General features: G+C 35.1%; 114 protein-coding genes, 1 tRNA gene and 4 pseudogenes (1 of these 119 only partly in view). 65 read left to right on the plus strand and 54 right to left on the minus strand.

What is annotated here, in order from left to right; translation table 11 throughout:
- The 6 genes from ACNQGH_RS11380 to ACNQGH_RS11405 form a co-directional block, all read left to right on the plus strand.
- Positions 1-607, plus strand: the 3' portion of a protein-coding gene (locus ACNQGH_RS11380) for a coiled-coil domain-containing protein (RefSeq protein WP_417956130.1). 527 nt of this gene lie to the left of the window's left edge; 607 of the gene's 1,134 nt are visible here — the last part of the coding sequence; the start codon falls outside the window, past its left edge; it ends in the stop codon at positions 605-607.
- A 429-nt stretch (positions 608-1,036) separates the two neighbouring features.
- Positions 1,037-2,728: an Ig-like domain-containing protein gene (locus ACNQGH_RS11385; protein ID WP_417956131.1), complete on the plus strand. Its 1,692-nt coding sequence runs from the start codon at positions 1,037-1,039 to the stop codon at positions 2,726-2,728.
- A 4-nt stretch (positions 2,729-2,732) separates the two neighbouring features.
- Positions 2,733-4,766, plus strand: coding sequence for an OmpA family protein (locus ACNQGH_RS11390; protein WP_417956132.1), 2,034 nt, complete (start codon positions 2,733-2,735; stop codon positions 4,764-4,766).
- A gap of 243 nt (positions 4,767-5,009) precedes the next feature.
- Positions 5,010-5,489 (plus strand): nuclear transport factor 2 family protein, encoded by a 480-nt coding sequence (locus ACNQGH_RS11395; RefSeq protein ID WP_417956133.1) that lies wholly within the window; start codon positions 5,010-5,012, stop codon positions 5,487-5,489.
- Positions 5,479-5,925 carry a DUF1572 family protein gene (locus ACNQGH_RS11400; protein WP_417956134.1) on the plus strand — a complete coding sequence of 149 codons (447 nt, stop codon included), beginning with the start codon at positions 5,479-5,481 and terminating at the stop codon, positions 5,923-5,925. The genes ACNQGH_RS11395 and ACNQGH_RS11400 overlap by 11 nt, the downstream gene beginning before the upstream one ends.
- 122 nt (positions 5,926-6,047) lie before the next feature.
- Positions 6,048-7,130: an AI-2E family transporter gene (locus ACNQGH_RS11405; protein WP_417956135.1), complete on the plus strand. Its 1,083-nt coding sequence runs from the start codon at positions 6,048-6,050 to the stop codon at positions 7,128-7,130.
- Between the two features lie 6 nt (positions 7,131-7,136).
- Here the strand turns inward: ACNQGH_RS11405 and ACNQGH_RS11410 are convergent, their stop codons facing one another.
- The 7 genes from ACNQGH_RS11410 to ACNQGH_RS11440 all read right to left on the minus strand — a co-directional run bounded on the left by ACNQGH_RS11410 (position 7,137) and on the right by ACNQGH_RS11440 (position 14,382).
- Complete coding sequence (locus ACNQGH_RS11410) at positions 7,137-8,183, minus strand: o-succinylbenzoate synthase (RefSeq protein WP_417956136.1); 1,047 nt, start codon at positions 8,181-8,183, stop codon at positions 7,137-7,139.
- Positions 8,184-8,359: 176 nt separating this feature from the next.
- A complete protein-coding gene (locus ACNQGH_RS11415) occupies positions 8,360-9,568 on the minus strand; it encodes a tetratricopeptide repeat protein (RefSeq protein WP_417956137.1) in 1,209 nt (402 codons plus the stop codon).
- Positions 9,569-9,711: 143 nt separating this feature from the next.
- Entirely contained in the window at positions 9,712-10,389 is a 678-nt protein-coding gene (locus ACNQGH_RS11420) for a metal-dependent hydrolase (protein WP_417956138.1), read from the minus strand.
- Between the two features lie 34 nt (positions 10,390-10,423).
- A complete protein-coding gene (gene menA / locus ACNQGH_RS11425; RefSeq protein ID WP_417956139.1) occupies positions 10,424-11,374 on the minus strand; it encodes a 1,4-dihydroxy-2-naphthoate octaprenyltransferase in 951 nt (316 codons plus the stop codon).
- A gap of 62 nt (positions 11,375-11,436) precedes the next feature.
- A complete protein-coding gene (locus ACNQGH_RS11430) occupies positions 11,437-12,951 on the minus strand; it encodes a PH domain-containing protein (RefSeq protein ID WP_417956140.1) in 1,515 nt (504 codons plus the stop codon).
- Complete coding sequence (locus tag ACNQGH_RS11435) at positions 12,951-13,466, minus strand: PH domain-containing protein (protein ID WP_417956141.1); 516 nt, start codon at positions 13,464-13,466, stop codon at positions 12,951-12,953. The genes ACNQGH_RS11430 and ACNQGH_RS11435 overlap by 1 nt, the downstream gene beginning before the upstream one ends.
- A gap of 85 nt (positions 13,467-13,551) precedes the next feature.
- Positions 13,552-14,382: a 1,4-dihydroxy-2-naphthoyl-CoA synthase gene (locus ACNQGH_RS11440; protein WP_417956142.1), complete on the minus strand. Its 831-nt coding sequence runs from the start codon at positions 14,380-14,382 to the stop codon at positions 13,552-13,554.
- A gap of 248 nt (positions 14,383-14,630) precedes the next feature.
- On the opposite strand from ACNQGH_RS11440, the gene ACNQGH_RS11445 reads away from it, so the two are divergent.
- Positions 14,631-14,756, plus strand: coding sequence for a hypothetical protein (locus ACNQGH_RS11445; protein WP_417956143.1), 126 nt, complete (start codon positions 14,631-14,633; stop codon positions 14,754-14,756).
- Positions 14,757-15,109: 353 nt separating this feature from the next.
- Here ACNQGH_RS11445 and ACNQGH_RS11450 read toward each other — a convergent pair whose 3' ends face one another.
- The 3 genes from ACNQGH_RS11450 to menD form a co-directional block, all read right to left on the minus strand.
- Positions 15,110-15,964, minus strand: a complete 855-nt coding sequence (locus ACNQGH_RS11450; protein WP_417956144.1) for a CvfB family protein — start codon at positions 15,962-15,964, stop codon at positions 15,110-15,112.
- A 381-nt stretch (positions 15,965-16,345) separates the two neighbouring features.
- Positions 16,346-16,687, minus strand: a complete 342-nt coding sequence (locus ACNQGH_RS11455; protein ID WP_417956145.1) for a DUF2853 family protein — start codon at positions 16,685-16,687, stop codon at positions 16,346-16,348.
- Between the two features lie 87 nt (positions 16,688-16,774).
- Positions 16,775-18,436, minus strand: coding sequence for a 2-succinyl-5-enolpyruvyl-6-hydroxy-3-cyclohexene-1-carboxylic-acid synthase (gene menD, locus ACNQGH_RS11460; RefSeq protein ID WP_417956146.1), 1,662 nt, complete (start codon positions 18,434-18,436; stop codon positions 16,775-16,777).
- Positions 18,437-18,529: 93 nt separating this feature from the next.
- Between menD and ACNQGH_RS11465 the strand changes: the two genes are divergently transcribed.
- Together ACNQGH_RS11465 and ACNQGH_RS11470 are read left to right on the plus strand one after the other, a co-directional pair.
- Positions 18,530-19,027, plus strand: a complete 498-nt coding sequence (locus ACNQGH_RS11465; RefSeq protein WP_417956147.1) for a GNAT family N-acetyltransferase — start codon at positions 18,530-18,532, stop codon at positions 19,025-19,027.
- Positions 19,028-19,116: 89 nt separating this feature from the next.
- Entirely contained in the window at positions 19,117-20,067 is a 951-nt protein-coding gene (locus ACNQGH_RS11470) for a tRNA dihydrouridine synthase (RefSeq protein ID WP_417956148.1), read from the plus strand.
- Positions 20,068-20,143: 76 nt separating this feature from the next.
- On the opposite strand, the gene ACNQGH_RS11475 is transcribed toward ACNQGH_RS11470, so the two are convergent.
- The 5 genes from ACNQGH_RS11475 to ACNQGH_RS11495 form a co-directional block, all read right to left on the minus strand.
- Positions 20,144-20,731, minus strand: coding sequence for a glutathione peroxidase (locus ACNQGH_RS11475; protein WP_417956149.1), 588 nt, complete (start codon positions 20,729-20,731; stop codon positions 20,144-20,146).
- A 229-nt stretch (positions 20,732-20,960) separates the two neighbouring features.
- A complete protein-coding gene (locus ACNQGH_RS11480; protein WP_417956150.1) occupies positions 20,961-23,174 on the minus strand; it encodes a TonB-dependent receptor in 2,214 nt (737 codons plus the stop codon).
- A 9-nt stretch (positions 23,175-23,183) separates the two neighbouring features.
- Positions 23,184-24,479: a tetratricopeptide repeat protein gene (locus ACNQGH_RS11485; protein WP_417956151.1), complete on the minus strand. Its 1,296-nt coding sequence runs from the start codon at positions 24,477-24,479 to the stop codon at positions 23,184-23,186.
- Positions 24,480-24,613: 134 nt separating this feature from the next.
- Complete coding sequence (locus ACNQGH_RS11490; RefSeq protein WP_417956152.1) at positions 24,614-25,216, minus strand: DUF4331 family protein; 603 nt, start codon at positions 25,214-25,216, stop codon at positions 24,614-24,616.
- Positions 25,217-25,241: 25 nt separating this feature from the next.
- Positions 25,242-25,892 (minus strand): DUF4331 family protein, encoded by a 651-nt coding sequence (locus ACNQGH_RS11495; protein ID WP_417956153.1) that lies wholly within the window; start codon positions 25,890-25,892, stop codon positions 25,242-25,244.
- Between the two features lie 241 nt (positions 25,893-26,133).
- On the opposite strand from ACNQGH_RS11495, the gene ACNQGH_RS11500 reads away from it, so the two are divergent.
- Together ACNQGH_RS11500 and ACNQGH_RS11505 are read left to right on the plus strand one after the other, a co-directional pair.
- The gene (locus ACNQGH_RS11500; protein WP_417956154.1) at positions 26,134-26,664 is read left to right on the plus strand and encodes an RNA polymerase sigma factor; all 531 of its coding nucleotides are present in this window, start codon (positions 26,134-26,136) and stop codon (positions 26,662-26,664) included.
- Positions 26,664-27,449, plus strand: a complete 786-nt coding sequence (locus tag ACNQGH_RS11505) for an anti-sigma factor (RefSeq protein ID WP_417956155.1) — start codon at positions 26,664-26,666, stop codon at positions 27,447-27,449. Before ACNQGH_RS11500 ends, ACNQGH_RS11505 begins: the two co-directional genes overlap by 1 nt.
- Positions 27,450-27,566: 117 nt before the next feature.
- On the opposite strand, the gene ACNQGH_RS11510 is transcribed toward ACNQGH_RS11505, so the two are convergent.
- Positions 27,567-28,541: a hypothetical protein gene (locus ACNQGH_RS11510; protein ID WP_417956156.1), complete on the minus strand. Its 975-nt coding sequence runs from the start codon at positions 28,539-28,541 to the stop codon at positions 27,567-27,569.
- A 205-nt stretch (positions 28,542-28,746) separates the two neighbouring features.
- Positions 28,747-31,890 carry a cytochrome c biogenesis protein CcsA gene (locus tag ACNQGH_RS11515; RefSeq protein ID WP_417956157.1) on the minus strand — a complete coding sequence of 1,048 codons (3,144 nt, stop codon included), beginning with the start codon at positions 31,888-31,890 and terminating at the stop codon, positions 28,747-28,749.
- A 199-nt stretch (positions 31,891-32,089) separates the two neighbouring features.
- On the opposite strand from ACNQGH_RS11515, the gene ACNQGH_RS11520 reads away from it, so the two are divergent.
- The 13 genes from ACNQGH_RS11520 (at position 32,090) to ACNQGH_RS11580 (ending at position 45,706) form a co-directional block, all read left to right on the plus strand.
- A complete protein-coding gene (locus ACNQGH_RS11520; RefSeq protein ID WP_417956158.1) occupies positions 32,090-32,863 on the plus strand; it encodes a Rossmann-like and DUF2520 domain-containing protein in 774 nt (257 codons plus the stop codon).
- Positions 32,847-33,374 (plus strand): KdsC family phosphatase, encoded by a 528-nt coding sequence (locus ACNQGH_RS11525; protein ID WP_291247944.1) that lies wholly within the window; start codon positions 32,847-32,849, stop codon positions 33,372-33,374. Before ACNQGH_RS11520 ends, ACNQGH_RS11525 begins: the two co-directional genes overlap by 17 nt.
- A 43-nt stretch (positions 33,375-33,417) precedes the next feature.
- Positions 33,418-34,341, plus strand: coding sequence for a geranylgeranylglycerol-phosphate geranylgeranyltransferase (locus tag ACNQGH_RS11530; RefSeq protein ID WP_417956159.1), 924 nt, complete (start codon positions 33,418-33,420; stop codon positions 34,339-34,341).
- Positions 34,334-34,918 (plus strand): Maf-like protein, encoded by a 585-nt coding sequence (locus tag ACNQGH_RS11535; protein WP_417956160.1) that lies wholly within the window; start codon positions 34,334-34,336, stop codon positions 34,916-34,918. Before ACNQGH_RS11530 ends, ACNQGH_RS11535 begins: the two co-directional genes overlap by 8 nt.
- 12 nt (positions 34,919-34,930) lie before the next feature.
- Entirely contained in the window at positions 34,931-35,461 is a 531-nt protein-coding gene (locus ACNQGH_RS11540) for a mechanosensitive ion channel domain-containing protein (RefSeq protein WP_417956161.1), read from the plus strand.
- Between the two features lie 158 nt (positions 35,462-35,619).
- Positions 35,620-36,819: an AI-2E family transporter gene (locus tag ACNQGH_RS11545; RefSeq protein WP_417956162.1), complete on the plus strand. Its 1,200-nt coding sequence runs from the start codon at positions 35,620-35,622 to the stop codon at positions 36,817-36,819.
- A gap of 194 nt (positions 36,820-37,013) precedes the next feature.
- A complete protein-coding gene (locus tag ACNQGH_RS11550; RefSeq protein WP_417956163.1) occupies positions 37,014-38,684 on the plus strand; it encodes a hypothetical protein in 1,671 nt (556 codons plus the stop codon).
- Positions 38,685-38,844: 160 nt separating this feature from the next.
- Positions 38,845-39,162, plus strand: a complete 318-nt coding sequence (locus ACNQGH_RS11555) for a hypothetical protein (RefSeq protein ID WP_417956164.1) — start codon at positions 38,845-38,847, stop codon at positions 39,160-39,162.
- A gap of 168 nt (positions 39,163-39,330) precedes the next feature.
- Positions 39,331-39,861, plus strand: coding sequence for a hypothetical protein (locus ACNQGH_RS11560; protein WP_417956165.1), 531 nt, complete (start codon positions 39,331-39,333; stop codon positions 39,859-39,861).
- 409 nt (positions 39,862-40,270) lie between these two features.
- Positions 40,271-40,423, plus strand: a complete 153-nt coding sequence (locus tag ACNQGH_RS11565; RefSeq protein ID WP_417956166.1) for a hypothetical protein — start codon at positions 40,271-40,273, stop codon at positions 40,421-40,423.
- A 180-nt stretch (positions 40,424-40,603) separates the two neighbouring features.
- A complete protein-coding gene (locus ACNQGH_RS11570) occupies positions 40,604-41,164 on the plus strand; it encodes a hypothetical protein (protein WP_417956167.1) in 561 nt (186 codons plus the stop codon).
- 160 nt (positions 41,165-41,324) lie between these two features.
- The gene (locus ACNQGH_RS11575; protein WP_417956168.1) at positions 41,325-43,856 is read left to right on the plus strand and encodes a PIG-L family deacetylase; all 2,532 of its coding nucleotides are present in this window, start codon (positions 41,325-41,327) and stop codon (positions 43,854-43,856) included.
- A 122-nt stretch (positions 43,857-43,978) separates the two neighbouring features.
- Positions 43,979-45,706 (plus strand): sodium:solute symporter family protein, encoded by a 1,728-nt coding sequence (locus ACNQGH_RS11580; RefSeq protein ID WP_417956169.1) that lies wholly within the window; start codon positions 43,979-43,981, stop codon positions 45,704-45,706.
- A gap of 66 nt (positions 45,707-45,772) precedes the next feature.
- Here ACNQGH_RS11580 and ACNQGH_RS11585 read toward each other — a convergent pair whose 3' ends face one another.
- The 5 genes from ACNQGH_RS11585 to ACNQGH_RS11605 form a co-directional block, all read right to left on the minus strand.
- Positions 45,773-46,618, minus strand: coding sequence for a DUF2911 domain-containing protein (locus ACNQGH_RS11585; protein ID WP_417956170.1), 846 nt, complete (start codon positions 46,616-46,618; stop codon positions 45,773-45,775).
- Positions 46,619-46,668: 50 nt separating this feature from the next.
- Complete coding sequence (locus ACNQGH_RS11590; protein ID WP_417956171.1) at positions 46,669-47,343, minus strand: HAD family hydrolase; 675 nt, start codon at positions 47,341-47,343, stop codon at positions 46,669-46,671.
- A gap of 50 nt (positions 47,344-47,393) precedes the next feature.
- Positions 47,394-48,110, minus strand: coding sequence for a tRNA threonylcarbamoyladenosine dehydratase (locus ACNQGH_RS11595; protein ID WP_417956172.1), 717 nt, complete (start codon positions 48,108-48,110; stop codon positions 47,394-47,396).
- 97 nt (positions 48,111-48,207) lie between these two features.
- Entirely contained in the window at positions 48,208-48,870 is a 663-nt protein-coding gene (locus tag ACNQGH_RS11600) for a TatD family hydrolase (RefSeq protein ID WP_417956173.1), read from the minus strand.
- Positions 48,870-49,472, minus strand: a complete 603-nt coding sequence (locus ACNQGH_RS11605; RefSeq protein WP_417956174.1) for a DUF1684 domain-containing protein — start codon at positions 49,470-49,472, stop codon at positions 48,870-48,872. The genes ACNQGH_RS11600 and ACNQGH_RS11605 overlap by 1 nt, the downstream gene beginning before the upstream one ends.
- A 96-nt stretch (positions 49,473-49,568) precedes the next feature.
- Here ACNQGH_RS11605 and ACNQGH_RS11610 point away from each other — a divergent pair, with 96 nt between their 5' ends.
- From ACNQGH_RS11610 to ACNQGH_RS11625, 4 genes are all read left to right on the plus strand, one after another.
- Positions 49,569-50,783: an MDR family MFS transporter gene (locus tag ACNQGH_RS11610; RefSeq protein WP_417956175.1), complete on the plus strand. Its 1,215-nt coding sequence runs from the start codon at positions 49,569-49,571 to the stop codon at positions 50,781-50,783.
- Positions 50,784-51,053: 270 nt separating this feature from the next.
- Positions 51,054-51,422, plus strand: coding sequence for a BlaI/MecI/CopY family transcriptional regulator (locus ACNQGH_RS11615; RefSeq protein WP_417956176.1), 369 nt, complete (start codon positions 51,054-51,056; stop codon positions 51,420-51,422).
- A 64-nt stretch (positions 51,423-51,486) separates the two neighbouring features.
- Complete coding sequence (locus ACNQGH_RS11620) at positions 51,487-53,196, plus strand: M56 family metallopeptidase (RefSeq protein WP_417956177.1); 1,710 nt, start codon at positions 51,487-51,489, stop codon at positions 53,194-53,196.
- Positions 53,197-53,277: 81 nt separating this feature from the next.
- Positions 53,278-53,418, plus strand: coding sequence for an SsrA-binding protein (locus ACNQGH_RS11625; protein ID WP_417956178.1), 141 nt, complete (start codon positions 53,278-53,280; stop codon positions 53,416-53,418).
- On the opposite strand, the gene ACNQGH_RS11630 is transcribed toward ACNQGH_RS11625, so the two are convergent.
- Positions 53,415-53,927 (minus strand): adenine phosphoribosyltransferase, encoded by a 513-nt coding sequence (locus ACNQGH_RS11630; protein WP_417956179.1) that lies wholly within the window; start codon positions 53,925-53,927, stop codon positions 53,415-53,417. The two genes, ACNQGH_RS11625 and ACNQGH_RS11630, sit on opposite strands and share 4 nt — an antisense overlap.
- Positions 53,928-53,997: 70 nt before the next feature.
- Here ACNQGH_RS11630 and ACNQGH_RS11635 point away from each other — a divergent pair.
- A tRNA-Arg gene (locus ACNQGH_RS11635) sits at positions 53,998-54,071 on the plus strand.
- 344 nt (positions 54,072-54,415) lie between these two features.
- On the opposite strand, the gene ACNQGH_RS11640 is transcribed toward ACNQGH_RS11635, so the two are convergent.
- The gene (locus ACNQGH_RS11640) at positions 54,416-54,559 is read right to left on the minus strand and encodes a hypothetical protein (RefSeq protein ID WP_417956180.1); all 144 of its coding nucleotides are present in this window, start codon (positions 54,557-54,559) and stop codon (positions 54,416-54,418) included.
- Positions 54,560-54,684: 125 nt separating this feature from the next.
- On the opposite strand from ACNQGH_RS11640, the gene ACNQGH_RS11645 reads away from it, so the two are divergent.
- Positions 54,685-55,827: a cysteine desulfurase family protein gene (locus ACNQGH_RS11645; RefSeq protein WP_417956181.1), complete on the plus strand. Its 1,143-nt coding sequence runs from the start codon at positions 54,685-54,687 to the stop codon at positions 55,825-55,827.
- A gap of 243 nt (positions 55,828-56,070) precedes the next feature.
- On the opposite strand, the gene ACNQGH_RS11650 is transcribed toward ACNQGH_RS11645, so the two are convergent.
- The 5 genes from ACNQGH_RS11650 to ACNQGH_RS11670 all read right to left on the minus strand — a co-directional run bounded on the left by ACNQGH_RS11650 (position 56,071) and on the right by ACNQGH_RS11670 (position 61,329).
- The gene (locus ACNQGH_RS11650; RefSeq protein WP_417956182.1) at positions 56,071-56,670 is read right to left on the minus strand and encodes a nucleotidyltransferase family protein; all 600 of its coding nucleotides are present in this window, start codon (positions 56,668-56,670) and stop codon (positions 56,071-56,073) included.
- 100 nt (positions 56,671-56,770) lie between these two features.
- Complete coding sequence (locus tag ACNQGH_RS11655) at positions 56,771-57,892, minus strand: XdhC family protein (protein ID WP_417956183.1); 1,122 nt, start codon at positions 57,890-57,892, stop codon at positions 56,771-56,773.
- A gap of 61 nt (positions 57,893-57,953) precedes the next feature.
- Positions 57,954-60,116, minus strand: a complete 2,163-nt coding sequence (locus ACNQGH_RS11660) for a xanthine dehydrogenase family protein molybdopterin-binding subunit (RefSeq protein WP_417956184.1) — start codon at positions 60,114-60,116, stop codon at positions 57,954-57,956.
- 33 nt (positions 60,117-60,149) lie between these two features.
- Positions 60,150-60,590 (minus strand): c-type cytochrome, encoded by a 441-nt coding sequence (locus ACNQGH_RS11665; protein WP_417956185.1) that lies wholly within the window; start codon positions 60,588-60,590, stop codon positions 60,150-60,152.
- Between the two features lie 265 nt (positions 60,591-60,855).
- Positions 60,856-61,329: a (2Fe-2S)-binding protein gene (locus tag ACNQGH_RS11670; RefSeq protein WP_416849983.1), complete on the minus strand. Its 474-nt coding sequence runs from the start codon at positions 61,327-61,329 to the stop codon at positions 60,856-60,858.
- A gap of 142 nt (positions 61,330-61,471) precedes the next feature.
- On the opposite strand from ACNQGH_RS11670, the gene ACNQGH_RS11675 reads away from it, so the two are divergent.
- Positions 61,472-61,687 (plus strand): winged helix-turn-helix transcriptional regulator, encoded by a 216-nt coding sequence (locus tag ACNQGH_RS11675; protein ID WP_417956186.1) that lies wholly within the window; start codon positions 61,472-61,474, stop codon positions 61,685-61,687.
- 134 nt (positions 61,688-61,821) lie between these two features.
- Here ACNQGH_RS11675 and ACNQGH_RS11680 read toward each other — a convergent pair whose 3' ends face one another.
- The 6 genes and pseudogenes from ACNQGH_RS11680 to ACNQGH_RS11705 form a co-directional block, all read right to left on the minus strand.
- Entirely contained in the window at positions 61,822-62,301 is a 480-nt protein-coding gene (locus ACNQGH_RS11680; protein ID WP_417956187.1) for a cyclophilin-like fold protein, read from the minus strand.
- 162 nt (positions 62,302-62,463) lie between these two features.
- Entirely contained in the window at positions 62,464-62,874 is a 411-nt protein-coding gene (locus tag ACNQGH_RS11685; RefSeq protein WP_417956188.1) for a (R)-mandelonitrile lyase, read from the minus strand.
- A gap of 89 nt (positions 62,875-62,963) precedes the next feature.
- Complete coding sequence (locus ACNQGH_RS11690; protein WP_417956189.1) at positions 62,964-64,040, minus strand: alpha/beta hydrolase; 1,077 nt, start codon at positions 64,038-64,040, stop codon at positions 62,964-62,966.
- Positions 64,041-64,071: 31 nt separating this feature from the next.
- A complete protein-coding gene (locus ACNQGH_RS11695; RefSeq protein ID WP_417956190.1) occupies positions 64,072-64,647 on the minus strand; it encodes a sugar O-acetyltransferase in 576 nt (191 codons plus the stop codon).
- An 84-nt stretch (positions 64,648-64,731) separates the two neighbouring features.
- Positions 64,732-65,607 (minus strand): helix-turn-helix domain-containing protein, encoded by an 876-nt coding sequence (locus tag ACNQGH_RS11700; protein WP_417956191.1) that lies wholly within the window; start codon positions 65,605-65,607, stop codon positions 64,732-64,734.
- A 479-nt stretch (positions 65,608-66,086) separates the two neighbouring features.
- Positions 66,087-66,266: pseudogene (locus tag ACNQGH_RS11705) on the minus strand (rod shape-determining protein); the annotation flags it as partial.
- Positions 66,267-66,672: 406 nt separating this feature from the next.
- On the opposite strand from ACNQGH_RS11705, the gene flxA reads away from it, so the two are divergent.
- From flxA to flxY, 24 genes and pseudogenes are all read left to right on the plus strand, one after another.
- Positions 66,673-68,193, plus strand: coding sequence for a flexirubin biosynthesis tyrosine ammonia-lyase FlxA (gene flxA / locus ACNQGH_RS11710; protein ID WP_417956192.1), 1,521 nt, complete (start codon positions 66,673-66,675; stop codon positions 68,191-68,193).
- Between the two features lie 33 nt (positions 68,194-68,226).
- On the plus strand, positions 68,227-68,382 hold the full coding sequence (locus tag ACNQGH_RS11715) for a hypothetical protein (protein ID WP_417956193.1): 156 nt from the start codon (positions 68,227-68,229) through the stop codon (positions 68,380-68,382).
- 505 nt (positions 68,383-68,887) lie between these two features.
- The gene (gene flxB / locus ACNQGH_RS11720; RefSeq protein WP_417956194.1) at positions 68,888-69,619 is read left to right on the plus strand and encodes a flexirubin biosynthesis SDR family reductase FlxB; all 732 of its coding nucleotides are present in this window, start codon (positions 68,888-68,890) and stop codon (positions 69,617-69,619) included.
- 18 nt (positions 69,620-69,637) lie between these two features.
- Positions 69,638-70,228, plus strand: a pseudogene (locus tag ACNQGH_RS11725) (beta-ketoacyl synthase N-terminal-like domain-containing protein); the annotation flags it as partial.
- Positions 70,155-70,370 (plus strand): hypothetical protein, encoded by a 216-nt coding sequence (locus ACNQGH_RS11730; protein WP_417956244.1) that lies wholly within the window; start codon positions 70,155-70,157, stop codon positions 70,368-70,370. The pseudogene ACNQGH_RS11725 and the gene ACNQGH_RS11730, both read left to right, overlap by 74 nt.
- A 503-nt stretch (positions 70,371-70,873) precedes the next feature.
- Entirely contained in the window at positions 70,874-71,782 is a 909-nt protein-coding gene (locus ACNQGH_RS11735; protein ID WP_417956195.1) for a dialkylrecorsinol condensing enzyme DarA, read from the plus strand.
- A gap of 12 nt (positions 71,783-71,794) precedes the next feature.
- Positions 71,795-72,928, plus strand: a complete 1,134-nt coding sequence (gene darB, locus ACNQGH_RS11740) for a dialkylresorcinol biosynthesis protein DarB (protein ID WP_417956196.1) — start codon at positions 71,795-71,797, stop codon at positions 72,926-72,928.
- Positions 72,929-72,933: 5 nt separating this feature from the next.
- Positions 72,934-73,368, plus strand: coding sequence for a hotdog family protein (locus tag ACNQGH_RS11745; RefSeq protein WP_470303886.1), 435 nt, complete (start codon positions 72,934-72,936; stop codon positions 73,366-73,368).
- Positions 73,369-73,376: 8 nt separating this feature from the next.
- Positions 73,377-73,838, plus strand: coding sequence for a hotdog family protein (locus ACNQGH_RS11750; RefSeq protein WP_417956198.1), 462 nt, complete (start codon positions 73,377-73,379; stop codon positions 73,836-73,838).
- A gap of 4 nt (positions 73,839-73,842) precedes the next feature.
- Entirely contained in the window at positions 73,843-74,247 is a 405-nt protein-coding gene (gene DarG, locus ACNQGH_RS11755; RefSeq protein WP_417956199.1) for a flexirubin biosynthesis protein DarG, read from the plus strand.
- Positions 74,247-75,245, plus strand: a complete 999-nt coding sequence (darH, locus tag ACNQGH_RS11760) for a BtrH-related acyltransferase DarH (RefSeq protein ID WP_417956200.1) — start codon at positions 74,247-74,249, stop codon at positions 75,243-75,245. The genes DarG and darH overlap by 1 nt, the downstream gene beginning before the upstream one ends.
- A gap of 64 nt (positions 75,246-75,309) precedes the next feature.
- Positions 75,310-76,008, plus strand: coding sequence for an ABC transporter ATP-binding protein (locus ACNQGH_RS11765; protein WP_417956240.1), 699 nt, complete (start codon positions 75,310-75,312; stop codon positions 76,006-76,008).
- Positions 75,998-77,281 carry an ABC transporter permease gene (locus ACNQGH_RS11770; protein WP_417956201.1) on the plus strand — a complete coding sequence of 428 codons (1,284 nt, stop codon included), beginning with the start codon at positions 75,998-76,000 and terminating at the stop codon, positions 77,279-77,281. The genes ACNQGH_RS11765 and ACNQGH_RS11770 overlap by 11 nt, the downstream gene beginning before the upstream one ends.
- The gene (locus ACNQGH_RS11775) at positions 77,256-77,714 is read left to right on the plus strand and encodes an acyl-CoA thioesterase (RefSeq protein ID WP_417956202.1); all 459 of its coding nucleotides are present in this window, start codon (positions 77,256-77,258) and stop codon (positions 77,712-77,714) included. The genes ACNQGH_RS11770 and ACNQGH_RS11775 overlap by 26 nt, the downstream gene beginning before the upstream one ends.
- Positions 77,707-78,840 (plus strand): beta-ketoacyl-[acyl-carrier-protein] synthase family protein, encoded by a 1,134-nt coding sequence (locus ACNQGH_RS11780; protein ID WP_417956241.1) that lies wholly within the window; start codon positions 77,707-77,709, stop codon positions 78,838-78,840. Before ACNQGH_RS11775 ends, ACNQGH_RS11780 begins: the two co-directional genes overlap by 8 nt.
- Entirely contained in the window at positions 78,840-79,457 is a 618-nt protein-coding gene (locus tag ACNQGH_RS11785) for a 3-oxoacyl-ACP synthase (protein ID WP_417956203.1), read from the plus strand. The genes ACNQGH_RS11780 and ACNQGH_RS11785 overlap by 1 nt, the downstream gene beginning before the upstream one ends.
- Before the next feature lie 3 nt (positions 79,458-79,460).
- Positions 79,461-79,718 (plus strand): phosphopantetheine-binding protein, encoded by a 258-nt coding sequence (locus tag ACNQGH_RS11790; protein ID WP_417956204.1) that lies wholly within the window; start codon positions 79,461-79,463, stop codon positions 79,716-79,718.
- A 56-nt stretch (positions 79,719-79,774) separates the two neighbouring features.
- Positions 79,775-80,977, plus strand: a complete 1,203-nt coding sequence (locus ACNQGH_RS11795; RefSeq protein ID WP_417956205.1) for a beta-ketoacyl-[acyl-carrier-protein] synthase family protein — start codon at positions 79,775-79,777, stop codon at positions 80,975-80,977.
- Positions 80,974-82,065 carry a beta-ketoacyl synthase N-terminal-like domain-containing protein gene (locus ACNQGH_RS11800; RefSeq protein WP_417956206.1) on the plus strand — a complete coding sequence of 364 codons (1,092 nt, stop codon included), beginning with the start codon at positions 80,974-80,976 and terminating at the stop codon, positions 82,063-82,065. Before ACNQGH_RS11795 ends, ACNQGH_RS11800 begins: the two co-directional genes overlap by 4 nt.
- Before the next feature lie 200 nt (positions 82,066-82,265).
- Positions 82,266-82,439 (plus strand): hypothetical protein, encoded by a 174-nt coding sequence (locus ACNQGH_RS11805; protein ID WP_417956207.1) that lies wholly within the window; start codon positions 82,266-82,268, stop codon positions 82,437-82,439.
- A 6-nt stretch (positions 82,440-82,445) separates the two neighbouring features.
- Positions 82,446-82,817, plus strand: a complete 372-nt coding sequence (locus tag ACNQGH_RS11810) for an ApeI family dehydratase (protein ID WP_417956208.1) — start codon at positions 82,446-82,448, stop codon at positions 82,815-82,817.
- A gap of 33 nt (positions 82,818-82,850) precedes the next feature.
- Positions 82,851-83,336 (plus strand): hypothetical protein, encoded by a 486-nt coding sequence (locus tag ACNQGH_RS11815; protein WP_417956209.1) that lies wholly within the window; start codon positions 82,851-82,853, stop codon positions 83,334-83,336.
- Between the two features lie 48 nt (positions 83,337-83,384).
- Positions 83,385-84,302 (plus strand): MMPL family transporter, encoded by a 918-nt coding sequence (locus ACNQGH_RS11820; RefSeq protein WP_417956210.1) that lies wholly within the window; start codon positions 83,385-83,387, stop codon positions 84,300-84,302.
- A gap of 22 nt (positions 84,303-84,324) precedes the next feature.
- Positions 84,325-85,623, plus strand: coding sequence for a flexirubin biosynthesis putative acyl-CoA ligase FlxY (gene flxY, locus ACNQGH_RS11825; RefSeq protein WP_417956211.1), 1,299 nt, complete (start codon positions 84,325-84,327; stop codon positions 85,621-85,623).
- A 553-nt stretch (positions 85,624-86,176) separates the two neighbouring features.
- On the opposite strand, the gene ACNQGH_RS11830 is transcribed toward flxY, so the two are convergent.
- The 3 genes and pseudogenes from ACNQGH_RS11830 to ACNQGH_RS11840 all read right to left on the minus strand — a co-directional run.
- Positions 86,177-86,617: a carboxymuconolactone decarboxylase family protein gene (locus ACNQGH_RS11830; protein ID WP_417956212.1), complete on the minus strand. Its 441-nt coding sequence runs from the start codon at positions 86,615-86,617 to the stop codon at positions 86,177-86,179.
- 66 nt (positions 86,618-86,683) lie between these two features.
- Positions 86,684-87,259, minus strand: coding sequence for a Crp/Fnr family transcriptional regulator (locus ACNQGH_RS11835; protein ID WP_417956213.1), 576 nt, complete (start codon positions 87,257-87,259; stop codon positions 86,684-86,686).
- Between the two features lie 467 nt (positions 87,260-87,726).
- A pseudogene (locus ACNQGH_RS11840) lies at positions 87,727-88,110 on the minus strand (transposase); the annotation flags it as partial.
- A gap of 352 nt (positions 88,111-88,462) precedes the next feature.
- Here ACNQGH_RS11840 and ACNQGH_RS11845 point away from each other — a divergent pair.
- Positions 88,463-88,561: an IS3 family transposase gene (locus tag ACNQGH_RS11845; protein WP_417956243.1), complete on the plus strand. Its 99-nt coding sequence runs from the start codon at positions 88,463-88,465 to the stop codon at positions 88,559-88,561.
- 81 nt (positions 88,562-88,642) lie between these two features.
- On the opposite strand, the gene ACNQGH_RS11850 is transcribed toward ACNQGH_RS11845, so the two are convergent.
- A complete protein-coding gene (locus ACNQGH_RS11850) occupies positions 88,643-89,671 on the minus strand; it encodes a rod shape-determining protein (RefSeq protein WP_417956214.1) in 1,029 nt (342 codons plus the stop codon).
- A 323-nt stretch (positions 89,672-89,994) separates the two neighbouring features.
- On the opposite strand from ACNQGH_RS11850, the gene ACNQGH_RS11855 reads away from it, so the two are divergent.
- The 3 genes from ACNQGH_RS11855 (at position 89,995) to ACNQGH_RS11865 (ending at position 93,244) form a co-directional block, all read left to right on the plus strand.
- Positions 89,995-90,732: a hypothetical protein gene (locus tag ACNQGH_RS11855; RefSeq protein WP_417956215.1), complete on the plus strand. Its 738-nt coding sequence runs from the start codon at positions 89,995-89,997 to the stop codon at positions 90,730-90,732.
- A gap of 438 nt (positions 90,733-91,170) precedes the next feature.
- Positions 91,171-92,712 (plus strand): hypothetical protein, encoded by a 1,542-nt coding sequence (locus ACNQGH_RS11860; RefSeq protein WP_417956216.1) that lies wholly within the window; start codon positions 91,171-91,173, stop codon positions 92,710-92,712.
- A 223-nt stretch (positions 92,713-92,935) separates the two neighbouring features.
- On the plus strand, positions 92,936-93,244 hold the full coding sequence (locus ACNQGH_RS11865) for a hypothetical protein (protein ID WP_417956217.1): 309 nt from the start codon (positions 92,936-92,938) through the stop codon (positions 93,242-93,244).
- On the opposite strand, the gene ACNQGH_RS11870 is transcribed toward ACNQGH_RS11865, so the two are convergent.
- The 9 genes and pseudogenes from ACNQGH_RS11870 to fucP form a co-directional block, all read right to left on the minus strand.
- The gene (locus ACNQGH_RS11870) at positions 93,239-94,018 is read right to left on the minus strand and encodes an SDR family oxidoreductase (protein ID WP_417956218.1); all 780 of its coding nucleotides are present in this window, start codon (positions 94,016-94,018) and stop codon (positions 93,239-93,241) included. The two genes, ACNQGH_RS11865 and ACNQGH_RS11870, sit on opposite strands and share 6 nt — an antisense overlap.
- A gap of 277 nt (positions 94,019-94,295) precedes the next feature.
- Entirely contained in the window at positions 94,296-94,634 is a 339-nt protein-coding gene (locus ACNQGH_RS11875) for an L-rhamnose mutarotase (protein WP_417956219.1), read from the minus strand.
- A 2-nt stretch (positions 94,635-94,636) separates the two neighbouring features.
- The gene (locus tag ACNQGH_RS11880) at positions 94,637-95,491 is read right to left on the minus strand and encodes a fumarylacetoacetate hydrolase family protein (RefSeq protein WP_417956220.1); all 855 of its coding nucleotides are present in this window, start codon (positions 95,489-95,491) and stop codon (positions 94,637-94,639) included.
- Positions 95,492-95,496: 5 nt separating this feature from the next.
- The gene (locus ACNQGH_RS11885; RefSeq protein ID WP_417956221.1) at positions 95,497-96,834 is read right to left on the minus strand and encodes an alpha-L-fucosidase; all 1,338 of its coding nucleotides are present in this window, start codon (positions 96,832-96,834) and stop codon (positions 95,497-95,499) included.
- 5 nt (positions 96,835-96,839) lie between these two features.
- A complete protein-coding gene (locus ACNQGH_RS11890; RefSeq protein WP_417956222.1) occupies positions 96,840-98,345 on the minus strand; it encodes an alpha-L-fucosidase in 1,506 nt (501 codons plus the stop codon).
- 35 nt (positions 98,346-98,380) lie between these two features.
- Positions 98,381-98,467: pseudogene (locus ACNQGH_RS11895) on the minus strand (LUD domain-containing protein); the annotation flags it as partial.
- 186 nt (positions 98,468-98,653) lie between these two features.
- Positions 98,654-99,418, minus strand: a complete 765-nt coding sequence (locus ACNQGH_RS11900; protein WP_417956223.1) for an SDR family NAD(P)-dependent oxidoreductase — start codon at positions 99,416-99,418, stop codon at positions 98,654-98,656.
- Positions 99,419-99,515: 97 nt separating this feature from the next.
- Positions 99,516-101,171, minus strand: a complete 1,656-nt coding sequence (locus ACNQGH_RS11905; protein WP_417956224.1) for a UxaA family hydrolase — start codon at positions 101,169-101,171, stop codon at positions 99,516-99,518.
- A 17-nt stretch (positions 101,172-101,188) separates the two neighbouring features.
- Positions 101,189-102,478, minus strand: coding sequence for an L-fucose:H+ symporter permease (fucP, locus tag ACNQGH_RS11910; RefSeq protein WP_417956225.1), 1,290 nt, complete (start codon positions 102,476-102,478; stop codon positions 101,189-101,191).
- Between the two features lie 112 nt (positions 102,479-102,590).
- Here fucP and ACNQGH_RS11915 point away from each other — a divergent pair, with 112 nt between their 5' ends.
- Positions 102,591-103,457: an AraC family transcriptional regulator gene (locus ACNQGH_RS11915; RefSeq protein WP_417956226.1), complete on the plus strand. Its 867-nt coding sequence runs from the start codon at positions 102,591-102,593 to the stop codon at positions 103,455-103,457.
- A 312-nt stretch (positions 103,458-103,769) separates the two neighbouring features.
- Here ACNQGH_RS11915 and ACNQGH_RS11920 read toward each other — a convergent pair whose 3' ends face one another.
- The 3 genes from ACNQGH_RS11920 to ACNQGH_RS11930 are packed head-to-tail and all read right to left on the minus strand — an operon-like array spanning position 103,770 to position 105,313.
- Positions 103,770-104,000, minus strand: coding sequence for a DUF6896 domain-containing protein (locus ACNQGH_RS11920; RefSeq protein WP_417956227.1), 231 nt, complete (start codon positions 103,998-104,000; stop codon positions 103,770-103,772).
- A gap of 54 nt (positions 104,001-104,054) precedes the next feature.
- Positions 104,055-104,435, minus strand: a complete 381-nt coding sequence (locus ACNQGH_RS11925) for a hypothetical protein (RefSeq protein ID WP_417956228.1) — start codon at positions 104,433-104,435, stop codon at positions 104,055-104,057.
- A gap of 35 nt (positions 104,436-104,470) precedes the next feature.
- A complete protein-coding gene (locus tag ACNQGH_RS11930) occupies positions 104,471-105,313 on the minus strand; it encodes a CPBP family glutamic-type intramembrane protease (protein WP_417956229.1) in 843 nt (280 codons plus the stop codon).
- Between the two features lie 625 nt (positions 105,314-105,938).
- Between ACNQGH_RS11930 and ACNQGH_RS11935 the strand changes: the two genes are divergently transcribed.
- From ACNQGH_RS11935 to ACNQGH_RS11945, 3 genes are all read left to right on the plus strand, one after another.
- On the plus strand, positions 105,939-106,112 hold the full coding sequence (locus tag ACNQGH_RS11935; RefSeq protein WP_417956230.1) for a hypothetical protein: 174 nt from the start codon (positions 105,939-105,941) through the stop codon (positions 106,110-106,112).
- A gap of 88 nt (positions 106,113-106,200) precedes the next feature.
- The gene (locus tag ACNQGH_RS11940; protein ID WP_417956231.1) at positions 106,201-108,345 is read left to right on the plus strand and encodes a TonB-dependent receptor; all 2,145 of its coding nucleotides are present in this window, start codon (positions 106,201-106,203) and stop codon (positions 108,343-108,345) included.
- Between the two features lie 79 nt (positions 108,346-108,424).
- Positions 108,425-110,020: a PepSY domain-containing protein gene (locus tag ACNQGH_RS11945; protein WP_417956232.1), complete on the plus strand. Its 1,596-nt coding sequence runs from the start codon at positions 108,425-108,427 to the stop codon at positions 110,018-110,020.
- A 105-nt stretch (positions 110,021-110,125) separates the two neighbouring features.
- Here the strand turns inward: ACNQGH_RS11945 and ACNQGH_RS11950 are convergent, their stop codons facing one another.
- From ACNQGH_RS11950 to ACNQGH_RS11960, 3 genes are read right to left on the minus strand one after another with little or no spacing between them, the layout of a single operon-like run.
- Entirely contained in the window at positions 110,126-111,349 is a 1,224-nt protein-coding gene (locus tag ACNQGH_RS11950; RefSeq protein WP_417956233.1) for a hypothetical protein, read from the minus strand.
- Positions 111,346-111,786 (minus strand): QcrA and Rieske domain-containing protein, encoded by a 441-nt coding sequence (locus tag ACNQGH_RS11955; RefSeq protein ID WP_417956234.1) that lies wholly within the window; start codon positions 111,784-111,786, stop codon positions 111,346-111,348. The genes ACNQGH_RS11950 and ACNQGH_RS11955 overlap by 4 nt, the downstream gene beginning before the upstream one ends.
- 1 nt (position 111,787) lies before the next feature.
- Positions 111,788-112,984, minus strand: a complete 1,197-nt coding sequence (locus ACNQGH_RS11960; protein ID WP_417956235.1) for a di-heme oxidoredictase family protein — start codon at positions 112,982-112,984, stop codon at positions 111,788-111,790.
- A gap of 108 nt (positions 112,985-113,092) precedes the next feature.
- Between ACNQGH_RS11960 and ACNQGH_RS11965 the strand changes: the two genes are divergently transcribed.
- Positions 113,093-113,419: a DUF6660 family protein gene (locus ACNQGH_RS11965; protein WP_417956236.1), complete on the plus strand. Its 327-nt coding sequence runs from the start codon at positions 113,093-113,095 to the stop codon at positions 113,417-113,419.
- Positions 113,420-113,515: 96 nt separating this feature from the next.
- On the plus strand, positions 113,516-114,343 hold the full coding sequence (locus ACNQGH_RS11970) for an efflux RND transporter permease subunit (protein ID WP_417956237.1): 828 nt from the start codon (positions 113,516-113,518) through the stop codon (positions 114,341-114,343).
- Positions 114,344-114,440 lie beyond the last annotated feature (97 nt).

Genomic DNA, 114,440 nt, shown 5'->3' on the forward strand with positions numbered 1-114,440 from the left:
TGAATTAATTATAGCGAACAAGGAACTTGCCTTTCAGAATAAAGAGAAAGAACAACGGGCTGCAGAATTAATTATTGCCAATACTGAACTTGCTTTTCAAAATGATGAAAAAGAAAAAAGAGCATTGGAACTAACTATTGCAAATCGAGAACTTGCTTTTCAAAATCTGGAGAAAGAAGAACGTGCTAAAGAACTAGATTTAGCAAGCAAAAAACTTGCTTTAAAAAACGAAGAGAAAAGAATCCAGACAGCGGAACTAAATATTGCCAATAGAGAACTCGCTTTTCAAAATCAAGAAAAAGAAAAACAGGCTGCAGCGTTAATAATAGCTAACTTAGAACTTAAAAAAGCGGAAGAATACCAAAAAGAATATATAAAAGGTTTGGAGCAAATGATGTTTATTACCTCTCACAAAGTGAGACAGCCTGTAGCCAATATTTTAGGTCTGTCTTATTTACTTGATCAGACAACCAATTCACCTGATGAACATATCCAATTCTTAAATCACATAAAGCAATCTGCTTTGATGCTCGATTCTTTTACAAAAGAATTAACGCAATTTATTTTCAATTTGGAACAAAAAGGGAAAAATAAAAAATATGCGTAACTATGACCATTCTTCGTGCACTAGCTCTTTTAATAATACTATAAAAATCGAGAATTAATTAGCTCGCTTTTTTTTTGCCCTAATCACAAAAAATGGTTTCCACATTTAAGATTTACATTTTAGTTTCTTAGATTCATTTTGAATCATATCCTTTAAATTTATCGTTTTCTTCAAAGGCATTTCTGCCGAAATTCATCTCTTATGTCTTTTTTAGAGATTTTCTGCCTTTTTCAGAAACTAAATTAAGTACTATAACATTCTGTTAACATCTCTAAAACCATAAGTTATTGATTATCAAAAATATGATAAAACAATTAACATTTTAAATAAGTGAATCTTACAACTTCAATATTTAATTGTGTAACAATTCCAGCTGATAACTAAGCAACCTTTGTGTTATAAAATACTTAATCCCCTAAATTCAATAAAATGAAAACTAAAAATTTACTATTAACCTTTGCAATACTGATTATTGCATTAATTTCCAGTTGTGCAGAAGACGATTTTGCGGCAGTCGATGGTGTATGCCCGACTGTAGTGTCGACAAGTCCCGATAATGGTGCGATCAACGTTCCTTTGGACAAAACTATTACGGTAATCTTCAACGAGGAGATGAACGCATCAACTTTTGACACATCCTCTTTTACTTTACAGGGGTCTGCTTTAGTGGCGGGAACCGTTTCATTTAGCGGGACGACTGCTTTATTCGTACCAACAAATCCTCTCGCACCAAATACTACTTATACCGGAAGAATTAAAACAGCGGTTAAGGATATCATGGGTAATGCTCTACAAGCTGATTATGTTTGGACATTTAGTACTGGTTCGACAGTAACGCCTATGGTGATTTCAACAGATCCTGCAAACAATGCTACAAATGTATTTCTTAACAAAATAGTTTCTGCAGATTTTAATATGATAATGAATCAGGCAACTATTAACACAACGACTTTTACATTAAAACAAGGAGCTACATCAGTTGCAGGATCAGTTGCATATATTGGAACGACAGCCTATTTTACTCCAAGTGCACCTTTAACAGCTAATACCATTTACACAGGTACTATTACAATCGGAGCTAAAAATCTTCAAGGAACAACAATAGCTAATAACTATACATGGACATTTACTACTGGATCTGTTACGGCTCCTATTGTAACTGCCACTGACCCTGTTAATAATGCCGGAGGAGTTGCGCTTAATCAAAACATTACAGCGACTTTTAGTATGCCTATGGATCCTTTGACAATCAGCACTACGACATTTACTTTAAAAAATGGAGCAACAATGATTACCGGAACTGTTTCTTACCTAGGCACAACAGCCACATTTAATCCAAATAGTGATCTATCACCTGGAACTACCTATACTGCTACAATTACAACAGGTGCTAAAAATGTAGCTGGTGTTGCTTTGGCAAACGACTATGTTTGGAACTTTAGTACTAATGTGGCCGTAGTTGGAAATACCGTAAATCTTGGTTCAGCTGAAAGATTTGGAATTTTATCAGGAGTCGGAGTAAGTAACAATGCTGGTTTTAGTATAATTAATAATATGGATGTTGGTATCAGCCCAGGGGTTCGTTCTTCAATTACAGGATTTCCTCCTGCAATTATAGTGAATGGTGCCATTTATGCTTCTGACGACATTGCTCCCCCAGGAGTGCCTGCCATGCTAACGCAAGCTAAACTGGACCTTACCAATGCCTATCTTTTTGCAGAGGGAGCTTCCTATAGCGCACCAATAACGGTGTCAGGTGATCAGGGTGGAAAAACACTTGTTGCCGGTATTTATAAATCAACATCTACTCTTTTAGTACAAAATGGAGATTTGACTCTTAGCGGTAGCGCAACAGACGTTTGGATTTTTCAAATAGCATCTGCTTTTACTACTGTAGGCGGAGCTGGTGGAAATATAAAACTTACTGGAGGAGCCCTTGCTAAAAACGTATTTTGGCAAACCGGAAGTTCTGCAACTATTGGAGATTATACTTCATTTGTAGGTAACATATTGGCCTTACAATCCATAACAATGGGATCACATTCAACTGCCCAGGGCAGAATGCTTGCCAGAAATGGAGCTGTAGTACTGACACACACTAACATAATCACTAAGCCGTAAAAAAATGAAAACTAAAACTAATTTAAAAATAGGATCATGCTTAGCATGGTCCTCTAATAATCTGACTATTAAAAGTATTGCAATAATTGCCTTGGGATGGTTAAGTATTCAAGCTCCCATTCAGGCACAGCAAACAATAGAAGTTAAATACACAAAACCTTCCTGGTACTTTGGTGTTGCAGGTGGTGCCAATTTCAATTTTTATCGTGGCTCAACTCATCAATTAAATGCTGGTTTTACCCCTCCGGCTACCTTTCATGATGGAGATGGTGTTGGACTTTTTATTGCACCGCTTTTAGAATACCGTCCTGCTGATTCCAGATGGGGTGTTATGCTTCAGGCTGGATACGATAATCGCAAAGGTTCTTTTGACCAGGTAGTTACTCCATGTGACTGCCCGGCAGATTTAGCGACGAACGTTAGTTACATCACCGTGGAACCAAGCTTGCGTTTTGCTCCTTTCAAATCTAATTTTTATCTTTATGGTGGGCCACGTTTGGCTTTCAACATGGATAAGTCATTTACCTATCAATTAGGTATCAATCCGGCCTATCCGGATCAGGCGCCAAGTCCTGCAGTAACGGGTGATTTAAGTGATATCAAAAAAACTATTTTTTCAATGCAAATTGGAGCTGGATATGATATTCCGCTTTCTGCAGATAGCAACAAGACACAATTTGTATTATCTCCTTTTGTTGCTTTCCAGCCTTATTTTGGTCAAAATCCACGTTCAACAGAGACATGGAATATAACTACCCTTAGAGCTGGTATTGCACTTAAAATGGGACAAGGACGTAACATTCAGGAATCTACCGACATTTTAGCTGATCGTGAAGTTCAGTTTTCAGTAAACTCTCCTAGTAATGTTCCTGGAGAAAGAAGAATTACTGAAATATTTCCACTTAGAAACTATGTATTTTTCAATGCTGGATCAACTGAAATCCCAAATCGCTATATTTTATTAACGAAAGATCAGGTAAAAGACTTCAAAGAAGATCAATTGGAAGTATTTGCTCCAAAAAACTTATCAGATCGTTCAAAAAGACAAATGATTGTTTATTATAATGTTTTAAACATCCTTGGAGATCGTATGCAAAAGAATCCTTCAGCAACTATTACTTTGGTGGGGTCATCAGAGAAAGGTCCTGAAGATGGTCTTGCAATGGCTGAATCAATCAAAACCTATTTGGTAAATGTATTTGCAATAAACCCTTCCAGAATTACCACTAAAGGTCAAAACAAACCAAATATCCCATCGGAACAACCTGGCGGGACATTAGAATTGGAATTGTTACGTGAGGGAGATCAGAGAGTTTCTATAGAAAGTACTTCTCCAGATTTATTGATGGAATTTCAAAGTGGTCCTGATGCGCAATTGAGACCCGTGCGAATTGTTCCACTACAGGAAGCGCCAGCTGAAAGTTATGTTACCTTCAGCAATAAAGGAGCTACTGAAGCTTTATCTACATGGTCATTACAAATAGCTGATGAACAAGGAAAAGTACAGTCTTTTGGACCTTATACACAAGAAGAAATAAGCATACCTGGAAAATCAATTTTAGGCAGCCGTTCAGAAGGTGATTACAAAGTAAAAATGATTGGTCAAACTAAAAGTGGTAAAATTGTAGAGAAGGAAACTCCTGTACATATGGTACTTTGGACTCCTGCAAAAACGGAAGAAGGTATGAGATACAGCATTATTTATGAATTTAATAAATCTAAAGCGATCGCTATCTATGAAAAATACCTCACCGAAGTAGTAACACCAAAAATTCCTGTTGGAGCGACAGTTATTATTCATGGTCATACTGATATTATTGGTGAAGAAGTTCACAATCAAGATCTGTCTCTTGCCCGTGCAAACGATGTGAAAAGCATTCTTGAAAGTGGGTTGTCTAAAACAGGTAGAAACGACGTGAAATTTGAAGTACTTGGTTATGGTGAGGATGAAAACAAATCTCCTTTTGAAAACAAAACTCCAGAAGAACGTTTTTACAATCGTACCGTAGTAATTGATATTATTCCTGCTATAAAATAAGTAAAACAACTAAGAATACATTTTTTATAAATTACAAAAGAGGATAGAACTTAAAAGTCTATCCTCTTTTTTTGTTTAAATCTAAAATCCATAAATCCGTGTAAACCGATGAATTTCAATAGACAAACGTTTTTAGTTTTTCAAAATAAGGAATTATTGCATTTATTTTTTTTTCATATTACCATTTAAAAACCTCAATTTTAACAAAAAAAATATTATTTTTACTATTCACTTGCTGTAAATATGACCCCCAACGAGAAAACCCTAATCAAGTTCTACACTGCTTTTAATAATGCTGATGCTGCAACGATGTCTCAGTGCTATGATTCAAAAATACAGTTTCGCGATCCTGTCTTCGGTCTATTGAAAGAAAAGGATGTTGGTCAAATGTGGAAAATGTTGATTGAAAAAGGCAAAGGAAATACAAAAATTGAATTCTCAGCTGTAAAAGCAGATGAATATATTGGTTCCGCCAGATGGATTGCCACCTATAATTTTAGCAAAACTAACAGAAAAGTGGTAAATGAAATTCAGGCGCAATTTCAGTTTAAAGATGGTTTAATTATCAAGCATACAGATGATTTTGATATTTGGAAATGGTCCAAACAGGCATTTGGAATTAAAGGATGTTTATTGGGATGGACGGGTTATTTCCAAAATAAAATACACCAGCAAGCGTTGTTGTCATTGAAAAAATATAAAGAAAATAAACATGCTAATTGAAACTTTAAAATCGCTATTCAACAGAGATTTAAATCGGCTTAAAGCAGAAATAGAGCTATACCAAAATGAAAGTCAAATTTGGCACATTGAAAAAGGAATAGCTAATTCAGCCGGCAATCTTTGCCTGCATTTGGTAGGGAACCTCAATACCTATATTGGAGCCGAATTTGGAAAAACAGGCTACATCAGAAACAGACCACTAGAATTTTCACAAAAAGACATTCCGAGAGCAGCACTAATAAACAAAATCGAGGCAACTATTGTGGTCGTTAACAATGCGCTAACCAACTTATCGGAAGAAGAATTACAAATGGAATTTCCAATTTTAGTCTTTGACACCAAGACTTCAATTGAGTTTATGCTGATTCATCTGACGACTCACCTAGCCTATCATTTAGGGCAAATCAATTACCACAGGCGCTTATTGGACGCTTAAAATTAGAATAACAAGCAATTTTTACGCATACTATTCGTTTTTAATTACTGCATAATCACAACTACTATTTAGAATAAAAAGCTAAAGAAGGACAAGAAATAACTGTTATAATACAAATTTGTATGATACCATCTTCTAAAAGACCCGTCCCATTTCAATCCGACAGAAAATATTCTGTTTTAGAAATTCTTCAATTTATAGTATTGTCCTGTTTGATTCTCTATTTTGGTAAAACGCTTTTTATTCCGTTGAGCTTTTCATTACTCATCAGTTTTATTATGTATCCCATTTGTAAATGGCTGGAAACAAAAGCAATTAATAAAGGCGTTGCCATTCTTATTTGCATTCTAGGGGTGACACTTCTGGTGGGATCCGTAATTTATTTATTGTTTGCACAGTTCTCAGAATTCCTGCAGGAATGGCAATCATTACGGACAAAACTTACGGACACTATGAATCAATTGAGTATTTTTCTTTTTGAAAGATTTGATATTAGTATTGAAAAACAATCCGAATTCGTCAAAAACACGCTCGATAATTCCGGTTCAGAAGCTTTTTCCCTGCTGCGAAATACCGCATATTCCGTATCAGAGTCTCTATTTTACCTGTTAATGATTCCCGTTTTTTCTGCACTTATACTGTATCGCCGTCAAATGTTATCGAATGCACTGTATGAACTTTTTCCTCCAAAGAAAAAAAATACCATTCATGAAATCCTCTTAGAAACTATTCATGCGTACTATAACTTTATAAAAGGCATGTTGATGGTCTATCTTATTGTGGGAATTTTAAACAGTGTCGGACTATTAATTATTGGAGTGCCGCATCCTTTTCTCTTTGGTTTTATAGCCTCAATCCTGACCTTCATTCCTTATGTAGGCATAATGATATCATCGCTGTTACCAATTGCCGTTTCCTGGATAACCTATAATTCAATTTGGTATCCATTAGGAGTCATCTTAGTCTTTTCTTTCGTTCAGGTGCTTGAAGCGTACATTATATTCCCTTTTGCTGTTGGTAGCCGTCTGAAAATAAACACACTTGTTATCATAATTATGGTAATTGTGGGAGGCATTTTATGGGGTGCTGCAGGAATGATCGTATTCATTCCGTTCATCAGTATCATAAAACTGATTGCGGACCGTACGCCAAGCTTAAAGTCGTTGTCCGTTTTACTGGGAGATGGCGAAAAAAATAAAACTTGAAATAACCTACTGCAAAAGCTCAAAATCAAACTTCCAGCCCATCTCTTTTTTATACCACAATTGTCCTTTTGAAACTTCCAGCGGACAATCAAAATTATTGGTAAAGAGCGCTCCGGTTCCTAATCCCTGCGGCATCAAATTGTGTTGCAAAAAGGTCCATTGCGCAATGGCATTCAGCCCAATATTACTTTCCAAAGCCGAGGTAATCCACCAGCCAATTTTATACTTTTCAGCCAAAGATATCCATTCTTGTGTCCCTCGAAAACCACCGATAAAACTAGGCTTCAAAATGATATATTGAGGCTTGATTTCCTGCAACAACCGCTCTTTTTCTGCCGCTGTAAACACACCAATCAGCTCTTCATCCAAAGCAATGGGAAAAGGTGTGATTTTACAGAGTTCTGCCATACTGTCAGTATGATTTTTACGTATCGGTTGTTCAATACTATGTAACTTAAATTCAGATAGTTGCATCAATTTATCTAAAGCTGAATCTTCATCGAAAGCGCCATTTGCATCGACGCGAATTTCAACTTGCTCGGGAGTGAAATGTTGCCGAATAAACCGCAATAACCGCAGTTCTTTATCGAAATCAATCGCTCCTATTTTGAGTTTAATGCATCGAAAACCAGCTGCTAATTTTTCCTCTATCTGCTGCTTCATAAACGACTCCTCACCCATCCAAACCAAACCATTTATTAAGATGGATTGCACACCGTTTGTAAAGTCCGAAGGAAAGAGCAAAAAAGGAGTTTCACTCCCTAAAGACCGGAATGCCATTTCCATTCCAAATTGCACTGAAGGAAACTCCAGTAACGCTTCCCAAAGCTGGTCTTTTCCCAAGTGAATATTAGCGCAGGTCCACTGCAATTTTTCTTCGTAATCAGCCCGGTCATCAATACTCAGCCCACGAAGAATTCCGCATTCCCCTATTCCTTTTTTACCGTCTTTTTCCAAGACGATATACCAGGTTTCTTTTTCGGTCATAACACCACGGGAAGTTCCTGATGGACGTTTGAAATTGAGAATGTGTTTATGGTAAGTTGCTTTCAAAGAAAATAGTTAATAGTAAATAAAATAATTAATGGTAAAACGCCGCAACTTCATTTGAATCCTGATTTAATCCATTTCAAATAAGAAGTTCCGAAAATCCAAAAAAGACACAAAATAAAAAAACAGAGACGCTGATTACTGTTCAAAAAACATAATTTCAATAGTTAAACATCCCCCTATTTCACCATCAACTTCAAAACTCTTTCAAAATCATCATTTTGAATCCCCATTTTTTTGAAAGTTTCAAAATCCTGTTTTACTTTTTCAGTCCAGCTCAAACTATCCGTTACGTTTTGGGACTGATATTTTTTGTAAATAGCTTTTGCAGAGGAATAGTTATTATTTAATAAGAAAGCGTGCGCCAAATTCAATTTTATCAACAATTCCGAATCATCAAGTTGCTCTCCTTCTTTTAGGAATTTTATTGCCTTCCCATATTGTTTGGTCAAAACATAAATGTTCCCAATGGCATTATAATCCAAAGCCGTCGCCTTGTTATTATTAATTACCACATTCAATTTAGCGATTGCAGCTCCATAAAGCCCCTGTTTCACTAAATCCGACGCTTGCTTACGCAAACCATTATAAACTGCACCAGAAGCGCCTGTTTCGTTAAAACAACTATTGCCAAAGTCTTTAAAAGCCTTAGAACGCTCTATCGCTAATAATTTTTGAAATTCCCTGAATTTATATTTAGATTGGATTTTATCCAGGATACAGACACAAAAATCATCCGAATTAGCCATTTTCTGAGCCATATTCGATGTTTTGCACTGATCAATGATTTGCTTTCTATTTTCAAGAGTCCAACCCCGACTGAGCGTATTATCTACCCATGGAACCACTTCAAGAATGACTTTTTGATTCATAATCCAGTTTTTACTTTCAAAACCAAACCATAAATTCCCTGAATTGGATTTCATACAAGCCGACTTCTCAGTGGAAAGTCGTTTGGCATCTTTACTTACCGGAGTATCCTGAACCAAACAGGCGTCATCAGTTTTTGCGTTTTCTTTATATTTTGTGGCGAGGTCGGCGCTGGAAAAAACTGCGTACTTACATTTATCATCTCCAGAGATTTTAGACAAAATAAAAACCGCTCCTGCAGAACCCTGACTAATTCCAGTCGGGTCGGGAATTGCTTTTAAAACAGAAACCAAACTGTTTGCCATTTGCTGATTTTTATCCAAAAGCGTTATTCTATAAACAACTTCAGTTGTTCCTTCAGGGAAATCCTGGGTTTTTATCACAATCCTGTCTCTCGCCGAGACCGTCATTTCTTCTGTTGTAGCGCGGGTTTTATCCCAATACCCGTCTTTTTGAGAAAAACCAGATTGGAATGAAATAATTGAGATTGCCAGTAAAGCTATTTTTTGAATATTCATTTCTTGATTAACGTTTTTTTGCCAGGATTACTTCATCTTTCTTTCTGTTTCCACCTAAGTTTACGGAACTTCGTTCGCAATTAAAATCCTTTTATCATTATTTTATCAGATGATCGTACTTTGAATTATCTTCAAATAAAAAATTACAACTCGAGGGAACTTCCTATTTCCAGCAACATTAAATCTTTTCCTTTATTGAAAAATTTACGAATGGCGTCTTCATGATCAATTTCGATATAACCAAAAGTGTCGTAATGATATCCTAGAATTTTATCGCAATCCAAGAAATCAGAAGCAACAATAGCATCTTCAATATCCATGGTAAAATTATCGCCGATAGGAAGAATCGCCAAGTCAAGTTTGGTACGCACAGGAATGAGTTTCATATCCATAGTAAGTGCAGTATCCCCAGCGATATATACGTTTTTATGCTCGCCTTCGATAACAAATCCGCCCGGATTTCCTCCATAACTGCCGTCAGGAAAAGAACTGGAATGAACAGCATTTACATATTTTAATTTTCCAAAGTCAAAATCCCAGCTACCACCGTGATTCATGGGATGCACCTGAAAACCTTTTGCACCATAATGACCTGCAATCTCAGCATTAGAAACGATGACCGCATTGGTTCTTTTAGCGATTGTCTCAACATCTAAAATATGATCACCGTGCGCATGTGTCAACAAAATATAATCCGCTTTCAAAGTATCAATCTCAATATACGCTGCTTTTGGATTAGCAGAAATATAAGGATCTACAATTATGTGCCTGCCTCCAACTTCGACCCCTAAGGATGCGTGACCGTAAAATGTTATTTTCATTTGAATTAAATTTAAAAATAGACTAATTGTAAGTTTAATAATTATTCACGATCAAATCCGAAAAGAAGAAAATCATGCACAATGCCAGCAACACAGAAAGTGCAAAAGTACTTAGCGCTAATTTTTTTAATTCCGGATCTAACTCCTTAGGACTGTGATTTTTATAAACAGTAATTAAATGTTTAGTTAAAGGGATATACGCAAGTAAAAACAAGTATTGATCAAAGTGAAAATGGTTTATAATTGCAAAAACCAACACCAAAATCATCGCTGAAACAATTAGAAAATAATGGTATATTTTAGCTTTGGCTCCGCCAATTTTTACGACAATAGTGTTTTTATTTGATTTTCTATCCGATGCTTCGTCCCGCATATTATTCAGATTTAAAACTCCGACACTCAATAATCCAATAGCAGTTGCAGGTAAAAACAATTCAAAATCCAGTTGTTTTGAATACAAAAAATTCACTCCCAATGTACTTACTAAACCAAAAAAAACAAATACAAATAAATCACCGTAACCACGATAGCCATAAGCCGTATTTCCTACTGTGTAGCGAATTGCAGACACAATAGACAGAATACCCAAAACCAGATAGAATAAGGAATACCATAAATTTGTATCCGCAAATGCATAATAAATTAACAGCATCGCCGAAAGCAACGTCAATGCCGAGGTGATTATAATGGCCAGCTTCATAGCTTCGGGCGTAATAACGCCGCTTTGTATGGCGCGTTTTGGACCTACCCTGTCCTCGTTATCAGTTCCTTTCATCCCATCGCCATAATCATTAGCAAAATTAGAAAGTATCTGCAATCCAAGTGTTGTCAGTATAGCAAAGCCAAAGAGCCTCCAGTTAAAAACTTCTGTTGGGGTTAATATGGCCTCCGTGGGGTGTGCCAAAGCATACATGCTTCCAACAATTATTCCTGATACTGATAATGGTAATGTTCGTAAACGAGCGGCTTCAATCCAGTGTTTCATTTTTTTTATTTTTTTTATTTAAAATCTAAAGAGTAAGATTAAAACAATTTTACTCTTTTTAACTACATCCAATTACTATCGGAAGTTTCTATTTCGTACAACCAAAGATTGACGTATTGTTTAATTTTTACATAATCTCCTAACTGAAAAGTGATATTTCCTCCAGCAGTATGCAACGTTATGGAACCTATATTTAGGTTTTTGTGCCAAAAAAGTTGCGATGTTGTAATGGCTTGAATTTTACTTGGCTCTATAATTTCATTACTAATATCCCATGCTCCACTTTGCTTAATAACAAAATGATCATTGATAAAAAGACGGCTATTTCTATATTTAAAAAACTGAATGACTCCAACAAATACAACATAAAAAGCAGCCAGGATATCTAAAGTAGGAAATTGTAAAACCACAGCATCCCGCAAAAAATAAAACACAAACAAAGGTAAACCAATTGTGAGAAATATAGAAAATCCAAGAGTACGGAAATTAGGCTTTAACACCGCTCCTTTTTCGGGAATTATATTAAACAACAATTTTAAAATTTCATTGTGCTCGAATTCATTACAACCAGGTATTTCTATAACACTCTTGCGCTCTTGCCTTTCTCCACTGGTCGCCTGCTTGATTTTCATTTCAAGTATATTCATTTTCTTCTGAAAATAATTACTGGAAACAGCCACAATTTGAACTTTTTCTGGTTTGATAATCGTACTTTTTGTATTTAACAGCCCAAAGGAGAGCAGCAACGAACCGATTTGTTTTGTGATTCTAAAATCAAAATACTTAAAAACCATTCGTATTACATTCATTGCCAGAATAACAAGGAACAGCATGAGAACAGCAATTGGAATGACTTCCGTCATCACATTCGTCTTGAAATAAGAATCAATTTTAGACTCATCAATGCTAGATTCTCCAAAAATACGTTTGATATTATCATAAAGCGTAAAAAAGAAAGCCAATAGAATAAAAAAACTCTTTACATAATTAGTTGAAATCCCCACTTTTAACAAGCTTAAAAAACTTATTTTTATAAACGGAAATCCTTCTTTACCAATAGTATTGCCTTGTATTTCAGCATGAATTTCATCTGAAACCACTATTGTTTTATTCGTTTCATTTTCTAACAAATGCGCTTTCAACTCTAAAGCTAAATCATGCGAAATAGCTTTGATTGCCACTTCAGTTTTAGTAGCTCCAGCGGTATCCACATCTAATGCATGTACTCCGATAATTTTCTGAACAAAGGACTGCCTGATCGTTACCTGCTGAATTTTATTAAGCTGAATCGTTGTTTTTGTTTTATTTAAAACACCTTCCGTAATAACAAACTCCTGATTTTCTTTATCCAGAAAGAACGTAAAATTCAAATATTTTAGATAAGCGATAATTCCAAAAATCAGAAAAACACTCAATACCCCTACAATCAAATACAAAGGATTTAGCTCTTTAAATTTAAAAAACCAAACGACCAGTATGGGCCAAAGTGCTTTACCAAAATGACGAACGGTATCAAAAAAAAGTACCAAAACACCAACGACAGATTGTCTTTGCGGTTGACTAAAATCGACCCGCATTACAGTTGTTTCTGTATTTTACCCATCAGGAGTTGTTTGATATTTTCTGCTTGTTCTTTCTCAATTCCTGGGATTTCTATATCACTGGAACTGCCTCCGGCGGTGAAAATTTCAATTTTAGCCAATCCAAAGTAACGTGAAACTATCCCTTCATGTAATGCCACATGTTGTATTCTATTATAAGGAATTACAATAGTATTCGTTGCTATTATTCCATATCTAAAAAGCACATCATGCTCTCTGAAAGCAAATCCTTTTTTCTTGAAACTTACGCGTGAAAAGAAAATAAAAATCAGGATAAAGAATGCAAAAGCACTACTGATTTCTAATTGATACCCCGCCAATTCATCCATCTTCAACAGCGCAAATCCCAAAGCGATTGTCATCAGCAAAAACAGGACAACCAAATTAATCAAAATCACTTTCCAGTAGGATTTTTTCAAACTTAAAAAGGGCACTTCCTCAAATTTAGGAAGCTTTGTAACATCTATAGTTTCGTTGCTGAAATTTTCCATGTAGACTGTTTATTTTTTTAAGAAACTAAGACAATTCTTTTGATATGATTCTTTTGAGAATAAAAACGGAACACTAATTATAGATTTATGGCAACCATTTTTTTTCGAAATTGGGCTTTCTTTTCTCCAAGAACGCATTTCTGCCTTCCTTAGCTTCTTCGGTCATATAAGCAAGGCGTGTCGCTTCACCAGCAAAAACCTGCTGTCCTACCATTCCATCGTCCGTAAGATTCATTGCGAATTTTAGCATTTTAATAGCCATTGGTGATTTGCCTAATATTTCTTGCGCCCATTCATAAGCAGTCTCTTCCAGTTCAGCATGCGGAATCACTGCATTAACCATTCCCATATCCATAGCATCCTGAGCGGAATAATTGCGTCCGAGGAAGAAAATTTCACGGGCTTTTTTCTGCCCTACCATTTTCGCCAAATACGCAGAACCATACCCCCCATCAAAACTCGTTACATCAGCATCAGTTTGTTTGAAAATCGCGTGTTCTTTACTCGCTAAAGTCAAATCGCACACTACATGCAAACTGTGTCCGCCGCCCACCGCCCAACCTGGAACTACAGCGATGACAACTTTAGGCATAAATCGAATTAAACGTTGTACTTCCAGTATATTCAACCGATGTTGTCCATCTTCCCCCACATAGCCCTGATGACCACGTGCATTTTGATCGCCACCGCTACAAAAAGAATACACTCCATCTTTAGACGAAGGTCCTTCTGCAGAAAGCAAAACGACACCTATAGAGGTATCTTCCTGGGCATCGTAAAATGCATTGTACAGTTCAGAAGTCGTTTTTGGTCGGAAAGCATTACGCACATCCGGTCTGTTGAAAGCTATTCTGGCAACGCCATTACATTTCTTATAGGTTATATCCTCGTATTCTTTGACAGTGATCCAATCCATTACAATTGATTTAAATTATTTCAGTGTAAAATTAAATCATTTTTTACATTTTATCTATTCTATTTTAGAGAAGCTTATGGTAATCTTTCTCTGATTAAACAATCGAAAATGTTAAAAAAATAAAAAAAAACAAAATATTAACAGTTGCTAAAAAAAATAATCCTTAATTTTAAATATTGCTAATCAGCAAAATATAATTTGATTAGTTTGATTACTTCACTGATTTATTAACCTAAAAAATGTTTTTTTTGAATACAATTAAAAATTTTGTCGCTCCTTTTTCGACGGTAATAAATTACAATACTATTTCTGACACCACGATAAATGAGTTAATGAGAAGGCCATTTGCCCCAATAGTAAAAAATAAAGAGTAACACCTACGGTTTATAATAAAGATTCGCATTCCCACTCAATAAATAAGTTGAGTCTAACAATACAGTTATTTCAGGAAGATAATCTTTCAATATATATACAAAACCAATGGCTTTAATGTGAAATTAATTCTTAGCTAATAAGCAAGTGTTTGGACATTTAAAGACAAACCATTTGAAAAAGTAATTTGCACTTGAATCAATATTTTAAAGTAGTATTAAGGATGCTATTAATTATAAAAGTGAATAAATATACTTTTAAGAATGAATTAGATTTATTTTTGTTTTGAATTTCAAGAGTCCAAAACAAAATAAAAAGAGAAAGACTAATCGTAACGGTTAGTCTTTCTTTTTTTTTATTCCTTAACCAGATAAATTCCGTCTTCCTTGATTTCTATTAATTTTTCCCTGTACAAAGCACCAATAGCTTTTTTGAAGGTTTTTTTGCTCATTTTCAAAACCGTTTTAATGTCTTCCGGATGTGAATTGTCCGTTAAACGCAAGAAACCTCTACTGGCTCTTAACTCATCCAGAATTTTCTCGGCATTGGGTTCTATACTTTGATACCCCTGTATTTGCAGTGAAACATCAATTTTATTATCAGGTCTGATGTTTTTAATATAACCTCGCATACGGTCTCCTGTACGAATCGCGTCATCATATACTTCATCCTTATACAACAAGCCTTTGTGCTTTTCGTTGATGATAACATTAATTCCTATTTCAGTAATATGAGAAACAATCAAATCTACTTCCTCCCCTTTCTCAACGGTAAGTTCTTCATTTTTAAGAAATTGATTAGTCTTACTTGAAGCAACCAAACGATTGGTTTTTTCATCCATATAAAGATAAACCAAATAACGTTTTCCTTTTTCCATCGGACGTGCCTGCTCTTTGAACGGAACCAAAATATCTTTTTCCATTCCCCAATCCATAAAAGCACCAATCTGATTGGTATAATTCACACGCAAAAGTGCAAATTCATTCAGTAGAATATAAGGTTCTAATGTAGTGGCAACGGGTCTTTCTTCGTGATCTAAATACACAAAAACAATCAGCTCCTCACCTATTTCAAATTCGTTTGGAACGTACTTGTTAGGCAAAAGAATATCATGTATTCCTTCCGGATCTTTTTCTGGATTCCCCAGAAACAAACCCACTTTGGTATCGCGCAAAATGGTAAGTGTATTGTATTTTCCTATTTCAATCATTTTCTTTCAATTTCTAAAGTGCAAAGGTACGAAGTTTGAAAATAGTAAATTAGGAAACATTTGACAAATAAACAAAGTCCAAATTCCCCTAATTTGTGGCGCTTTCAAAGTCTCTGACTGCGGCAAGAAAAATCCTTACATTTGATAGTAGAACTTAATTACGCATTATGTTTCGATAAAATCAGGATAAAAACATTGAGGTATTTTCATAAATGGTGATGAAATAGAAAAAATATTCCAAAAAACTGCGTTAATCGATTTGTCTGAATTTGAACTAAAGGAAGTAAAAAAATCTTTCGTCTGCAAAATTTAAGCAATCATTAAAAAAAAAAATCATAAAAAAAGCGCCAACAAAGACGCTTTTCATTTTTATATCGATTATTAATTATAAATACTCTCTTTCTTAAAGTGAACAGCCAATAAATAGTAGACCACGACCCGGTATTTATTTTTATTGGAACGACCGTATTTTTCCATTACAGCATCAATTCCCGCATCCAGATTAGCTCCATCAGCAAGTCCTAATTTCTTAATTAAAAAATTGTTTTTCACTGTGTCCAGTTCAGATTGCTGGGTTCCGGCAACTGTCGCCGAATCTGCATTATAAATTGACGGACCGCAACCAACTGTTACTTTTGTCAACAAATCCATATCAGGATTAACACCACATTTGTCTTTCAAATCGGCTGCATACTTTACAATTAACTCGTCTCTTGCACTCATAAATAAAAGTTTAATATTTGATTGTTATTTTTTAACTCTCTCAAATTTAAACATTTATTTATGCATTTTAACGAATCAATAAAATAATTAGACTAATTCTTTAAAATACTGCAACAAAATTCTGTCGTTATCTACTGTTGGTGTGAAAATTTCCAGAATACCTGGCTTTTCGCCTTGAGCATAAAAAGCGTTCAAACTGTTTTCTAAACTCGTTTCATCAGTGGCAACACTGTATTCAAAACCATACATTTTAGCCAAATGTTCTGCAGTAAGAGCATGTGATGTTTCAAAGAAAGTATTAAAAACAGGAGTTTCCTCATGTCCCGGCAAAATTCTAAATATCCCGCCACCACCGTTATTAATCAAAATTATTTTAAAATTTTTCGGAATGTAACTATTCCACAAGGCATTACTGTCATACAAAAATCCAATATCGCCAGTTATGAAGACCGTCTGCTTTTTATTGGCTACAGCCGCACCAATAGCGGTGGATGTGCTTCCGTCGATTCCGCTGGTACCCCGATTGCAATACACTTCAATCGAAGAATCAATCGCTATCAATTGTGCATAACGAATCGCCGAACTGTTGCTGATTTGTAATTGACTGTTTTTTGGTAAACTTTGAATTACTTTTTCAAAAACTTTAAAATCTGAAAATTGAATTTTTTCCAAATACATTTCATGTTTTTGCCTTCTCAAAAGTTTCACCGCTTCCAGCTTCTCAAAATAATCGCTTTTCACCCCTTCCGTTAAAGGTAAAAAAGCTTCGAAAAACGTATTTGGATTAATTTCAAAATGTTTAGCCAATGCATTGAAAGTATCATACGCCCTTAGAGTGTCAATATGCCAATGGTGTTTTGGCTTGTATTTTCTCAAAAAAGCCTTGATTCGTTTAGACACTATCATTCCTCCAAAAGTCACCAAAATTTCCGGACAAAAATCCTCAAAATCTTCATGGGTAAAAGGGGTAATAATGGTGTCAATATTGTTTATAAATGAAGGATGCTGCAAATTAGACGTAGTTTCTGTTAGAACGACAACCGATTCATCTTCAGCCAATGCAGCGATTGCTTTTTCACTAATTAAATTGGGTTCGTTGACGCCAACTAAAATCATTTTCTTAGTCGAATTGTTCCAAATGGCAGCAAACTCAGAGATATTCCCTACGGTCTCCAATGCTTTTAAATTTGCAAAATTATTCACCATGACATCCACCGACAGCTCTGAAACGGTTTCATATAAAGGCTCTTCAAATGGCGCATTGATATGAACAGGTCCTTTTTTATGCAAGGCAAAATCGATCGCTTCATTTATTTTGAAATCATTTGCTTTTGAAACAACTTCGTTTAAATTGGCATTGTATAAAGAATGGTTTAAAAACACGTTTTCCTGCCGGATGGTCTGTCCGTCACCAATATCAATTTTGCTTTGTGGTCTATCCGCAGATAGTACTATTAAAGGAATCTGACTGTAAAATGCTTCCGCAAAAGCAGGATAATAATTCAGCAATGCAGAACCCGATGTACAAACCAAAGCTACTGGCTGTTTAGTTTGCTGTGCAATTCCAAGTGCAAAAAAAGCTGCAACACGCTCGTCAGCGATACTGTAACATTGAAAGGCCGGATTACTCACAAAACCAATCGTTAATGGTGCATTTCGTGAACCTGGGGAAATTATTATGGTGGTGATTCCTTTGGCCAAACAAATCTGAATAATGCTTTGCGCTAAAGGTATTTTGGGGTAAATCATTTTTTTCGTTTCAAAGGGGCAAAGATACAAAGTTGCAAAGGTTTTTCTCTAATCTTAAATAGTTTTCTTAAATTTGATGGAAAATACCTTTTCATGGAAATCAAGATAAGACCTGCTGTTTTTGCTGATATTGATACAATATTAGAAATCGTTAATCACGAAATACTGCACAGTACTTCTAATTATGATTATGAGCCACATGATTTTGAAACCCAAAAAGTATGGTTTGAAGACAAACTGAAAAAAAATTTGCCTGTAATTGTGGCTGAATTTGAAAATGGAGCAATTGGATTCGCCAGCTATGGCCCTTTTAGGCAAAAAATTGGCTATCAATTCACAGTAGAACATTCCGTATATGTAGCCCAGGAATTTATAGGAAAAGGTGTTGGAAAACTACTTTTGGGTGAACTCATCCGGTTGGCAAAAGAGCAAGGATATCATGTTATGATCGGTGCTGTTGATGCTGATAATTCAGGAAGCATCGCTTTTCATGAAAAATTTGGTTTCAAAGTAGTGGGCACTATTCGTGAAGTAGGCTACAAATTTGATCATTGGCTCGATTTGGTTTTTATGCAATTGATTCTAAAATAAATAAGTTGTTTCATGATGCAAAAAACATAATTGCTCCAAGAAAACGCTAACTGTGTAAAGAATGGTATATTTGCACAACTAAAAATTTCATGAATTACACCTTACTCTCATCACCCTTACAAGGATTTACCGACTTTCGTTTTAGAAATGCTTTAAACAAATATTTTGGAGGGATTGATACCTATTATTCCCCTTATATTCGTTTAAACGGAAAGCTTGTCATTAAACCTTCTTATGAAAGAGACCTACTACCTGAAAATAATGTTGGTTTAGAGGTAATTCCACAAGTCATAACGAACGATGCAGAGGAGTTTTTATTTGTAGCTAAATACGTTAAAGAACTCGGTTATAAAGAATTAAACTGGAATTTAGGATGTCCCTATCCCATGGTCACCAAATCCGGTATGGGCTCTGGTCTGATCAGCAACCCCGACAAAATCAATAACATCCTTCACAGGGCACATGCTGAATCTGACATTATCGTGTCTATGAAAATGCGGTTGGGTTATGAAAATAGCGAAGAAATCCTACAGGTTTTGCCAATCTTAGACACTTATCCTATTAAGAATATCGCCATACATGCGCGTATTGGGAAACAACTTTATAAAGGTGGCGTCCATTTAGATGCGTTTCAACAATGCATCGACAACACCATCCACAAACTGTATTACAATGGTGACATCACTTCAGTGGCTAAATTTCATGAAATGCAAGAACGTTTTCCCACCATAGACCACTGGATGATTGGCAGAGGATTAATTTCCGATCCATTTTTACCAGGTATGATAAAGAACAATACCTCAGAATACCCTGCAAACAAAATGGAATTATTCAGTGCATTTCACGATACCTTATATGGGATATATAGTGAGTCTTTGTCCGGATCAACACATATTCTGTTGAAGATGTACCATTTATGGGAATACTTTTCCGCTACGTTTTCAAATCCTCACAAAGTATTAAAACAAATAAAAAAAGCACAGAGTATTAGAAATTACGAAGCAGCAGTTGCAGCAATTTTTAAGAATGAAAAAATTTAATTTACGACTGTTTCCTGAACAAAAAAAAAGCGACTTTCAGTTTCCCGAAAATCGCTTTTTTTTATTCTTTTTTTACTTATGATTTAATCCAATCCACTACTGAAGGATCTGTAGGCAATGTTTTTGGTGAAATGACTTTTTCAAGTTCTCCTTTTTCATTAATCAGGTATTTTTGAAAATTCCATTCCACTTGAGAATCCTGCAATCCATTTTTAGATTTTTGAGTTAAAAACTGATACACTGCGCACATGTCGTCCCCTTTTACAGAAACCTTGTCCATCATAGGAAATGTCACACCATAATTCAATTGGCAAAAAGTGGCGATTTCTTCATTAGTCCCAGGCTCTTGCGAAGCAAAATTATTTGCCGGAAAACCTACTATCACAAATCCTTCTTCTTTATATTGTTTATATATCGCTTCAAGGTCTTTGTATTGGGGAGTCAATCCACATTTTGAAGCCGTATTTACAATCATGATTTTTTTACCTTTCAGCGAAGCAAAATCAAAAATCTTTCCTGACAAATCCTCTACTTTAAATTGATAAATAGTTTCATTAGCCATAACAGCGTTGCTTTTATTTAATTTTGTTTTATTCGTTTGTGCCTGATTCTGACAACTAAAAAGAAACATGATAGAACATGTTAAGAACAACAGATTTTTCATAGGTAGCTAATTTATGTTTTACTTGAATATGGAATTCGCATACCAATATCGGTATTTTCACCGTATTTTCGTTATGCTCGTTTCCTAATTATATTTTTTATAAAATTAAAACAATTAATTGTTGCTTAAACATTTATTTTGGTTAAACAGAAGTTAAAAACAGAGAAGCCTGATATCCCAAAGAACACCCGGCTTCCAAACAAGTAAACAACAAAACTTAAATACTATATTAAAAGGTATACGTCATTTTTCCTTTGATAAAAAAAGGCGTTCCTGGTGTAAAATGAATTTCTTCCACACTAGTTGGTTCATTTTTTAATCTTGATTCAGTGGCAAATTGAGTTTCATTCCATTCTGTATTAAATAAATTCTCCACCGCTACACCAAAATTGATGTTTTGGTATTGATAATTAATATTAAAATCCGAAACAAAGTATCCTTTGGCAGCAATCGAATTATCCTCGTTTGCAGGACGACTTTTTAAATAACGGTAACGAATACCACCTGAAAAACCATTTAATTTTTGAAAGCTTAAACCTCCGGTAGAAGTAAAATCCGGCGCTAAAGGAATATAATCTTGTCCTTTTTGTTCCCCAATACTTCGGGCATAGGTATAATTAGCATCAGCATCAAAATACAACCAATCAGTGAGTTGATAACGCAATCCTAAATCAAATCCCATGCGTTTTGATTTTCCGCTTGGCTCAATAATTCCCGCATCTCCTACATAAACAAACTCTTGTTCCAAGTACAAATACCACACCGCAGAATTAATAATTAACCTTGAAAATGGTTTCCAAATCGTCCCAACATCAGTTCCTATTGCGGTCGGTAAAATTTGTTTCCCACTATTTTGAACCACAACTCGAGTATCATTGGAATGAAATCCTATTCCCGATTTTATGAAAAATTGCAAATTGTTATTTTGCGAATAGATAAAATTTAATTTTGGCGAAATTTTGAACTTGCTTTCCGTCTGTGTTTTGTAATCCGCAGTTAATTTATCCTGGTAATTGAATTTGAAATAATCCAATCGAACCGCAGGATTAATCATCAATTTGCCAAAACTGAATTCCGAATTCAAATAGGAGAATAAATTGGACTCATCAATATCCCCTAATTTAATTTGCTTCAAAGTAGTACTTCTGTTTAAAGTATGTGAGAGTTCGGTATCCTTTGTTGCATCTGCACGAAAACCTATTCCATACTGCAGCAATACATTTGTATCACTAAACTTCGTTTTCTTATTCAATTCCGCATTCATGCCGTAAATACTTCTGTTTTCTTTCTGTCTAATTTGATCGCCATTGATAGAGTCTTCCAGAAAAAAAGTAAAGTTCGAATACAATTCAAAATCATATTTTGAATAAAAAGCATTCGCTTTTACAAATGTATTTTCATCAATTGGTTTGCTCAGGGAACCATTTATATTCGTTCTTGATGTATTTCCCCCTTCTGTATCATCAACGGAGCCAAACCTCGAAATGTTTCCGTTATCAACCAATCGCTGTGGTATTTGACCAGAAGCATCCCATTTACTGGTAAAGCGAGAGGCTGAAACGGAAAATTTACTGTTGTCCTCTAAAATAGCTGAATATTTCCCCAGCAAATTGATTCGATTAAAATTTTGAGGAGAATCAAAGGGTCCGTCAGTCAGAATATATTCGGTAGCTATATAAGCACTTTGTTTTTTTTTATTTCCTAAAAGATTAAATAACCCGATAGTTCTTATTGTATTGAACTGCCCTACTTCGAGTCCGATGCTGCTTTTCTCTAATTTGTCTTTAGTTTGGAAAGCAACGTATCCTGCCGTACCAAAATCCCCTTTGCTGGCATAATACGTTCCTTTTCCAAAATCTATTTTTTCCACCGTTTCCGGAATCACAAAATGCAAATCAGCATAACCCTGACCGTGCGCATGAGACACCATATTTACTGGCATTCCATCTACTGCAATAGCGATATCAGTCCCATGATCAATATCAAAACCTCTCAAAAACAGTTGCTCTGCTTTGCCTCCGCCAGCATGTTGACCAATAAACAGTCCGGGTACTTTTCGTAAAATTTCCTGAGAAGAATTCACGGGAGTCGTTTGTAAATCAATTTTCGAAATCACATTCATCGCCGAAAGTTTCGGTTGAATAACAATCTCATTCAATCTGAAAATATCATCTTCTAAAGTAATTTTCATTTCAGAACCAGCAACTGTGTAATTTATTTTTTTAAACCCCAAAGCATTTACTTTCAAGACATTTCCTGCAACTGTTTTATCAATACTAAACATTCCGAATTCGTTGGTATGTGCATGGCTTTCAGAAATTATATTATTGATGGATGCATTTTCTAACGGATTCCCATTGCTATCCACTACTATTCCTTTTTGAATCTGAGCATAAGTAGTCCAACCCAAAAGAATTATCAGGATTATAAAAAAATTCTTCATTAGGTTATTTTATAATTGATTTACCTTTTTTTCCAAATTAGGTCCTAATTCATACAAACTGGAAAGCAATTCTTCTTTAATAGGTTTTGTTTTTTCAGCTAAATTATTGTATTTGTAAATCATTGCAAGGTGGTATTGTACTTTAGGTTCAAATGATTTTCCAACGACATGATTTTTAGCCACTTCCAATGCTTTTTTATTTTCACCCAAATTCAAATAGGACCATGCCAATAAATCGTAGGAATCAGGAGTTGGTCTGTGATCAATTTCTATTTTTGCTATTTCCACCGCCTTAGAAGCAGTTTGTTTGTCATCAGCGTAAATTAAAGCGTTGTATTTGTTATACATTGCGCCATAATTATTTTTTTGCAACATGGAGAAATAGGCCTTTCTATTACTTATTTCTTCTTTTTTATTTCCTTCGAATTGGGCTATTTGAGATTTCAATAAATAAAAATCGGGCGTGTTATGTGTCACTTCAATAGCCTCAACAATTCTTTTTGCTTCCGTTGTATTTCGTTCGTGAGAAAACACGATCCAGGCAATTCCTTTTAATGCATAAGAATAATTCGGATCAATTGCCAGTGTTTTCAAATAGCTTTCGTACGATTCCTCGATTCTTCCGGCATGGCCATAAAAATCCCCTAAATTAGAATACGACCAGATTTTAAGCACTTTATTATCTTCTTTCTCCGCTATATCTAGGGCTTTTTCCATAAAAGTTATGGCTGTTTTCAAGTCGCCTTTGTGATCATTCCATTTTGCCAAACGAATCAGGTAATCATAATCTTTCAGATCTCGCATGGCATTCAAATTTCTTACAGCTTCAGGAAAATTTCCTAATTCCATTTGAACATCAAATAGTAATTTTTGTGTTTCTTTCAAACCTTCTCCTATCGAAAAAGCTTTGCTGGCTAACACTAACGCTTCTTTAAAACGGTGTTGCGCAATATAATTTCTTGCCAAAGATCGAATCGTAGAAACCTTTGAGTAATTATAAGCTTCGTTCGATTTTGTTAATAGTTCTTCTGTTTTATATAGGTTTTTAATGTCGCCGGTATATTCAAAAAGAGTAGCATAATTGGACGCTATCATACTTAAATAACTAATTTGATTAGGAGCAGCATCAAATTTTTTTTGCCAAAAATCAATTTCGTTAGTAGCAAAAGTCAATGATTTATTCCCTTTTACGTTCAGATACTTATTGTAATCGGAAGTATTGGTAATCTGACTTGGTTTTTTCTCGCAACTAAAAAGAGATAGGATTGTAAAAACCAATAATGGAATTATTTTTAAAGTTTTCATAATCTGTTTTGTTTGTTTGTTTGTTTGTTTGTTTGTTTGTTTGTTTGTTTGTTTGTTTGTTTGTTTGTTTGTTTTGAAAAGAAAAAAAACAGAGTTGAAACTAAATATATCGAACTCTGTTTTTTTATAAAATATTACCAGGCCGTTGCCAAATAAGGGAAGGAAACTCCAAATGACTTATCATTTGCATCCACATGATCAGAAGTTAGTCCTGCGTTTGAAGTGCCCATGGGTCCTCCAAAAATCAATAACAATTCCACATCAATAACATCATCCGCCAAAGCTCTACCAGTTAGAACATTTGTTCCATCAAAAAATGTTGTTTTTTTAGTCTTATCAACATTTAATACATCCGTAGCTAAAAGACCTGTAAATTGAGGTGCGGTTTGTCCTAAAGCATTTACAGTGTAACCTGAATTTAAAGCCAATAATCTGGATTGAAAAATAGATTGGTATTTAGCGCCCATCATTGATGGTATAGCAGCATTGAATTCATCTTTTGGTGCTCCCGCTGCAATAAATACAGTGTTTATTGCTGGTCTGGCCATTTGATCCTGCTGAACAAAAGTTCCTGTAAAATCAATACTCGCTACAGGATCTCCATCCGAATCATTATTGTCACAATTTACTGAAACAGCTGCACAAGCTAGTGCAACGGCTATTATTTTGAATTTATTAGTTGTACCCATGATTTTTATATTTAGTTTTCTTTGGAATTCGTGAATCTTCGATTTCATGTCCTTATGTTTTAAATAAAATTAGTTATTGTTTTTTCTTAGTTTCAGCCCAAACGTTTAATGTACTAGAAGTACCTAACATTGCTTTTGGAACTTCAACTACCAATGAAAGTACGTTTGTTCCTGCAAAAGTGTCTGTCCCTGGATTTTTGAATCCAGAAGCAGTGCCGCCAAGGATCGCCTTGAATTGACCTAAGTCAAAAAAGAAAGGATCATCTCTCGGTCCTGCGAAAAATTTCATTCCATTTTTCTCCGCAATTAATGGTGTAGCACCATATTTAGAAATGGTTACACTTCCTGAAGCTGCAGCCATTTTAATGGTGCTTGAAGTTCCTGTAGCACTAGGAGCATAAGGACCAAAGAAATACATTTTGTCATCTCTTTTGATGGCTTGAATAACTAAATCTTCAACATTGTCTCCCGTGTTATCAATGTTGATTTCAATCATAACATTTTCATTAAATGTTGCCGCGGCTGTCGCATTAGGACTTAATAATCCTTGAGTGTTTACTGCAAATGCAAGATTGTTTGTGTCTTGTCCCTGAAAAGTGTACACATCAGTAATATCTGCTGCATTACCGGTTACCGCTGGAGCATCAACGTGATCAGCAGCTACTAAAATTAAGCCCGAAACCGCTACCAGCGATAGACCTAATATCATTTTTGTTTTTTTCATTTTGTTATAATTTAAAAGGTTATACAAGCATTTACGGGATTGTATTCGCTTTGGTTTTAAAAATCATAAAAAAAATAAAAAATAAATCAATTTATTTATTAATCACCTAATTATCAATATTTTAAATACTTAAATAAAATATAATTATTTTTAAAATAAATTTATTTTAAAGCCGTATTTCATAATATATGTCAATTGTGAATAAGAATGTATAAGTTTGTAATAGCAAAATAAAAAGTATATGACCCAAGACGAATTATTAGTGTTAATTTATAAGAAAGATGAAAAGGCATTTACACATCTCTATGATATGTATTCTAAAAGCTTATTTGCAGTAATCAATGTTCTTGTAAAAAATAGAGAAGAAGCAGAAGATGTGCTTCAGGATGTATTTGTCAAAATCTGGAAAAATATCGATACGTACCATGAAAGCAAAGGGCGTTTCTATACTTGGATTCTAAATATTGCTAGAAATACATCTATCGATAAACTAAGGTCTAAAAATTTTAATAACAGTCAAAAAAACCTTTCTTCAGATAATTTCGTACATCTATTTGACGACAGTAACAAACTGGTCAATAAAATTGATAGCATTGGGATTCAGGACTTCGTAAAAAAACTAAAACCCAAATGTATTCAAATAATAGATTTACTGTTTTTTAAAGGGTACACCCAACAGGAAGCTTCGGAGGAATTAGAAATTCCTTTAGGAACCGTTAAAACGCACAATCGAAACTGTATTAATGATTTAAGAAATTATTTGAAGGTATAATGGAAGCAAAAGAATATATAGAATCAGGTATTTTAGAACTCTACGTTTATGGTTTACTCAGCGAAACCGAAAATGAGGAAGTAAACGCCATGGCAAAAAATAATCCAGAAATAAACGACGAAATTATTGCGATAGAGAAGGCAATTGTGGCTTTATCTTCCAGCTTTTCACCGTTTCATTCTGTGGCGAATTATGAAAAAATCAAGTCCAAACTAGAACTCAAACAGGCTAAAGTAATCGAATTGGAACCAACAAGAAATTGGTCGCAATATATTGGTTGGGCAGCAGCAATCCTATTGTTGGTAGGCATTGGTTACCAATACAATCAAATGGATCAAACCAATACTCAGGTGGTAAATGCCAAAGTGGAGAAAGCAAAAATGGAAAAGGATTTGGATGCTTTACAATTAAAAAACAAAGCTAGCGAGACCAGTCTAGCTGTGGTAAGAGATGCAAACAATACCGTGGTACCACTAGGTGGACAAACTGTTGCTCCACAATCTTACGCAAAAGTATATTGGAATAAAGAAACCAAAGTGGTTTACGTAGATGCCGCAGGATTACCGGAACCTCCTAAAGGAATGGTATATCAGGTTTGGGCCTTAAAATTGAATCCGTTGACTCCTACAAGTATTGGATTATTAGACAATTTCAAGGGTAATGATCAAAAAATGTTTGCTGTTGATAATGCAACTGATGCGGAAGCTTTTGGGATAACCTTAGAGCCTAAAGGCGGAAGTTTAACGCCTACAATGGAACAATTGTATACGTTAGGAAAAGTGTAAATAGCATTTCTCTCTAATCCTAACAAAAAAGGTTCAACAGCGATGTTGAACCTTTTTGATTTATCCTAAAATAATAATTTTATTGCTTTTTTACCTTCATAAAGATCAATCATTCTATTAATTTGGTGGTCTCATAACCCTCCAATATGTTCCATCAAAAACAAGAGAAACTCCTTGGTTACTTCCCAATGGCATATCAGATGAACATTTAATTTTTTGAGTTCCGCCCGCATTATCATTTTGAAAAACTACCCCGGTACAGCAACTTATTGCATCATTATTTGCATTTATAATTTGGATCACCTGACCTGTAACTCCTCCTGATAATCCTGCTACATTTTCCCAATTAGCGTTAGGAACTATAAATAAGATTCCAATCCCAGAAACATCATAATTGTTTACAGAAATTGAAGATTGTGTTGCTGTATTTAAAATAAATCTTCCAAACGAGCCGTTAATACCACTTACAGTCCCAGACGATGTAACATTACCGGTAGTAGTTATTGAAGTACCGGTTAATCCCCCTGTTAATGTACCTCCTGCCAGTGGCAAATATGTTGATGATGCAGTTGCACTTGTTAGGTAAGTATTGGCATCTACACTACCATCTCCTTTTAAAAATTGAGAAGATGTACCGCCAGATTTAATGTACGAAGCAGCTGTAATTGCAGCACTAGTATTTACCGAAGTCACACTTCCGTTACCCAACTGTATTTTATTACTTGCAGTAACTATAGCGCCATTACCTATTGCTGTTGCATTGGTTAAGGCAGAACTTGAAACGTCTGCATTGTAACCAACTGCAGTATTATTACTTCCTGTGGTATTTGACCCCATAGCTCCAAATCCAACGGCAATGTTAAAATTACCTTGGCTGTTGTTGTATAAAGACTCTGCCCCTAGCGCCGTATTTTTATTTCCGGTGTCATTACCTTGCATAGCTTCTTGTCCATAAGCGGCATTTTGATAACCGGTACTATTACTTATCATGGTAAGATGACCAAACGCAGCATTGTGATGACCAGTTGAATTGGATTCTAATGTTTCTAACCCAACAGCAGTATTACTTGATCCGCTAACATTACCCAACATAGATTGTCTTCCAATAGAAATATTTTGATTCCCGGTTGAATTACTGGTTAAGGCCTGATAACCTACGGCTATATTATCATGCCCTTTAAAGAGGTTTCAGGTGTTTCTCCATTAGAATATTGCAAAATGCTAAAAATGGAGTTTGATGAATAAAAAAAAGGTTCAAACATATTGTTGAACCTTTTTCATATTAATAATGAGACTATTATTTTTTATAATACTTTCTGTATTTTGGATAAGAAATAGCTCCAAATAAAGCTATTGTCCCCAATGAATACCAAATCCAGCTTAATGATTTCGCTTCACCACTTGCATAGGAGTGCAATCCCACCAAGTGGAAATTAACTCCGTAATAGGTAAACAGAATCGATACGAAAGCAAAGATACTCATCAGGTTAAAAACCCACTTTCCTCGCAAAGACGGAACAAATCGGGCGTGAATCACAAAGGCATAAACCATAATACTGATTAAAGCCCAGGTTTCTTTTGGATCCCAACCCCAGTAACGTCCCCAACTTTCATTGGCCCACTGTCCGCCCAGGAAGTTCCCGATGGTAAGCATGATTAAACCAATGGTCAATGCCATTTCGTTGATATAGGTAATTTCCTGAATATTCAAATCCATCTTGGCTTTGTTTTTTTCATTAGTAAACAAAATCAACAATAAAGAAACAGCTCCTAATATCATTCCTAATGCAAATGGCCCGTAGCTCGCAACGATTACTGCTACGTGAATCATTAGCCAATACGAATTAAGAACGGGTTGTAAATTGGCTATTTCCGGATCAATCCAATTCATAAAAGCCGCAAACAAAATCATAGAAGTTACAAATGCCGAAGCTGCAACGGTAAGTTTTGATTTTTTGTCAAAAGCCAAACCAAAGAACATCGTTGCCCAAGCCACATAAATTATCGATTCGTAAGCATTACTCCAGGGTGCGTGACCTGAAATGAACCAACGGGCAATTAATCCAAGGGTGTGCAATCCAAATAATATTCCAATGATTACGTGAAAGGAATTAATCACAATACGCAATATCTTTTTCTCGAGAATAATGTTAAGTATGGTAAACACAAGCATCAAACAGCCAATTGTAAAATAAGCCATGAAAAGATTTTTGAAAATATCGGATTTGTTATATACTATTTCCAATGATATTTTGTCTTCGCTTGGCCTTACTTTAGCTCCAAATTTTTTCTGAAAACCATTTATACTTTCTAATAATTCGTTCGCTGTTTTATAATTTTTAGTCTCAGCCGCATTAGTCAAAGTCCCAAAATATAAGGGCAATACACTTTTAGTATACGTGGCATCCATTCCTTTCATTCCTGATTCATTCAGTTCTAAATAAGAAATCCATTTGTTGTTCGCATCGTTCGGAATAGGGAAAATCTTTAAAATCCTTCCACTCAAAGCCGATTCCATTAAGTTTACTTTTTTATCGGTTTCGATAAAATCTTTTTCGAATTGATTCGGATTAGCGGTTTTAAAAGCATCATCAAGATAGGGTGATAATTTGTAATTTCCCTTTTCATCAAAAAAGGCTATAAAAGGAGCATATTTTGCTTCCTTATCAATTCCTATAATCTTACGAATACTATCATTTCCAGCTTTAATATAGATAATGGGAACCTCAATCCAAACTTTGGCATATTGTGTCATAGACAGCAATACCTGATCCGAATTCATACCTTTATAGGTTTCCATATGACTTACCTTTCGAAGCAATTCAGATGAAAAAGTATTCACCGGTTTCATTCTTCCTCCCCCGTCCTGGATAATTAGCCTTCCAAATTTAGCCGCATGTTCTTCCGGAACTTTGTATTTATTCAATAAGGAATCTATCTGTTTTTCACTTGGTAACTGATGTTGATGATTCTCATGACCCTGAGCAAAACCATTAAAACTGAACATCAGTACCAAAATCGTAATTAAGCTGGCTTTCTTAGTTTTCACCACTTCCAGTTTTCTTTTCAAGTCAGCAAAACGGGAATATTTGGTAAACATGATCGACATCATTGCAAAAAACAACATAAAATAACCGCCATAGGTTATGCAGGTCCCCCAGAAATCATGGTTTACTGATAAAACAGTCCCTTTTTCGTCCGGATCAAATGAAGATTGAAAAAAGCGAAACTGTTTGTAATCTAAAACATGATTCATATAAATTCGGGCATCAAATGAGTTTGTGGAATCCTGAACCGTAACTTTACTTTCAAACGAAGAATAACTTTTTTCCGTTCCGGGATATTTTTGGGCAATAAATTTATTCAGTTTTATCTTGAATGGCAATACATACGCTTTACTTCCGTAGAAAAAAGTATAATCAATATTCCCTATTTTAACCGTTTTTGATTCTCCAACTTTACCCTTGGAACCCACAATGGTTACTTCTTTCTCTTTTCCGTCGGCACGCACAGTTAAAACCAAGGCATCTTCGTGATTCTTGGCCTTGAAATCATTTTTAGATTCATAATCGATCACTCCTTTTACGGCTGGATCCGGGAATACGAATCGCATTTCACCAATCGTATATAAAGAGCGCATCATCAAAGGCTGTGCACTTCCCTTAGTTACTTTTCCTTGTAATTTATCAGCCATACGCATAAAATTACCTTCAAATGGTGTTTGAATGGTGCTGCTGTCACCGGTAATAGTGATATTTATCGCTCCCTCAGTATATTTATTCAATGAAAATAAAACATTGTGAATATTTTGAACTTCGCCTTCTTTTAGCAGGTGTTCGTGACGTCCGCCATCTCCCGCTTCTACTATTTTAAAATATAAGGAACCTTTAGGATCCGGTTTTATGTATTCCTTAGCCCCCATGATGAAGTTTTTGTATTTTACTTCAAAATTAGTATTGGCGAATTTATCTGAAATGGTGAAATTATTATTGGTAACCGGCGAAAGCAACAGTGGTTTTTCAAACACCCTGCGTTTCATTTCCCCCTTGTAATCCCCATCTACAAAAACAGTAAGAAAGGTTTTATCTGAAAAAACCTGATTTTCCGCTGCCCCTTCACGAATAGGCATCACTCCTTCATAACTGATATAGCGTGTTACGAAAGCTCCCAAGAGAATAAAAATGAAAGCCAAATGAAGCAACAAAGTGGCCCATTTTTCTTTTTTTAACAATTGGTATCTTTTAATATTCCCAATGAAATTAATCATAAAAAACACCATTATGGCTTCAAACCACCAAGCATTATAAACCAAAATTTTAGCGGTATCAGTGTTGTATTTGCTTTCGATAAAAGTTCCGGTACCCATTGCGATTGCAAATGTTAAGAAAAGCATAGCCATTAATCGTGTAGAAAACAAAATAGAGAATATTTTTTTAATCATTTGTAAGGGATTGCGTTTAATAAAAGTGCGACAAAAGTACTTAAAAATCTTGACTTCTATATTCGTATAATTGTTAATTTAATCCAAAATTAAGTCTTCCTCTTTTCTGATAAAAAAGCATATTTCAAAGCTAATTCCGGTTTATTAGCCATTCAAAAATTGAATAAAACCCTTAATATTTTTTTGCTAATTTTGCCAAATGATTAAAGTAATTATTATTGGCTCTGGAAATGTTGCGCAACATTTGATTGCGGCATTTCAGGATTCCCAAAATTTGGGATCAGAAATCGAATTGATTCAGGTTTTTTCAAGGCAAACTGCTAGCGTATCGCATCTATTGGATTTTAATAAAATCACTGATGATTGGGATGCTTTAGCGGAAGCTGATTTATATATTATTGCCGTTTCGGATGATGCGATTGCCGATGCTTCTTCACAACTCCCGTTCAAAAATCGTTTAGTGGTTCATACTTCCGGCAGTGTTTCCTTAAATGCTTTGGATGCCAATAACCGAAAAGGAGTTTTTTATCCGTTGCAAACATTTACTAAAGACAAAGCCGTTGATTTTAAAACCATTCCAATTTGTTTGGAAAGTGAAAATGCAACAGATTTCCAATTACTGGACAAAGTGGCAAAAGCGATTTCTGAAAAAGTTTTTGCCATCAATTCCGAACAAAGAAAAGCGCTGCATATTGCAGCGGTTTTTGTCAATAATTTTGTGAATCATTTGTACCAGATCGGAAATGAAATTTGTCAGGAACATCAGGTCCCTTTCGAAATTCTAAAACCTCTGATTGCAGAAACTGCCCAGAAAATAACCGTGCTTTCACCACAAGAAGCACAAACTGGTCCGGCAAAACGCAATGACACAGCTACAATTGAAGCGCATGAAGCCTTTTTATCCAATGAAAATTACCTGACTATTTATAAAACACTAACACAATCTATACAGCATAATGGCAAAAAGTTATAAAGAAATAATGAACGACATCACTACTTTTATTTTTGATGTTGATGGCGTACTTACCGATAGCTCCGTTTTTGTAACCAATGAAGGAGAAATTCTGCGAACAATGAATATTCGTGATGGTTATGCGATGAAAGCTGCTGTAGAAAGCGGGTATAATGTTTGCATTATTTCTGGAGGAAGCAATGAAGGCGTTCGCGTAAGACTTAGAAATCTGGGAATAACGGATATTCATTTAGGGACTCCAAACAAAGTGGAAACATTTGATGAATATACCGATGTTTACCAAATAAATCCGGAACATGTTTTGTATATGGGAGATGACATTCCCGATTATCATGTGATGAAATTAGTGGGATTACCAGCCTGTCCACAAGATGCAAGCCCGGAAATCAAGGCAATTTCCAGGTATATTTCACATAAAAATGGTGGAAAAGGTGCTGCTCGTGATGTAATTGAGCAAGTCATGAAAGCACAAGGAAAATGGATGGCACATTTTGATGGGAAACACGATTAGTTGCTGTTTTTAAAGGTTGAATTATAAATTTTAAATGATATAAATGTTTCCATTTCTAAAACTCATCCGATATCAAAATTTACTGATGCTTGCCTTGATGCAACTCGTTTTCAGATATGGCTTTTTCAAATTTCAAAATATACTGCTGGCCTTAGCAGACTGGCAATATTTATTATTAGTCTTATCCACCGTTTTACTTGCAGCGGGCGGTTATGTAATAAATAATATATTTGATCAAAATACGGATAACGACAACAAACCGAAGGACGTAATCGTAGGCAAAGTAATTTCTGAAGCAAAGGCTTACAATATATACGTTGCACTTAATTGCATTGGCGTTGGTATTGGTTTTTATTTGTCGAATGTTATACAGAAACCTGGCTTCGCCTCTATTTTTATTTTGATAGCCGCCACACTTTATCTTTATGCTACAAGCTTAAAACAAATGGTGCTTGTTGGGAATGTAATTGTGGCTTTATTACTTTCTTTCAGCGTTGTCATCATAGGGATTTTTGACTTATATCCTGCCACCTATGAAGGAAATCAGACGCAAATGGCTGTTATTTTTTCCATTCTTTTAGATTATGCGGTTTTTGCTTTCTTTGTTAATTTCATTAGGGAAATCGTAAAAGATTTAGAGGATGTAAATGGCGACTACAATCATGGAATAAATACGTTACCGGTAGCCATAGGCGTTAACAGAACTACAAAAATAGTTTTTGCATTAAGTTTTATCCCTTTAGTGGCAATCCTTTTTTATACCTATAATTATTTGTTTCTTTTGACGTACACAACCGCTTATTTATTGACTTTTGTAACGGGACCATTGCTCTATTTTACGATAAAAATTTGGAATGCAAAAACAAGAAACGATTTTCACAAATTGAGTTTACTCCTTAAATGGATTCTTCTTTTCGGGATTATCTCCATAGCCGTTATCACTATAAATATGAAATATAATGCTTAGAAATAAATTAAAAAAATACAAGCTGATTCTGGCTTCGGGGTCTCCAAGACGCCAACAATTTTTCAAAGATTTAGATTTGGATTTCGAAATCAGGTTAAAAGAAATTGAAGAAATATATCCTCCGGAATTAAAAGCAGCAGCAATCACTGATTATTTGGCTGAACTGAAAGCCAACGCTTTTGAAGGCGAATTGCAACCCAATGATATCCTGATAACAAGTGATACGATCGTTTGGCATAATGACAAGGCTTTAGGCAAACCAAAAGATCAGCAAGATGCTTTTGACATCCTGAAATCATTATCGAATACTACCCATGATGTAATTACGTCGGTTTGCTTTAAAACCACTTTAGCAACAACTGTGCTCAATGAACTGACCAAAGTTACTTTCAATGAATTAAGCGATGAAGCCATTTTATACTATCTTGAAAATTACAAGCCTTATGACAAAGCGGGCGCTTATGGAATTCAGGAATGGATTGGTTTTATAGGTGTTGCAAAAATTGAAGGGTCTTATGCAAATGTTATGGGGATGCCAACTGATAAAGTTTATGAATATTTGAGTAAATTAGCGTAATAAATTATGGATATGACTTTATTTCAACACTACACAAGAGAACTAATTGCAACTGGAATTTTAATTCTTTTGTATATCTTATTGCGCATTATCACTTCAAAACTGGTACGACGTTATGCAAAATCAAGTCGCACTATTGAACATCGAACGAATTTAGTCATCAAATACATCCATTTATTTATTAATATTCTGGCAGTAACTGCTTTAATAATAATTTGGGGCGTTCAGACCAAAGATATTTTTATTGGACTTACCTCCATTACAACTGTCGTTGGTGTCGCTATGTTTGCCCAATGGTCTATTTTGAGTAACATCACCTCCGGTATCATTTTGTTCTTTTCTTTCCCGTTTAAAATTGGCGATGTAATAAAAATTCATGACAAAGATTTTCCTATTGAAGCCGAAATCGAAGATATCGGTGCTTTTCATGTGTACTTAAAAACCCATGATGGAGAAATGGTGGTCTTCCCTAATAATTTACTTTTGCAAAAAGGAATTTCAATTATGAAAAACCATTTTGATGACAAAGAATTCGTAGATTAATTTTATTTTAAAGGCCGGCTCTATTTTTATAAGTGGAAATTATATAACTCTTTTTTAAAAATATATAACGGATTCGATTTATTATTCTATCATATTTGCTTGTTAAATTTTAAATTTCCATACTTAAATTTTAATAGACCATTAATACAACGAAAAATATGAATGATACTATAAAACTTCCATTTTACGCAAAACTTGCGCTGATTTTATTGAGCCTGATCAGTTTTGGCTATATTTTTTATATTGGTCAGGAGATTTTAATTCCAATTCTGCTGTCTTTTATATTTGCTATATTATTAAGGCCAATTGCTCATTTCATAAGACACAAACTGCGTTTTCCACATGTCATTGCAGTGATGATAACGGTTTTGCTGTTTATTTTACTCTTTATTGGCCTTTTTGCATTTCTATCCATTCAGGTTAGTGAAATGGCTAATGATTTTAATAAAATCGAGCGAAACATTTCCATTCATATTCATAACATTCAGCAATATATCCGGGAACATTTCAATATAAGTTCAAGAGAGCAAAAAGAATACCTTGACACTGCCACGGAAGATTCTATGGAAAAAGGAAAAGAATTGCTGGGTACAACCCTAGCTTCCTTTACAGATACACTCTTAAACATTATTTTAATTCCTATTTATACTTTTTTGATCCTCTTGTACAGAACCCATTTTATGTTGTTCTTTTCCAAATTGATAAAAAAAGAGTACCATCCTAAATTACAGGATATTCTTTCCCAAATAAAAGTAGCTGTAAAAAGTTATATTGTTGGTCTGATTATAGAAATGGTTCTGGTTTCCGTATTAACAACAATTGGATTCATGATTATAGGCGTTAAGTATGCTGTTTTGTTGGGAATTGTTACCGGAATTCTAAATCTGATCCCCTATGTTGGAATATTGTTTGCAGGCGGCTTGAGTATTGTAGCATCACTTACGGGCACGCCCGACTTATCGATAATTATCGGCGTCATCGTAGTGAACGTAATTGTGCAATTAATTGACAATAATATTTTAGTCCCGTTAGTTGTAAGTTCAAAAGTGCAAATAAATGCCTTTGTTTCTATTGTTGGCATTATCATAGGCGGAGCAATTTGTGGAATTTCCGGAATGTTTTTAGCCATTCCGATAATAGCAATTCTGAAAGTAATTTTTGACAGAATAGAACAGCTGGAACCTTGGGGCTATTTAATGGGTGATGATTTACCAAAAACATATACGTGGCGTAATATAAAATTACCCCTTTTTGATTCAGAAACATCAGCAAAAAAAATCATAATCAAAACGGATATTACTGTTCCTATGTTTACAGAAACCACCACGGAAAATGATATAAACCGCACCGAAAATTAATTGGTTGAAATTTCAAAACCTATTTTTAAAGTTAATTTTTTAAAATGTTTCAAAAACAAAAACTGATTTTAATTTTCTTATTCTTTTGTTGCTGTCAGGTTTCTTTTTCACAGGTAGATAAACCAAAAAAGGATTCTTCTCAAGTATATAAGGATATCCAGACCTATTCCAAAAAAAGGAAATTCACTAAGTTAATGCATAAGTTAATTTTCAGACCCGTTAATTTAAAAGTTAAAAAGGAAAAAGTGGTTCGAAAAAAATACCTCGCTTTTGAAGGTAGAACGATCCGAAACATCACTATTGTTACGCTCGATCCATTTGGATTTTCAGAAATTGATTCAACCAGAAAACCTAAGAACTGGGCCGAAAGAAGCGGAAACAGAATACACATTAAAACCAATCGGCTGGCAATCCAAAATTTATTACTTATAAGAAAAAATGAACCTTTGGATTCCCTATTGGTAAAAGAATCAGAACGTTTAATTAGAACTCAGAGGTATATTAACAGAGTTAGCATTACGCCACAGTTGATTAAAAACAATCCTGATTCTGTAGATGTTTATATTCGTGTTCTGGATTCATGGAGTATGATACCAAAAGGTTCTGTTTCTAACTCCAGAACCACATTCGAATTAAATGAGCGCAACTTTTTGGGCTCAGGTCATGAATTTGACAATCAATATAAAAACAGATTCAGCGACGGAAAAAGCGCCTATAGTTTAGCCTATAGCATTCCCAATATCAAAAATACATTTATCAAAACAACATTGAGATATCATATTGATTTAGATAATTATTATGCGAAAAGCATCAATATTGATCGTCCTTTTTATTCCCCATTTGCAAAATGGGCGGCCGGAATTTATGTTGATCAGCAATTTAGAAAAGACACACTACAGGATTCCAATTTGATATATGCCAAGCAAAATTTCAAATTCAATTCACAGGATGTGTGGGTGGGCCATGCCTTTCGGTTATTTGAAGGAAATACCGAGGGAGACCGAACTACCAATCTAATTTTGTCTGGCAGATTTTTTAATATTAAATACATTGAAAGTCCCACCATCGTATATGATCCAATCAATTTCTATTCCGGAGAATTTTTTTTTCTTGCCGGAATTGGTGTTACTTCTCGAAAATTTGTGGAAGACAAATACATTTTTAAAAATGGGGTGATTGAGGATGTTCCTATTGGAAAAATTTACGGAATAACGGGTGGGTATCAATATAAAAACAATACTGGACGTTATTATTTGGGTGGCAGGGCTACATTTGGAAATTTTTATAAATGGGGATTTCTAAGTGTCAATTTTGAATTAGGTTCCTTTTTTTATAAATCAAAGACAAACCAGACCGCTGTATCATTTCAGGCAAATTATTTTACTAATTTAATTGCTATTGGAAAATGGCAATTAAGACAGTTTATCAAGCCCCAATTCATTTTGGGCATTAACCGTTTAAATTCTGTCGGTGACCGACTTACCATTAATGAAGACTATGGAATTGCTGGTTTTAATAGTGCAGAATATGGAACCGAAAAAGCGGTATTGACATTACAAACTCAAGCCTATTCACCTTGGAATTTATGGGGATTCCGGGTAAATCCATATTTTAACTATTCCATTGCTGCACTGGGAACTGCTGAAAAAGGAATAAGTGATAGTAGGGCATATTCTAAAATAAGTATTGGATGTATTATAAATAACGATTATTTGATATTTAGTTCTTTCCAAATATCGTTATCCTACTATCCTTCCATTCCTCGCGTTGGCGAAAATGTTTTCAAAACCAATTCTTTTGAAACTACCGATTTTGGTTTTCAGGATTTTGAACTGGCTAAGCCACATGCCGTTATTTTTAAATAAACAACCATTGTAATATTATGGTTTAAAACAGATTGCAATAAGTTCACAATTTTAGGACAAGGTGTGAATTATATAATTCTATACTATAATTTTATAAGTTACTTCATGGGATTGGTCTTATATTTACACTAATAGAAAAACAGTAACTAAAAAAAACAAAATGAAAAAAATTTCCTTTTATTTAATGATGATGGCATTGTCATTAACTGTAATCCCCACCACAGCTTTTGCTGCTGAAAAAAATCCAACTACAGTATCAAACAATCCTAAAGAAGTACCTGAAGAAGTTAAAGTTTTACTTTCTCGTTTAGATGAAATAAAAGCAATGGATAAATCTTCAATGAAATCATCTGAGAAAAAAGCACTTCGTAAAGAAGTTCGTGCTATTAAATCTGAATTAGCATCAACAGGAAACGGCGTTTATTTATCTGTTGGAGCAATCATTATAATTATCCTTTTATTGATTCTTTTATTGTAATCAGGTTTCCAGAATAAAATTAAAGAGAAGCCATTATTTCTCTTTTTTTATGAAAACAAAATATCCAGTTAAATAACAAAGAAATTAAATGGCATAATTGTTGGATTTGTACAAGAAATAGTACCTATAGGGTTACTATTAAATATTATTAATTAAAATTTTTGAAAAATGAAAACATTAAAATTAATCGTCGTAGGAATAATTCTTTTCGCATCAGGTGCAATACATGCTCAGGTTTCAGTTAACGTGAACATTGGTACACCACCATTATGGGGTCCTGTAGGATATTCTAATGTAGACTATTATTATTTACCAGATGTAGAAGCCTACTATGATATAAGAGCTTCACAATTTATTTATTTTGGAGGAGGACAATGGACTCGTTCAAGATATCTGCCTGGACCGTATAGAAACTATGATCTGTATAGTGGATATAAAGTAGTATTAAACGATTATCACGGTTCAAGACCTTACACTTACTTTAAAAATCATAAAGTAAAATATTACAAAGGGTATCACGGTGCACCCCAGAGAACAATAGGTTCAAAAGGCAATAATAAAGCATATAAAAACAAGGGGGGTGATAATGGCAACCACGGCTACCAAGGTGGCGGAAATGGCAACCAGGGTGGTGGAAATGGCGGTCATGAAAAAGGAAATGGAAAAGGAAACGGTGGTCATGGAAATGGAAAACATTAAGCACTAATTCATATAATAAAAATGGAGGCTCAGTAAAAATAAAAATTGAGGCTCTCTTTTTTTTGCAAAAACGAATAAAATGATTTAAAAGGGTTTCTTTTATTCCAACTCTCATAGGAGTGCCCTCCTATTAATCAATATTCAATTTTTTCAAATCTAGGGCAATATGGTTCCGATTTTCAACCTGAATTTATTGTAAATTATTTCTTACATTTACAGCAACAATAATGTTTAACCAAAAAACCAGATCAAAGATGAAAAAAGTTACCTTTTATTTAATGATGATGGTATTGTTATTCCGACCACAATTATTGCTGTTGAAAAAAATCCAATTACAGTAACAGCCAGCACGAAAGAAGTCCCAGAAAATGTCAAAAAGTTGCTGTCCCGTTTGGATGAAATAAAAGCAATGGACAAATCATCTATGAAATCCTCAGAAAAAAAGGCACTTCGCAAAAAAGTACGTGCTATTAATGCTGAGTTAAGATCAACTGGAAACGGTGTTTATCTATCTGTTGGAGCGATAATTATTGTAATCCTTTTATTGATTCTTTTGATATAATCCAAACTCGAAAAAACAAAGAAAAGAGAGGCCAAAAGCTTCTCTTTTCTTTAGGGTTAACGAAAGTAAATCTCTATTTAAATGTTAATTATTTTACATTGGCACAGTTGTTGGTTTTACTAAAAAAGTATTACTATAAAGAGTAAATATAAAATTATAAATCTATTAAATATTTGAAAAATGAGAACATTAAAATTAATCGCCGTAGGAATTATCCTTTTTGCATCTAGTTCAATACATGCACAAGTTTCAGTAAGTTTAAACATAGGTTCACCACCATCTTGGGGTCCCGTAGGATATGCAGAAGCCGAATATTATTATTTGCCGGACGTCGAAGCCTATTATGATATTAGAGCCACTCAATTTATTTATTTTGGTGGAGGAAGATGGATACGATCAAGATATTTGCCAGGACAATACAGAAATTATGATTTGTACAGTGGTTACAAAGTAGTATTGAATGATTACCATGGTTCAAGACCTTACAGAAACTTTAACAACGATAGAACCAGATACTACAGAGGTTACCAAGGCAGAGCGCAAAGAACGATCGGTTATAGAAATAATGACAGAGGAAACGACAACCGAAGAGAATATGATAACCGAAGAGAATATGATAACCATAGAGAATATGATAACCATAGAGGAAATGATAATCATGGATACAGCCAAAATCGAGGTAATGGGAATAATGGACATGGAAGAGGAAACGGAAATGGAAACGGGCATGGAAGAGATTAATACCTAAAAATAATTATTTTGTAAATTATAAAAGAGAGAACCAATTTTTGGCTCTCTCTTTTTTTATTAAAAATTTTTTATTTTAAAGAAAACCAAAAACATTTCTGAAAAAATTATTTAATTCCTACATTTGAAGCTATTGCAAATTAAATTAAAAAAAATGCAAAAAAAACACCTTCAGGCGATTGTACTATTTCTTTTTTGTTTTCAAATAACAATCGCTCAACAACCTCAAAAACCAAATGCTGTCGAAATTTACAATCAAATTCAAAAGCTTAACTTTTTAGGTACGGTTCTTTACGTAGCTGCACATCCCGATGACGAAAATACGCGTTTGATTTCTTATTTATCAAATGAGACTAAAGCAAGAACTGGTTACTTATCATTAACACGTGGCGACGGCGGCCAAAATTTAATAGGCCCACAATTGCGGGAATTATTAGGAGTAATACGTACTCAAGAACTTATAGAAGCCAGAAAAATTGACGGTGGAGAACAGTTATTTTCACGGGCCAATGATTTTGGATATTCTAAAAATCCAACTGAAACATTAGAAATTTGGGATAAACAAAAAGTACTCTCTGATATTGTTTGGGCTATTCGAAAATTTCAGCCCGATGTGATCATCAACCGGTTTGATCACCGCTCTCCCGGAACCACACACGGTCATCATACCGCATCGGCAATGCTAAGTGTAGAAAGTTTTGATTTAGCCAATAATCCAACCGTTTTTCCGGAACAATTAAAATTAGTTCAGCCCTGGCAACCCAAACGCCAGTTTTTTAATACCTCATGGTGGTTTTATGGCAGCAAAGAAAAATTTGATACCGCAGATAAATCAAATTTAATGGAGATGCAAATAGGCGCTTATTTCCCATCAATTGGGAAATCAAATCAGGAAATTGCAGCTTTAAGTCGCAGCCGCCATCAGTCACAGGGTTTTGGAAGTACCGGCAGCCGTGGTGAGGAAACCGAATATTTAGAATTTATAAATGGGGAAGCATTAAAAAATAAATCTTCTCTTTTCGAAGGAATTGACACCAGTTGGAACCGGGTAAAAGGCGGTAAACCTATCGGAGAATTAGTAACGACAATCGCTTCTCAATTTGATTATTCAAATCCTTCGGCCAGCATCCCTAATTTGGTCAAAGCCTACACCATGATGCAAGCATTGGAGGAGAAACACTGGACCTCATTAAAATCTTCTGCCATAAAAGAAATTATTACCGCTTGCTGCGGATTGTATCTTGAAGCAGTTGCCCAAAATCAGGAAGCAACTCCTGGCAGCATTGTAAAACTAAAACTCGAGGCCATAAACAGAAGTGCTGTTCCAATGCAATTAATGAGTGTAACCACGATGCCGGAACAAAAAAACACACCTGAAAATACAGCTTTAAACAATAATATTTTAAAAAACATAACCCTTAATTTACAATTGCCTAAAACCATAGCATACACACAACCCTATTGGTTAAAAGAAAGAGGAAATGAAGGGATCTACACGGTGGAAGGCCAAAAAAATATTGGAACACCTGATATTATTCGGGAAACTAAAGTAGTTTTTAACATCCAAATCAACGGAATCGACATTCCTTTTGAACGAACCGTTGTCTATAAATACAATGATGGCGTGAAAGGAGAAATGTATAATTATTTAGATATTGTTCCTGACATCACCACAAGTATTCTGGATAAAGTAGCCCTTTTTAAAGACAACAGAAACAAAACTGTAGCAGTAAAAATCAAAGCTGGAAAAGATGCAGTGAACGGTAATTTACAATTGGAATTACCGGGTAATTGGATTGTTTCACCAAAACTAATTCCTTTTAATTTAGAAAAAAAAGGAACGGAACAAATCGTTTATTTTGAGGTAACTCCGCCAAATCAACCTGACGATGCTGTTGCGAAAAGTATTGCTATCATCGACGGCATGCGCTATGATAAAGACCAAATTATCATCGATTACAATCATATTACCAGGCAACAGGTTTTAAAGCCGGCAGAGGCCAAATTTATCAAACTGGATTTAAAAACCAATGCGGAACGAATTGGTTATATCATGGGAGCCGGCGATGAAGTTCCTAATAGCCTAACGCAGATGGGATATAAAGTAACGCTATTAAAGCCTGAAGAAATAACTCCCGAAAAACTAGCTAATTTTGATGTGGTTATGACCGGAGTTCGAGCTTATAATACGGTTCAAACATTGGCAAATAAGCAAAGTATTCTTTTTGATTTTGTAAAAGAAGGAAAGACAATGCTGGTACAATACAACACTTCGGATGATATTGCTTTAGCTAATATTGCTCCGTTTCCGCTCAAAATCTCACACGACAGAGTTACCGAAGAAAATGCTGAAGTACGGTTTTTAGCGCCCAATCATCCTATAATGAATTTCCCAAATAAAATTACCTCAAAAGATTTTGAAGGCTGGAAACAGGAACAAGGATTGTATTATCCTAATGTATTTGACAAAGCCTTCACTCCTATTTTGTCATCAAATGATAAAGGGGAAACACCTAAAGATGGTGCTTTATTAGTCGCTCCCTACGGAAAAGGATATTATATTTATACCGGCCTTAGTTTATTCAGAGAATTACCTGAAGGAGTTCCGGGTGCTTTTAGACTATTATCAAATATGATTTCGCTGAAATCACCCGTTACGATTCCTGCTCAAAAAATCAAGAATTAAAACAATCCAAAATGGAAACAAAAAAAATAAAAACTTGGAAAAAAAACTATACATGGGTTCTCGTAGCCAATGCTATTTATATCTTGATTTTTTATCTAATAATGGAATTATACTCTTAAATTATGCAACTATTTGATTGGGTCGTACTTATAGCCACATTACTATTTATTGTAATTTACGGGGCCTGGAAAACCAGAGGAAGTAAAAATGTAGAAGACTTTATTCTCGGCGGTAACGAAACGCCCTGGCATGTGGTTGGACTTTCTGTAATGGCTACACAAGCCAGCGCCATTACTTTTCTTTCAACCCCTGGTCAGGCGTATCACGACGGAATGGGATTTGTGCAGTTCTACTTTGGACTACCTATTGCGATGGTAGTAATTTGTGTCACCTTTATCCCAATTTACCACAAATACAAAGTCTATACTGCTTATGAATACCTCGAAAAACGATTTGATTTAAAAACACGTTCTCTTGCAGCCCTACTCTTCTTGTTTCAAAGAGGTTTGGGAACAGGTCTGACAATATATGCCCCGGCTATCATTTTGTCAGCTATATTAGGCTGGAACCTTACTATAATGAATATTATCATCGGGGTTTTGGTAATCATTTATACCTTTTCAGGAGGAACGAAAGCTGTAAATGTGACTCAAAAACAGCAAATGTTTGTAATCATGTCCGGAATGTTAATCACCTTCTTCCTTATCCTGCATTATTTGCCAAATGATATGACTTTTAGTAATGCCCTGCATATTGCTGGTGCAAATGATAAAATGAATATTGTTAGTTTTTCAACTGATCCAGAAGAAAAATATACTTTTTGGAGTGGTATAACAGGAGGCTTTTTCTTGGCACTGGCTTATTTTGGTACTGATCAATCTCAGGTGGGCCGCTATCTATCAGGAAAATCGGTTCGCGAAAGCCAAATGGGATTGATTATGAACGGCCTTTTAAAAGTTCCAATGCAATTTTTTATTCTGCTTACCGGAGTCATGGTTTTTGTTTTTTTCCAATTCAATCCGGTTCCTTTAAATTTTAATCCAAATAATAAAATAATCGTTGAGAAATCCAAATACAAAGGAGAATATCATGTTTTAGAAAAAAAACTGGAAGGACTGTCTGAAGATAAAAAAGTAATTAATCTATTGTATATCGATCAGCTTAATCAGGATTATGACAATCCGATCCTTCGAAAAGAATTGATTGCATTATCCAGCAAAGAAAAAGATTTGAGGGATCGTGCCAAAGAAATTATTCTTAGAGCCGACAGTCACAGTGAAACCAACGATAAAGATTATGTGTTTTTTCACTTTATCCTTAATTATTTACCCAAAGGACTTATTGGTTTATTACTTGCTGTGATTATTTCTGCAGCAATGTCATCCACTGCTTCAGGATTGAATGCATTGGCATCGACAACGGCAATAGATATTTACAAACGCAATCTAAAAGAAGAAAAATCAGAAAAACATTATCTCAATGCCACGAAGTTTTTTACGCTGGTTTGGGGAATTATTGCCATTCTTTTTGCTTGTGTAGGAACGTTATTCGAAAATTTAATCCAATTGGTAAATATTATCGGATCTATATTTTACGGTACCGTTTTAGGGATTTTCCTGGTTGGTTTCTATATCAAAAAGGTACATGCCAAAGCTATTTTCAGCAGCGCCATTTTTAGTCAATTAACCATTTTCGTGATCTATTATTTCGCCATTTACATTTACCCAAGCGGGGATGAAAAACTGGGCTATTTATGGCTCAATTTCATTGGAGCAATTTTAACTATTGTAATTTCTTTATTCTTGCAATGGACCATTTTTAGAAAGCAAAAAGACTTAATTATTGATTAGCTAAAAAAAATCCCGTCTCGATAATAAATCAGGACGGGATTTTTTTTCATAAAATAATAAGAAGAATTATTTTTTACTCCACTCTGCTATGCTGTCTTTATTCATTTTCACATAGTCTTGGTTTTTAGCAATTTCTGCTGCTGCAAGTGATAATTTAGCGGTTTCAATAGCTCCTTTTTTATCCCCTTGTTTGGCTTGAATCAAAGATTTTAAACGGAAATAAAAGAAGGGTTTATCCTGGTTCAATTCTAATGCTTTATCTACATATGCTCTTGCTGTAGCTATATCTCCATTTGCCTGATATAAATATTGTGCTGCAGCGAAATAATCTCCGGCAGCCGGGCCAGCCAAAACTTTTTCTATGTTAGCCATTGCTTTTTTCTCAGTAGGCACTTCAAATTTTACAGCGGCATACGAATTTTCCCAGTACATTTCTAAAAAAGCAAAATTATTGTCTAAATCACTGATTCCTATAGTAAATGTTTCTACATTTTTAGATAATGTTTCCGGTTTAACGGTAGCTTTAAGTGCTACATTAGCTTCATTCCACTCCGCTGGATTACCCCAGTTATCAGTTGTTGAATAAAATATGATATCCCAACTTTCAATTTTTGGAATGGTGTACAAGGCATATTTTCCTTTTTTTAACGTTTTACCATCAATAACTACATCATCACTAAATGATATAGTTGTGTTTTCATTTGCTCCGGTTCTCCATACTTTTCCAAAAGGAACCAAATTACCAAAAACTGCTCTTCCTCTTGCACTTGGTCTTGAATAATTAATCTCTACATCTGTCAAACCCACTGCTTGTATAACAGTAGCTTTAGGGCTAGACTGTGGTGTTTTCACCTGTGCCTCAATGGTAAAATTTGCAATAATAATAGCAAATGCAATTAGAATGTTTTTCATAGTATCGTTTTTATGTTTTCCAAATTTACAAATTCAGGTATTCTTAAATGTTAATTATTACTTAATTTGGAATCAATGTTTTTTACTTCATCAAAACCTAATTCATTGAAATGATTGATTACTAGGTCCGCTTCCGATAAATCCTGGTCTTTTGAATGAACGCTATTGTAACCCACACAAAAAATACCCGCAGCTTTTGACGCTTTAATCCCATTGGTACTATCTTCAATCACAATGCAGTTTTCTTTTGGAGCAACAGATAAACTCGCAGCATGCTCAAAAATGGCGGGATGGGGTTTTGATTTAGGAAAGTCTTCCCCACTGACAACATGGGTAAAATATCCATGCAGTTTAAAGCGGCGAAAAACACGTTCAATAGTAACTTTTGAAGCTGACGAAGCCAAAATCAATTGTATTCCGTTTTCGTGTAATTCTTTTATTAATTTTTCAACACCTTCTAGTAATTCCAAATCTTCTTTGTTATCGAAAGCATCGTTAAAAATGGATCTTTTTCTTAAAATTAAATCTTCAACATCTTGCTCAAGATTAAATTTTTCTTTCAATTTCTGAAATATATTCCGAGTGGAATTTCCTGTAAATGAAGTATATAATTCTTCAGTGACTGCAATGTTCAATTCATCAAATTGTTTGAAATAAGCATAACGGTGCACTGGTTCTGTATCGACAATTACACCATCCATGTCGAAAATTACTGTTTGTATCATTGTATAAGTTATAAATTAGTTGTGATGAGTTTTCAGTCTCTTAAATCTGATTACTCTTTTTTAAGTAAATATCGAATTACTGTTTCGGCAGCATATAAGCCAAATAATCCTGGCATATAACTGTTTGTGCCGTAAAATGATTTTTTAAAATTAGAACCATCAGTCATTTTCAAACTTGATTCATCTTGAATTTCAGAAGAAAATACCACTTTTAATTTGTCAATTTTCACTTCTTTTAATCGTCTTCTGATTGTTTTTGCGAAGAAACAATTTACGGTATTGGTAATATCGGTCACTTTTACTTTAGAAGCTTCCATCTTTCCGCCAGCACCCATACTGCTAATGATTTTCACTCTTTTTCTTTTGGCTGCAATAATCAGATTCAATTTTGGAGTCACACTGTCTATACAATCCAAAACATAATCGAAGTCCTCCGAAACAATCTCGAAAGCGCGCTCCGGCGAAAGGAATTCCTGTACGCGTGTCAATTTTAATTCTGGATTAATATCCATTAATCGGTCACCTACAACCGTAACTTTTGGTTGTCCCACAGAAGAATGTAAAGCAGGTAATTGTCTGTTTATATTAGTAATATCAACTACATCGCCATCTACAATTGTCATTTTTCCCACTCCTGCCCGCGCCAAAAATTCGGCAGCAAAAGATCCTACTCCACCGAGCCCCACTACTAATACATTTGCATTTTGCAATTTATTTAAACCTTCTTTTTTAAATAAAAGTTCGGCTCTTTCTGTCCACTCTGCCATTTTCTTTAGTTTATTGTTTATAGTTTGCTATGCTCAAAAAGCCAAAATATTTTACCCGTTTGCTATCGCTAGGGTCAAAAATCGTTACGCTGTATTCTTAAATTAATTCCATTTCAACCTTAAAAACCGCTACAAAATTCTTGTTTAGCTGTTTTTGAATCGCTTCCATCGTCATCTTCTTGTATTTTGCAGCCAAAGCATAAACGGTTGCTAAATTTTCTTCAACGGTATCGGTTTCCAAGAAAAATCGATCATCGGGCATGTTTTTAAAAACCGTTTCCAATTCTGGATTTTGCAATAAATATTTTCCAAACGAAATATAAAATCCATTATCCAATAACTGTTTCGCCAACTGTTCGCTTTTGGAAAACCCATGAATTAATATCGGAACCGAAATGTTTAATTTTTTTTTAATTGCAATCAATTCCTGAAAAGCCGCAACGCAATGAATCACAACTGGTTTTTGATATTTTTGCGCCAAAAGCAATTGCTTTTCGAAAACCAATTGTTGCAATTCCATTGGGATTGCTATCCGTTTGTCCAGTCCGCATTCGCCCGCAGCAAGACAATTCGATTCTTGTAATTTGCTTTCGATTATTTCTAAGTCAGATTCAAGACGCTTTTCATCAATAAACCAAGGATGAATTCCTATAGAATAAAATGGAATCATTGCATCAAATTCCCATGGATATTGATTGACTAATTCCAGCACATCAGGCTCATTAGTATATTTATGGGTATGTAAGTTAAAGAACTGCATTAGTCGTGAAATTTTTTAACTCCTGCTTTTATTTTGATATTCAAATCGTTTTCCAAAGGTACTTTGGGACAGGAATATTTATGGTTATAAGCACAATATGGATTGTACGAAGTATTAAAATCAATGCTGATCGTATCGCCTTTTGGTATTCTCAAATCGATATATTTTCCACCTATATAACTTTCATTCCCTGAGGTTAAATCAGAAAATGGCAAAAACAAATAGTCCTTATAGGATGCTTTTTTCGAAAGTTCAATGTTCTTATACACATTCAGTTTAAACTCTTTTCCTTCGATCGTAAAAAAAACTTCTCCGTATTTTACATACAAGGGTTTTCTGTCCGTCGAGGTTTTCATCTCAAATGGTTTTTCTTTTTTTGTTCTGACAAATTTGGCTGTCACAAAAAACTTTTTATTAGCAGGATAAAAATCCAATGCTTTAAATACAGCCAAATCTTCTGTTGTCAAAGGACTGGTTTTGGCATCTGCATATTCTGCATTTAAATCCTTTTGAAATTTCTCAACAACCGAGGCACTGAATTGCTCCTGGCCAATGCCAAAATTAAACTGCACTAAAAAAAACAAAACTAATAGCGTTCTCATTTATATAATTTTAAGCAAAAATAGTTTAAAAGTTACAATGGTACAAAGACGCAACGCTAGAAAGTTTTCTACCTTTACAAAATTAGAGCTTTATATATGATCCAAACCGTTTTCCAACGTTATATCAATAATTTTAGAGGATTCACAAGAGAAGTATGGATTCTTACCCTGATTACCTTTATCAATCGCGCCGGCACGATGGTTTTGCCTTTTTTATCCAAATATTTGAAAGAAGATTTACACTTTTCCTACGCTCAAGTAGGATGGATTATGGTTGCTTTTGGTTTCGGATCCATGTTGGGTTCCTGGCTGGGTGGCAAATTATCTGATAAAATTGGGTTTTATAAAATCATGGTTTTCAGTTTATTTACCAGTGGAATCTTATTATTCATGGTTCAATACATCCGTACTTTTTGGGGATTGTGTATTGGAATGTTTGTTATCATGACTGTGGCTGACATGTTTCGTCCCGCCATGTTTGTTTCCCTTGGAACGTATGCGAAACCTGAAAATCGCACCAGAGCCTTGACTTTAGTGCGGTTAGCGGTTAATTTAGGTTTTACTGCCGGACCCGCTTTAGGAGGTTTAATCATCATGAATTTGGGATACAGTGGCCTTTTTTGGGTAGACGGAAGCTCTTGTATTGTTTCCATTTTAATTTTTGCAGTATTAGTTAAGGAGAAAAAAGCAGTCAAAATTGAGATCCATGATCATGAATCGCTTGTAATTACTTCCGTTTTTAAAGACAAAATATTTTGGATTTTCTTGTTTGTGTGTTTTGCCACAGCCATGCTGTTTTTCCAGCTTTTTACGACTTTACCATTGTATCACAATGAGAAATTTGGACTTACGGAATTTCAAAGCGGACTTCTATTATCCCTGAATGGGCTATTAATATTCTTTTTGGAAATGCCCATTGTGAGTTTCAGCCAAAGAAAAAGTATTGACAGACTCAAAATTATTCTTTGGGGTTGCGTTCTCATGTCCATTAGTTTTTATCTCTTATTGAGTAATACCTGGGCAGGGGTATTAGTAATTAGCATCATCATCATCACTTTTGGGGAAATGTTCATCTTTCCTTTTTCCAATTCTTTTGCACTAAGCAGGGCACCAAAAGGTCATGAAGGGCGCTACATGGCTTTGTTCACGATGAGTTTTAGTTTGGCTCATATTGCCAGTTCCAAGACTGGGTTTGAACTCATTGGTCATTTTGGCTACCAGACCAATTGGTTTTTCATGGGCTCCTTAGGTCTTCTTTCCGTGCTAGGTTGCATTTGGTTGCAAAAACTTGTTCAAATAGAACAAAACTAATGCTATTGTAATTCCTTGGGCGCAACCAAGTAAAAGGGGCAGTATAATCACGTTTATACTGCCCCTTTATATCATGTTAATAGGGCTATTTACGCTACTATAGTATCCCGCTGCTTTCTTTCATGCTCTAAACAATCAAAAAATCTGCAATCAGACTGGTTAGCGCCTGCAAGTCAAAATAAGCTAAAAACTAAAAAATTAGTTAAATAACTATATTTATAGTTGCGTAACTATAAATATAGTTGTAAGTTTGATTCAAATAAAATAAACATGCAAAAGTTAACCAACAAAGAAGAAGAAATCATGCACATTTTATGGAAGCTCAAAAAAGCTTTTGTAAAAGAAGTCATGGCAGAAATTACCGAAGAGCAACCGCACTACAATACCCTTTCCACAATTGTACGTAATCTGGAGGAGAAAGGGTTTGTTTCTCATAATGCCTTTGGGAATACCCATCAATACTACCCTATTGTCAGTTTAGAAGAGTATAGAAAGCGTTTTATGAATACGGCAATCGATAATTATTTTAATAGTTCATATAAAAACATGGTCTCCTTTTTTGCTAAAGAAGAGAAGATTTCCGCAGCTGAATTACGAGAGATTCTGACCATGATTGAAAATCGAAAAGAAGAAAAATAGTTCTTTATAAAAAGAAGTTTTACAACAGCCAAAAAGAAATAGTAAACTAGCATAAATACATAGTATGGAAACACTGTTTAGTTATCTCATCAAATCCAGTGGACTAATTGTCCTATTTTATTTAGCCTATTTTTTTACGCTGCGAAAAGAAACCTTTTTCAGCAGTAATCGTTGGTTTTTATTGGCTGGATTAGGTACTGCTGTCCTTTTACCTTTTGTTTTTATTACAAAAATAATTTGGGTAGAAGCGGCTACACCCCCCATCAATTGGTCTTCCATTCCTGTTGCAAATTATACACCCGAAAAAACGTTCGAAGATTATTTCCCAATTCTTACGGCTCTTGCCTACGGAATCGGAATACTGCTTTTATTTATCAAATTTGTTGTTGATTTTTATAGTTTGAATAGTGTTCTAAGAGGAAAATCCGTTCAGCAACAAGCCGATTTTAAATTTTTAGATGTTGCAGAAAATGTGGCGCCATTTTCTTATTTCAACACCATCGTTTATAATTCTTCCTTGTACACAGCTTCTGAACTAGAAAATATTTTAGAACATGAAAAAGTGCATAGTGAGCAAAATCACACCATTGATGTATTGATTTCGAGATTGTTTTGTATTGTGTTTTGGTTCAATCCATTCATTTGGCTGTATAAAAAAGCGATTCTGCAAAACCTTGAATTCATTGCAGACCATGAAGCCACTAAGAAAATATCCGACAAAAAAGCCTATCAAATCACGCTTTTAAAGATAACAACACGCGAGAATTGTGTTGCCATCACCAATCATTTTTATCAATCATTAATCAAAAAACGAATCGTTATGTTAAACAAAAATCAATCAAAAAAAAGGAATTCCTGGAAGTATGCTTTAGTGCTTCCGTTATTAGCAGCATTTGTGTTTTTATTTCAAATTAAAACCATTGCGCAAGAGAAAATTGCCAAAATTCAAGAAATTGAAAACAAAAAAACAGATCCCAATACTGTAGATATTTACAAAATAAATAAAAACACTACAGATAAAGAATTAGATGAAAAAGCGTCGATTATAAAAAATAATTATGGCATCACAGCTACTTTCTCTAAAGTAAAAAGAAACTCCGACAATGAACTAATTGCTATAACAGTTGAATTAAAAAAAGGAAAAGAAATTTCCGAAGTTATGAAAACGCAAGGAACTGAAGCTATAAAAACTTTTGGAATTGTGGTTTCAAAAAATGCAAAAGGAATGTTAGCAATAGATTTCGCAGCAGAGGATAAAATGAATGACGGAATGAATAATGCAATCAGTATCGTTTCTCCTGGCGAGCCAATGACAGGAAAAGAAATAGTAATTTATGGCACCAAAGGAAGTCAAAATGATACTGATAAATTGGATCCCGATCAAATTGAAAGCGTGGATGTAGAAAAAACAATTAAAATAGTTACTAAATCCAATACGCAAACTTTCAATGATCAGGATATTCCCACTCCTCCATCTCCTCCAAAATTTCCTGAAGGACCGATGCCGGTACCTCCGCTTCCGGATATGTCAAAATTACCTACTCCGCCAGCTCATCCATCAAATGTAAAAGATAAAAAAGCAATGGCGGAATTTGAAAAAAAAATGGCGGAATTTGAAAAAAAGATGGAATCATTCGAGCCAGATATGAGTGCCTATGAAAAAGAAGTTGAAGAAGTAATGGCTAAACGCGAAAAAATATTTGAAAAAGAAATGGCCAAATACGAAGATGCAATGGAAAAGTACAGAGACGCTATGGAAAAACGTACTAATTAATTTAAATATTTCCAAAAAAACATTGAAGACGGTCTCCATTCATCGACCGTCTTTTTTTATATCTTTGAAAAAAAATTATCTATGTTTAAAATCCTAGCCAAAATAAATAAAATTATTTTACCCAGTTTTACCAAACAGAGATTGGATTTGGCCAAAGCCAAAAAGTGGCAAATGGCACTAATTGGCTATCGCTATTATGTAACTACAAGAGCCCTAAACTAATACGTTATTGCGGCAAAAATCTCGTTTCTTTTAATTTTTGCCCTTCCATTTAGGAAAACCAGTTCCATCAGGAAATTGCATTGCACAATTTCGCCACCTAATCTTTCTACCAGTTCACATACTGCTTTTGCCGTTCCGCCGGTTGCCAAAACATCATCGTGAATTAGAATCCTGTCTCCTTTTTGAATCGCATCAATGTGAATTTCCAAAGTATCCGTTCCATATTCTGAATCATACGTTGCTGAAATGGTTTTATAGGGCAGTTTTTTGGCTTTTCTAACCGGAATGAAACCAACATTTAATTCTTGTGCAATGAGCACCCCAAAGAAAAATCCTCGACTCTCCACTCCTATCACCTTGTCTATTTTTTTATATTTAAGTGTTGAAACCAATATTGCCAGACATTTATTCCTCGCTTTTGGATTAATTAATAAAGGAGTAATGTCTTTAAACAAAATTCCTTCTTTTGGAAAACCCTGAATATCACGTATGTAATTCTTTAGTGGCATATTTTTTTATTTTTTTATAAATTTTGACTTGCAAATTACACAATTATACCTATATTTGCACCCGCATAAAGGCCTTGTGGCGCAACTGAATAGCGCACTTGATTACGGCTCAAGAGGTTACTGGTTTGAATCCAGTCAAGGTCACTCTACGGGGCAAGGAAGAAAAATCTTCTTTTGTCCCGTTTTTTTTGCTCTTTAATTTATGTTAATTAAATAAATACGACTGGCAATTTCATTGACTCGAGCGGTTTATAAATGATTATTTCGAAAAGTGAAATTTTCGGGATCATTTAAACAAATTATCTCTCTTCCCTCAGATAAATTAGTATTTATATAAGCAAAATTAAGCTGTATTAATCTCTCGATCACCATATTTAATAGGCTTTCAATACTTTGTTTGTCATCTGAGATATTGTTTAGCTGGATTTTTAAACGGTTTAAAATTTGTCATACTCCATTTTCATCTTTTGATAATCGTCTGCATCGATCTATGTGGTTACAAGAAGTTCCCTGGCAATAGACAATCTCTTTTCATAATTATTAATCTGTGTCAATAATTCCCATTTTTCATCTTTAGCTGCATTTGTATTACTCCTATAAGATTCCAAAATCAATGAAGCATATAATTCCATTTAATAACAAAATGAAATTATAAATAATAAAAACAATTACTGCTACATTTAATAAATTAATTAAAAGAATGAAGCTTAACTTTACCTCTGCGTTTTGACTACAAAAAGTTTAACTAACAATGACAATGAAAGAATCTATAATATATCTTGATAATAATGCTACGACTCAACTTGACAATCGTGTCTTACAAACTATGCTGCCTTATTTTACAGAGAATTATGCTAATGCTTCAAGTGAACACCTGTTCGGTTTATCCGTAGGTGAAGTAGTTGATTTTTCCAGAGATCAAGTTGCAGATTTAATCAATGCAAAACCGAAAGAAATTACTTTTACTTCTGGTGCTACTGAAGCGATAAATTTAGCCTTTAAAGGATTAATACATCATAAGAAAAAGCACATAATTACAGTGGTAACCGAGCATAAGGCTGTATTAGAAACCTGCAGTTTTATGGAAAGTTGTGGTTTTGATGTTACTTATCTAAATATAAATAAAGATGGCCGCATAAATTTAGATACGCTAGAAGCAGCAATAAGAATTGATACATTAGTAATTTGTATTATGCTAGCCAATAACGAAACTGGAGTCTTACAACCATTAAAAAAAATAGGTAAACTTGCTAAGTCTAAAGGTGTAATATTCATGACTGACGCAACGCAGGCAGTTGGTAAATTACCTATTAATGTTTCTGAATTAGGCATTGATATGATGCCTATTTCTGCGCATAAATTTTATGGCCCAAAAGGAATTGGTGCATTGTATGTTTCGGAAGCAGCCAAAATAAAATTAGACTCGCAGATACACGGTGGCGGACAAGAACGTAAAATGCGTAGCGGCACGCTCAATGTCCCAGGAATTGTAGGACTGGGAAAAGCCTGCGAAATAGCATCATTAGAAATGGACGGTAATAGAATTCAAATTACTGTTTTAAGAAACCTTCTAGAGAATGAACTTTTAAAAATTGAAAATGCTTTTGTAAATGGAAGTATTGAAGATAGATTATATAACACAACCAATATTTGTTTTCCTGGAGCAAATTCTGAAAGACTAATAATTGGTTTGCAAAATATTGCTGTTTCGAGCGGTTCTACTTGTTCTTCTGTAACAACTGAACCATCATACGTTTTAAAAGAACTGGGGTTGTCTGATGCAGATGCGTTGAGTTCTATACGTTTTAGCTTGGGTAAATTTACCACAAAGAAAGAAATCAATATTGTCATTAAAAAAGTAACCAAACTTGTTGCAAACCTAAGACAGGATAATCGTTAATGAGCTAGGCTTTCATGTCCTAATAAAAAACCCGTAGGTAAATGAATCCTCTAGTTTTTTTCCTTTTTTTAAACACATGAAAATGGTAATACTAAAACAAAGTTTCTTGACCTCATTATTTTTAATAACAATAGCAACTTTGTATAGCATATCTCTTGTAAAAATAAGATTTCCTTTTCCGCCTTCTATTCATAAGCGACTGGTAAATACAGCTTCTATTTTCCAAATAATACTTATTTAAAGCTATGATATTTGATCAATAAGGTTATTATAATCGTCTAAAGTATCGATATCTACAGCTCCTTTTTCGAAAATTACAGATGAAACATCTTCTTTATAGTACTGAAGCATTTTTTTAGCTCCTTCATTGCCTTTAAGGTTTAAAAGTTCATCAAAATAGCGACTGCTAAATAATACTGGCGTACCTAATGTATCTGCATATTCCGAGGCCACAATGCCCTTTCCTGTTTTATTGTGCTGCTCAATCAAATCCTCAAAAACTCCCGCCGTGACATAGGGCTGATCACATACGGTAAAAATGCAAAAATTTAAATTTGGTTTCAGCATACATAATCTATCTAGTCCAATTGAAATTGATGAAGCCATACCCATTTCCCAATTCGGATTATTAACAACTTGAACCTCAAGTAAATCAAGCTCTTTCTCTATAACTACTTTATAAGCACCTGTCACAACTAGTACAAAAGTATTGAGTAACAAATTTGCCTGCAGTAGTGTTTTCCGCAGCAAAGTATCACCATTATATTGTAATAATTGCTTAGGTTTTCCTAATCTCGAAGAATTACCAGCAGCCAGAATTATAATACCACATGTTTGTTCCATATTATCCACTAATAGTTATCATGCTTCGGTTTTCTATACTAAGCGATATTCGCAAATAATCGTGCACACGACGAAAGTATCCTGAATCATATTTACTCTTTTAAACTACCATTGTTGCAGGGTGTATTTTTTCTTTTTTATATTTTAATGATAACCCCTCTTTACCACCTATGACTGCTTTAATTTCTGATACTATAGAAAGTGCAATTTCTTCAGATGTTTCTGCGCCAATATCCAACCCAACAGGTCCGTAAATACGATTAAGTTGTTTTTCCGTTAGCACAATACCATTGTCTTTTAAGTCGGAAAGCATACGATTAAGCTTTGTTTTAGGTCCAAGAATTCCTATGTAGACACAATCTGTTTGTACTAAAAATTTAAGCATAGCCAAATCATATTTGTAGTTATGGGTCATCAATACAAAGAATTTTCCATCATCTACAGATACGTTGTTTAACACTTCTTCTGGTTTTGCAATAGAAACAGCAGTAGCCTTTGGAAACCTTACGGCTGTAGCATGAGTCGCACGACCATCAACCACAATAGTTTCCCATCCTAAAAGTGAAGTCATTTCTATAAGTGGTTTTACATCGTTGCCAGCTCCACATATTACTAAAGATATTGGTGGAGCAATATATTCTATTAATGCTTCATAAGAAGCATTTTTAAACTCAACTTTTTTTATTATTGAAGTCTTATTTTCTAATACTTCCTTACTGTAGGATGATAATATCGCGTAAGGATTATTCGCCTTTAATATTGTACTAGCTCTGTCAAACAAAACGGTTCCAGGTTGAAGCGAATTTCTATTTTGAGAAAACAGTGTTATAATAACGGCATCTTTTCTTTCTTTTTCTAACTGTTGTAAAAGTTGTATGAGGTTATTATTTTTAGCAGAATCTATATATTCAAAAAGAATATGCACTATACCATTACAACCAAGTTGCACACCAAATTCAATATCATCCTCATTACTAGTGTCATAAACAACAAGCTTGTTTTGTTGCTGATTGATGGCAAGTAATGCTTTTCGCAAGGCATCACCTTCAAGGCAACCGCCGCTAATAGCACCCGTTAATTCGCCATCTTCACTTACAAGCATTCGTGCTCCAGGTTGTCTGTATGAAGAGCCTTCAACCTTTACTACAGTTGCAAGAGCAGTTTTTTTTCCTGCTTTGGTAGCTAAAAAATAGGCTCTAAGTATATCTTTGATTTCTTTCATGTACAAACCGATTTCCTATAATAAAACACAATTCTGTAAAGTATATTTTATAATAATTGAACTATACTTCATCCAAATTAAAAGGAAGTTTTCTAATTCTTTTTCCTGTCAAATCAAAAATTGCATTGGTCAGTGCTGGTGCAAATGGAGGCAAAGCAGGCTCACCTACTCCTCCCGCGTCGGCATCATTTTCAATTATATGTACTTCCATTTCAGGCATATCATATATACGTGGCATGTTGTATTCGTAAAAATTCTTTTTATCTGCCATCCCATCGATAAAGGTCATCTCATGAAATACTGATGCTCCGAGTCCCATAATTATGGAACCTTCTATTTGGGCTTGAATAATATCTGGGTTTACATACCAACCACAATCCATTACTGCCCATACCTTATCTATTTTTACACCGCCGCCTTGCTTTGCAGAAACTTTTACAATCTGCCCAACAGTGCTGTCAAAACATTCTGTTATGGCTACTCCAAAACCTTCATTTTTCTTTCTAGACTTCCATCCTGAAACTTCTTCTAACTTATCAATAAGCTTTTGAAGGCGCTCTTCTTTTAAATATTTTCTTCTAAAATCTAACGGATCTTTTCCTGCTTCTTGGGCCATTTCATCCATAAAACTCTCATAAGCAAAACCATTAGTAGATGCGTAAACAGACCTCCACCAAAGTACTGGTATAGGTATTTCAAACGGAATATCAGAAAAACTTATATTTTTAATCGATTCAAAATAAGGAGCTAAAAAACCTTCTGTAGTACTTCCGTTAGGTTTTCCTCTTTTTTCAGACATCCAGTGATCGATGTTTTGCCCTGCCATTCGGAATTTAATTGCAGCAATTTCACCATTTTCTATTACCCCTTCTCCTCTATAAGAAATTCCTGGTCTAAAAGGTCCCTGCGTTGCATCATCTTCTCTCGACCAAACTACCTGCACTGGCCCATTTATCTCTTTTGAGATTACAACGGCTTCATGACAAAAGTCTGCAAATGCTTTTCTTCCAAATCCACCACCTAAAAAGGTCATATTCACTATTACTGACTCTAAAGGCAATCCGAAACTTTTGCTTACACTATCTTGCATCCAATCTGGTGCCTGTAAGGGACCCCAAATTTCAATTTTATTTCCTTGATAATGCGCTATGCAATTTATCGGTTCCATTGCATAATGCGATTGGTAAGGCGTTTCATAAACTACATCTAATTTTTTTACAGCTGAACCAATAATTTTATTAGGATCTCCTTCTTTTTTAAAAATCAGTCCTTCTTCTTTTTGCAGTAATTCTAACTTTCGTTTAGCTATTTCTGGAGAACTTAAATGTTCAAATCCGCTATCATCCCAAACAACTCTAAGTGCTTTTTTACCTTGTAAAGCAGCCCAGCTGTTATCTGCTACAACAGCAATCCCATCTCTCAAAGTGTTATGAACTTGCATTTGTATCTTAAATACTTTTTTAACGCCCGCAATTTTTAAAGTTTGTGAATCATCATAACTGACTAACTTTCCTCTTAGTCTTGGATTACGTTCCACCGCAGCAAAAAGCATCCCATCAATCCTTTTATCAAGACCGAATATGGCTGCTCCATTGGTTTTTAACTTCGTATCAATACGGCGAATACCTTTACCAATAAGCTTATAGTCTGAACGCTTTTTTAGTTTTACATCTTTAGGAGTAGGCAGTTTAGATGCTTTCTCAGCCAGCTCTCCATAATGTAAACTCTTTCCTGATGGTTTATGAATGATGTGACCTGATTGCGCGAAACATTCCGTCGCCGAAACAGACCAAACATCAGCTGCTGCAGTTATTAGCATTTCTCTGGCAGTGGCACTAAGCTTCAAAAGATTTTTATAAGAACCTCGTATTGTAGAGCTACCACCGGTTATCTGACCACCATATTTTTTACTTCCCTGAGCAAATATTACATTAATATCTTTTAAATCAACTTCAAGCTCTTCTGCAATAATCTGAGGTACTGAGTGATAGGAACCTTGTCCCATCTCTGCACGATGATCTACCAAAGTTACTTTTCCACTTTCCTCAATAATGATCCAAGCATTCAACTCTACTTTATTGAGTGCAGCAAATTCTGGATTTACTATACTTGCTGAAGCACCTTCACTACTAAAAATACCTAGATAGAAGGCGGTTCCTCCTATACCAGCTAATTTAAGAAAACCTCTTCGTGACAGATTTGGAAGTATATTTGATTCTGACATGATTTTTTCAGTATTTGAGTGTAACTTTCATTGTTATTTAGCTGGTGCATAGGCACCGTTTTTAATCCAGATAATCCAAGCTTTCTTAAATTCGCTGTGACTCAGTGGAGGCTCTGAATGTCCTTCTGCTTGTTTCCATCCCGAGAGTACTAGTCCATCATCAGCGTGAGCTAGAAGTTGCTTCATACTTTTATTCCCATTTTGTTTTCGATCTACAAGCTGCTTGGCAAGATCATGAGCAGATCTTCCCTCAAAAATCATTTTCATATTAGCTGGAGGCAAATGCCAGTCTGGGTTTCCTGGAGGTGCATGTGGTCCAGATGTATTCTCTAGCTGATGACAATTAGCACACTTCATGGCATAAAGCCCCTTACCGTCTACTCCTCTTTTTGGAAACATCTTATGAATATGACTGTCATCACCCTGAAGCGGAATATCTCCTATCGGATGGCAATTGACACACCTTGGACTCATAAGTACAGAATAAACTTTTTCAAAAGCTTTTACAGAGACTAAACTATCCTTCTTTACAATTGATTTTGGAATGGTTGTGTATGCATCATTCGAATAGTATCTTTTACTAAAACTAAATGCGAATATTGAAAGCAGCATTAAGAACAAAGGAGCAATTATTACAGCTCTATTTCTAACAATATTTGTCATCTTTTGTGAATACCAATTTTTCATTATAGTGAATTATTCAAAAGTTGTATGAATTTATAATCTTTATTATCTACTACTAGGATTTGTTTTCAGAATTGCGTTGTATTTCGGCCGCTATGTGTATCGCTTTTCGAATTCTAGGATACGTCCCACAACGGCAAATATTACCTGACATTGCGTTATCTATATCTTCATCGGTAGGGTTCTTATTTTCTCGAAGTAGTACTGCTGCCGACATTATTTGTCCTGAATGACAATAACCACACTGCGGAACGTCTATATTCTGCCATGCCTGTTGTAAAGGATGGTCATTATTTAAGGATAATCCTTCGATTGTAGTAATCTTTTTACCTTCAGCTCGGCTGACTTTCGTAACACAAGAACGCACAGCTTCTCCATCAAGATGTACAACACAGGCACCACATTGCGCCACACCACACCCATATTTTGTACCTGTTAATTGAAGAATATCACGTAAAGCCCAAAGCAGCGGCATGTCATTACTAATATCACAATCATAGGATTTATTGTTTACATTTAATTTAATCATTTTTAAATTAATTTATCGTTTACTCAAAATTAAATATAAATAACTTAGAATAAGTTTTAATTTATAAAATTAATCCAACTGATGTATAGAAAATTACTGAATTCAAACTATTAGTTAAGATAATCAAACATAAAGAGTGAAAATGGCTTGGACGCTGCCATGTATTACAACTAAAATGCTCACCAAATCCCTAAGAGAACCGGAAGATGATAAATTAATCATCCGGAAAATGTATCACAAGGTTCCATCAAAAGTAGAATATTCACTTAGTGACACAAGTCTGGAATTAATACCGCTTATAGAGCATGTACATGAATGGGGAAAAAAGCAATTGGAAAATGAAACTTCAATTCGTTAATACGGACAGCACGAACCATTATTATTAATTGCCAAGTTTCAAATCTCATAAGACAAAATTCTAAACTTTTACTTCAAGATTTGAAGCTTATGAATCAAATTCTTTAAAAAAATCTAATATTCTTATATTGTTTTCTATTGTAGTTCAAAAGTTATACTAACATTTCCATTACCCAGTGCCTCAGTTAATCTTGTTGTATCATCAATGCGACCCAACCTAGTATAACTATATGAGGTAGAAAATGTTTTGTAAAAAAGCACTAATGTTCTATTTCCATAGAGCATTAAATCTCCTGTTTGTATAGTAGAAGAATTAGATGCATTGGTTGTTAAAGCATTGGCGAAATCATAAAACTTTTCATTGCTATTCAAATCACTCATGTTAATTGTCATCGGCAGCATTGCTTTAAATTCTGTTGCAGTAGCATTGTTCGAAAGTGTAGTATTAAAGGTACTTGAACCAATCTTAATTCGGATTTTTGCATTCATCGTTTCATTAGTATTGTCAGTGTTTTCAGTATTACTATTGTTTGCTGAATCATTCTCTTTATCGCATGAAGCAAAAGCCGCAACAAAAGAAAACACAAAAAAGATAATTAAAATTTTCTGTTTCATAATATTTTGTATTAGTTAGAATGTTGAAGCATCAATTTCAAAACGATATCTTCTTTTTTAACTGCAGATTTAGTACCAATACACCTGCACCGGCCAAAGCAGTTCACTGAATAAATTTTCTTCTCATTAATTTCTCATTTTTGTTCATCTTTACGGCAGTTATTATTTAGTCACTTCTGTATATTCTTGCTCTGTTACAGGTTTTAGCCAAGTAACCTGAATATCTTCTTTAAAATTAGTAATGGCGATATGGACCATTTTACTATTTGCTGACGCTCCATGCCAGTGCTCCGTATTTTCGGGAATATTAACCACAGAACCTTTTTGTATAGCCTGAGCGGCTTTGCCTTTTTCCTGATAAAAACCTTGTCCATCCGTTACAATCAGCACCTGTCCTCTGGGATGTGTATGCCAATTGGTTCTTGCTCCAGGTTCAAATGTTACGCTACCCATTGAGAAATCATTATTTTTATCTTTAGCTACCAATGGTTGCAAATAAGCATTACCACTAAACCATTCTGCCGGCAGTCTTTCTCCTTTTTCAAAAAGACTTGTTTTATTTCCTGTTTCCATTTTCTCTTGTTTTAAATTATTGTTGCACGCTGCAATTGATAGTATCAAAAATAAAAAAAACACACGCATAAAATTTGTCATTGAAATTTTTATTTTAAATATTTTTTAAAGAAGGTATCCAATTTATCAAAAGGAATTAAATTGGTTTTGTCGTAAAGATCTACGTGACCAGCATCTTTTATATAATATAGTTCTTTTGGTTCTTCCGCACGTTTGTAAGCATCTTCACTAAACTCTTTTGAATGCGCTTTATCTCCTGTAATGAAAAGTAAAGGACGAGGTGAAATGGTTCCTATATCATTAAAAGGATAGAAATTATTGAACTTTGTATTACTGCTCAAAGTTGGATGCGTTGTTGTTTCAGGCGAGCCTCCTTTTGGGGTAAATTCTCCTCTAGGTGTACGATAAAATTCATAAAACTCACGTTGAATAGGATGTGTATTTTCATCCAGCTGATGCGTTGTTCCTCCTGTATATTTAGTTTTTCCACCAGTAAATTCTACATAACGTTGTTCTGCAGCTTGTTCCTGATTTTTCTTTCTCTGCTCAAGAGTTTGCGAATGATTCAGCGCATTGCGGCTTGCAGAACCCATATCGTACATACTTACCGTTGCGATAGCTTTCATTCTTGGGTCAATTTTAGCCGCACTTATAACAAAACTTCCGCTTCCGCAAACGCCAATTACTCCTATATTATTTCTGTCAATAAAGGATCGTGTTCCTAAAAAGTCGACTGCTGCGCTAAAATCTTCAGCATACATGTCTGGCAAAACAGCGTTACGTGGCTCACCTGCACTCTCGCCCCAAAAAGATAAGTCAATTGCTAAAGTAATAAAACCACGGTCCGCCATATTTGATGCATAGACATCAGCGCTTTGCTCTTTTACAGCACCCATAGGATGCCCGACAATAATAGCTGCATGTTTTGTAGTACGGTCTAAATTATTAGGAATAAAAAGATGTCCTGCAACATCCAAAATATACTGGTTTTTGAAAGTAACTTTATACATCTTAACGTTATCACTAACTTTAAATGTTGTAAATCCCGTTGATGCTATTTTTTCCATTTTTGTGAATTTTTCGGTTTTATTTTTAGTATTTTTCTGTGCATAAGCACTTCCTAATACTATAATATAGGCAACTATTAAAATTCTTAATCTTCTCATTTTGTTTAAATTTTTAATAATTCTTTAGATATTAATTTTCTGCAATTGATTTAATAAATTTGGCAGGAATTCCACCGACAATACTGTTGTCAGGAACATCTTTAGACACTACAGCTCCCGCAGCTACAATGGAGTTTTCGCCAATAGTAACTCCAGGAAGTATAATTGCACCAACACCAATCCAAGCACCTTTTTTTATTAGTATCGGTTGGGAAATAGTAGCTCTCCTTTCGGTGGGGTTTATAGGGTGGTTGGTTGTTATCAGATTTACTTTGGGACCTATAAGTACATTGTCTTCAATAGTAATTCCGCCTCTGTCCATAAAAGTGCAGGCATGATTTACAAATACATTTTTACCAATATTTATATTTTCTCCAAAATCAGAATAGAAAGGTGGAATGATAAAAAAAGTATCGTCTACTTTTTTACCAATTAGTTCGCTAAAAATGGAGTTGATTTCCTCCAAATCATCTGTAACAAGATTGTTGAGTTTTGCAGTTTTCAAAATAGCTTTTTGAATAACCTTAAATAATTTTGGATATTCAGGATCATTAAGATGAATTGTTTCGCCAGATTTATCTCTTTTGAAAATAGTTGTAGTTTCCATATCTCTTTGCATTTATTACAAGTACAAAATTATATCGAAACTGAAATCGGAAGGTAACAACAATCAAACCTATAGTTAAGAAATTCAAACCAAATCTAGACGGAAACTTTTAGGATTTGTTCCGGTATTTTTCTTAAAAAAGTTATTAAAGTAAGTTGGATACTCAAAACCAAGAGCATACCCTATTTCTGCAATATTCCAGTCGGTATGCTGTAACATAGCTTTAGCTTCGCTAATAATACGCTCCAAAATATGAGTCGTGGTAGACTTTCCAGTCACTCCTTTTACAGCACGATTAAGATAATTGACATGAAGAGATAAAGCGTTTGAATAGTCCTGTGCTGTTTTTAACTCAAGTGGACACTCACTGGTTTCAATTGGAAATTGTCTTTCCAATAACTCCAAAAAAACGGATGTAATTCGGGATTGAGCATTATTGTTATTCGTGTAATTTTCAGAAGGTTGCATCTTTAATGCCTCGTGAATTATCAAATTAATATAATTACGAATTAGATCATCTTTATAAGTATAATCCGTTTGTTGCTCCTCCATCATTTTCTGGAAGAGTGTGTTCAAAAAATCTCGCTGTTCTTCTGTTATTTTTAATATTGGTGTTCCTCCAATCTTAAACAAGGAAGAATGTTGCAAACTTTCGGAGCGGTCGGATTTTAAAAATTCTTCGGAAAACAAGCAAGTGTAACCTACATAACTAGTGGAGATTGTCTCCCAGGAATAAGGAATATACGGGTTGCCAAAAAACAAAACAGTTCCCTCTGCACTAAAACTTTTATCGGCATAATGAATAATGCTCTTTCCAGTAGTCAGGCAAATTTTATAAAAATCCTTTCTGCTATAATTACGTGTTGCAGCACCATCGCTTTCTATTTGAAAAACGTTAAATCCTTTTAATTTTAATTCAGTATTAAATTCTGAAACCGAACGTATAATTTTGTTTTGCATTTCACAAAGTTATAAAAAACAAACTTTAATTTGAAATTATTAATATATTGGGAAGATTGTAGGTTTATTTTTTAGAAGATCCGCACTAAATTATGAGGTGGATTTTCTAAAAATATTTATTTAATTGTTATTTGAATAGACTACTTACCAGATTTTTGATAAATTTTTATTCTTAAACATGTTCTTCAAAAAATTGCATTTATTAAGAAATAGGGTTTGTTTTAACATTTTAACCCCAACAGGACATTAAACCGCTTTCAACTAAATTTTTAAAATTTATCTTACAGAATTATCTTAAAAGCATGCCAATTTCTTCAAATCTTGTAGAAAATGGTTTGAAATTTGTATCTCTGGGGTCACCAAAACTAAAATCCCATTTCTAACGAAATGGAATTTTTTTTATGTCTTTTTAAGTATATTCAACAACCTTTGGTTGGATCAGGTGCAAAAAGCTCAATTGTACGGATGTAAAAACGAACTTATTTTATCAGTACTCTTTTATATTTAGGTATATCTTTTAAGACAATACCAGTGCCTCTAACCACAGCTTTTAAAGGATCTTCTGCAATATAAACCGGCAAATCCGTCTTCTGCGAAATCCTTTTATCAAGACCGCGCAGCATTGCCCCTCCCCCTGCGAGATACAAGCCCATAAAATAGTAATGTCGAAACGAGTTTCATTAGCAAATCGAAGTCCGCCATAAAGTGCTGTATCCTCCTGTAAGAACTGCTTTTATTGACTTTTGCGTCAAATCCAGAGACTAATCTATCATAATTAATTGTTTTTACTTTGCATAGAGCAATGACAAATAAACTGATAAGCTTGAGCACTGCTAAATTGACACCTCCCTTAAAATGCTCTTGTAAAATCGTGATTAATGGCATATCTTTACCTTCGAGACTGGTATTCCTCATTAGAAAAATTATATCGTAATAATTATTTAATGTATTGAATACCAGTCTTTTATTGTGATTTAAATTCTCTATTTTATTGATTATCAATGAAATATGTTTTTTTTATCATGTACTAAAAAGTTATTTAATTAAAATTAATACACGAGTTGAATGAATACTATAATGGAATATTTAAGCATAAAAGAGTTTGAATCAATAATCTTTGAAAACGGTAAAATAGCTATCAGTGAAGTTGTTTTAAACAGGGTAAATGAAAGCTTTAATTTTTTAAAGGAATTCTCTAAAAACAAAGTAATTTACGGTGTAAATACTGGTTTCGGACCAATGGCTCAGTATCGTATTAAAGACGAAGACAGACTTCAACTGCAATACAATTTAATTAGAAGTCATTCTTCGGGAACAGGAAAACCGCTAAATGCAATTTCCGTAAAGGCGGCTATTTTAGCAAGGTTAAACTCGCTTTCCTTAGGGAATTCAGGCGTTCATCCTTCGCTAATTCATTTAATGAAGGAATTAATCAATAGAGACATTACTCCCTTAATTTTCGAACACGGAGGTGTTGGTGCCAGCGGAGATTTAGTGCAGTTGTCGCATCTTGCTTTGGTATTGATAGGTGAAGGAGAAGTTTTTTATAAAGGCGAAAGAAGACCAACGCTAGAGGTTTTCCAAGTAGAAAATCTTGAACCCATTCAGATCGAAATCAGAGAAGGTTTGGCGTTGATTAACGGAACATCCGTAATGACCGGAATTGGTGTTGTAAATGTTCATTATGCCAATAAATTATTAGACTGGTCGTTGAAATTTTCATGCGCCATCAATGAAATTGTCCAAGCTTATGATGATCATTTTTCTGAAGAATTGAACAACACCAAACGTCATAAAGGACAAAGAGAAGTGGCAGCAAGAATGAGAGAAAATCTTACAGACAGCACCTTGATCCGAAAAAGAGAAGACCATTTGTACTCTGGCGAAAATAACGAAGACATATTCAAAGACAAAGTACAAGAATACTATTCTTTGCGTTGTGTTCCCCAAATTTTAGGGCCGATTCTTGAAACAATAAACAATGTTTCCTCTATACTTGAAGACGAATTTAACTCGGCAAACGACAATCCCATAATTGACGTAAAAAACCAGCACGTGTATCACGGCGGAAATTTCCACGGCGATTATATTTCGTTGGAAATGGACAAGCTGAAGATTGTAATTACCAAATTAACAATGCTTGCCGAACGTCAATTGAATTATTTATTAAATTCAAAACTAAACGAAATTCTGCCTCCGTTTGTAAATCTTGGAACTTTGGGATTTAACTTTGGAATGCAGGGCGTACAGTTTACGGCGACTTCAACCACTGCCGAAAATCAAATGTTGTCCAACCCAATGTATGTTCACAGTATTCCCAACAATAATGACAATCAGGACATTGTGAGTATGGGTACCAATGCGGCCGTAATTACTGCAAAAGTGATTGAAAATGCATTCGAAGTTTTGGCGATTGAGTTGATTACCATTGTTCAGGCCATTGACTATTTAGAACAAAATGACAAGATTTCGTCTGTGACTAAAAAAATGTACGATGATGTTCGTACCATTATTCCAACATTCAAAGAAGACCAGGTAATGTATCCGTTTGTCCAAAAAGTAAAAGATTATTTGATAAATAAATAGTACTTTGGCATGTTTTAATTAAAATCTTGCCTTATGAAAAAGGTGATTTTTGTTTTATTTTTATTAGCTCAATTTGGGAATGCTCAAGAGTTAGCGTTGGAACGGAAAGATGGAAAATTTGGATATATCTCCAAAAGGGGAGAATTTGCCATTCAGCCCAAAATACAAAACAGCAAAATTTTTTTCTGAATGATTGGCTGCCGCCGAAGAAAACGGAAAATAGGTTTTTATTGACGCAAAAGGGAATGGATTATTCCAGCTATTTTTTGACGAGGTAAAATATTTCGGTAATGGAATTTGTGTGGTATCAAAAAATAAAAAATGCTTTATATTAAGACAAAAGAGAAATACTCGCAGCGCCTGCATCAAATAAGGTTTATGATTTTGCGGATGGTGTTGCTTTTATAAGACAAGGAGATAATATTGGTTTAGTCAACAATAAAAATGGAATTTGTTTAGAACCAAAATATGATGTAATTAAATCCAAAAAGGATATACCAAAGTAAGAAATAATGATCCTATATGAAATTTCTTCTATTGGGTTTGCTATATTCAGCAATGAGGATAAAGGCTTTATTAATGGTTTAGCCAGAGTAAAAAGCGAAAAAGGATGGGGATTATTAAACCAGAGGGACAAGTATTAGGAAATCAATGGTTTGAAAACGCAGAACCTTTCCAAAAATAAAAATTAAATATGAAGTGTGCATTAGTAACAGGAGGTTCAAGAGGAATTGGCAGTGCAATTTGTCAAAAGTTGGCAAATGATACAGATTATCATATTCTGATAAATTATCAATCCAACAAAGAGGCTGCCGAAAAAACTTTGGAAGCGGTAATCAAAAATGGAGCAACGGCGGAGATTATTCAATTCAATGTTGCTAATTTTGAAGAAGTAAAAACAGCTTTAACACAATGGCAGGATGTAAATCCTGAAGCAATTGTTGAAGTGATTGTCAATAATGCCGGAATTGCAAAAGATGGACTGTTTATGTGGATGACTCCCGAAGATTGGACAGGCGTTATAAACACAAATTTGAACGGATTTTTTAATGTAACCAACTTTTTTATTCAAAAAATGTTGCGCAATAAATTCGGTCGAATTGTAAACATAGTTTCCCTTTCGGGAGTAAAAGGAACGGCCGGACAAATTAATTATTCTGCCGCAAAAGGAGGAGTTGTTGCCGCCACAAAAGCATTGGCACAAGAAATTGCTAAACGAAACATAACTGTAAATGCGGTTGCTCCCGGTTTCATTAAAACCGAAATGACCAGCCAATTGGACGAAAAAGAATTAATAAAAATGGTTCCCGTGAATCGTTTTGGCGAAGCCGAAGAAGTGGCCGACTTGGTAAGCTTTCTCGTTTCAAAAAAAGCCAGTTATATCACTGGCGAAATTATTAATATAAATGGAGGTATTTATTCTTAAAAAATTACTTCAACGATAATGAATAAGAGAGTTGTCATAACAGGAATGGATATTTACTGATGTACTGGAACGTCACTAGATAAAGTAAAGGATTCACTAGAAACCTTAAAAAACGCCAATATTGATGATACTTTTTTTGATGAAAACGAGGTTGGAATCATGTATGGCAATGACAGCGTTTCAAAAGCCTTTACTGAAGCCACGATTTTTAAACTATAAAGGAATCAATCTTACTATTAGTACTGCTTGTGTCAGCGGTTCTCATTCAGCAAGACTGGCTTATTTCTTAATTAAAAGCGGATTCCAAGACATTATAATTTGTGGACGTGCACAAGAAATTAACAAATATGCAATGAGCAGTTTTGATGGTTTGGGTATTTTTTATCCCACAGAGGCCAACCCACAAAGGCTTCCAGGCCTTTTGACACCAGTCGTGACGGATTAATTCCGAGTGGTGGAGGTGCAATATAAATTCTAGAAAGTTACGAATCAACCATAAAACGAGGTGCAACTATTATTGCCGAAGCTGTGGGTTATGGATTTTCGTCCAATCGAGGACATATTTCAACTCCAAATGTGGAAGGAGCATCAATCGCAATGCAAAGAGCAGGAAAATGTATATGGAACCGAAAAAATCTTAAATCAAGTAGGGCCATTTCCGTTTAAAAACAAATCAGAAATCGAGAACTATATCTTTGTGGCGCAAGCACGCTTTCGCATGGAGGTGCTGAGGCAACACCTTCGGGAATAGTTGCCGCAGCGATTCTGAAATGCAGGCCAAAAACTACGGATTTATGATGCTGTAGACGCATCCACTTGGCCAGAATGGATTCATGTTAAAAGAGCTGATAAAATAAGGACTTTCAAGGAAACAAAAGTCTCTTGGCGGAGTTTAATTAAGAGAAAATTCTAATTAACTGGTTCAAATACACTTTAGCCAATAGACGTTTTTTTTGGACAAAGTTATAAGCTATTAACCTGTCACCAAGATTTACAAAAAAACCCAAGAATAGCCATCTTTAGTTCAATTATCAAAATTTTAGCAAAACTAATCAACAAGACAAAAAAATATCAATGGTTTTATCAAAATTAACCACAAAAGAGATAGCGCCTTAAGCCTATGAAATTCAATAACTTAAACAAACTGCAATTTCTTTTTTTTATGCGATTTTTTTTCTTGAAAATATTAATCGAATTCAGGCATTAGGATAAATTATTTTTTTTAATTAGATTCGTATTTATAAATTTCAAAAAATGAAAAATGTCCTTGTTGTCTATTATTCTCAAAGTGGACAGTTGGAATCCATTGCAAGAAACATATCAAATCCCCTTTTGAATTCGACTGAGATTACTGTTACATTTCATGAAATCCAGTTAGAAAAAACATTTCCTTTTCCTTGGAATTCCGAGGCCTTTTTTGATGTTTTTCCAGAATCTTTTTTGCAAATTCCAAGCGCTTTAAAACCAGTTCCGCCTGAAATTTTGAATACAAAGTTTGATTTAATTCTATTGAATTATCAAGTTTGGTATTTGTCTCCCTCCATCCCCATAAATTCATTTTTAAAAAGTCCGGCAGCCAAAATACTTCTAAATAATACCCCGGTAATAACTATCAGTGGATCCAGAAATATGTGGATATTGGCTCAGGAAAAAATAAAAAAATTATTAAAACAAAACAATGCCCAACTCAAGGGAAATATTGCTTTGGTTGACCGAGCCGGGAATTTAATTAGTGTTGTTACCATATTTGACTGGATGCTTTCAGGAATTAAAAGAAAATACTTGGGGATTTTTCCATTGCCTGGAGTTTCGGATAAAGACATTAAAGAATCATCCGAATTCGGAAAAGTTATTCTTTCTTGTTTAAATGATAATAATTTAGAGAATTTACAGCCTAAATTAGTTGAACTTGACGCCGTGAAAGTTAAACCATTTCTAATTACCGTAGACAGAACAGGGAACAAGATTTTTACCATGTGGTCCAACTTTATCGTTAAAAAAGGAGAATCAAGAAAAACATGGCTCAAAGTTTTTAAAATGTATTTGTTTGTTGCAATATGGATAATTTCACCAATAGTGTTCGTGTTTTATCTTATTTTTTATCCATTGATGCTAAATAAAATAAAAAAAGAAAAATTGTATTATAAAGGAATAATAATTTAAATTTAAAGAAATATGTTTGATGTTTACATAACAAAGGCAAGTAAATTTTTACCCAATAAAGTAATTTGTAATGATGAAATGGAATCATATTTGGGCTTAATCAATAATACGGTATCAAAAGTAAAAAACTTGATTCTAAGAAATAATGGAATTACTTCTCGCTATTATGCCTTAGACAAAAATGGAAAAGCGACACACACCAATGCTGAATTAACATTCAAGGCAATTGAGGGTCTATTTGACGATAAATTCACAAAACAGGATATCGAAGTTTTGTCATGCGGAACTTCATCACCAGACTACATGATGCCTTCTCATGCTTCAATGGTACATGGATTTTTAAAAAATAAATCAGTAGAATTAAATTCATCGGCAGGTGTTTGTAATGCCGGGATGAATGCTCTTAAATACGGTTTTTTGTCAGTACGATCTGGAAATTCTAAAACGGCAGTTTGTGCAGGTTCTGAAAGATTTTCGTCCATGTTGATTGCAGACAGATTCGAATATGAGGTAGTCAATTTAAAAACACTCGAAGAGCAACCCATACTAGCTTTCAAAAAGGATTTTTTACGTTTTATGTTGTCCGATGGAGCAGCAGCTTTTTTACTGGAAAATGAACCAAATGGAGAAACTCCATTGAAAGTGGAGTGGATGGAAGCTTATTCTTTTGCACACGAACTGGAAACTTGCATGTATGCTGGTGGAGATAAATTAGAAAACGGAGATATCAAACCTTGGAGTGATTATAAGTCGGACGAATGGCTAGAACAGTCTGTTTTTTCAATAAAGCAAGATGTTAAACTTTTAGATGTAAATATCATCGTAAAGGGCGCTGATTGTGTAAAAATGGCATTAGAAAAAAATAATGTTAAACCAGAAGATGTTACTTATTTTATGCCTCATGTTTCTTCCCATTATTTTGTAGACAGATTGGTAAATCAGTTAACAGAAATAGGGATTGACATGCCAAAAGAAAAATGGTTCATGAACTTGAAAGATGTTGGTAATGTTGGTGCGGCTTCCATATTTTTAATGCTGGAAGAATTAGTGAATTCGGGTCGTTTGAAAAAAGGAGACACAATGCTACTTTCTGTTCCGGAAAGCGGTAGATTTTCTTATGCCCTAGCCTATTTAACGGTTTGCTAAATACTGTGAATGGGTCCAATGCCGCATTCGACAAGGATTTCGTGGAAAATTTGTTACCACAGAAATTTCCTTTTGTAATGGTAGATAAAATGTATTCGTATACCGAGGACGCTTTAGTTTCCGGTTTGAGAATTCAAAATGACAATATCTTTTTTTACAACGGAAACCTTGTAGAGGCTGGGTTAATTGAGCATATGGCCCAATCTATAGCTTTACACACCGGATATCAATTTTTTTTAAAAAAGGAACCAGCACCAATAGGTTACATAGGTTCTATTAAAGATGTTGAAATACGAAAATTACCAAAACTCAATGACGAAATTAAAACAGCGATTACCATAATTCAGGAATTTGGAGGTATCACTTTAGTTGATGTAGTTACAAAATTAAATGGTGTAGAAATTGCCAGTGCTCAAATGAAAACCGTTCTAGCAAAATAATTCCAAAAATGGAGACCACAATAGACATAAAACATTATTTGCCTCATCAACCGCCAATGCTTATGGTTGATAAAATCGTTGCTGTTGATAATGAATATACTGAAACAATTTTTGAAATAAAAAAAGACACTATTTTTGTTCAAAATAATATGTTTTTAGAAGCTGGATTGATAGAAAATGCGGCACAAACCTGTTCGTCTATTGTTGCCCAAAGTTATTTTATTGATGAAAATAATCAGGAAATTGGCGGTGTTGAAGTTATAGGATTTATAAGTACTATAAAATCAATAAAAATTTTTGAATTGCCAAAGGTTGGCGATATTTTAACTACTAAAGCTGCTTTGCTTTCAAAATTCATAACCGACGATTACAGTTTGTGTACATTGAGTTGCCAAACCTTCAATAAGGATAAATTACTTTTGGAAGGAGAAATCAATCTTTTCCTTCAAGAAAATATTTCTAAGAAATAGCATTATGAAAAAAGAAGAAGTACCGCAGGACAAAGGCAATCTTTCTAATAAAAACATGAAAGAATTGGTTTATGCCACCGATGAAAAGGGCAATTACACGACTGCTTTAAGCACGGGTTGGGAACCAAAAACTATTGCACTCACTAATTCTATTGACGAAATAAGTGAACGTGTTGCCATTGCAAAAGCGCAAGTAGAAAAGAATGAAGTAAGTCCGATTGTCTATTTTATGGAATACAGCAGAATGGATGTTGCTATTCTTTCAAGTTACGTAGGAATATGGCAATGGCGCGTAAAAAGACATTTCAAACCCAAAGTATTTGCTAAATTAAGCGACAAAATTTTACAGAAATATGCCGAAACTTTCGATATTTCCATTAACGAATTAAGAAATTTTAAAACCCATTAATGGAAACAAACTTTACACATCATCAATCTGCACATTGCGAAAACGGAGTGGCCTCTAATTTACTAAAGCACAACGGCTTGAATATTAGTGAACCTATGGTTTTCGGAATTGGCTCTGGACTTTTCTTTGTTTATTTACCTTTTTTAAAAGTAAATCATGCTCCTGCCATAAGTTACAGACCTTTACCCGGACTAATTTTTAATAGGGTTGCAAAACGATTGGGATTGAAAATAAAAAGACAAAAATTTTCTAGTGAAGCTAATGCTGTAAAGACTTTAGACGAAAATCTAAAAAATAATATTCCGTCAGGATTGCAGGTTGGCGTTTACAATTTGACTTATTTTCCTGATGAATATCGTTTTCATTTTAACGCCCATAATTTAGTCGTTTATGGAAAAACCGATACTGATTATTTAATCAGCGATCCTATTATGGAAAACGTGACAACGCTGACACACGACGAGTTGAGAAAAGTGCGTTTTGCCAAAGGTGCTTTTGCTCCAAGAGGACAAATCTATTACCCAATCAAAATTCCTGAAATAATCGATTTGAAAGCTGCCATCATCAAAGGAATAAAAAATACCTGTCGAGATATGCTGGCGCCAATGCCAATTATTGGTGTTCGAGGAATGCGACTTGTAGCGAGACAAATCAGAAAATGGCCCGTGAAACACGGAACCAAAAAAGCCAATCATTATCTGGCTCAAATGGTGAGAATGCAGGAAGAAATTGGAACTGGAGGTGGTGGTTTTAGATTTATTTATGCTGCCTTTTTAGAAGAAGCTTCCGGTATTGTAGAAAATCAAAAACTGAAAGAATTGTCACAAGAAATGACTGCAATAGGTGATTTGTGGAGAGATTTTGCTGTCGAAGCCTCCAGGATTTACAAAAACAGAAGCACGCAAGTGGATGTTTACAACCGCATCGCTGACCAACTTATGGATATCTCCAATAAAGAAGAAGTGTTTTTTAAAAAATTAAAATTAGCCATTAGTTAAAATCGAAATTTTGCAACCAATTATCCAAATAACAAAACTTTCAAAAAAGTACAAAGATGCCGAAATGTATTCTTTGGTTGACTTTTCATTGTCTGTACATGAAGGCCAAATTTTTGGATTATTAGGGCCAAATGGCGCAGGAAAAACGACATTAATTTCGATGCTTTGCGGATTGATAAAACCTACATCTGGAAGTTTTTCAATAAATAATTTGACTTATGCCAAAAACTCGAATCAAATAAAGAAAATTATTGGTGTTGTTCCACAAGAATATGCCTTGTATCCAACATTGACTGCAAGAGAAAACCTGATGTATTTTGGCAGTATGTATGGTTTGAAAAGCGATAATCTAAAAGAAAAAGTAATCGAGAGCCTTGATTTTCTTGGGCTTTTAAAATTTGCCGACAAACGTATCGAAACTTTTTCAGGCGGAATGAAGCGCCGAGTCAATTTAATTGCTGGGATTTTACACAATCCAAAAATACTTTTTCTGGACGAACCAACCGTAGGCGTTGATGTGCAATCTAAAAATGCAATTATTGATTATCTAAAACAACTCAACAAAAACGGCACAACCATAATTTATACTTCGCACCATTTGTCCGAAGCAGAGGATTTTTGTACTGATATCGCCATTATTGACCGAGGCCAATTGTATGCACAAGGCACGCCCGAGAGTTTAATCAGCATAACGCCAAACGCAAATAATCTCGAAGATGTATTTATTTCACTAACCGGAAAAGAACTGCGAGATGATATATAAATTAGTAATGTCTGTTTATAAAGAATTTCTGCTTCTCAAAAGAGATTTAGGCGGTTTACTAACCTTGTTTGTGATGCCTCTGGTTTTGGTAATTGCCGTGACGTTAATTCAGGACAGTACTTTCGTTACAGCTAGTAAGGCAAAAATTTCCATTCTTCTGGTGGATAATGATAATGGAAAGGTATCAAAAACAGTTTCCAATAATTTGCAAAAAAGCAATATTTTCACTGTTGTTACCAAAATAGACAATCAACCACTAACCGAATCACTTGCAAAAGAAGCTGTTTTCAAGGGAAAATACCAATTGGCGATCATCATTCCAGAAAAATTAAGTGTTGATTTACAGGCCAAAATCAATCAAAATGTCGAAAAAATAACCAGTAATTTAGGAATGCCTGATACTTTGGCGAAAGCCAGAAATGCTGAAGTTATCAATCAAAAAGAGGTGAAACTTTATTTTGATCCTGCGGTACAAATGAGTTTCAAGAATGCCGTAATGAGTTCTATTGACAAAATGATTTCGCAAATAGAAACCAAGTCTATTTACACCACTTTCCAAGAGCAATTAGGCGATGGAAGCACTAGTTTTGAGCAAAAAAGTTTCATAAGTTTCAAGGAAATTGTTCCTAGAGAAAACGACAAGGAAATCATTCCAAATTCGGTGCAGCATAATGTTCCGGCTTGGACGCTTTTCGCCATGTTTTTCATTGTTCTTCCTCTCTCCATCAATATTGTCAAGGAAAAAACACAGGGAACATTTGTTCGATTGCGAACCAATCCTGTTTCAAATAGTATAGTTTTGGCAGGAAAAACGGTGGCGTATTTAATCGTTTGCATGATCCAGTTTTACATGATGGTTGCCGTTGCCATTTTCTTGTTTCCACATTTAGGATTGCCCCCGCTTAATGTTCAAGGGCATCTTTTTATGATGACTATTGTGGCCATGTTTTCTGGATTTGCAGCCATTGGTTTCGGAATATTATTAGGAACAATTGCCAAAACCCAAGAGCAATCTGCTCCTTTTGGTGCCACATCAGTAATTATTCTCGCAGCAACGGGAGGCGTTTGGGTTCCAGTTTTTGCAATGTCGAAAGTGATGCAAATCATTGCACGATCGTCGCCAATGAATTGGGGTTTAAATGCATTTTATGATGTGCTTTTGAGAAACGGTTCCCTTTTAGACATTTTACCGGAAATAAGTTTGTTATTTTTATTTTTCATAATTACCACAACCATAGCATTGCTGTATGATAAGAAGAAAAGAGCTGTATAAGGAAGCAATCGAATTGACTATTTCAAAAGACATCAGGGTTCGATTTAACGAAACCGATCCGCTCGGCATCGTCTGGCACGGCTATTATATTACCTATTTTGAAGACGGTCGCGAAGCTTTCGGAAGGCATCACGGCATTTCTTATTTAGATGTCAACGATAAAGGGTTCACGACGCCCATCGTCAAATCAATTTGCGAGCATAAATTGTCTTTGCGCTACGGTGATGTTGCCCGAATTGAAACCACAATTGTTGACACTCCAGCAGCAAAAATGATTTTTAGATACAAAATTTTTGATACCAATAATGAAATTGCCTGCACCGGTGAAACCATCCAGGTTTTTTTGGATAAAAAAGGGGAATTAATGCTGACAAATCCTCCGTTTTATGAAGAATGGAAACGTAAAGTAGGTTTGATTAAATATGATGATTAGAGAAGTATATATTACCAAAACCAATTGTATCACGCCCATTGGGTTTGATGTCACTACCAATATTAAAAATATTGTTGGCAGTGTTTCTGGTATTCAATTGCATCAAAATACGGACTTGATGAAAATGCCGTTTTATGCTTCAATTGTTAATAATGAGAAATTAAACTCGGCTTTCGCCAAAATTTCTTCCGCAGATAATCACACCCGATTAGAAAAAATGATGATTTTGGCTTTGCAACCCATAGTCGAAAAATCAAGGTTGGATGAACGAACAGGTTTAATTCTTTCTACAACCAAGGGAAATATTACTGCTTTAGTAAATCCATCTTCAGCCAATTTTAAAAAAGCACATTTGAGTGAATTTGCAAAAAACATAGCTGCTTTTTTTGGTTTTAAAACCGAACCGATTGTTATTTGCAATGCTTGCGTTTCCGGAATATTGGCAGTTTCGGTGGCCAAAAGATTGATTCAAGGCGAAATGTTTGACAATATATTTATTGTCGCTGGTGACGAAGTTTCCGAATTTGTTTTGTCTGGATTCAATTCCTTTCAAGCGATGAGCGATTTGCCTTGCAGGCCGTATTCTAAAAACAGAAATGGGGTTACTTTGGGAGAAGCAACGGCTGCAATTTTGGTTTCTTCAAATAGAGGAAATGCCAAAATAAAAATTATTGGAGACGGTTCCATCAACGATGCCAACCATATTTCCGGACCATCAAGAACCGGCGAAGGCCTTTTTAGAAGCATCGAAAGCGCTTTAGCGGAAGCCAAAATCAACGCCAATCAAATCGATTATATTTCGGCTCACGGAACAGCAACTCCTTTTAATGACGAAATGGAAGCTATTGCTTTCAATAGATTGGGGCTTGAAAATATTCCCGTGAATAGCTTGAAAGGTTTTTATGGACACACTTTGGGAGCCTCGGGATTATTGGAAACCGTCATCGGAATTGAATCTGTTTTAGAAAACAAATTGTTTGTTTCTTTGGGTTTTGATGAAATCGGAGTAAGTCAATCTATCAAAATCATCGAAAAAAATGAAAACAAAGAAATGAATCATTTCCTAAAAACAGCCTCTGGTTTTGGCGGTTGTAATATGGCGGTTTTATTCGAAAAAGTGAAATAATGTCAGCTATTAAAACCTACATACAATCCTTTTGCACCATTCATAATAATGAAATTATTTTGGACGGAACATCACTTTTTAAGTTAGAACCATCAACATTTTCAGACTTTTCAAAGAAAGCTTATCATAATTTCGAAATCAACTATCCCAAGTTTTTCAAAATGGATCGTTTAAGTAAATTGGCTTTTATTGGAGCAGAATTACTTTTGAAAAATGAAAATAGTGAATCCAAAGAAAACAATATTGCCTTAGTTTTTGCCAACAATTCGTCAAGTTTGGATACTGACGTGAAATACCAAAACTCGATTTCTGACCCAGAAAATTATTTTCCCAGTCCGGCAGTTTTTGTTTATACCTTGCCCAATATTTGCCTGGGAGAAATTAGCATCAGGCATCAACTGAAAAGCGAGAATTCTTTCTTTATCTTTGAGACCTTCAATCCCGCTTTTATGGCGAATTATGCCAAGGTGCTTTTGGATTCAAATAAAGCGGACAAAGTGCTTTGCGGTTGGGTTGAATATTACGACGAAGAATACAAAGCATTTCTTTATTTAGTGGTAAAAGAAGGGGATTTAGAACATAAAATAGAAACGTTACTAACAGAATATAACAAATAATTTATGCAAGCATTAAAGCAAGAATTAAAAGAAAAAATTATAGATATTTTAAATTTAGAAGATATCAAACTGGAAGAGATCAATGACAATGATCCTTTATTTGGAGATGGTTTAGGATTGGATTCAATCGATGCTTTGGAACTTATCGTTATGTTGGATAAAGATTACGGAATCAAATTAGTGGATCCCAAAGAGGGAAAAACCATCTTTCAATCTATTGAAACAATGGCCGCTTACATAAAGGAAAATAGAACGAAATAAGATTTTCATCTTTGTTAAAGTTTTGAGCTTTGACAAAGTTTCTTACTGTAATAATTATGAGTAAAGGAGTTGCCATAACAGGAATGGGAATTATTTCAGCTGTCGGGAATACGGTTGAGGAGAATTATATTTCGTTAGTAAATAATAAAATTGGGATTACAACCATCGAAAATATTTCGACGGTACATTCTGGCGAAATAAAAGTAGGTGAAATAAAAAAAACGAATCAACAGTTGATTGAGAAATTGCAACTTTCGCCAGACAATAATTTTTCAAGAACGGCGATGCTTGGTGCAATTGCAGCCAAACAAGCAGTTGAAAATGCCAAAATCTCTTCGATTAACGAATATAAAACTGGATTGATTTCGGCAACAAGCGTTGCCGGAATGGATATGACTGAAGCTCATTATTACGACTATTTTGAAAACGAAAACCTTGTAAAATATATCAGTTGTCACGAAGGTGGCGATGTGGCTCATAAAATTGCCGATGAGCTGGGTTTAAAAGGAATGGTTACCACAATTAGCACCGCTTGTTCGTCGGCAGCAAATGCGATAATGCTGGGCGCAAGATTGATAAAATCAGGGAAATTAGACCGAGTGATTGTAGGTGGAACAGACGCCTTAGCAAAATTCACGATCAACGGTTTCAAGACTTTAATGATTTTATCCGATGGTTACAACAGCCCTTTTGATGATAACAGAAAAGGCTTAAATTTAGGAGAAGCCGCAGCATTCCTGGTATTGGAATCTGATGAAATTGTAAATAAAGAAAACAAAAAAGTCTTGGCTCGGGTTTCCGGTTACGGAAATGCGAATGATGCTTTTCATCAAACGGCCTCTTCAGAAAACGGCGATGGCGCTTTTTTGGCAATGGAAAAAGCATTGCAAGTGGCGAATTTAAAACCCGAACAAATAGATTACATAAACGTTCACGGAACGGCAACTCCTAATAATGATCTGTCTGAAGGAAGAGCAATTGTGAGGATTTTTGGAGAAGAAAAAGCACCCGATTTTAGTTCCACAAAACCATTAACAGGTCACACTTTAGCCGCTGCAGCTGCAATTGAGGCCGTTTATAGTGTTTTGGCGATTCAGAACAACGTGGTTTTTCCAAACCTGAATTTTGAAACACCAATGCAGGAATTCAATCTAATTCCGCAAACGGCTTTAAAACATAAAAACATTGAACATGTATTGTCCAATTCTTTTGGATTTGGAGGAAATTGTTCGACCCTAATATTTTCTAAAAACGAATGAGAAAGACATATATCAACGGACTAGGTTGTATTTCGGCTCAGGAAACATTCAACACTCTTTTTTTAGAAAAAGCCGAAATCAATGAAAATGGTACAATTCTTGCGATAAAAACTCCGATTTACAAAGATTTTATTTCGCCTGTCGCCATCCGAAGAATGGCTAAAGGCGTGAAAAACGGAATTGTGGCTTCGGCAATGGCAATGAAAGATGCTAATGTGGCAACAGTTGACGCTATTATTACTGGAACTGGAATGGGTTGTATTGAAGATTCAGAGAAATTCTTGAAAGCGATTATCGACAATAAAGAAGAATTTTTGACACCCACTTCTTTTATACAATCAACACACAACACCGTTGGTGCCCAAATTGCTTTGGGATTGCAATGCAAAGCGTATAATGTGACCTATGTAAATGGTTCTGTTTCTTTTGAATCGGCACTTTTGGATGCAAAAATGAAAATCGAGGAAGAGGAAGCCAACACTATTTTAGTTGGTGGTATAGATGAAAATGCAGATTATACCACTTCCCTATTTAGGTTGGCAGGATTTATAAAAAAAGAAAACCAAAGTCCTTACAAGATTTTAAACTCGACTACAAAAGGAGCAGTTTATGGCGAAGGTGCTACTTTTTTTGTTATGGAAAATGAAAAAAAGAACACAACTTATGCCGAAGTTTTGGACATAGAAATCATAAATAAACTGGACGTAAACGAGGTTGAAGCAAAAATAATGTCTTTTTTGAAAGCAAATAAATTGCAAGTTTCCGATATTGACGCAGTGCTTCTAGGATATAATGGTGATATAGCATTTGATACTTATTACACAATACTTTATGAAAATATTTTTAAAAACACACCACAAGTATATTATAAACATTTGTCGGGTGAATACAATACCGCTTCAGCTTTTGGATTATGGGTTGGTTCAAAAATAATCAAAACACAGGAGATTCCAGAAATTATTAGCGTAAATAATTTGGAAAAACCAGCCTATAAAACAATCCTTTTATACAATCAATACAAAGGAATCGACCATAGTTTTACCTTAATTTCAAAATGTAGGAGGCTTTATAAACATGAATCTAACTAAATTTTATACATTATCGCCAGAGGTACTTTGTTCTAATCAAGGCTCAGAATATGTTTTTTCTCCTAAGGGCATTAGTACATCTGGAACAATAAAGATTTCCTATCTCAATTTAAATATTGTAAACAAATTTCGATTTATCCAAATTTTTCATCCTTACACAGGGACAAGTTTTGATGTTGTTGTTGACAAAAATTACAATATTGACTAAAATAGATCTTGGTTTATTTATTGAAGCGGAGTTAAAATTTGGCAAAAACTTTGGAATAGAAGCACGTGCCAAAAAAGGGCTCATACCAGTTTTAGATTATTCTGACAGAAACCATAACAATGTTATTTTTCAATTTGGAGACACTTACACATTTGATGTAAAATAAAAAAATATGATATTAAAAGATTTTTACAAAGTCATTTCTTTAGAAAACACAGCCGAGAATAAACACTTGGTTCTCATCCACATCAATGCGGAACACGAAGTTTTCAAAGGACATTTTCCGGGTAATCCAATTATGCCGGGCGTTTGCATGATGCAAATCATCAAGGAACTTACGGAACAAATCTCTGCAAGCTCCCTGTTTATGCAATCCTTGTCCAACGCCAAGTTTATGGCATTAATCAATCCATTCAACACACCGGAATTGCGATTAGAACTTGATGTTTCAATGACTGAAACCGACTTGGTCAAAGTAAAAAACGTTACTTATTTTAACGATACAGTAGCTTTGAAACTCAGCAGTGTTTATCGAAAAGTTTAGCCTTTTATAATACCCAACCACAAGTAACCAGACATGAAATTATTCCTTTCCATTTGCCTTTTTCTAAGTATTTCCAATACTCCTGAACTTGCGTATATTCGAAAACTGTATTCTTCTGCGGTAAATACCGAAAGTAATGCCAAAGAATTTGCTTCAAAATTGGCCGATGTTACAAAAGAAGACAATAAAACATTGGTTGCTTACAAAGGCGCATCAATAGTGGCGTTGTCGAGATATAAAAAAGAAATTTCTGATAAATCTAAAAATTTTAAAGAAGGAGCTAAAATGGTAGAATTTGCCGTAAAAAGTGACCCCAATAACATCGAAATAAGATTAATTCGATTGAGCATTCAGGAAAAAGCACCTAAATTTTTAAACTATAGCGCAAATAAAAAGGAAGATAAAAACTTCCTGTTGGACCATTACCAAGAGCAATCAGGAAACTTGAAAGAGTATATAAAAAACTTTATTCTGCAATCTAAAAGTTTTTCAAGTGCCGAAAAGCAAGCGATAAATTAGTGGAAGGTATTGACAATTTTTAGTACTTTTAGAAACAAATAATAAAGAATGCACTACTTATTTTTCGCCATTCATTCCTTTGTGAATAGAAGGAAATTCCTTTCTGTTGCATTGTTTATTGGAATGCTTTTTCTATTCCTCTTCTTTGCTTCCAAAATTAAATTCAGTGAAGACATCACCAAATTAATTCCAACAAACAACAAATCCGATGTCCCGGCAAAAGTTTTAAACCAATTGAATTTTGCTGATAAAATTGCCATTACGATTCATTTAGAAAAAGCAGGAACTACAGAGGATTTATCCGAATATGCCCAAGTTTTTCTAGACAGCGTTTCCAACGAGTGCAAACCCTATATTACTTCTATCCAAAGGAAAATTGATGAAGAAAACATTAAGGAAACGATGAATTTTGTACACAATAACCTGCCTTCATTCCTGAACGAGAAAGACTACGAAACCATTCAGGGAAAATTACAAAAAGACCGTGTTACAAGTGCTGTTGCGGGCAATTACAAAACCATAACTTCGCCAACCGGAATTGTTACCAAATATTTTATACTTCAAGGTCCATTGGAAATTTCTTTCATTGGATTAAAAAAACTGCAACAACTCAATGATTTTCAACTGGAAAACGGTTGTATGATGACTAAGGACAAAAACAAATTGTTTCTGTTTATCACGCCCAATCTACCTTCGAGCGAAACGAAAAAAAATACTTTTTTTGCTGCCAAACTCAATTTGATAAAAGACCATTTAAACCAGCGGTTCAAAACCAAAGCTGAAGTCAATTATTTTGGCTCCACGCTTATTGCCGTGGCCAATACCAATCAGATTAAAAGTGTTTATTATAAAATTGGATTGTACTTTTATCAAAAAAAGTCATACCAATTGGCTCAAGTACAATTGGGAAAAGCCTTGATCAAAAAAATCACCCTTCCCAAAAAAGAAGAAATACAAAATATTTAAAGAAAATTAAAAGAAAATTACTATGATTCCTGCAATAGAAAAAGCTTCTTTATCTGAAATTAAGGCATTACAACAACAAAAACTTTTGGAAGTTTTAACTTATGTCAATCAAAATTCTCCCTTTTATAAAAGACTATTTTCTAGAGGTAAAATTGATATTGACAGTATAAGGTCAATTGAGGATTTACAGCTTTTGCCAGTGACAACAAAGGAAGATTTGCAAAAATACAACGACGATTTTCTGTGTGTGCCAGCCAATAAAATTATTGACTATGCCACCACATCCGGTACATTAGGAGATCCGGTAACCTTTGGTTTGACAGATAAAGATTTAGAGAGATTAGCCTATAACGAAGCTATTTCTTTTGATTGTGCCGGAATTAAAGAAGGTGACATCGTGCAGTTGATGACAACAATTGACAGGAGATTTATGGCAGGTTTAGCCTATTTTTTAGGATTGCGAAAAATGAAAGTGGGCGTAATTCGTGTGGGCGCCGGAATTCCGGAATTGCAATGGGATTCTATTTTAAAATACAAACCTACTTATTTAATCACAGTTCCCTCGTTTCTGCTGAAACTGATTGAATATGCCGAAATAAATAATATTGACTATAATAATTGTGGCATAAAAGGGGCCGTTTGCATCGGAGAATCTTTACGAAATCAAGATTTTTCGATGACCATTTTATCAAAAAAAATTACTGATAAATGGAACATCAAGCTGTTTTCGACTTATGCTTCGACCGAAATGAGTACGGCTTTTACGGAATGTGAGCATTCGATTGGTGGCCATCATCATCCCGAATTAATAATTGTCGAGGTTCTGGACAAAGACGACAAACCAGTAAAAGACGGAGAATCAGGCGAGTTGACTTTTACCACTTTGGGTATAGAAGCAATGCCTTTGGTACGTTTTAAAACGGGCGATATTGTGCAATTGCACACCAATCCTTGTTCTTGCGGTCGAAATACGTTACGCGTTGGTCCGGTTATTGGAAGAAAACAGCAAATGATAAAATACAAGGGAACAACCTTGTATCCGCCAGCAATGATTGATATTTTGAACGATTTTGATGCTATTGAAAATTACATAATCATAATTTCAACAAATGAGTTGGGAACTGATGAAATTTTAATCAGGATTGCCGTAAAACAAGAATCTGAAGGTATTTTGAATAGAATTAAAGATCATTTCAGGGCTAAATTAAGAGTAACTCCAAAAATTGAATTTACCCCCAAAGAAAAGTTGCACGCATTGATTTATAATCCAATGAGCAGAAAGCCAATTCATTTTTTTGACAATAGAAAAAATTTACTTTAAATTATAATTTGATTTTCCTATTTTAATATTGACTTACAAATAACTTCAAAAAACAGCAAGGTTATAGCAAGGTTATGGCAAGGTTATTTACACTTTCTGATTTCTTCCCGAAAGTACTATAGGCTTATAGATCCCTTTGCATTTAATAATATAAATTTCAATTGTAGTACTTTTATTCTAGTAAAACCCTTTGTGAATAGCTGTTTCAGGAGAACATAAGATTCTATTTATTTAATAAAATTAAAGAAACTTGAATAAATAACCACATCAATTAATTTCAGCATGGCAATTTTTCAGCTATTCAAGTCTTCATTCAGAACATGTCTTAGGTAGTATAATCGGATAGGATTCAAAGAAATTAAAAGATCTTTCACTCTTCCATAATATAACAAAACTAATTCAATAAGTAGTCTAAATAATAGTATAACTTTCAAGAGACAAATTAAAAAAGGGAAAAACCTGAAATATAAAAAAGTCCATTTTGCTTAACAAAATGGACTTTTTTTGGGAGTGAGAGATGACTAAATTAGAAACCTTAACTACAGTGGTAGTTTTATTTTGCTGGTTCTAAATGTGTACTTACAGCAATTCTGTTCCATGCATTTATGATTACAATTGCCATTATAATTTGAGCGATAAGGTTTTTATCAAAAAATTGTTCCGCTTTTTTGTACGTTTCACTTGACAAACCTTTATCATGAATCAAGGTGATTTCTTCAGTAATCGCTAAAATTAACTTTTCTTCTTCCGAAAATAAATCGGTTTCACGCCAGGCATTCAGTAAAAAAATACGTTGATGGGTCTCTCCGTTTTTTAGTGCATCTTTTGTATGCATATCAATGCAAAATGCACATCCGTTGATTTGAGAAGCACGAATTTTGATTAATTCTTTGTGTGTTTTCGATAATTGAGTTGTTGCTAAATATCCTTCCAACGCATACATTGCTTTATATGCTTGAGGTTCAACTTCATTGATGTTTATTCTTTTTTCCATCTTTGTGTTATTTAAAATTAACAGGGCAAATGTCTTAAACAAAATACAAAAAAAACTTAAACTGGTTTAAGAACGGTTTTTATTCCTAATCTCGCTCAAATATTCTGGAGTAAAACCTAAAAAAGAAGCAATTAAATATTGTGGAATCCGTTGCACAAACTCAGGATGTTTTCTGCACAGATGATTATAGAACTCTTCTTTAGACAAGTCATACAGGTATTTTATCCTCATTTGTGATGCTGCATATGCCCGTTGATAGATAAATCTAAAATAACGTTCCATTTTCGGAAATTCGACCAATAATTTTTCTTGTGAATAACTGTCAATGGTTAAAACTTCTGAATCTTCTACAGCCTGAATGTAAAATTCCGTTGGCAGTCCTCGCTCATAAGCAAAGTTGTCTGTAATCCACCAGTTCTCTATCGCAAATTCGGTAGTTTGTTCAATTCCTTTATTATTTATAAAAAATTTTCGCAAACAACCCTTAAGAACAAAATAATGCGATTTACAAATCTGTCCTTCAACAAGCAGATTTTCTTTCTTTGTGATATTTGCAATTTGGAAGAATGCTAAAATATCAGAAAGTTCCTCTTCGTTTACTTCAATAAACTTTTCTAAATGAGTCTTAAATATTTCAGACATAGTTTTCTTCGGGATTTAAAAATTACTACTAGCGTCCCGCCAGATTCGAGACAATCGATTCTTTACTGTTTTAGTTTGTTTTGTCGATAAGCTAAAAATACAAAAAGAAGTTTCAGTTTAGCTTAAAAACCTCACGACCTATGTTGAACTAAACCATCGGCAATACCACCGAAAAAATTAATTTCTTTGCTAAAATAATAAAAACAGGCAAGGGAATCATAAAAAATTTAGGCTTAAAAAATCGCCAACATAGTACCGGTATTAACGACAATTAAAAAATTCCAGGCTACTATATACGTACTGCTTTGCTTCAATCACTAGCTTAACGTGTTCTTTTAACTACATTTTAATCAAAACCTCCACTATGGATTGATTTTACCAGCCAATAAAAAATTAAGTTTTTTTATAACTTCATTAGTTTAAGTAGGGTCTGCTGAAAAACTCAGAGACACGTTTATTTTTCATTTTCATAAAAGACATAGTTCATAGGTGTGATTTTCGTTTAAATCACACCTATTTCCATTTTGTTCCATTTTTTGCATTAACCATTTTGATAAACTCTCGAATAATAGAGCTATCGGACAATGGAGTGCCACCCCAGCCAATTTGACTAGGTTGAGCACTAAAAAGATGCTGGCAATCCAAGATTCACTTGTATCTTGCAACCTAGCCTTGACACGGTCTAAACCATATCCAGTCTTTGCTTGACCAAATTTACCTTCTATAGGATTTCTTTCTCCTGGACTTAAGACGATTTGCGCTGCCAGTGAAGGTCGTCCCAAAGGCTTTCCGATCAGGTTTATTCCTTTCTCTTTTAACTTTCTTCGATTATCTCTGGTGCTATATATTTTATGTTATTTAAAAATTTATTTTAATTTTTTAACTATTTTTTTTTACAATCAAAAGAGAATCTGATCATTAGAGCGGTAAATAAATTGATTAATTTTTATTCAAAGAACCACTATGCTTACAAAGTCTTTTAGGAGAATATCAAATAATACCAATTTAATATTACACTCCGATTGCTGGCAATATTAAATAAAACAAGATCAAACGCTCTTGAAAGAAAAACGATTAGTGCAGAGTATGTCAAGAGAAGGAAACTGTTGAGATAATACAGTTATCGAAAATTTCTTTGGCATATTAAAATCGGAACTGTTTCATATCATAAAATTTAATGACACTACCCATTAAAAAAAGGAAATTAAAGAATATATAAAATATTACAATAATGAAAGAATCAAACTAAATCTAAAAGGAATGAGCCCGATACAATATCGAGCTCATTATTATCAAAATTAATTATAAATCTGTCTAAACTTTTGGGTGCAGTCTATAACAAAATAGGTTTTTTTTATGTCTTTTCATGATGCATAAATGAAATTATTTTATCAGTACACTTTTATATTTAGGTATATTTTTTAAGACAATACCCGTACCTCTGACCACGGCTCTTAAAGGATCTTCTGCGATATAGACCGGCAAATCGGTCTTCCGCGAAATCCTTTTATCAAGACCACGCAACATAGCCCCTCCCCCTGCGAGATACAAACCCGTATTATAAATATCAGCAGCCAGTTCTGGCGGGGTCACTGAAAGCGTTACCATAATAGCGTCTTCAATTCTCTGAATTGATTTATCCAAAGCTCTTGCAATTTCCCTAAAGCTAACTATAACCTCTTTAGGTTTCCCGGCAAGTAGATCCCTTCCACGAACCGTTATATCTTCAGGAGCTTCTTCGAGTTCTTCCATTGCAGCACCAACCTCAATTTTTATTCGCTCTGCAGAAGCATCTCCAACATATAAATTATGATGCGTTCGCATATAATACAATATATCATTGGTAAAAACATCACCAGCAATTTTTATCGATTTGTCACAAATTATTCCTCCTAGGGCAACAACCGCAATTTCAGTAGTCCCTCCTCCAATATCTACGATGATATTGCCCTTGGGCTGCATCACATCTAAACCCATTCCAATAGCAGCAGCCATAGGCTCATGAATTAAATACACTTCTTTCCCGTTTACCCGTTCGCAAGACTCCTTTACAGCTCTCATTTCCACCTCGGTAATACCACTGGGAATACATACAACCATTCGCAGCGCGGGGGTTAAAAAATTTTTCTTTAATTCTGGTATGTTTTTTATAAACCAGCTGATCATTTTCTCTGAAGCATCAAAATCTGCAATAACCCCGTCTTTAAGCGGTCGGATTGTTTTAATATTCTCATGGGTCTTACCCTGCATTAAACTGGCCTCTTTACCTACAGCAATAATTTTCCCGTTTCTAATATCCCTGGCCACAATCGAAGGGCTGTCCACTACAATTTTTCCATCATAAATTATTAAAGTATTAGCCGTTCCTAAATCCATAGCAATTTCCACTATCATAAAATCAAATAAACCCATAATATTGTTTTGTTTAAGAACGTTATTTTTGCTGTTTTATTCTCTGCAAGATGAAATACACTGCATGAACAATAATAGATTTCGGATAACAATGACCTTTAGTATTCATAAACGAACGATTTTAAACTCCTGAAGTTAATCTTATTCTTACATGAACAGGATAATAAATCAATTACATTAATTGTAATATTTTCTATAATTTGTCTTTTGCCACAACTATTTAGAAAATTTAAAATCCTTATATTTACTTTTTGATTGACAAGATTACGTTGTGCGAAAGTCAATTCCTGTAGCGTTAAGTCAATTAATTTTAAGTACTCAAGATGGAAAAATATACCGTATCAGTAGCATCGTTACCTCTGGATGATAATCCAATACCGAATAGTCAAATAAAGAAAGCTGATTTATTACCCGATCCGGCATCTCAGTTAGATTCTATGGAAATGAAGGAAAAACCTATTGAGGATTCCAGTATTCCCTTTAGAGATTTGACGGATTCTGTCAGTAAAAAAGAAAGTATTGGCCGACTCATTGATAAGCTGGATGTTGCTGTCAATATCAGGTATCAGAGAACAGTAGAAGATACCTATTGTAATGTGTACTCTTATGATTATTGCTATTTCTGTAAAGTATATCTTCCAACAGTCTGGTGGACGGATGAAGCGCTGAAAAAAATAGTGCAGGGACAGGACGAGGAAGCTGTTTTTGAGCAAACTGTTGATCGCATTTACTCCAGTGCAATCCATGATTGGTTTTTACAATGGGGAGCCAGTTTTGGTTGGAAAAGAATGCACACTGCTGATGAAATTCAAAATAAAGTGAATGCCAACGGCGGAATTGGAATAATTTGCGCCAAAAGAAAAGAAAAAGGACTCTCTGGACATATTGTTCCTGTTGTTCCCGAAACGGATTTGAATAAAGCTTATCGAGAGAACGGCATAGTAGTATATCCACTGCAATCACAAGCAGGAAAGTTGAATTATAATTACTTTTCGGAAGTTAGAAAAGATTGGTGGAATGATGCGTTATATTCCTCCTATGTGTTTTACTACCATGAATAGATAAAACAATTAACCCGATTCTTCAAACACCAAAACTTTTATTGATTGTCAGTGCGTTAACCACTTGGAAATGACACAATAAAGAACTACTTTTGCAACTTGAAAAAAACAAGAATAGCAAAAGTTGTAATTGAGCTATTCCTCTGCTTAAATTATTGATACAAAAGCATTAATGACAATAGTAATTTTATAACCCCATTATAAAACTTCACTTTTTATTAATCTTTCAGTCGATCCGGTGAAAAATTTCTGACACTAAAATATAAAATCCTACAATTTTAAAAGTAAAATAAAACTTTTTTAATGGATGCAGCAATTATGCTTAATCCATTACAAGTTTTTTCGCCTCTGATTCTGAACAGATTAGATTCGAATTTCCGAATAAAAAATAATGCCTTTAAAAGTTTAATTAACCATAAAAAAAGAAAATCAGTATAAATGAAAGATAATCAGACAAAAAAATATTATTGGGGAATAGGATTAGAAAACGAAACCTACATGCAATTTGAAGAATCCCTAATAGTTTCTGGTGAATTTATACAAGAAAAAATTGGCTTTGAGAAATATAGTATTGACTATAGAAAATGTTATAAACCAGAAAGCTTAGCTCCTTTATTGAAAAAAGCTTTTGGCTTGAATGAAAACTATAAAGTGAGCCGAATGATCAATAGTCATTCGCTGGAAAAACTGGATACAAACTATCAGCACAAAACATTATCGGTAGTAAAACCATTAGTCGACGCAGAAACTGCTGAGGCAAACCCACAACCGCTTGAAAATCCCGAATATCTTGGAAAATCCATCATGGAACTTTTCCTTGAGAATCAACCGTACAATATTCAAAGTATGATTACCCAAAGAAACAAAACGATGGGTGCTGTACATTTTGATGGTGATTCTATCGAATTTGTAACCAAATATTTTGAAAATCGAACGATAGCTGATTCGTGCAAAGAATTAAAAGCCACCAAAAAGTTATTCCTCGATAAAATCAATGAATCGTCCGTCCTAAATGGGAAATTAAATTTTCCAGATTACAACAATGGCCTTAATATGTTCATGACCAATCAGGAAAACCTCGTTTTGTTTAATAATGGAACGTACCATTTTCATATTACTTTGCCGTCATTAACGGAAAACAGCAGGATTGTCGATTATAATGATTTTGATAAAACACACGCCAACGCCATTTATTTGTTGCAATGGTTTGAGCCTTTTTTTATAGCAACTCTTGGAAGTCCTGACATTATGGGAGTGATCAGTGATAAGTACAGTTTGGACAAAAAATTCACTTTGGGTTCTATGAGAAACGCCATGTCTCGTTACATAGGCGTAGGAACTTTTAATAAAGCTATGCCAAAAGGTAAAATTCTAACGTATAAAGTAGATGATTTTAGAAAACTGCTAAAATTTGAAAAAGAGGAAAATATTTGGTGGCGAGATCAGATTGAAGTAGACATGGAATATGAATTGCTTCCGGAAGTGGGTCTTGATTTTAATCAGGAAAAAATGTACCAAAGCGGTTTTGAATTCAGAAGCTTTGACGAGTTTCCGGCGGAGTACTTAAATGATGTTCTTTTTTCCATTATTCTAATTTGTGAGCATTCTTTAAATCTACCAAATGTTCAATGGGGGCATGACAGTGTGGCTTGGAATAATTTGGTTTTTAAAACTTTAAAAATGGGTTATTTAGCTGAAATCAATGAAGCTGAAAAGAACGAAGTTCTAGATTTACTGCAAGTATTAAATCCATCAGACAGTAATTACAATACACTAAAGTCCGAATTTGAAGCTATCGTAATGTTAGATCAATTTTTCTTTAAAATTTTGGCTGTTTTACATGCTACGTACAAAGACAACAACGTTTGTTTGGATTCCATGTGCGGACAAAAAACAAGTTTTCCTCCAAAATGGGATAACTTTAATAAATACCAAACGGAGAGACATTTGCAACAGATAGGGTCTTTCTGTGATAATTAAAAGTTCCTGTGACAGATTTTGCTTTCGGGTTTATATTTTTTTAGATATTAACTTTATATAAGCTCAAAAAGTACTAATCTATTATAGCTTTTTAACTTTTTACCTCCAACAGGAAACGACTTTACGTAAGAACAGCGATTCCAGATAAATTTATTAACCGTCTCGAAAGAAAACAGGGGTGAAAATAAAATATACGAGAAGATAGCTGGTTACTTAATCGCTTATGCCTGCCCTGAAGCCGTCACATTATATGGAGAGAATGCCTGGTCTCGCTTCATCACAAGACCGAGTTGAAGAAACCTTATATGGACAACAGATGCGGAATGGCAGTGCAGAGGGGTTCGCTTTTTTTACCGAAGTTTTTCTATCCTTTGGCTGGGCAAAAACCCTCTCCAAAGCATTGGAAAGGATGGTAGAAATAGAACAAGTTTTCCGTGTGCACATTTTGAATATAACCCTATTAGTAAAACAATACAATTGTTTCTGCTTTACACATCAGATAATAAATAGCATTCCGGGAATTTTTCTATAAAGCCCTGTCTAAATGCGTATACCCGCCATCCACATAAACTAACTGACCTGTGGTGTGACTTGATTTTTCAGATAAAAGAAAGGCAACCATATTGGCAATTTCTTCGGCTGTCGTCATTCTTTTTTCGAATGGAATTATATCCGAAATTTCTCTTAACTTTTCTTCGGGATTGTCAAATGTATTAATCCATGTTTGATACAATGGGGTAAAACATTCCGCTACAATAACCGCATTCACGCGGATACCGTATGGCAACAATTCTACCGCCCATTCTCTGGTTAAGGCATTGCGACCTCCATTTGAAGCCGCATATGCCGAAGTATTTCCTTGTCCGGTGTCAGCGGTTTTTGAACCAATATTGACAATGCTTCCTTTGGACTTTTTTAATTCAGGCAAAGCATGGTGTGCCATCAAATAATAATGCACCAGATTTTTATGCAGTGAGGCCATGAAAGATTCATAATTTCCGCTTTCAAGTCCAACACCGTCATTGACACCTGCATTATTGATAAGCCCATCAATTCGGCCACATTCAGCCACGACTTGCTTTATAGCTTTTTCACAGTCTTCCGGATTCGTCAATTCGGCTTGGGCATATTTTGCACTACCGCCAGCAGCTTCAATTTCCCTAACCGCCTTCAGATTATCGGCTTCGCTTCTTCCGATAATAAAAGGGATCGCTCCCTCTGAAGCCAACACTTTGCAGATTCCTAAACCAATTCCTTTGGCTCCTCCGGTCACGATAATTATTTTGTTGTTTAAATCTAAATTCATTTTCGTTTTTTATAAATGATAAAATTCTTCTGCATTTCCCTGCAAAAAACTTCCCTTAGTAAAAAATCAACCTCTGATTCTCCCAGAACAATATGTTGGAACTTTCCGTTTTTTATACTGCGAAAAATACTCCAGTTTCATTGGCCTGAACTGGCACGAAACCATCAATATAATTTGCTTCGAGTAAGGGCAGTAAGTCAGCGGGCAAAAAATCCCGCCGAATATCCTTCAGGTCATCGCTAATCCAGAAATCGTTTACCTCGATGGTTGTTTAATCTCATTTCAATTCAAATATTTTTTCCATTAACATCCATTTTTCCCCTGACTTTGCAAATGGCAGCGCCTGTTGAAACTTCCACATCAATTCTTCCCATTGCTGAACCTTAGGATTATCGGCATCCATTGCTGCTTTTTTCTCAAAAGAAAAATCTTCACCGGCCTCTATAATCATGAATATGCGATTTCCGATACAATAAATATCCAGTACTTCAATTCCCGAATCCTTGATGCTTTTTAAAATTTCCGGCCAAACCTCTCGATGATGGGCTTTGTACTCAGCCATCAATTGTGGATCTTCCTTTAGATCCAGAGCCAAACAATATTTTTGTGTTGTCATGATTACTTGCTATAAGCTATCGCCACTTGTTTACTTGATCCTAATTCTTCCATTCCTAATTCAATAACGTCACCCACTTTGATGTAAATTGGTTCTGGCTTAATTCCCAAGCCAACACCCGGAGGCGTTCCGGTACTGATAACATCACCTGGCAGCAGGGTCATAAACTGACTCAGGTAATGAACCAAAAAAGGTATTTTAAAAACTAAATTGGACGTATTGCTGTTTTGGAATTTCTTCCCGTTTACAGTCAGCCACATCGCCAAATTGTTCACATCAGTAATTTCGTCTGTTGTTGCCATAAAGGGTCCTAGTGGTGCGAATGTATCGCAACCCTTTCCTTTTGCCCATTGTCCGCCACGTTCCAGTTGATACGCTCTTTCGCTGTAATCATTATGCAGACAATAGCCTGCTACATAATCCATTGCATCGGCCTCTTCCACATAACTGGCTTTCTTCCCCATAACAAACGCCAATTCGATTTCCCAATCGGTTTTCGTGCTGTTTTTTGGAATAATCAAATCATCATTTGGCCCACACAAAGCCGTAGTCGATTTAAAGAAAATAATAGGTTCTTCAGGAATCGGTGCATTGGTTTCTAAACAATGATCTACATAATTTAACCCAATACAAATAATTTTTGAAGGTCTTGCCACCGGTGAACCCAAACGAACAGAAGCATCCACTTCTGGTAATGAAAGACCGCTATCTAAAGCTACTTTTAATTTCTCCAATCCATTTTCTTCAAAAAATGCTTCATTGTAATCTGTAACGATTGAAGAAACATCAAACTTTTTTTCTCCAATTAAAATTCCTGGTTTTTCTTTACCGGCTTCTCCAAAACGTATTAGTTTCATTTTTTCTAGTTTTTACTGTATTGCAATTCTATAATTGTATCAATGGTATCCATTTTTATACCCTCTAAATATATATAAGTTCCCTCCGGTTTCGTTTCAAATTTTATTGTTTTTTTACTATTCAGCAAATTACATTTTACAATTTTATTTTTCATTTCCGGAATTAAAATATAAGGGTGCTTTTCAGGCGTTTTAATAATGTGGGCATACCCTATTTTATCTTTGGTCGTAACTACTCCCCATTCTTGTGTTTTCATAACAGCCCCCCTGGTTCCATAAATACTTTGTCCGTTTATTTTCATCCAGTCTCCCATTTCTTTTAGGGTGGAAACAAATTCAGGCTGAATGGTTCCGTCCGGCATTGGACCTACGTTCAACAGAAAATTAGCATTAAGGCTTGCTGCATTAACCATATAATGTATTAAATCCTTTGTCGATTTATATTTTTTATCTGTGATATTAAACCCCCAGGAATCATTCATGGTTTCGCAAGTCTCTAATGGCAATTGTGAAACGGATTGTCCTCCAAAACCAGTCGAATTACCTCCCGGTAAATCTTTTTCAAATGCCTGAAAATCCTCTCCGGGAATTGGCGTCAAATGATGATTGTTTGAAATCAGACATTGCGGTTGCAAAGAATGAATCAATTTATAGATCTCATCATAATGCCAGTTTACTTTTGACTGTAGGGTTTTGTCAGTATCATTATCCAATTGATCCCAATGTCCGTCAAACCAAATTCCATCAATTTTTCCATAATTGGTCAGCAACTCGGTCAATTGTGCCTTCATAAAACGGATGTAACTTTCCCAATCACTCTTTTGGGTTCTCCCCGTTCCTTGTCCTGTTTTTCCGGTTTCATACTGATAATCGCTTCGGTACCAATCCAGCAACGAATAATAGCAGAATAATTTGATTCCTGCTGCATGACACTCCTCAGCTAATTGTTTTAAAGCATCTTTCCCATAAGGCGTATTGGTAATTTTCCAATCGGACTGTTGGGTGTCCCAGTTGCTGAAACTGTCGTGATGACGGGTAATAAAAGTAATGTATTTCATGCCACCCGCTTTCGCAGTAGCCACCCATTTCTTGGCATCAAAGTTTTGTGGATTAAAAATATTGATCAGGCGTCCGTATTCTTTCACACCAATTTTCCTGTTATTCATCACCCATTCCCCATCGCCCAAGACACTCGACGCCCCCCAATGGATGAACATTCCCAATTTCATGTCTTGAAATTCTTTTCTTGCCGCCAGGTTTTCAGCAGACGGTGTATACGTTTGCGCCTGCAAAGCCATTGTAACAACACAGCTAAATAACAGACTCGATAGTAATTTTATCATAATTATTATTTTTTTTCCTCTTTGTTAAAATACAATCCCATTTCGGCCAATGCAGGCTGTAATCTGGCTGATAGAATACGTAACCTTACTTTAGATGCCGTTATAGCCGGAAACTCTAACAAACGTTTAAATCCAATAGTCGTTCCTTCGGTTGCTTTTTTCCATTCTTTATTATCCCAATATTCTAGCACAAATTTTTCCACCCTTTGTCCAATGCGTATGTTTTCCTGAAGCAGTAAAACATTAAATGTTTTTTCTCCATTCAAATTCATTTCAACCGTATTATTATTTCCTTTCATCGAAAATGAAAGATGGGTAGCATCATTACCATCGAGCAACGGCTTTATTTTTTTAACCGCTCCAACTCCTTTTCCCTCTTTCAGAAAATTTACTTTAAATATATTGTCCAATTTCTCTTTCCAGGTTTTCAAAGCGGCTATATCAAAATCAGTAAGCAATCCTCTTTTATCGGGTGGGATATTCAATAACAACACTCCGTTTCTTCCTACCGAATGAAAATAAATTTCTTTCAGATATTCCGGGGTCTTCACTTTTTCATCTTCCGTCTCATGATAAAACCATCCCGGACGGATGGATACATCCGTTTCGGCAGGATACCACTTTAAGGCATCTCCATCCCTTAATTGGCTGCGGCTTCCTAAAACCTGGCCTCTCATATCTCCTGCTGGCGGCGCATCCGCTTTGGTTTGTGAGCCTTCGTTTAATTTATTTTTTTTTCCAACCGGCACCACACTCCATTCTTCCTCACGGCCATGCCCGCTCTCTGTTCCTACCCAACGTACATCAGGACCTGAAACCGCAATTACTGCTTGCGGTTGTAATTTTCGAATATGGGCATACCATCTTTCAAAATCATACACCTGTTTCTTGCCGTTAGGGCCTTCTCCATTGGCACCATCAAACCATACCTCATCCACTTGCCCATACTGGGTTAGCAATTCCGTTAACTGATTGATAAAAAAATCGTTGTACGCCTCCGTTCCATAAGAGGGGTTATTCCTGTCCCAAGGCGATAAATAGATGCCAAAACCTACTCCCAATTCCTTACAGGCGTCGGCTACCTCTTTTACAACATCCCCTTTTCCGTTCTTCCATGGACTGTTTTTTACGGAATGCTCCGTAAACTTAGTTGGCCACAAACAAAAGCCATCATGATGCTTTGCAGTAAGAATAACTTGTTTGATTCCGGCTTCTTTACAGGCTTTTACCCATTGTCTTGCGTCTAATTCGGTAGGATTAAACAATTTAGGATCTTCGTTCCCATTTCCCCATTCATTACCGGTAAAAGTATTAATTCCAAAATGAAAGAATCCGGTCAGCTCCAGACGTTGCCAGCGCAATTGCTGTGGTGAAGGCACAATATTGGCTGCAATTTTGACCAATTCCTCGTCCGACATTGACGTATTGATAGGTGCAAAATTTTTTGTTTGCGCAAAACCTACCGTTGTCAGCATTGCCATTAAAAACCCTAAATCCACTCTGTTTTTCATTCTATATTTTATTAAATTATTTAAGAATTAAAATGTTATTCAACAACATAAATAGTGACACTTCTTGCACCATGCACCCCAGTTACTAAAGACTGTTCAATATCGCCTGTTTTTGATGGACCGACAACGTGATTAGTCTTTTATATGCTCTTTTACATCCGAAACACAACTCCGAAAGACTGTCCACAACAGGTTTGATATAACGGAAAATCACAATGCACCCTAACTTTTCTAACAATTGTAGCGCAGCAATTCCTGCCAATGAATAAAACTGATCTATATAACAGGCTATGAATAAGGCTACTTCATTAGTTATTTAATTTTATAAAACCACCATCAATAGGGTAATCAGAACCGGTAATAAAACCAGCTTCATCACTGCAAAGGAACAAAGCCAGTGCCGCAACCTCATCTGGTTTTCCCATACGTCCTATTGGTTGTGATTGAGACAATTTTTCGAAAATTTCTGCTTCTTTTCCGGGATAATTTTTAGCAATAAATCCATCCACAAACGGCGTGTGCACTCGTGCCGGTGAAATAGAATTACACCGGATATTCTCACCAATATAATCCTTGGCAACAGACAGCGTCATAGCCATTACAGCACCCTTAGCAGTTGAATAAGCAAACCTATCCGAAATACCTACCCAAGCCGCAATAGAAGCCATATTCAAAATAACGCCTCCGCCTGAATTTCTAAATTGTGGTATGGCAGCATGCAAACAATTGTATACGCCTTTTACATTCACATTCATAATACGGTCAAAGTCTTCTTCTGCAGTGGTATCCACTTTGCCTATATGAGCAATTCCTGCATTGTTTACAAGAATATCGATATTCCCTATTTTTTCGAATGTTGCCAATACCTCTTGCTGGTTGGCCACATTACAGGCATGCGAAAATACCTTTCCACCGTTTGCCTCTATTTCGTCAACAGCCGTTTTGGCGCTTTCTTCTGTCAATTCCATAATATGCACTTCAGCACCTTGTTTTGCAAATAAAGCAGCAATTGCTTTTCCAATTCCGCTACCACCTCCGGTAACTACCGCTTTTTTATTTTGTAATGAAAACATATCAATTTTAATTTAGATAATAGATTTATAGATGACAGACTAAATTCATGGCCCCTTTCTCCTTCCCTCCTTCAAAGGGCCTGGGGAAGAATATTTCTTATAAAGACACGCCACGCTTCCACGGAATAAAATCATCTTGGTTTAACAGCACTGCTTTAGGAATAATTTCGCCACTCGCCGCTTTAATACAATACTCCAAAATGTCTTCTCCCATTTCTTCGATGGTTTTTTCACCACTAATGATCGGACCACAGTCAATATCAATAATATCGCTCATTTTTTTAGCCAAAACTGAGTTAGTGGCCACCTTAATCACAGGACAAACAGGATTACCTGTTGGTGTTCCCAATCCGGTAGTAAATAAAATTAACGTTGCGCCAGATGCCGCTTTACCGGTTGTTGCCTCCACATCATTCCCGGGCGTGCATACCAGATTTAATCCTGGTTTAGAAACTATTTCTGTATAATCAAGTACATCTACCACTGGGGCAGTCCCTCCTTTTTTGGCAGCACCAGCACTTTTGATGGCATCGGTAATTAAACCATCTTTAATATTTCCTGGAGACGGATTCATGTGAAAACCCGAACCTACCTTATGTGCCAAAGCATCGTAAGACTGCATGAGGTTGATGAACTTTTTCCCGGCCTCTTCGGTAATGCAACGGTCAATCAGATTCTGCTCTACACCACACAATTCAGGAAATTCAGCTAATAATACTTTACCGCCTAAAGCCACCAGCAAATCGGCAGTGTAACCTACGGCAGGATTTGCTGAAACCCCGCTGAAACCATCACTACCACCGCATTTAACCCCCAAACACAATTCGCTTAAAGGAGAAGGTGTTCTTTCTTGCTTATTTATTTCAATTAACCCCTCAAATGTTTTTTTAATGGCATTGGCCACCAATTGCTCTTCGCTATTGGATTGCTGCTGCTCAAAAACAAGCAGCGGTTTGTCAAATGACGGATTTTGTTTTTTAAGGTCATTCATAAAATCCTGCACCTGCAAGTGCTGGCAGCCTAAACTTAATACCGTAATACCTCCCACATTGGGGTGATTGGCATAAGCAGCTAACAATGAACTTAAGGTAGCTGCATCCTGACGCGTTCCTCCACAGCCTCCTTGATGATTTAGGAATTTGATCCCATCGACATTTTTAAACACACGCTTTGTAGTGGTAGCTGGTGTCAGTTGCATGTCAACCGAATCAATAGCTTCCCCTTTTTGATAAGCCTCCAACAACTGGTGTGTATACTGGGTGTACTTATCGCTAACAGAATAGCCCAACTCGTTTTGTAAAGCTTGCTTTATTACATCAAGGTTTCGGTTTTCACAAAAGACCGTTGGTACAAACAGCCAATAATTGGCAGTTCCTACACGACCGTCTTTTCTTCTATACCCCTTAAAAGTACTATCTTTGTATTTGGAAACATCGGGTGCCTGCCATGCAAAATCAACATGACGATATCCATAGGGTTCAGCCGCATGCTTAAGATTTGACGTTGTCATTAGGCTGCACTTAGCTACATCATGCTGCACTTTACCCACTAATACCCCATACATAATTACCTCATCACCCAAACTTAAATCAGTCGTGTAAAATTTATGCTTTGCTTTAATGGCTTCCCGAAGAACATACATTTGTTCTTCAAAAACCACTTTTTCGTCATTTGCCAAATCAGTTAAAGCCACCAGTACATTATCCGCTGGGTGCATTTTGACCACCAGTCTTTTAACTCCTTTTTCTAACATCCTTATATAAATAGAATTTATGCTTTGTTTGTTTTGTGCCCATTGAATGCAAACAATAATATTACAGCAAAACAGATTAAGGGCACCATATAACCATATTGAATATTACCTGTAATATCTGAAATCAACCCTAATACAGGAGGCAATAATGCGCCTCCAACAATTGCCATCACTATCAGTGAAGACCCAATTTTAGTATTATGTCCCAGTCCGTCAATTCCCATGGAAAAAATAGTTGGAAACATGATGCTCATAAAAAATGCAATGGCTATTAAAGTATAAACCACTACCATCCCCGTTCCCGTTATAGCCAATAATGACAAAAGAATATTGATAGTTGCATACGATATCAGTAATTTTCGTGGTGCTATGTATTGCATCAAAAAAGTTCCCGCAAAACGCCCTAACATGAATGCCAATCCGAAAAAACCTAAATATTTAGCTGCACTATCCTCTTCAAGACCGGCTGTTGTGGTGGCCATTTTAATAAAAAAACTCGCAACGCAAACTTGCGCCCCCACATAAAAAAATTGAGCCACAATTCCCCATCTTAATTTCATTGATTTTAAAGCGCCTCCAAAACTTGCTACCTCAGCTCCCTCTCTATCTTCATCTTTTACATCGGGCATATTGGTGAAATAAAAAACCACTGCCACCGCCAGAATAATCAAACCCAAGATAAGATAAGGCATTTTAACGCTTGCTGCCTCTGCTAAAAGATAGGTATGCAATTCGGAGGGTGCCATGGCATCCATCTCCGTCTTGCTTAAGTTTTTCCCGGATAATATCATTGGACCAATATAGGCCGGAGCAATAAAAGCAGCTAATCCATTAAAGGACTGTGAAAAATTCAATCTTTTGGTTGCCGTTTCTGCAGGTCCTAATATGGTAACATAAGGATTGGCAGCAGTTTCTAAAAATGTCAACCCGCACGCGATAATAAACAAAGCCCCCAGAAAATAGATATATTGCAAGGAATTTGCCGCAGGCACGAATAAAATGGATCCAATACCAAATAAAACCAATCCAATCATGATTCCCGATTTGTAGCCATACTTTCGCATGATATAACCCGCAGGCAAAGCCATAACAAAATAAGCTATGAAAACAGAAGAGTCAATCAATGACGATTGCAAATCGGAAAGATTGAAAGCTTTTCTTAAATGGGGAATTAAAATAGGATCCAGATTGTGAACGAATCCCCAGAAAAAAAACAGACTGGTCACCAATATGAATGGGAACAACCAGCTTTTTGCTTCTTTAGAAACAACCTTACTTTGAACATCCGACTGAGCAATTAGTGCCATACGTATTTTATTAAATTTAAACTGTTTTAGAATTCGAAAGGTATAATTACTATGGTATATTTATTAATTCAATATTATCTTTGTTTAATTATTAATTATCTTTGCAAAAAAAGTGAAAATTGAAAAAACAAAAATAACCTCTTATTTAAACAGTTCTGTTTCTGTTATTTCTCGTGAAGATTCCTTTTTTCAGTCCCCATTCCATTCGCATCCTGAACTCGAATTAGTCTATATAAAAGAAAGTTACGGAAAAAGAATCGTTGGGAATTCAGTAGAACCATTCGTATCCGGCGATATGGTATTTCTTGGTTCAGACATCCCACATGTATGGCTTAATGACGAAATTTATTATCAAGGTATCAATAAATTAAAAGCAAAAGCCATTGTAGTTTACTTTAACAAAGATATTTTTGGGCCTGCCTTTTATGAACTAAAAGAAACGCAAAAGATTAATAGCCTTTTTAGCAAGGCTGATAAAGGGCTTTATATTAGCGGAAAAACGAATGAACTAATTGCCAAAAAATTAGAAAAACTCGTAAACAAAAAAAACTTTGAAATCATTATCGGCCTTTTTGAAATTCTATCTCTTCTTTCAGAAAGCACTGACCTGACTTTCGTCAATAATGAAGCCTATTCTCCAATAAACAATCAAACAAAAAACGATCGCCTTTCAGATGTTTTCCAATATGTAAAAGAAAATTACAAGGAAGATATTTCACTTGTTGAGATTGCCAAAATTGCCAATCTTACCCCTACCTCTTTTTGCAGAATGTTTAAATTGAAAACCAAAAAACATTTTGTGGAATACCTAAATGAAATCCGAGTTTCCAATGCCTGTAAATTTCTCATTGAAACAGATATGGGCATGTCTGAAATCGCCTATGAATGCGGTTACAAAACGGTTTCCAATTTCAATAAGCTATTCAAAAAATTGACAGCGACAACTCCTAAAGAATACCGAAAAAATACCGAATCCTAAGTTTTTTTTGAAACTATTTAGTATCCTCCAAAGTAAACGAACCCAAAGTAAAATAAAAACATGAATTCCACGAAGTAACCGCTATTGGTAAAGTCAAAAAAGGTATACCAAAGCTTTTCAATCCGCTGATATAGGGTGCACATTGACAAAAAGTTAATTTATAAAAAAAGTTTACAAATCATGAAAAGGACTTTATCTACTATAACTTTTGGCACCTAAACACGTGCCTATTTTATCAAGTTAATTTTTTTTTTAAATTTTGCTTAAAATTGTTCGGATCCAGGGCTTTAGAAAGCTTTCCTGGCAATAATTTTATAAAACTCTATATATTTTAAAAACGCACCCTTGTATTTCTAACCAAAATAGTATTCCTTTATCAATAAGTTTAGCTAATTCATTTTCAATATAATCTAAATCACAATTTACCTTACTATAATCAGGATGCGTGCGAACAAATTCAGAAAATTTCCATAGCGAAAAATTAATTTCATTATCAAACAAGGGTGAAATATCATATTCTAAGATTACCCCATCTTTTTCCACTGTACAGCCAGTTCACACTTCCAGTACCAAAAGTCATAACTGCTAACTCAAATTTTAATGAGCGCTTGTTTTATTATTATCACGACTATAGGCCTTGAAGGTCAACACAATTCCAGTAGTAAGAAGAACCATTTGGAGGGCGAGAACTACAGAGACGTTTTGAGCCCCTTGTTGAACCGCCTCTGGAAAGAACATCCTGCTCAGACCTCCCAGCATGATGAACCAACCCATGACAGTTATTAGAACAGACCAGCCTAGAGTCCAGTGATTGTGAGCACGGATGATTGAAAGTCCAGCAAGAAACCATAAAGAGCCTGCTAAATAGGTTTGTGTAGCTGGAACAGTTGCCCACATTTGAGAATTTATTGCTTCAGATACATTCATCACAATAAGAGTGGGACCCAGCAATTTTGCAATGTGTTTTGAATTGGTCATTTGAATTTGCTTTTATTTTCTGATCTGATTAATTTTTATCTCTCCGTATTTCTGAATCGCGCATATCTATATTTCGCCAATGTCTTAGGTCCCCACAAGAATACAACTACCGAGACATAGAAGACAGCCAGTAAAGCGCAGATGCGTGGGTCATAAAAAGGGACAGCTCTCTGCAAATTGTCCTGTGGCCACAGACTCCAAAACAAACCAAACGCCCAATGAAACAAAGCCATGGAAAACAAACTCTTTCCTGAATTGTTATAGACCCAAACGAACAAAACACGGGTCGCGACAGTGTAGAGGGCGTGCCACAAAATCCACTCAGAGGAGTAATACCCGCTAATGACAAAACCTGGAATATGATAGCCAGCCCACACTAATCCCAGTATTATACCTGACTTGAGCGCACTATAGCGCTGTTGCATCGGGTCAGTGGCATATCCGGTTAGGCCCAGTTCTTCACCAAAGGTCATAAAAAAGACTGTGCTGTAGCCCAGAAATGTAAAAAACGAAAAGTGCGGTGATGGAATTGAGGTTCCCGACAAGCATATTATCCAATAATCAAGAAAACCAATGCTGGGACTTAGAAACACTATCGGAAGATACCAGATTTTGGATTTAATATTACGAAAGTCATAGGTTCTTTTCAAAAGGGCGATAACGCCAGTCTTCCCGCTTTCCCGATGAATGAGAATCAGCGCTGCGACCATCGGCATCGCAAGTGGCAACTGAAATAATTTAAATCCCGGGAAAATTTGCACATCATAAATTGCACCAAACACCCAACATGGCGCAGATAAAACGAAAAGTAGTAAAAGAAAGTTGGGTAAAGATCTTTTTCTTACTTTGTTAGTGTTTTTATTATTAGTCTCTGTCAAGATCTTAAATTTTAACTCTATATTACAGCATCATGTTTTGATTTTGAAATGTCGTCCAAGGGTTCCCACTATGTCCAAAAGCCTCTAAACGAATTGATTTTTGTTAATTTGAATGTAAATATATTCGTTTTAAACTACAATTGTTTCTCTTTAAAAAAAAATAAGTTTGATTTAACTTTTCAAAAAAGGAATAGTAAAAGAGTTAAAAAGTGCTCTCAGAGCGCAGGTTATGGTATACTATCTTCCATCAGAGAACATGATTTGTCTACTACCAGGATCTACTGTTGGGACTTGCGATATTGGTGTAGTATCAATTGTGTTTTGATAACCTACAATAAAAAAATATTCGCCTATTAAACAATAAAACATGCTTTATACTTCATTTTTTGTTTACAAAAGTTACTTTTGTAATAAAAAAAGACTGAGACAGTTTATTATCATATTGCTTTCATCAATTCTATTACTTCCATCTTTTGGTAATGTGTTTGTATATGCCAAATTCAAAACAAATCAAGCTGAAATTGTAAAAACCATCTGTGTACAACGAAAATTAGTTTTTAATAGTTGTAATGGTCGTTGCGAACTGCAAAAAAGCTTAAAAAAATTCGAGGATAACGAAAAAAAAATGCAAAACAACCTTAAAGAAAAATTTGAGTTGGTTTATGTTCAGTTTTTTACAGAAAATAAATTGGAAGCTTTAAAATATATTCCAACTAACGGAGTACTTTTCTCGTATTGCGCTCAAAAACCAATCTCGGTTACAAACACCACCTTTCGTCCACCCGCCTGTACTATTTAGTAATTCCACTTTTCAATTTTTTGGACTGTATTTTATTGGTTTAAAGCCAATGAAATAGTTGTTATTATTTAAATTTGTATAGATAAAAATGAAAAATATATTTTTTAGCCTACTGTTAATGGGCCCGATTGTCCTTGCTCAAAATAAAGTACAAAAAGACACCCTACAATCTGAAAGTCTTAATGAGGTTTTCGTTACAGCCAATAGAACCGCCTCTTTACGCAAAGAGATTCCTGTTGCCATTAGTAAATTAACCTCAAAAACCATTAATGAAACGAAAGCTTCGGCATTGTACGAAATTGTCAATAAGATACCTGGTGTTTTAATGGTCAATCTCGGCAATGAACAACACATGATGGCAATTCGGCAACCAATGACCACCAATGCCTATTACTTGTATCTTGAAGACGGTTTACCTATTCGCCCAATGGGAATCTTTAATCATAATGCTTTATTAGAAATCAATCAATTTAACCTTCAAAGCATCGAGGTAATAAAAGGCCCCGTTTCTTCCTTATACGGTCCGGAAGCCGTAGGTGGAGCAGTGAATTTAATCTCACTTAAACCTCCCGTTGAACCTGAATTCAAATTTGGAATCCAGGCCGATCAATGGGGTTATAAAAGAATACAAGCTGCCGGAGGAGCCACTGTTGGTAAAGTAGGCTTTCATATTGCCGGAATCTCCAGTGACCAAAAAAATTCCTGGATGACTTTTTCCGATTATAGAAAAGACAATATTAATATAAGAATTGATTATGATATCAGCCCGAAAACCCGCTTAATCAGCAACACCATGTACGGGCAATATTATTCGGATATGAGCGGAGGCGTAAACGAAGATGATTTTAATAACAGAACCTATAAAAGCACCTCTGACTTTACATATAGAAAATCGGATGCGCTAAGAACCAAAATCTTATTAGAGCACGACTGGAATGATAATGCCAGTACTGCTGCAACAGTATATTACAGAGATAATAAATTAGGGCAAAACCCATCCTATGCTATTCGATGGATTCCTGGAAAAACAACAGCAACAGGTGAAGTCAATTCAAGCAATTTTAAAAGTTATGGCGCTTTAGCTCAGCATACGCAAAAATTTAATTTTTTAGACCTGCAAATGGTCGCCGGATTATTATATGACTATTCCCCAACAACCTACTGGGCATATCGTACGGATTTAAAAGCCAATTTAAACCCGGGCGGACTTACTGTCAAGAACTACGAAGTGATTGCTGAACGTCCCGACATTAAGCTTGTAAACTACACAGCTGACATCTACAATACTGCCGAATATGCGCAATTGAGTTTTAAGCCTTTTAGTCAACTGACAATCACCTCCGGTTTTCGTTATGACAACATGAAAATCAATTATAACAACACCTTAGATAATTCTACCGGTACCAAACTTTACAATAAACTTACTTTTAAAGTAGGCGCTAATTACAACCCTTTTGACAACGCCGGATTTTATGGCAATTATTCCCAAGGATTTGCACCTCCTGGTGTGACCGCTATTTTTAGGAGGAAACCTGGCACTGGCGGGACAACAGGAAAACCTACAGAATTTTACTATAATTTAGCACCAGCAACATTTGAAAATTATGAAATTGGAGGTTGGATCTCACTCTTGAAAAACAAATTATTTATTGATTATTCCTTATATTATATGGAAGGGAAAAATGAATTATTAAACATCAAACAACCTGATAATTCTACAGATTATCAGTCAGCCGGAGAAACACTGCATAAAGGGATAGAATTTGGGATTAACTTTAAACCTTCATCGGAATGGGCAATACGCGTTGGCGGAACGACAGCACAGCACACTTTTATAGATTTTAAAATTTCGGATAAACCAACCGATGCCTTACAAAAACTAGATGGTTTTGAAATGCCATCAGCACCAAAATGGTCAGGAAATTCGGAGTTGAGCTATTATCCAAAATGGTTACCCAATTTTAGAACTTCTGTAGAATGGCAATTGGTCTCCAGTTATTACCAAGATCAGATTAACATCGTGAAATACCAGGGATATAACGTGTTTAACGGAAGAATTGGATATAGCTATAAAAATATAGAACTATATGGAAATGTAATCAACATGGCAGACAGGCTCTATGCCTACAACGTGGCCAGAGGAAACACAAGCACTTCTTTGCCTGCTTATTTGGCTGCTGCTCCAAGAACCTTTTTGATTGGATTGCAATATAATTTATCTTTAAAAAAATAATTATTCGAGCTTATCCCGCTGTACGCTGCGAAAAAATCGTCGAGAAAAAGGCTGCTATCGGTGCCTAAAAAACTAAACAATGAACAAAAATATTCCGGAAGGAAATTCTTCAAAAAAGAAAGACTCGAAAATAGTCAAGAAAATCAAGCAAAAAATGTACCGCTGGCATCGCACATTAGGTATCATAACCCTAATTCCAGTTATTTTCTGGACTTTATCGGGGTTAATGCATCCCTTTATGGCTCACTTTTTTAAGCCACAAATTTCCAATGAAAAACTGGAGGTAAAACCAATCGATAAAAGCCAGCTCCATTATTCGGTTCAGGAGGTTTTGCAAAAAAATAAGATTACAAAATTTAAAAATTTTAGAATCGTTTCATTTGAAAATGGTACTTACTACCAGGTAAAAACAACAAAAGACGATCTATTGTATTTCAATGCTGCCACTGCTAAATCATTGGAGAACGGTGATCAAAAATATGCACAATGGCTTTCCAGATATTTCTTAAACGATCAAAAAAGTGCCATAAAAAGCACTGAATTGCTTACCGAATTTACTTCGCAATACAAATACGTCAATCGGTATCTGCCCGTTTACAAACTTAGTTTTGATCGCCCCGATGCGATGCAGGTTTATGTAGAAACTGCTTCAGGCAAATTGGCTACCTATAATCCTAAATCGAGACAAGCATTCATTTGGTTTTTCGATACCTTTCACAATTGGTCCTTTATTGATGCCATTAGCAACAATAGCCTTAGGATTATAATCATGATTTTGCTTCTTTCCATTATCAGCATTTCTGCTTTGAGTGGCATAGTGATCTATGGCCTTTTATGGAAACAGTTTAAAAAAACAGATAGCCAGAATCAAAAAAAAGGTTTAAGAAAATACCACCGCCAAATTGGAATTTGGATTTCCCTGTTCACCTTAACATTTGCTTTTAGCGGTGGGTATCACGCCACGACAAAATGGGAAACGTACACCTTGTCAAAAATGGTTTACGAACCCGTTTTTGAAAACAAAGACGTGGCAATTTCAAGCAACAGGCTTGCTTTAGACTGGAATCGTTTGGAAAATTTAAGTCTAATTACTCTTAATGACAGTGTCTATTATCGTTGCCAGTTAGTGGTACTAAAAAATAAAAAGTATGAAAATCCAAAATCCAATTCCAAATGGGATAAAAAAGAGAATTCAAAATCAGAAGTGATTTACATCAATACAGCAACGAATAGAGTGACTCCAAACATTGACCTTGAATATGCTAAATTCTTAGCTCTTTATTTTAGTAATAATGGAACAAAACCAGCGTGTTGTGAAATGGATGAAAGTCCTGAGCAATCAACTTTAGAAAATGTTTCATTATCAGAGATAAAAATCTTAAATGATTTTGAAAGCAGGGAATACGGTTTTGTAAACAAACGTTTACCTGTTGTAAAATTAGCTTTCGATACACCTGAAAAAACAACTTACTTTATTGAAACATCCACTTCAAGGTTAGCGGCTGTTATTGAAAACTCGGACACCATCGAGGGCTATTCCTTTGCCATTTTTCATAAATTCTTATTTATGGATTGGGCAGGAAAAAATGTTCGCGATTTCACAATGGTAGTAACGGCGTTAACCATTCTCTTAGTCAGTATTCTGGGACTGTTTTTATTTCTAAAAAACAAATAAATTTTATTCCTTTCAGGATTCAAAAAAAGTGTTCGATTCCATCTGAAAATTAATAGTTTGTAACAAAAACGCTCCGATATAGGAGCGTTTTTTAAGATCAATTTTCTAAAAATAAGTTGAAACGCCAATGCTAAATCCATCGGTTATTGCCGCCGGGTTTCCTAAAATATCGCTTTGTTTTTGAAAACGGTAATTCAACCTGAAAACAGTTTGTGAGCTAGGACGAAAACTTACTGCAGGCATTACACTCCAAAGGTCTTCTGCAATATTACCTCCTGTTTCAGTAAAAGTTCCAACGTTCCAATCCACATATTCTAATCGACAAGCAACGTTTAATACCGCATTTTTCCAGTCTAAAATATTTTTTGTCAGCAACGGTTGGACGACATCTACAAATCCTCCAAATTGTTTGCTGCCAAATTGCTGGCCATAGGTACTCGGAACATCTACCTTAATCCATGCCAATTCTGAGGTTATAAACGTTTTAATTTTAGGAAGTGTTGTATTAAAGTCTACTGCAAAAATAGCGACACGGCGTTTTTTGTCTAAAATTACTCCATCATCCTGATATTTATTGTAAACACCACCCATATACGATAGTCCCAATTCTCCAATTTTACTATTTCGGATGGCAATTTTACCAGTAAATAAAGGCAAACCGCTATTAATTTCTTCAAAACGCTCTGGATTATTTTTGGCAGCCGGCAGGAACGTTTTATTCTCTGAATTTTCAATTATCGAGTTATCGAAACTTCCTGAGAAATAAGCTTCATATCCAATCATCCAGTTCTTTACATATTTTTTTCCAAAAAAGCCTGCCCCTGCATTGCTAAAGGTTCCTGGCAACAGCTGTGTCGCTGAGATAGGCCGATCTGTAAATTCCCATTTTGGTCCATCATGATTTTGATTAAATGATCCAATCGGATTTACAATTATTCCTGCCCTAAAATTAGCCAATGGATGAAATTCAACATCAACCGAAGCAAACTCCACAGCGATTTCTTTTCCGCCATCCTCAAATTCGATTTCACTCAAAAATTTCACCCGTTTACTAATCGCCGCTGACATAAATATTGACAATCTTCTGGCTTGAAATTGATGCCCTTCGGAAACACCATCCGTTGAAAGATATTGCCAATTGGTTTCAAGATAACCACCAACAGTTACAGGGCTTTTTCCTATATTCAAAGACGGACGATTGTAAACCGCATCCATATTCAAAGCTTGTTTAGCACTGTCTTTGGGTGTTCTTTTTAACAACACAGGATCGATTTGTGAATAGAAATTTAGGGAAAATAAAAATGTTATACAGAGGAATTTTAATCTCATTTTAATGATATTTTAAGGGTACCGTTATCTATTGTAATTGGAAAATTTCGTAAATTTCTATCAGCTGGTCCGTTTTCTAGACTTCCCTTGTTGCTAAATTCACTTCCATGTGCCGCGCATTGTAATTTATCTCCAAAAACCTGTAATTCTGCTCCTTGGTGGGTGCACTGCATTAGTAGGGCGCTATAATTATCCGCGTCAAAACGATAAACACAAATGGGATATTTCAGTTTTTCATTTTGTATAACTACGTATTTTTTATAGGTTACAGTCTCTTTGTTCTTGATTTCAAAATCGGTTAACGGAACTAAAATATCAGAACCTTTTATCTCTTTTTCCGAAATTTTAGAAGTGCTACAGCTTTGCAATACAGCAAGAGCAGAAATGCCGCCTAAACAACCAAAACCACATGTTTTTAAAAAGTCTTTTCTGTTCATATTATAATGATTTTATAAATTTCAATAATGCTTCCCGCTCTGATTGTGAAAGATTTTGATAACTTGTTTTACTATTGTCTGCTTCGCCTCCATGCATTAAAATAGCGCTTTCAATACTATTTGCTCTACCATCGTGCATTAGAAAATACTTTCCTCCCTGCGAGTTTTCAGAATATCCAATTCCCCATAGCGGTGGCGTTTTCCATTCGTAAGTTTTGGCATTTCCTTCGGTATACCCATCGTCTAAACCGTGTCCTAAATCGTGTAATAACAAATCCGTATAAGGAGCAAACGTTTTGTAAGAAAGTGCGCTGATCGGAGAGTAGCCTGTTTTTAATTCCGATTTATGACAGCTGGTACAGTTGATTTTCTTAAAAATTGCTGCGCCTTGTTTAACAACTGCATCATTTTGATTGCGTTGAACAGGCGCTTTTAACGTCTGCAGATAAAAAACTACATTGTTTACCGTGCTGGTCGCAATTTCAGGATCAATCTCCAAATTAGTATAGGCATCAATAGGACTAAATGCAGAGGTAATGCCTATGTCCTGATTGTATGCGTTCACGGTTTGATGCAATAAGTCATGGGCAGCCGCTTTCTTGCCGAAACGACCTATATATTTCCCGTTTTTAGCAATCGCATTGGGATGCGGCTGCACAAAAGAAGGAATGCTTATCCAATTTGGCTCGCCAGAAATCCCATCTCCATTGCTATCGTTTGGGTCAGACATCGCCACGATATCAGCATCCGTTACAAATTGCAAAAAACCTAAACCTGTATTTGCCGGCGGTGTAAATTTAGAAAAAGTAGCCCCAAACGGAATTTCTTCCGGCAAATATCCCGGCAAAGCCCTATTTTGCAATTGAGGACCTCCCTGGTTTAAAAACAAATTACCTCTTTCATCTATTTGACCAAAGCGAGTGAGCGTAGTAAACGGGTGTCCTTTACCATCACCAGCATGACAACTGATACAGCTTGTCGCAACAAATGTAGAACCGAGACCTGTTTCACGGGTAAAAACTTCACTGAATGCTTCATCGCCTTTTAAGAAACGGGCAGACTCTTCATAGGAAAGACCATCAATGGGTCCGTCCAAAACTTCATCATCAGCCGGAATATCGGTAAAAGTGGGCTCACAAGATGTAAAAACCATTAATAAAAATAATAGTAAAGACAAGTTGAAAATTTTATTGTTCATCGTAATTTATTTTTAGGCAAAACTAAAAAAACTTTTAGATAATCACAACTTCCGTGTCAAAAAAAATATTTTTGAAATCATACCCAATTTTATCCATATTTTTACACCGTGAAATGGTTCAACTCCATATTGTCAATTTATATAGTAGCTCTTTCGTGTTTGCCCTGTGCAGACCTCGAAGTGGATAGTTCCGCGCGTTCTTCAGCACAATTTATAGTAAACAACGATAACCATTCGCACGATAAAGAAAACGATTTGTGCCCCCCATTTTGTATTTGCAGCTGTTGTGGTACTCAGGTGCTGATCTATTTTCCAGAAATTATATTAAATTTAGATGCTGCTGCTACTATTATCAAAATACCCTTGCCTACTTACAAATCAATTTTGATTTCTAATTTCTTTGGAAGTATCTGGCAACCGCCTCAAATAATATAATGAAGCCCGAGTAATTTCGGGTCAAAGAGTTGTGGCTTTTCCACGCAAAAAACGGGCAATACAATTGTCTGATTAGTCATTCATTATAGTAATACAGTGATACATAAAATCATAAATTTTTCAGTAAACAACAAGCTGATTACGGGAGTTTTGTTGGCTATATTTGTTATGTCGGGTCTCTATTCATTTACACAATTAAGTGTCGATGCGTTGCCTGATGTAACCAACAATCAAGTACAGGTAATTACAAATGCACCCAATCTGGCCACCCAGGAAGTCGAGCAATTTATAACCTATCCATTAGAAACTGAATTTAAATCAGTATCAGATATGGTCGAATTACGAAGCACCAGCCGTTCAGGTTTGTCAGTAATTACGATTGTTTTCAAAGACAATGTACCCGTGAACATTGCGCGTCAGCGCGTCGATGAAAAAATAAAAACGGCTGTCGACAATATTCCTAAACAATACGGAACCCCTGAATTATTACCTCCAACAACAGGACTTGGCGAAATTTTCCAATATGTATTAGTGCCGCAAAAAGGGTACGAACAAAAATACAATCTTACAGAATTAAGAACGATTCAGGACTGGATTGTTCGTCGTCAATTATTAGGGACCATTGGTGTGGTTGATGTCAGTAGCTTTGGTGGTAAACTAAAACAATATGAAGTATCGGTAAAACCCGAACGTCTGGCAGCCATTAACCTTACTCTTATTGATGTTTTTGACGCTTTGCAAAACAACAACGAAAACACAGGCGGAAGTTATATAGACAAAGGACCAAATATCTATTTTATTCGTGGCGAAGGACTGATTCAAAATCTGGATGACATCAATAGCATTGTCGTAAAAAATAATTCTGGTGTTCCCATTTTAATAAAAGACATAGCAGAAGTAAAATTGGTTCTTCGCCTAAATTAGTGGAAAGTCAAAAAATGACCTAATTTTAGGGCATGGAATTAGACGGATTGGGAGTTTTGTTAGGAGTTAAATCTCCATGGGTTTTAAAAAAGATAGA

Origin of the sequence: Flavobacterium kochi, assembly GCF_048286715.1 — a bacterium.
GTDB lineage: Bacteria > Bacteroidota > Bacteroidia > Flavobacteriales > Flavobacteriaceae > Flavobacterium.

What these genes read in the sequence shown, in the direction of transcription:
- ACNQGH_RS11385 (WP_417956131.1), top strand. Translation starts at nt 1,037, where the DNA reads ATGAAAACTAAAAATTTACTATTAACCTTTGCAATACTGATTATTGCA.
- ACNQGH_RS11390 (WP_417956132.1), top strand. Translation starts at nt 2,733, where the DNA reads ATGAAAACTAAAACTAATTTAAAAATAGGATCATGCTTAGCATGGTCC.
- ACNQGH_RS11395 (WP_417956133.1), top strand. Translation starts at nt 5,010, where the DNA reads ATGACCCCCAACGAGAAAACCCTAATCAAGTTCTACACTGCTTTTAAT.
- ACNQGH_RS11400 (WP_417956134.1), top strand. Translation starts at nt 5,479, where the DNA reads ATGCTAATTGAAACTTTAAAATCGCTATTCAACAGAGATTTAAATCGG.
- ACNQGH_RS11405 (WP_417956135.1), top strand. Translation starts at nt 6,048, where the DNA reads ATGATACCATCTTCTAAAAGACCCGTCCCATTTCAATCCGACAGAAAA.
- ACNQGH_RS11415 (WP_417956137.1), bottom strand. Translation starts at nt 9,568, where the DNA reads ATGAATATTCAAAAAATAGCTTTACTGGCAATCTCAATTATTTCATTC.
- ACNQGH_RS11420 (WP_417956138.1), bottom strand. Translation starts at nt 10,389, where the DNA reads ATGAAAATAACATTTTACGGTCACGCATCCTTAGGGGTCGAAGTTGGA.
- menA (WP_417956139.1), bottom strand. Translation starts at nt 11,374, where the DNA reads ATGAAACACTGGATTGAAGCCGCTCGTTTACGAACATTACCATTATCA.
- ACNQGH_RS11430 (WP_417956140.1), bottom strand. Translation starts at nt 12,951, where the DNA reads ATGCGGGTCGATTTTAGTCAACCGCAAAGACAATCTGTCGTTGGTGTT.
- ACNQGH_RS11435 (WP_417956141.1), bottom strand. Translation starts at nt 13,466, where the DNA reads ATGGAAAATTTCAGCAACGAAACTATAGATGTTACAAAGCTTCCTAAA.
- ACNQGH_RS11440 (WP_417956142.1), bottom strand. Translation starts at nt 14,382, where the DNA reads ATGGATTGGATCACTGTCAAAGAATACGAGGATATAACCTATAAGAAA.
- ACNQGH_RS11450 (WP_417956144.1), bottom strand. Translation starts at nt 15,964, where the DNA reads ATGATTGAAATAGGAAAATACAATACACTTACCATTTTGCGCGATACC.
- ACNQGH_RS11455 (WP_417956145.1), bottom strand. Translation starts at nt 16,687, where the DNA reads ATGAGTGCAAGAGACGAGTTAATTGTAAAGTATGCAGCCGATTTGAAA.
- menD (WP_417956146.1), bottom strand. Translation starts at nt 18,436, where the DNA reads ATGATTTACCCCAAAATACCTTTAGCGCAAAGCATTATTCAGATTTGT.
- ACNQGH_RS11465 (WP_417956147.1), top strand. Translation starts at nt 18,530, where the DNA reads ATGGAAATCAAGATAAGACCTGCTGTTTTTGCTGATATTGATACAATA.
- ACNQGH_RS11470 (WP_417956148.1), top strand. Translation starts at nt 19,117, where the DNA reads ATGAATTACACCTTACTCTCATCACCCTTACAAGGATTTACCGACTTT.
- ACNQGH_RS11475 (WP_417956149.1), bottom strand. Translation starts at nt 20,731, where the DNA reads ATGAAAAATCTGTTGTTCTTAACATGTTCTATCATGTTTCTTTTTAGT.
- ACNQGH_RS11480 (WP_417956150.1), bottom strand. Translation starts at nt 23,174, where the DNA reads ATGAAGAATTTTTTTATAATCCTGATAATTCTTTTGGGTTGGACTACT.
- ACNQGH_RS11485 (WP_417956151.1), bottom strand. Translation starts at nt 24,479, where the DNA reads ATGAAAACTTTAAAAATAATTCCATTATTGGTTTTTACAATCCTATCT.
- ACNQGH_RS11490 (WP_417956152.1), bottom strand. Translation starts at nt 25,216, where the DNA reads ATGAAATCGAAGATTCACGAATTCCAAAGAAAACTAAATATAAAAATC.
- ACNQGH_RS11495 (WP_417956153.1), bottom strand. Translation starts at nt 25,892, where the DNA reads ATGAAAAAAACAAAAATGATATTAGGTCTATCGCTGGTAGCGGTTTCG.
- ACNQGH_RS11500 (WP_417956154.1), top strand. Translation starts at nt 26,134, where the DNA reads ATGACCCAAGACGAATTATTAGTGTTAATTTATAAGAAAGATGAAAAG.
- ACNQGH_RS11505 (WP_417956155.1), top strand. Translation starts at nt 26,664, where the DNA reads ATGGAAGCAAAAGAATATATAGAATCAGGTATTTTAGAACTCTACGTT.
- ACNQGH_RS11510 (WP_417956156.1), bottom strand. Translation starts at nt 28,541, where the DNA reads ATGTTGGGTAATGTTAGCGGATCAAGTAATACTGCTGTTGGGTTAGAA.
- ACNQGH_RS11515 (WP_417956157.1), bottom strand. Translation starts at nt 31,890, where the DNA reads ATGATTAAAAAAATATTCTCTATTTTGTTTTCTACACGATTAATGGCT.
- ACNQGH_RS11520 (WP_417956158.1), top strand. Translation starts at nt 32,090, where the DNA reads ATGATTAAAGTAATTATTATTGGCTCTGGAAATGTTGCGCAACATTTG.
- ACNQGH_RS11525 (WP_291247944.1), top strand. Translation starts at nt 32,847, where the DNA reads ATGGCAAAAAGTTATAAAGAAATAATGAACGACATCACTACTTTTATT.
- ACNQGH_RS11530 (WP_417956159.1), top strand. Translation starts at nt 33,418, where the DNA reads ATGTTTCCATTTCTAAAACTCATCCGATATCAAAATTTACTGATGCTT.
- ACNQGH_RS11535 (WP_417956160.1), top strand. Translation starts at nt 34,334, where the DNA reads ATGCTTAGAAATAAATTAAAAAAATACAAGCTGATTCTGGCTTCGGGG.
- ACNQGH_RS11540 (WP_417956161.1), top strand. Translation starts at nt 34,931, where the DNA reads ATGACTTTATTTCAACACTACACAAGAGAACTAATTGCAACTGGAATT.
- ACNQGH_RS11545 (WP_417956162.1), top strand. Translation starts at nt 35,620, where the DNA reads ATGAATGATACTATAAAACTTCCATTTTACGCAAAACTTGCGCTGATT.
- ACNQGH_RS11550 (WP_417956163.1), top strand. Translation starts at nt 37,014, where the DNA reads ATGCATAAGTTAATTTTCAGACCCGTTAATTTAAAAGTTAAAAAGGAA.
- ACNQGH_RS11555 (WP_417956164.1), top strand. Translation starts at nt 38,845, where the DNA reads ATGAAAAAAATTTCCTTTTATTTAATGATGATGGCATTGTCATTAACT.
- ACNQGH_RS11560 (WP_417956165.1), top strand. Translation starts at nt 39,331, where the DNA reads ATGAAAACATTAAAATTAATCGTCGTAGGAATAATTCTTTTCGCATCA.
- ACNQGH_RS11565 (WP_417956166.1), top strand. Translation starts at nt 40,271, where the DNA reads ATGGACAAATCATCTATGAAATCCTCAGAAAAAAAGGCACTTCGCAAA.
- ACNQGH_RS11570 (WP_417956167.1), top strand. Translation starts at nt 40,604, where the DNA reads ATGAGAACATTAAAATTAATCGCCGTAGGAATTATCCTTTTTGCATCT.
- ACNQGH_RS11575 (WP_417956168.1), top strand. Translation starts at nt 41,325, where the DNA reads ATGCAAAAAAAACACCTTCAGGCGATTGTACTATTTCTTTTTTGTTTT.
- ACNQGH_RS11580 (WP_417956169.1), top strand. Translation starts at nt 43,979, where the DNA reads ATGCAACTATTTGATTGGGTCGTACTTATAGCCACATTACTATTTATT.
- ACNQGH_RS11585 (WP_417956170.1), bottom strand. Translation starts at nt 46,618, where the DNA reads ATGAAAAACATTCTAATTGCATTTGCTATTATTATTGCAAATTTTACC.
- ACNQGH_RS11590 (WP_417956171.1), bottom strand. Translation starts at nt 47,343, where the DNA reads ATGATACAAACAGTAATTTTCGACATGGATGGTGTAATTGTCGATACA.
- ACNQGH_RS11595 (WP_417956172.1), bottom strand. Translation starts at nt 48,110, where the DNA reads ATGGCAGAGTGGACAGAAAGAGCCGAACTTTTATTTAAAAAAGAAGGT.
- ACNQGH_RS11600 (WP_417956173.1), bottom strand. Translation starts at nt 48,870, where the DNA reads ATGCAGTTCTTTAACTTACATACCCATAAATATACTAATGAGCCTGAT.
- ACNQGH_RS11605 (WP_417956174.1), bottom strand. Translation starts at nt 49,472, where the DNA reads ATGAGAACGCTATTAGTTTTGTTTTTTTTAGTGCAGTTTAATTTTGGC.
- ACNQGH_RS11610 (WP_417956175.1), top strand. Translation starts at nt 49,569, where the DNA reads ATGATCCAAACCGTTTTCCAACGTTATATCAATAATTTTAGAGGATTC.
- ACNQGH_RS11615 (WP_417956176.1), top strand. Translation starts at nt 51,054, where the DNA reads ATGCAAAAGTTAACCAACAAAGAAGAAGAAATCATGCACATTTTATGG.
- ACNQGH_RS11620 (WP_417956177.1), top strand. Translation starts at nt 51,487, where the DNA reads ATGGAAACACTGTTTAGTTATCTCATCAAATCCAGTGGACTAATTGTC.
- ACNQGH_RS11625 (WP_417956178.1), top strand. Translation starts at nt 53,278, where the DNA reads ATGTTTAAAATCCTAGCCAAAATAAATAAAATTATTTTACCCAGTTTT.
- ACNQGH_RS11630 (WP_417956179.1), bottom strand. Translation starts at nt 53,927, where the DNA reads ATGCCACTAAAGAATTACATACGTGATATTCAGGGTTTTCCAAAAGAA.
- ACNQGH_RS11640 (WP_417956180.1), bottom strand. Translation starts at nt 54,559, where the DNA reads ATGGAATTATATGCTTCATTGATTTTGGAATCTTATAGGAGTAATACA.
- ACNQGH_RS11645 (WP_417956181.1), top strand. Translation starts at nt 54,685, where the DNA reads ATGAAAGAATCTATAATATATCTTGATAATAATGCTACGACTCAACTT.
- ACNQGH_RS11650 (WP_417956182.1), bottom strand. Translation starts at nt 56,670, where the DNA reads ATGGAACAAACATGTGGTATTATAATTCTGGCTGCTGGTAATTCTTCG.
- ACNQGH_RS11655 (WP_417956183.1), bottom strand. Translation starts at nt 57,892, where the DNA reads ATGAAAGAAATCAAAGATATACTTAGAGCCTATTTTTTAGCTACCAAA.
- ACNQGH_RS11660 (WP_417956184.1), bottom strand. Translation starts at nt 60,116, where the DNA reads ATGTCAGAATCAAATATACTTCCAAATCTGTCACGAAGAGGTTTTCTT.
- ACNQGH_RS11665 (WP_417956185.1), bottom strand. Translation starts at nt 60,590, where the DNA reads ATGAGTCCAAGGTGTGTCAATTGCCATCCGATAGGAGATATTCCGCTT.
- ACNQGH_RS11670 (WP_416849983.1), bottom strand. Translation starts at nt 61,329, where the DNA reads ATGATTAAATTAAATGTAAACAATAAATCCTATGATTGTGATATTAGT.
- ACNQGH_RS11675 (WP_417956186.1), top strand. Translation starts at nt 61,472, where the DNA reads ATGGCTTGGACGCTGCCATGTATTACAACTAAAATGCTCACCAAATCC.
- ACNQGH_RS11680 (WP_417956187.1), bottom strand. Translation starts at nt 62,301, where the DNA reads ATGAAACAGAAAATTTTAATTATCTTTTTTGTGTTTTCTTTTGTTGCG.
- ACNQGH_RS11685 (WP_417956188.1), bottom strand. Translation starts at nt 62,874, where the DNA reads ATGGAAACAGGAAATAAAACAAGTCTTTTTGAAAAAGGAGAAAGACTG.
- ACNQGH_RS11690 (WP_417956189.1), bottom strand. Translation starts at nt 64,040, where the DNA reads ATGAGAAGATTAAGAATTTTAATAGTTGCCTATATTATAGTATTAGGA.
- ACNQGH_RS11695 (WP_417956190.1), bottom strand. Translation starts at nt 64,647, where the DNA reads ATGGAAACTACAACTATTTTCAAAAGAGATAAATCTGGCGAAACAATT.
- ACNQGH_RS11700 (WP_417956191.1), bottom strand. Translation starts at nt 65,607, where the DNA reads ATGCAAAACAAAATTATACGTTCGGTTTCAGAATTTAATACTGAATTA.
- flxA (WP_417956192.1), top strand. Translation starts at nt 66,673, where the DNA reads ATGAATACTATAATGGAATATTTAAGCATAAAAGAGTTTGAATCAATA.
- ACNQGH_RS11715 (WP_417956193.1), top strand. Translation starts at nt 68,227, where the DNA reads ATGAAAAAGGTGATTTTTGTTTTATTTTTATTAGCTCAATTTGGGAAT.
- flxB (WP_417956194.1), top strand. Translation starts at nt 68,888, where the DNA reads ATGAAGTGTGCATTAGTAACAGGAGGTTCAAGAGGAATTGGCAGTGCA.
- ACNQGH_RS11730 (WP_417956244.1), top strand. Translation starts at nt 70,155, where the DNA reads ATGGATTTTCGTCCAATCGAGGACATATTTCAACTCCAAATGTGGAAG.
- ACNQGH_RS11735 (WP_417956195.1), top strand. Translation starts at nt 70,874, where the DNA reads ATGAAAAATGTCCTTGTTGTCTATTATTCTCAAAGTGGACAGTTGGAA.
- darB (WP_417956196.1), top strand. Translation starts at nt 71,795, where the DNA reads ATGTTTGATGTTTACATAACAAAGGCAAGTAAATTTTTACCCAATAAA.
- ACNQGH_RS11750 (WP_417956198.1), top strand. Translation starts at nt 73,377, where the DNA reads ATGGAGACCACAATAGACATAAAACATTATTTGCCTCATCAACCGCCA.
- DarG (WP_417956199.1), top strand. Translation starts at nt 73,843, where the DNA reads ATGAAAAAAGAAGAAGTACCGCAGGACAAAGGCAATCTTTCTAATAAA.
- darH (WP_417956200.1), top strand. Translation starts at nt 74,247, where the DNA reads ATGGAAACAAACTTTACACATCATCAATCTGCACATTGCGAAAACGGA.
- ACNQGH_RS11765 (WP_417956240.1), top strand. Translation starts at nt 75,310, where the DNA reads ATGTATTCTTTGGTTGACTTTTCATTGTCTGTACATGAAGGCCAAATT.
- ACNQGH_RS11770 (WP_417956201.1), top strand. Translation starts at nt 75,998, where the DNA reads ATGATATATAAATTAGTAATGTCTGTTTATAAAGAATTTCTGCTTCTC.
- ACNQGH_RS11775 (WP_417956202.1), top strand. Translation starts at nt 77,256, where the DNA reads ATGATAAGAAGAAAAGAGCTGTATAAGGAAGCAATCGAATTGACTATT.
- ACNQGH_RS11780 (WP_417956241.1), top strand. Translation starts at nt 77,707, where the DNA reads ATGATTAGAGAAGTATATATTACCAAAACCAATTGTATCACGCCCATT.
- ACNQGH_RS11785 (WP_417956203.1), top strand. Translation starts at nt 78,840, where the DNA reads ATGTCAGCTATTAAAACCTACATACAATCCTTTTGCACCATTCATAAT.
- ACNQGH_RS11790 (WP_417956204.1), top strand. Translation starts at nt 79,461, where the DNA reads ATGCAAGCATTAAAGCAAGAATTAAAAGAAAAAATTATAGATATTTTA.
- ACNQGH_RS11795 (WP_417956205.1), top strand. Translation starts at nt 79,775, where the DNA reads ATGAGTAAAGGAGTTGCCATAACAGGAATGGGAATTATTTCAGCTGTC.
- ACNQGH_RS11800 (WP_417956206.1), top strand. Translation starts at nt 80,974, where the DNA reads ATGAGAAAGACATATATCAACGGACTAGGTTGTATTTCGGCTCAGGAA.
- ACNQGH_RS11810 (WP_417956208.1), top strand. Translation starts at nt 82,446, where the DNA reads ATGATATTAAAAGATTTTTACAAAGTCATTTCTTTAGAAAACACAGCC.
- ACNQGH_RS11815 (WP_417956209.1), top strand. Translation starts at nt 82,851, where the DNA reads ATGAAATTATTCCTTTCCATTTGCCTTTTTCTAAGTATTTCCAATACT.
- ACNQGH_RS11820 (WP_417956210.1), top strand. Translation starts at nt 83,385, where the DNA reads ATGCACTACTTATTTTTCGCCATTCATTCCTTTGTGAATAGAAGGAAA.
- flxY (WP_417956211.1), top strand. Translation starts at nt 84,325, where the DNA reads ATGATTCCTGCAATAGAAAAAGCTTCTTTATCTGAAATTAAGGCATTA.
- ACNQGH_RS11830 (WP_417956212.1), bottom strand. Translation starts at nt 86,617, where the DNA reads ATGGAAAAAAGAATAAACATCAATGAAGTTGAACCTCAAGCATATAAA.
- ACNQGH_RS11835 (WP_417956213.1), bottom strand. Translation starts at nt 87,259, where the DNA reads ATGTCTGAAATATTTAAGACTCATTTAGAAAAGTTTATTGAAGTAAAC.
- ACNQGH_RS11850 (WP_417956214.1), bottom strand. Translation starts at nt 89,671, where the DNA reads ATGGGTTTATTTGATTTTATGATAGTGGAAATTGCTATGGATTTAGGA.
- ACNQGH_RS11855 (WP_417956215.1), top strand. Translation starts at nt 89,995, where the DNA reads ATGGAAAAATATACCGTATCAGTAGCATCGTTACCTCTGGATGATAAT.
- ACNQGH_RS11860 (WP_417956216.1), top strand. Translation starts at nt 91,171, where the DNA reads ATGAAAGATAATCAGACAAAAAAATATTATTGGGGAATAGGATTAGAA.
- ACNQGH_RS11865 (WP_417956217.1), top strand. Translation starts at nt 92,936, where the DNA reads ATGCCTGCCCTGAAGCCGTCACATTATATGGAGAGAATGCCTGGTCTC.
- ACNQGH_RS11870 (WP_417956218.1), bottom strand. Translation starts at nt 94,018, where the DNA reads ATGAATTTAGATTTAAACAACAAAATAATTATCGTGACCGGAGGAGCC.
- ACNQGH_RS11875 (WP_417956219.1), bottom strand. Translation starts at nt 94,634, where the DNA reads ATGACAACACAAAAATATTGTTTGGCTCTGGATCTAAAGGAAGATCCA.
- ACNQGH_RS11880 (WP_417956220.1), bottom strand. Translation starts at nt 95,491, where the DNA reads ATGAAACTAATACGTTTTGGAGAAGCCGGTAAAGAAAAACCAGGAATT.
- ACNQGH_RS11885 (WP_417956221.1), bottom strand. Translation starts at nt 96,834, where the DNA reads ATGATAAAATTACTATCGAGTCTGTTATTTAGCTGTGTTGTTACAATG.
- ACNQGH_RS11890 (WP_417956222.1), bottom strand. Translation starts at nt 98,345, where the DNA reads ATGAAAAACAGAGTGGATTTAGGGTTTTTAATGGCAATGCTGACAACG.
- ACNQGH_RS11900 (WP_417956223.1), bottom strand. Translation starts at nt 99,418, where the DNA reads ATGTTTTCATTACAAAATAAAAAAGCGGTAGTTACCGGAGGTGGTAGC.
- ACNQGH_RS11905 (WP_417956224.1), bottom strand. Translation starts at nt 101,171, where the DNA reads ATGTTAGAAAAAGGAGTTAAAAGACTGGTGGTCAAAATGCACCCAGCG.
- fucP (WP_417956225.1), bottom strand. Translation starts at nt 102,478, where the DNA reads ATGGCACTAATTGCTCAGTCGGATGTTCAAAGTAAGGTTGTTTCTAAA.
- ACNQGH_RS11925 (WP_417956228.1), bottom strand. Translation starts at nt 104,435, where the DNA reads ATGACCAATTCAAAACACATTGCAAAATTGCTGGGTCCCACTCTTATT.
- ACNQGH_RS11935 (WP_417956230.1), top strand. Translation starts at nt 105,939, where the DNA reads ATGCAAAACAACCTTAAAGAAAAATTTGAGTTGGTTTATGTTCAGTTT.
- ACNQGH_RS11940 (WP_417956231.1), top strand. Translation starts at nt 106,201, where the DNA reads ATGAAAAATATATTTTTTAGCCTACTGTTAATGGGCCCGATTGTCCTT.
- ACNQGH_RS11945 (WP_417956232.1), top strand. Translation starts at nt 108,425, where the DNA reads ATGAACAAAAATATTCCGGAAGGAAATTCTTCAAAAAAGAAAGACTCG.
- ACNQGH_RS11950 (WP_417956233.1), bottom strand. Translation starts at nt 111,349, where the DNA reads ATGAGATTAAAATTCCTCTGTATAACATTTTTATTTTCCCTAAATTTC.
- ACNQGH_RS11955 (WP_417956234.1), bottom strand. Translation starts at nt 111,786, where the DNA reads ATGAACAGAAAAGACTTTTTAAAAACATGTGGTTTTGGTTGTTTAGGC.
- ACNQGH_RS11960 (WP_417956235.1), bottom strand. Translation starts at nt 112,984, where the DNA reads ATGAACAATAAAATTTTCAACTTGTCTTTACTATTATTTTTATTAATG.